The organism is Clostridium prolinivorans (assembly GCF_004011155.1).
In the GTDB taxonomy this organism is placed as follows: Bacteria; Bacillota; Clostridia; order Clostridiales; family Clostridiaceae; genus Clostridium_AT; species Clostridium_AT prolinivorans.
On record NZ_RJWG01000004.1, the window covers coordinates 115,344 to 230,686 of the forward strand.

A 115,343-nucleotide genomic window follows, 5' to 3' on the forward strand; every position below is an offset into this window, starting at 1 on the left:
ATAAATTTATCCCTTTCATATACCCTTATTCTTGCTAAAAGTTCTTCAATTGCAAAAGGCTTTGTAAGATAATCATTAGCTCCTGAATCTAAACCTATTACCTTATCAGATATATCACTTTTAGCAGTCAGCATTATTATAGGTACCATTGAAAATTCTCTTATTTTTCTGCAAACCTCTATACCATTAATACAAGGGAGCATTACATCTAAAAGAATTAAATCATACTCATTTTCTTTTGCATTTTTTAATCCTTCTCGTCCATTATGTACTGTATTTACATTATATCCTTCATGAACTAATTCCATTTCAATAAACATTGCCATTTGTTTTTCATCTTCTACTAACAAAATACTAAAATCCCTCATAGTCAGCACCTCCATAATAAAATAGTGAGCTAATTGCCCACTATTTGTAATTATAGTATATAGCTTTTATTTAATTTTTTCTATGATTTTCTATTTCATTTCTATGATTTTCTCTATTTTCATCTTTTGATTTTTCATTATTTATACATATTATTCCTCCACTTTGAGAATCCAATTTAACTGTTTGAAGCATGTTTTCTTTATCTTTAATTTTAAACTCATATTCATAAACAGCTTCTTCAAAATTTAATTCTTTTTCAACCTTAATAACTTCACCAGGTACCTTTTCTAATGCAATTTGCTGTAACTTATCCTGAGTATACTTTATATTGTTTTTCGCTTTTGAATAAATGACTCCAGTTATTGTTCCAGTAAATACTACAATAATAATAATGCAGAGAATTAAAGTTCTTATTATTCTTTTTTTATAATTTTTACAAAATTCTTTTGCTTTAATAAAAATATTTACCATTATTTGTTTCCTCCTTTAATTATGAATATAATTTTTATATTTGCGACTATAAAGCTCTTCCTTTTATTTTTAAATAGTAATTTATTTAAATTAAAAAATATTAAAATTAAGATTAAAATTAAATTAAAATTATAAAAATTTATAAATATATATGATATTTACCTGTAAAAACAATATAAAAGCTCCGCTCATTATCTAAATGAACGGAGCTTTTATACTTCATATTTATATAAATTTAATTACTTTTAAGACAATTTATCCGAATATCTTTGAAAAAAAGCTTTTGATTGCATCAATAAGTTTTGTAAAAAAACTTTTAGTCTCTTCACTGGATAAAACTTCTTTTAACTGATTTGAAACTTGATTTAACTGATCTTTTATATCTGCAAAATTTAAATTTAATCCATTTATTTTATTCATAAGAGCTGTTATTTTGTCTATATCTTCATTGCTCAAATTTAAATTATAATTATTTATAACATTTAAAACTATATTTTTTACCGCCTCTTCAGTTTTAGGTTTATCTTTTATTACTTGAGTTTTTATATCATTTATAACTTTTGCAGCTTCATCTTTACCTATTTTATCACCTAATTCTGCTGTAGTAGAAAGTTCTTCATTTGCTACTTCTTTTTTATTTTCATCAATTTTACTTCCACCACTGCTATTTTCAAAGCCTTTTAAAATTCCAGTAAGAGCAGCTGTACCAGAAACTTTAATAGGAGCCGATACTTTAACATTAGCATTTTTTATTCCTGCTGTAATAAGTGCATTTTTTATCATATCATCAGTTACCCAATACACATTATTTACAGTTACATTTAATCCACCACTTGAGGTTGGCTCTATGTAAGAACAAGATATAGATTTTGTCCCTATCTTATCTATACTTGCTGTCCCTTCTAGATACTTTCTTTCCTCATCTATATTAACTTCTATTATATTAGCAGTATTTTCATCAACTCCAAAGTATTTAAGCATATCCTTCTTTTGATTTTCAGTAAGGTCTCCACCTAAAGTTACAACTTTATATGCATCTGCATAAACTTCTTTTAAAGGAACAGATACAACTAAAAGTGTAGCCATAAAAATTATCAATAATCTACTAAAAGTTTTTTTAGTTTTCATATTATAAACACCTCTCTAACTTTAAATTTTTATGTCATATATTATTATATCAAATTATTAGAGTTTTTACTGATTTATGTAAGCATTAAACTATATTTATAAATTATCTTTCTGCTTAAATGAATAATCACTTGCTTTTTCATAAATACTCATTAACTACAAAAAATTAAGTGTAATTAGATTTGACTTTACACAAAACTAATTACACTTCCAATCTATCCTACTGTTGATAAATCCCACGGCTCATAAATTTTAGGTACATCACTTATAAGTCTTTTAGTGTACGTTTCTTTTGGCTTTAATATAACTTCATCAGCACTGCCATATTCAACAAACTTGCCATGCTCCATTATATAAACAACATCAGATACATAATACGCAAGTCCTATATCATGAGTTATAAAAACAATTGTCATATCATTTTCTTCTCGTAGTTTTAAAAGCATATCTAGTATTGTTGCTCTTGAACATGCATCTACCATAGAAGTAGGCTCGTCTGCAATCAAAATTTCTGGTTTCAAAAGAAAAATTCTTGCTATCATAAGACGTTGCATCTGTCCACCTGATAATTCAAATGGATACTTATTGGTAAGCTCTGAAAATTTTAAATTTACAAAACTACATGCCTCTGTCATAAGTTCAATCTTTTTTTCTTTTGATAAATTTTTCCCACCCCTCATATTTATACAATCTAAAAGTACAGAATCTATTTTATAAAACATATTAAACGACGCAAAAGGATCTTGAAACACAGCTTGTATACCTTTCCAATAATTTTTTTTCTTTTTGTGTGAAGATATATCCCTAAGATTTCCATTAAAATAAATTTCTCCTTCTGTTACACTTGTAAGTCCTAATATCATCTTAGCTAATGTTGTCTTCCCACTTCCACTTTCTCCAACTATAGAGATAACCTCTCCCTTAGCAAATTCAAAATCTACATGGTCTACAGCTAAAGTTCTAGTTTTGTTATTGCCATATATTTTAGTAATACCTTTCCCGCTTAAACACGGAATTTTTCCCCCATTACTCATAGCCCTAACCTCCCTATATAATCCTTTATTTTATTTATTCAGTAGTTTATTTTTTAAGTTTTTATTTGTTTAATTTATTAGCTTATGTTAATTCTTTTATTTTATCAAAAGCTGTTTTTTTATTTTGAATCTTTTATAATACAACTACATCTTATATACATCATATTAACCAAAACAACTTAAGTTTTCTTATTATTTTAAAATTATTTATACTCCATCTCTCTTAATTCATCAACTGAATATATACAACAATACATTCTACCATTATCAAATTCTTTTTTAGATATTTCTTTATCTCTGCACTCAGTTTTTACATATTTACAACGATCAGCAAATCTGCAGCCTTTAGGAGGATGTTTTAAATTTGGGGGGGTGCCTGGAATTACAGAAAGTTTGCTACTTTTCATATTTTCTTCAGGAACTAAAATCGACCCCATAAGTCCTTTGGAATATGGATGCATAGGATCAAATACTATTTCTTTTGAATTTCCTTTTTCTATAATCTGACCTGCATACATAACCATGATTTCATCTGTTACATTATAAAGCAAAGGAAGTTCGTGAGTAATAAAAATCATAGACTTTATAAGCCCTTTTTCCATTAAGCTTTTAAGCATTTTTATTACCATTTTTTGAGATGTAACATCTAGAGCTGAAGAAGGTTCATCTGCAATTAATACCTTAGGTGAAAGTATAGTTGAAATAGCTATGACAGTACGTTGCTTCATACCTCCAGAAAGTTCAACAGCATGTTTATTAAGCACTTCAGAAGGGAGTCCCAAAAGTTCAAATCTTTCTCTTGCAAGATCATATATTTCCTTCTTTTCAGCTTTTGGATTGTGAGCACGAATAACATCTTCAATCAAACTTAATATTTTCTGAGTAGGATTTAATGCATTCATAGCTGCCTGTGGAATATATGCTATTTCATTTCCTAAAATTTGTTTTCTAACATCATCCGGATTCATACTTGAAATATTTCTTCCATCTATAATAATATCTCCACTTATGTAATGAAGCGGTGAAAAATAATATCCCATAAGACTAAGTGCCAAAGTGGATTTACCGCATCCTGATTCCCCTGCTATACCCAAAGATTTCCCTTCTTCTATTTTTAATGAAACGTTATTAACAGCAAAAACATCTTCTCTTTGCCTTGTTATATATTTTGTATTTAAATTATTTACTTCAAGCATTACTTTTCCCATAATTAACTCCTTAATTTTTAATTAATCTCTTAATTGTGGATTGAATACTTGATCAAGCCCCGTATTCATCAAATTAAGTGAAAATGATATTAAAGTTATTGCTAAAATAACTGGCAAAAATGCCCACCATGCACCAGCAATTGGTGCTTTATATTGCATAGCCCAATTCATCATAAGCCCAAGTGTCGATACCTTTGTTGTAGCTGGCCCTAAACCAAGCATAGAAAGTTGTGCTTCTGCCAAAATTCCAGAAGATATTTGTAGAATAAATGCCATTACAACATAAGAGGCTACATAAGGCAATATATCTGTGAGAATAATTTTAGGAAGACTATGACCAGATAACTTTGACATATTAACATGATCACGATTTCTCAAAGATATAACTTGAGAACGTACAGATCTTGCAGTCCACGGCCATGATGTTAACCCTATAATACTTGCTGTAAGCATAACTCCTCTTGCACTCTGACCAACACTGAATGATATTAAAACTAAAAGGATAAAGGATGGAATAACTGTAAAAAGATTTGTGATAAACATGATAAAATCATCTATCATTCCTCCAACATAACCTGCAAATAATCCAAGCATTAACCCTATAAATGTAGCTATAATTCCTGAAACAAGCCCAATCTTTAGTGACGTTCCCATTGCTGCAACAAGTTCTGTAAGAACATCTCTACCAAAATTATCTGTTCCAAGTATAAAAGTTTTTTTATTTACAATATCTTTAACATTTACAAAAGATTGAGAACTAACAATATTTTTTTCTTCTAATTCTCCATGTTCATTTTTTACAGCTATATATTGATCTCCACTGTTTATCAATTTATTTATTTGATTATTTAATCTTATATATTGCTGTTTTTGAGCATAAAGTAGTCCTGTTTGTTCTGCAGAAGCACTATAATTATCATTCCACAACTTAACTAAAGAAACTACGTCATTTATATCTATGTCTGATTTTTTTATATTCCCAAATTTAACAAGCCAATCAGCCATACTCTCCCTATCTTTCATAGAAATAGATTCTAATTTTGCAGCAGAAGTATCTATATTTAAATCTATATGTTCACTATTAATTACATCGCCTACAGATATATATGTCCCTGGTTTATTAAACAAACCACCTATCATTTCTAATGGATCATTAGTCACAAATATAGGATAAAATATTATTGTTAATAAAATAATCATAAATAATATAAATCCTACAATAAACCTAGGAGAACGAAATATTTGCTTTAATAGGTTTTTCATAATAATCACTCCTTATCAGTCTTGCTGTACTGCTTTAACTCTTGGATCAATAAAACCATATAATATTTCTACTACTAAATTTGCGATAAGTACCATAATTGTAATTATAAGCGTACATGCTGAAATAACAGGATAATCTCTACCAGTAATAGCCGCCAGTAATGTAGTTCCTAACCCAGGATAACTGAAAATCATTTCAGCTACTAATGCTCCTCCTACCATAGTCCCTAATGATAATGCCAATCCTGTTATTTGAGGAAGCATTGCATTTCTAAATACATATTTTACAATCTTTCTATCTTTAATACCTAAAAAACGACTATATTTAACATAATCTGCATTAAGTTCATAAATTGACATTGAACGCATACCAATAGCTTGACCTCCTATTGTAATTAAAACAATAGACCAAAATGGAAGCTGATAGTGAGTAATAACTGAGCCTATAAATTTAAGACTCATATTAGGAACCATATCATATCCATATCCAAGTGAAGCTGGTAACCATTTCAAATAAACTGCAAAGAAAAATTGTAATATAATTGCCATTCCAAAAGCTGGCATATTACTAAGGAACAAAAAAGCAGGAAGTACAGCTTTGTCCCAAATTCCTTTAATATATGCTGCTACTGCTCCTAAAATATTACCTAAAAACCAACCTACAATAATTGCAGGTAATTGTAAACATAATGTCCACCATATTGATTTTGCAAGAATATCAGATACTGTTCTTGGATAATAAATAAAAGAAACACCAAAGTCACCTTTAAGTATATTTTTGATATATTTAAAAAATTGTACATAAATTGGCTTATCTATTCCAAAAGCTTTTACATAATTATCATAGACCTGTTGTACAGCTGTTTGATTTGTCATACCAGTTGCTGTTCTTGCAGCAATAGCCGATACTGGATCACCCGGCATTAGTCTTGGCAAAATAAAATTCAAAATTACAGCAATAATAAGAGTTATTAGATACCAGATTATCTTTTTTGTATAATACTTTTTATAACCCTTCAAAAAACATACCCCCTTTGAAATTTCTAATAATTTCTAAAAAACTAGCCATGTTTTCTTCTGTTTTCTATTAATTTTTATGAAAACATGACTAATTTTTTATATATTTAAATTATTATTTTATTAATTGAATTGTATACAATCCTGCAATACCATAACCATCTGTTAAATCATAGGGAGGTATTTCTATACCTTTATTAGATTTTGATCCTTGTTGTGGAAAATTTGTCCATACACTTTCATTAACTGTATAAAATAATTCAGGTCTATACATTAATGAAAATGAAGGTACATCTGTTAAATAAAACTTTGATAGCTGAGTATAATATTCTTTAAGCTTAGCTTGATCTGTAATTTGAGGAATTTCTTCTAAGAGTTTATCAACTGTTGGATTTGAATATCCTCCAAAGTTACCTACCATCTGAGTCTTAATTGAGTTATAACTACTTGACATTAAAGTAAAAGCACGTGTCCATGGATTTGAAATACCTGCCCCTGATGGACTCCACATAGCTATATCAAAGCGCTGATTGGATAAATCATCATAAAATGTATTTGCATCTGGGAAATATGTTTGAATATCAATTCCAATAGCTTTTCCAGCAGCTGCCACTATTTCTAAAGAAGCATTCCAATCTGACCATCCAGCAGGACATTCAGCTTTGAAAGAAAGATTTTTACCTTTATATTCACGTATACTATCACCATTTGTATCTTTTATTCCTGCTTCATCTAAAAGTTTTTTAGCTCCATCTATATCATTTCCTGTCCACTGAACACTTTTTAATGCGTTTTGATCAACTAATGCCTGTTCTCCAGGAGTTGTGTTCATTATACTTCTTGGTACATCTTTAAATGATGCTGATTGACCACTCATAGCTGTTTTAATAATCTGATCATAATCAGTTGCCATAGCAATCGCCTTACGTACTGCAACTTGATCAAGACCTGGTTTTTCTAAGTTAAACCAAGCTGTAGGCATTGTAGCACCTATATTATAAGGAGCTTCAGGTAGATAAGTTGATATTTTCCCACCTGAAACCATACTTGGTATATCACTTATAAACTGCTGTGAAACATCTACTTCACCAGCTTTAAATGCTACATCTCCTGCAGCGTTATCTTTGTATATGTTGTGTGCTATATACTTAGGTTCTGGAAGTTTACCCCACATTGAATCTGCTTTTCCCCAGTAATTATCATATCTTTGGAATACAACCTTTTGATCATTAGATATCATTGGTTTATATGGCCCTGATGCAACTAAATCTTCCATTTTATCAGTTTTAATTTTTGTAGCATCATTCTCATTTCTTTGCTCAACTTTTTGCATATATGCCTTTTGCATTACATATTGTTTAGGAAGATATTCTAAAACCTTTAATTGATTAATTATTTTGCCATTTTTTAATTTTGCATTAATTATTACTGTAGAAGAATCTTGAGCTTTTATGCTTTCTATATAATTTGTATAATCTGATCCTGCTGCAGTTTGATATTTAAAGTTTACATCCCATGTATAAGCTACATCTTCTGCAGTAACCTGAGTTCCATCCCACCACTTTGCATCTGGATTAATTTTAATTGTAAGAGATGTATGTTCATCATTCCACACAGGATCTCCTGATGCTAATAATGGATACATTTTACCATCTAACATATTATACATATAAAGAGTTTCATAAATTAATGTTCTAGCAGAATCTTTCTGACCAATACCCATAGCATTATTTGAATTACTAGATAGTGGATTCCAATCATTTATTGCTCCCCATTGTTGTCCATTAAAATAAAGCGTTTCATTTCTAGGAGTTGAATTTTTATTGTTATTTGCTTTAGATGTTGTATCTGATTGTTTTGAAGTAGCATTAGAATTTTTAGATGTTGTACTTGTTTTGCATCCAACAAATAGTGTTGCAATCATTGCACTTATTGATAATAATGCACAAATTTTTTTTAAACGTTTATTCATTTAAAATCCTCCTTTAAATATCTCAATATAAAACATTTATATTTTTAAGTATATTAATAATTGTATATAATTTTTTACTATATTCTTTAAATCTTTAATATACTTACAAATAATCATTTTAACCAAATTTTATTTCCAAATCCTTTTAAAAATATACTCAACTCAAATGCCATTTGTTCAGCATCTTTCTTTTTTATAAAAGATGACGTACCACAACCATTGTTTGAATAAAGAAAATGTACAATATTTTCATCATTTATTTCTCTACATATAATTCCTATGGATCTGTCCCATGAAGAATGGTGATTTGTAATAGTTGTCGTAAGAACTATAAAAGCACTAGGATATTTTTCTCGTATGTTTAATACAAAATCTTTATAATGCCTCTTCCAAAACTTTGATTTTTCACTATCTTTATTAATCTTCATATAATCTTCAGGAAATGCATCATATTGACCTATATCTATTACAACTACCTGTGGATTATATTCTTTAAAATTCCAATCAGTAACTTTCCCAAGTGAAGGATTAAAATGGAGTTTATCATAAATACTTTCCATTCCTATGCTTTTTGGTGCATGAAAATATCCTGAATTATCTAAAAGTGCTATTCCGCTTTGTGCTATTATATTAACATTAGCTTTTAAATTTCTAGCTGTCATCATAGCGTAAGAATACCATGCATTAGAATATTCTCCTTCAATAAGTTCTCCAGAGGCTGCAGAATCGCCGTAAAATTCCATATACCTACTTGTTTTTTTATAAGGTAAATTTACCTCATCACCTTTAGATATAATAAAGCCATAAAAAGTAAATTCATGACAGCCATCTTGTCTTTTAAAAAGTATTACTTCATGAGTTTTATTAGTTTCTAAATCCTCTGCAAGAGTTATTTCTTGAATACTATCATCATTAGAAATAAAAATTATTTTCTCAATTCCATCTAAAATACATCCTAAATAGTTATAATTATGATCATTATAATCATGATTATTTTTTATTAAAGCTTTAAGATTTGAGCCCTTAAATAGCATAGATACTGAACTACCAGGGAATATAAATATTGGAGCCTTAGGATCTAAAAAATCAATTCTTCCACTATAACTTAAATTTTCCATATCTGCATAAATTAGTTTTTCATTTTCTTTTAAATCCAATTTTATTCACCTTCTTATCTTATGTCATAAACACTTCTAATTTTTATTTCTTCTGGCTTCCCTTTTAATATTTTTATTCTTCTTTCTCCCCCATTCATATCAAAATAATTATCCTCAAGCAGCATATCATCATTTTTATTTATTATTTCAACATTTTTTGCATAACTTTCAGAAAAAATTACTATTTCATCTCCTTCTACTTTATAAGTTAATTTAGGATCAATAAATTTAAAATGCTTTGGTATAGAAAATATAACTGTTCCTTCTGATATTATCTCTCCCTCCTTTAACATTTCATAACTTACATAGTCTTCATAAAGTGATGCTTCCTGCATATCTATAATATCCAGCCAATTACTTGTAAGCTTTTTTACCATCACTTCACATGAATCTTCTTTCTTTATTTCTGCTTTATTATTTCTTAAAGCCCATCTTACAGTAACTTTTTCATCATGCATAGATTCATTTGAAACACAAAGTTGTATAGATTTTTTAACTTCATATGGTTCAGCATTAACATTTGGATCTTGAGTAAGTAGCCCTTCCTCTTTACAAGATAACATAAGAGGCGCAAAAAACCTTTTAGCATAATAGTGTAGTGCCTTCCATCTCCCAAAATAATCTATAGAAGCCCATGAAGCAACAGGCCAACAATCATTCAATTGCCAATATATAGTTCCCATACAGCGCCCTCTGTTTCTTCTAAAATGTTCTACTCCATAACGAATAGCTTCTGCCTGAAGGAGTTGTGAAGCATAAAGAAGGGTATTAAAGTCATTTGGATAAAGATAAGTAGCCCCCATATAGCTCATTATTTTACTGTTAGCTCCATTGTTTCTTTGATGCTTTTCCATAATATATGAAAATATATTTCTATCTTCCGGTTTTGTAAATGTTTCAACAGTTTTTAATGAAGGAAATGATTGAAAACCAAATTCAGAAACATAACGGAAAAAAAACTTTCTATATTCAGTGAATGGTTTATTTCCATGCCATACATCCCAATAATGTACATCACCCCTGTTTTCATCATTTGGATTATCAAATCCACCTCCTGATGATGGACTTGCTGGCCAATAAAATGTTTCAGGATCATATTCTTTTAATATTTTAGGTATAATATACTCATAAATCTTTATATAATCACTCTTAAGTTTTGGAGTAAGTTCCCAATTACCTTCTGAAACAAATTGTTCCATTTCATTATTCCCACACCAAAGAGCAAGAGAAGGATGATTCCTTATTCTTTTTATGTTATCTATAAACTCTGCCCTTATATTTTCTTCAAATTCATCTGTTAAGTTATAATTTGCACATGCAAACATAAAATCCTGCCATACCATAAGTCCAAGTTCATCACAGGCATCATAAAATGCATCATAAGGATAATTTCCGCCACCCCATACACGCACACTATTAAAATATGCATCTTTACACTGCTTTAAAAGATTATATGTTCTCTCTGGAGTTACTCTGCTTAAAATACAGTCTTCCGGTATATAATCTGCACCCATAGCAAATACTTTTACACCATTTACTTCGTGAGCAAAACTCTCGCCATATTTATCTTTTTCAATATGTACTGTTAAAGTCCTAAGTCCAATTCGTTTTTTCCAAGTATCAATTTTTTCTTTGCTATGCATAAGTGCAACTTCGATCTTATATAAAGGCTGATTCCCATATCCATTAGGCCACCAAAGTTTAGGATTATTAATTACTATTTTTTTAGGTGAACCACTATAAACTTCTTTTATACCATCAGGATTTGTAATACTAATCTCATAATAATAACCATAATTTATTGCTTTATTTTCTTCATCATGAAATCTTAATGCATGTCTATCTTTTGTTTTTATCATATCTATTTGAAAATCAAGTATCACTTTATTATCTTTATGTTCTTGCTTTATGTATACATTTTCTATTCTTCCTTTACTTATTCCTAAAAGTGAAACTTCTCTCCAAATTCCCATATCAGGAAGCCTTGGTCCCCAATCCCATCCAAACATACAATGTGCTTTTCTTATCTGTGGAAAACCTTTCATAGCATCTGATGAACCACCAATATGCTGTTTTTTATCAGCTTCCTTAATAAATTTTGTAGGTGAATGAAAAACTATTTTTAACTCATTCTTTTCTTCTTTAAGATCTCTCTTTACTTCAAATTCCCATATTCTATGCATATTATTGACATAAGCAATATGATTTTCATTTAAATAGATATCTGCTAATGTATCTAATCCATCAAAATGCAGCATAATTTCATCAGAATTTAGCATCTTCTTTGATGTATTAAAGATTAATTTATACTCATAATCCTGATCCATAAGTTTTAATGCTTTTAGCTCATTATCCCTATAATAAGGATCTTCCATTTTGTTGTTTTTAAGTAAATCACTATAGACCGACCCAGGTACAGATGCATTAATATATTCTTCATCATTTATATTTCTCATCTGCCAATTATCATTTAATTTTTCAATAATCATAATTAACCTCCATTTATTGTTTAACATTATATTTTTTAATTTTATATTTTCATATCTATTATGAAAGTTGTATACACGATATTCATTACATACAACACTTAAATATCAGCTAAAATCTATAATTTGTACTTATACCACCCTCTCTAATTCTTAAAATTTTTCATAATTTAAAGATAAAATATATCTTCAATTATTATTTTTTATCCTTATTTATATAGTTCAACTTTTGATATCGTTTACTTAGCTTGAATAAAAATCATTAAATTTTTAATGTTATAAATATAATATTGTAACATTAACATATTTATAAATATTATATTTATGATTAGCCCTCAATAATCTATAATTAATTCCCACTATACAATTTATAGTTTAAAATGTTTCTAATTTTCTATTATGTATATATTAAAAATACTTTTATTAGATAATCAATTTATATATTTATATATACTTTTCAATATACTTAAATATACTTAAAATATTAATATATATAATAAAAATTTTTATTAAGATAATTTAAAATAAACAAAATAGGTTACAGTTTTAAGCTATAAATTTATATAAAAAATAATCCCATTACAAATAATTAACTGTAATGGGAACTTTAAAGTATTAATATTAATTTACATAAATTATAAAGATATTTTTAATGTTTATTCAGATAATGATACAAAGCTCCAATTAAATTGGAATCATTCCTAAATTTGCAACGTACAACTTCAGGTATAACTATATTATGTGGTAATGAGTTTGCAAGTTTTTCTATATTTTTTTGTATGTACTCCATTAATATATCTTGTGAACTTATTCCTCCGCCTATAGCTATTTTTTCAGGATCATAAATGTACTGCAAATTAAAAAGCTGTCTTACTAATTTGTAGCAATAACTATCTAGTATTTGAAGCACATCTTTATCCCCATTATTTGCCATTTCAAATACTTTACGACCATCTAACTTTTCTATTGGAATATTTTTTCTCTCTGATACAGGTTTAATTAAAGCTAAATATCCTCCTTCATAACCCCATAGTGATTTGGAAACTTCTCCTTCAGTATCTATGTCATTAGTAATTATATAGCTAAATTCTCCAGCAGTAAAATGAGGACCTTTGTGAAGTTTTTTATCTTTTATAATTCCTCCACCAATACCAGTCCCTATTATAACTACTATAGCGTCATTGCAATCTGATAGGCTTCCAATCCAAGCTTCTGCTAAAGCAGCACATTTACCATCGTTTTCAATAGTAATTGGTACAGGACAGCGCTTTTGTAATATAGAACATATATCTTTATCATAATTATACTTTAGATGACCTCCAGAATAAGCATAACCTCGATCACTGTCTATTCTTCCTGGCATACTAATACCTATGCCTTCAATTCTATCTTTGTATTTATCAAATATACCTCCAATAGCATTTACAAAATTCTCTATTGTGTCTTGCGGGGTAGGTACTTGTCCTTTTTCAAGAAACTCTGCCTTTTGGTTCATTAAGGCATATTTTATTGCACTACCACCCACATCAAATACTAAATAATTCATATCTAAACACCTCCATAATTATTTAAACCTTTTCTATTAGTATTGCTTATAATACTTTTTATAACTATTTTAACTACAATATTATAAGTTTTATATAATGATTATCTCACAAAAACTATTTTTTCTTAGAATTGACCACTATATTTTGAAATAAATCAATAATAAACATACTAGTCATTGTGTAATGGAAATTTATTTACAGTCTATTGTGTTTTAATTATATAATTATTCTTTTTAATCTAATTATAGTTTATAAACTAAAAGGCTAAAAATTAAATTTAATATTCTGTATTGTAATTAAAATATCCCCCCCCCCGCCATAATCCCCATAAAAAGTTCTTAGGATTATTATTTTATTCGATTGATAGATTAATTTTTAAGGTTTTTAATGTCATCTGTTCTAAATATCATATAAAAAATTAATTTTCTGACAATTATATTCTATACTTATTTTACTATGTAAGGAAGTATTTTGATGATATAAAATTAAAAATGTTCTTTTAATTTTTCTCTAATTACGTTATTTTTTATATACAGCTTATATCTTTATTGTATTCTAATAAAAAATAAAGAAGCTTTTTAGCTAACTATTTATTTAATTAGCATAAGCTCCTTTATCTATTAAATATTTATTATTTTTTATATATATTATTTATTAGTTTTATTTTTCATATCCATTAGGATGATTTACATGCCATTTCCAAGCTGTTTCTATTATAGTTTCTAAGGAATTAAATTTTGGTTCCCATCCTAATTCATCTATAGCCTTTTGTGAAGAAGCTATAAGTATTGCTGGATCTCCTGCACGTCTTGGTGCAACTTCAGCTTTTATTTCTCTTCCTGTAACCCTTCTTGCAGTTTCTATAACATCTTTAACAGAAAATCCTTTACCATTTCCTAGATTATAAATTCTGCTTTCTCCACCTTTTATTAATCTATCTAATGCTAAAAGATGAGCTGAAGCTAAATCCATAACATGTATATAATCTCTTATGCATGTACCATCTTCAGTTTTATAATCATCACCAAATATCATTATTTTCTCTCTTTTCCCAAGTGCTGTTTCAAGAATTAATGGTATTAAATGAGTTTCAGGTTTATGATCTTCACCAATTTTACCGCTTTCATGAGCTCCAGCTGCATTAAAATATCTAAGTGCAGTATATTTTATACCATAAGCATTATCGCACCATTTTAGTATCTTTTCTACAGTAAGCTTTGATTCTCCATATGGATTAGTCGGAAAAGTTTTATCATTTTCAAGTATTGGAATATTCTCTGGTTCTCCGTAAGTTGCAGCTGTTGAAGAAAATACAATATATTTAACATCGTAATCTTTCATTGCACGAAGAAGACTTAGTGTCCCTGAAACATTATTTTCAAAATATTTTAAAGGCTCAACTACACTTTCACCAACTAAAGAATCTGCTGCAAAGTCTATTACAGCATCAATTTTATTTTCAGTAAATACTTTATCTAAAATTTTTCTATCTCTTAAATCTCCCTCGTAAATTTTTCCTCCAAGTACTGCATCTTTATGTCCTTTTTGAAAATTATCTAAAATTACAACTTCTTTTCCTTTTTCTAAAAGTGCAGCTACCATATGACTTCCAATATAACCAGCACCACCACAAACTAATATTGCCATAAATTTTCCTCCCTTTAAACCTTTATTATTTACATTTCTGAAATATTTTTAAAAATGTAAAAACTTCAAAATTAAACAATATAAAATTTATTATATCACTTCTTCTGTGCCTTGACCAATTCCACTTAAATAAAAACTTGGCTCATAGCCTATAATAGAAGTATAATTTATTTTAACTTGATTTATAAAATTTTCTACTGAATCTTTTTTTACAAGAGCTATAGCACAACCACCAAACCCTGCTCCTGTCATCCTTGCACCTATACAGCCTTTAACTTTTAAAGCTTCATAAACTATTGTATCTAATTCTCTTCCTGTAACCTCATATAAATTTTTTAAAGAATTATGTGAATCAGTTAAAAGTTTCCCAAATTCTTCTATATTGCCTTCATTTAAAGCTTTATAAGCTTTTTTAGTTCTTTCATTTTCATAAACTGCATGTTTAGCTCTATTTCTTATGTTTTCTTTAACTAATAAATGTTCTAATTTATTAAATTCTTCTATAGTTAAATCGCAAAGTGATTTTATATTTATTTCATTTTGAAGTATGCTTAAAGCTTCATCACATTCAGCTCTTCTTTCATTATATTTTGATTCATTTAAAGCTCTTCTTTTGTTTGTATTCATTATAACTAAAGTATAATCATCAAGCTCAACATTTGCATAATCATATTTTAATGAAGCACAATCTAAAAGTATAGCTTTATTTTTCTTTCCCATACCTACAGCAAATTGATCCATTATCCCACAATTTACTCCAACAAAACTGTTTTCAGCCTTTTGTGAAATTTTAACTAACTCTACTCTGTCAGCTTTTCCATCATTAAAAAGAGTATCTACAATAACAGCCGTCAATACTTCAAGTGAAGCTGATGATGAAAGCCCTGCACCATTAGGTATATTGCCACTTATTAATATATCCATACCTCCTAACTTAAAACCTTCATCTTTCATAATTTCCATTACTCCCTTAGGATAATTAGCCCAATCATCCTCTTTTTTATATACAATATTGTCTAAATCTATAGAAACTTTTAAATCAAAATTAGTTGAAGCAAAATTTACTTTTTTATCTGTTCTTTTTCTAACTAATCCGTAAGTTCCAAATTCAAGTGCACAAGGAAACACGTATCCTCCATTATAATCAATATGCTCTCCTATTAAATTAACCCTTCCTGGAGAGTGAAAAACTCTAACATCTCCTTCTCCATAAAGTTCATTAAATTTAGCTTTTAACTGTGAAATATCCATAGTTTTGCCTCCTTACATAATCTTTCATTTTTTCAATATTATTAATTATTGTTTTGCTTTATTTATTTTTAAATCCTATACTTTCCATAAATTTTATAAAACCTTTTTGACCATTTTCATCCCTTTTGTATACTCCTGCATCTTTAAGAACTTTTAAAAACTTATTTCCTACTTCTGCTTTTAAAATATCATTTACTTTTTCACTATTTAAATTTGTTCCATATTTATTTAAAAGCTCTTTTATCCAGTCTAAATGTTTGTAGATTGCATCATCGGTATTTTCTTGAGCTTTCTTAAATCTTACAGTATCACCTTTTAATATATCTCCTATTTCTTTAAGTTCTACACTCAATCTTCCTGGAAGTACTGCAAGCCCCATAACTTCTATAAGTCCTATATTTTCCTTTTTTATATGATGAAGCTCTTTATGTGGATGAAATATACCATCAGGGTGTTCTTTACTTGTTCTATTGTTTCTAAGAACTAAATCAAATTCATATTCGTTTTCTTTATTTATTCTAGCTATTGGAGTTATAGTATTATGTGAAATAATTTCTCCATTTACATTTGAATAAGCTAAAATATCTAAAGTTTCATCACTATATTTTTTCCATGAATCTAAAATTTTGTTTGATACATAAAGAAGTTCTTCTTTATCTTTAGAAGATATTCTAATAACAGACATAGGCCATTTTACTATACCAGCTTTAACTTTACTAAAGTTATCACTTTTAAAGTAAGTTTCAATAGGAGCAATCTCCATTGGGAAAACATGTCTTCCACCTTGAAAATGATCATGACTTAATATAGAACCTCCTACTATTGGCAAATCAGCATTTGATCCCATAAAATAGTGAGGAAATTGTTCTAGAAAATTTAATAATCTTTCAAAAGTTTTATAAGATATTTTCATAGGAACATGATTAGCATTAAACAAAATGCAATGTTCATTGTAATAAACATATGGGGAATACTGTAAATACCATTGTTCACCGGTTATATTTACAGGTATTACTCTATGATTTTGTCTAGCAGGGTGATTTAAATGCCCAGCATAGCCAATGTTTTCTAAACAAAGAAGACATTTTGGATAATTTGATTGAGGACGAAGCTTTGAGGCTGCAATTTCTTTTGGATCTTTTTCTGGCTTAGACAAATTAATTGTAATTTCTAAATCTCCATATTCTGTTGGTGCTTTCCAATAAAGATTTTTTTCTATTCTATCCATTCTTATATAGTTTGAAGCTTTAGATAAAGCATAGAATTCATCAGTAGCCTTTTGAGGTCCTTCTTCTTTGTAAGTATTATAGAAATTTTTTACTACTTCTGATTCACGAGGCATTAATAATCCCATAATTTTAGTATCAAATAAATCTCTATATGTTATAGTATTATCTTCAATAAGTTTATTTTCTGCTGCATAATCTAAAATATTATTAAGTATTTCCACTGCACTTTCTAAATTTTCATATTGAACTTCTCCTTCATACGGTTCTTCAATTTTTAATAAATCTAAAAGTGCATTTCTACAAGTAATAACATCAAGTTCCTCTATTATATTGTGATTTAATGCAAATAAAAGCAAACGTTCTACTTCAAAAGCAGCCTTTACTTTATTCATTTATTTCAGCCTCCTTTTATTTATCCTTAAGAGCTTAATTTATAAATTAATATTTATCCCTTTAGAAAACCTTTTCTATATACTTATTATAGCAAAGGTTTTCTATTATTGCAATAGTAAATGTTTTAATTGCTATTAAAAATTTATAAAAATATTTATTTTTCTCTATAATTTTAAAAGCAGACCTTAATAATTTGGTCTGCTTTATTTTTTATATTGTTTTTTTAATAACTTTTAATTCATGTAATGCTCTTGTAGCCATTACATAATTTATTTTATTTTTATTTTCATTATTAATATTTTTAATTAAAATTACAGCATCAAATTCAAGACCTTTTGCAAAATATGAAGGAATAATTACAGTACCTCCAGTGTACAATATATCCTCATTATCGATAATTTTTGCATAAGTTATAGATTTTAAATATTTTCCTATATTTTTAGTTTCTTCTAAGTTTGTGCATACTACTGCTATATTTTCATAACCTTTTTCTTCAAATTTTTTTAAAGAAGTAGTTATATTTTCTATTAATTCTTCTTCACTTTTTGCAGTTTCTTCTATTACAGGTTCACCTTTTCTTACAAGTGGTACTATTTTATTATCTTCTATATATTTATTTGCATATTCCATTATTTCTTTTGTAGATCTATAACTTTTTTCTAAAATAAAGTGTTCTACATTTAAAGAAGGAAGTATTTTTTCAAGTTGGAGCATTGGTGTTTCACCTTTAATAGGTAAAATTCTTTGGCTTTTATCACCTACTATAGTCATAGAGCTGCATTTTGTAAGTTCTTTTATAAGTAAAAACTGCACAGCACTATAATCTTGTGCTTCATCTATTACCACATGTTTAATTTCTTCTTTTAACTTTAATCCTTCAAGCTTTACTTTTAGATAAAGAATAGGTGCAAGATCGTGTTGTGTTAAATTTTTATTTTTATTAAATTTCATATAAAGCTCTATAACATCAGGATTATTAAGCCATGAAAGCTCTTTTTTAGCTTTCATAACTTCTTCTATAACTTCTCTTATTTCTATTTTTCTATTTAAATTAAGAGAAGTTTCATGTATTTCAAGTTCAGTTTTTGAAAGCTTTGAAATTTTCTCCTGATATTCTTTTTGTATTTTCCTTACCTTTTCGTCTCTTGCATCTCTAAGCTTTAAAAATATAATTCTCTTTATCTTATTACTTCTTCTAAATAAAGGCATATCTTTATAATACTTTTTAAATAATTCTTCTATTTCATAAGAGCTTAATATAACTTTATCATAAAATTTAATATCTTTTGGTTTAAAATATTCTGCATCAATGTTTGAAATAAAATTATCCAATTCTTTTATATAATCTATAGAACTTTTATGAATTATATCTTCTATAAATTCTTTATCTTCTTTTAATACTTTTTCCATATATTCTTTAAAATCCATTATAGAATTTAATCCTAAAATATTCATAGCAAAATCAGTAAAAGTTGTTTGTCTTACGCCTACTTCTCCAAGGCTTGGCAAAACTGTACTTATATACTCCATAAAAATGCTATTAGGCCCTAATATAAGAACCTTATCTTGAAGAGTATCTCTATAATTATATAAAAGATAAGCAACTCTATGAAGAGCTATGGTAGTTTTTCCACTACCTGCTACTCCATTTACAACAATAGTTTTTTCTTTAGGTTGTCTTATTAAATTATCTTGCTCTTCCTGAATTGTCATTATTATATCTCTAAGTTTAGAAGTTGTATTACCGCTTAAAATCAATTGAAGTATTTCATCTTTAACATCTAAAGCTGAATCAAACATTCCCTGAAGCTTTCCTTTTTTAATTATAAACTGTCTTTTTAAAAGTATATCTACATTTATTTTACCAGCAGGAGCAGTATAAGAGTTTTTACCAAGTTTACTAGTATAAAAAAGTGCAGATATTGGTGCCCTCCAATCTACTATAACAGGCTCATATTCTCCTTCTGGTGTCATTCCAAATCTCCCTATATATATACTCTCTACATCTTGGTAATTTTCTTCTTTAAAATCTACTCTTCCAAAATAAGGAGTTCCTAAAAGCAGTGTTAATTCTTTAAGCCTTTTATCTATGGCTTTATAAGTTTCTTCTTTTATAAATCTTTCATGGTCAAAGTATTCAGCAACCTTATCTTCGTCATCTCTATATTCATCTAAAGCATTTTTTCTATAATCTTTAATAAATTCAGAAGCTTCTTTCCTCTTATTTATATAATTTAATATTTCTTTATTTATTATAGAAATTACTTCTTGAAGTTTTTCTTTTTCTAAATTAAGCTGCATCTCTTTCTCTATGCTCAATTCTTTTTCTAAACTTAAATCGATATTTTCCATAAATATCTTTCCCCTTATTTTATTATTTCTGTTTCTTCTTTAACAAGGGCCATAAATTCATCGCCCATTATAGTTTCTTTTTCTAAAAGTCTTTGAGCAATTTTTCTCATAAGTTCTTTATTATTTTCTAGAATACTTCTAGCTTTATCATGAGCTTCTTTTATTATTTTTAAAGTTTCCTCATCTATTAATGCAGCGGTTTCTGCACTACAATTTTGAACAGGTCTTCCATCTAAATATCTATTAGATGGAGATTCAAGTCCCATCATATCAAATCTTTCACTCATACCATACATTGTTACCATACTTCTTGCTGACTGAGTAGCTTTTTCAATATCATTAGATGCTCCTGTTGAAATTGAACCAAACTCTACTTCTTCTGCTGCTCTTCCTCCTAGAAGTATAGCTATCTCATTAAATAATTCTTCTTTTGTTAAAAGATACTTTTCTTCTTCTGGAAGTTGTAGAGTATACCCTAAAGCACCCATAGTTCTTGGAACAATTGTTATTTTATGAACTGGATCTGTTCCTTTTAAAAGAGCTGCCACAAGCGCATGCCCAACTTCATGAAAAGCTACTGTTTTCTTTTCTTTCTCTGACATTATTCTATCTTTTTTCTCTTTACCAGCTATTATAACCTCAATAGCTTCTTCTAAATCTTCTTGTATTATTTCGTTTCTTGAATGTTTAACAGCTCTTAAAGCTGCTTCATTTACTATATTAGCAAGATCTGCTCCTACAACTCCTGGAGTTGCTTTTGCTATTGCTTCTACATTTATATCAGGAGAATATTTTACATTTTTTAAATGAACTTTTAATATAGCTTCTCTTCCTTTTAAATCTGGTCTATCTACAATAACTCTTCTGTCAAATCTTCCTGGTCTTAAAAGCGCTTTATCAAGAATTTCAGGTCTATTAGTTGCAGCAAGTATTACTACAGGTTTAGATGAATCAAATCCATCCATCTCTGATAAAAGCTGATTTAAAGTTTGTTCTCTTTCATCGTTACCACCTACATTTGCATCTCTAGTTTTTCCTATAGCATCTATTTCATCGATAAATATTATACATGGAGCTTTTTCTGCAGCCTGCTTAAATAAATCTCTAACTCTTGCTGCTCCCATACCAACAAACATTTCTACAAATTCAGAACCAGACATAGAAAAGAAAGGAACCTTAGCCTCTCCTGCTACAGCTTTTGCCAAAAGAGTTTTTCCTGTTCCTGGAGGTCCTACTAAAAGTGCACCCTTAGGAAGTTTAGCTCCAATATCTGTATATTTTTTAGGATTATGAAGAAAATCAACAATTTCAGCCAAAGATTCTTTAGCTTCATCTTGTCCTGCTACATCTGCAAAAGTTTTACCAGTTTCATTTTCTGCATAAAGCTTTGCATTGCTTTTGCCAAAGGACATAACTCCGCTCCCCATTTTTTTATCTAATCTTCCAAATATAAGCCTTCCAACAAAGGTAAATAATATTATTGGTAATACCCAGTTAAAGAAGAAATTTTTAATTGGATTATTATCAGGAGCAATTCCACCATATTTAACTCCTGAAGCTTCTAATTTTTCAATTAACTTAGGATCATTTAAATTTACAGTATATAAAATTTTTTTAATACCATCCTCTGTCTGCTTAGGTATAATTATTATTCTGTCTTTTGAAATTTGGACTTCTTCTATTTTCTTTTCATTAAGTAAATTTAAAAATTCATTATATTTAATTGATTGACTTTTTACATCTGCTAATACAAAATTTAAAATCATTAATATAATTGCAGCTCCCATTATATAATAGGCTGCATATTTTAATTTTTTATTGTCAAACATTATATTCTCCTTTCTTTTTATATAAAATTTTATTTAATATAAAATTTCAATACAATAAAATGTATTAAACACTATATATTAAGATTATAAACTAAAAAATAAAACTTACATACCTCTTTAATAAAATATTTAAAATTATTTATTATTTTATACAATATTATTTTCTATAAAATTAGTCAAATTATTAAAAGCAAAAAATTTATTTTATTTTTTATTAAATTCTTATATATATTTATATGAAAATCTTCAAGAACATATGTTCGTATTCTGTTTTGCTAAAAAGTAAAAATTATCATAATATATCCTAAAGTTTTATTATATTATTGCTAGCAAAATTAAAAAGCCGGCTCTTTTTAGGAGTGTATATTATGAATTTAGAAGAATTAGTATTAAAAGCAAAAAATGGAGACAATGAATCACTTATAGAAATACTTAATAGATTTAAAGGATTTATTTATAAAACATCTAAAGAAATTTATATAAGTGGATATGATACTGAAGATTTACTCCAAATTGGTTATATGAGCCTTATAAATGCTGTTTTTAAATTTGACTTAAATAAAAATAAAAATTTTACATCTTATGCAACTTCAGCTATAAAAAATAACTTTTATTATGAAATCCGTCAAAAAAGCAGATATAACGCTGAATCCAGCTTAAATAAAGAATTAGATGACGGTATTGAATTTATTGAAAATTTAGTTTCTAATGAAAACTTAGAAGAAAAAGTCCTCTTAAAAGAAGATATATACAGTTTATATAAAGCACTAAAACTTCTTGAACCTGAAGAAATAGAACTTATAAATTATGTCTATTTTAAACATGGAAAACTAAAGGAATATTCTAAAATCAAAAATATGAATTATGTTACATGTATAAAATTTAAAGAAAAAATTTTAAAAAAGCTAAAAAAACTTATGGAATAAATTTAAAGTGCCGCAAAGCCATTCTTTGTGGCACTTTAAATTTATTGTCCATATTTTTAAATACTTTCATCATAACTAAATAAATCTTCAAGTTCTTCTTTGGTAAGAGTAGAGATAATACTGCTCTCTGCGTCAGTACTTTGAACAACTTTTTCTATTATATCTTTTTTCTTTTCTTGAATATTAAATATCTTTTCTTCTATTGTTCCTTTTGCTATTAATTTAATAACTTCTACAGTTTTTGTTTGCCCTATTCTATGCGCTCTATCTGTTGCTTGGTCTTCTACTGCTGGATTCCACCAAGGATCGAAATGAATAACTATATCAGCACCAGTTAAATTAAGCCCAAAACCTCCTGCTTTAAGTGAAATTAAGAATACATCTCTGTTTCCTTCATTAAATTCTGATGCCATGTTTAGCCTATCTTCGCTTTTAGTAGCCCCATCAAGATAAAAATAGTCTATATCCTTTTGCTTAAGCATGACAGCAATTTTTTTAAGCACTGATGTAAATTGTGAAAAAATAAGAATTCTATGATTTTCATTTAAAGATTCATCTAAAATTTCACTAAGTGCATTCATTTTCCCACTTTCACCTTCAAAATCAGGAAGAACAACTGATGGATCACAGCATACTTGTCTTAATCTTGTTAACGAAGATAATATATTTATTTTATTCTTTCCATCAAATTTAGTTTCAAATTCTTTTCTTATTTGATTTCTAGCATTATTAACATAAGCCATATATACAATTTTTTGCTCTTCTGTCATATCCACTACAATTTTATGCTCTATTTTAGGTGGAAGTTCATTCATAACCTCACTTTTTAATCTCCTAAGCATAAAAGGCTCTATATGCTTTTTTAATGCTTCTAAAGCATTTTTATCTCTTTGTACTATTATTGGCTCTACATATACTTTATTAAATTTTGTTTTTGATAAAAGATATCCTGGCATAATAAAATCAAATACTGACCAAAGTTCTAAAAGTGAATTTTCCATAGGAGTACCTGTAAGAGCAAAATATCCTTTTGCTTTTATTTTTTTTACTGCTCTTGCATTTCCTGTATAAGAATTCTTTATCTGCTGAGCTTCATCTATAAAACAATAACTAAACTCAATCTCTTCAAAATAAGATATATCGTTTCTAAGTACTGCATAAGATGTTATAACTAAGTCATAATCATTTATATCTTTGATTTTAGATAATCTTTCACTCTTTTTCCCATATACAACCAATGTTTTTAGATTAGGTGCAAATTTTTTAACTTCCATTACCCAGTTATACACAAGGGATGTAGGTACAACTACAAGTACAGGATTTTCATGTTTTGAAGCTTCAGATGCAATAAATGCTATAGCTTGAAGAGTTTTACCTAGTCCCATTTCATCTGCTAATATTCCTCCAAATCCATAAGATGCAAGAGTTTTAAGCCATTTAAAACCAATTTTTTGATACGGTCTCATAACTTTCTCTAAGTAATCTGGTAATGTAAAATCTATATCTTTTACCTTTTCAATGTTTTCAACTAACTCTTTATATTTTTTATTTTTTTCTACATATAAAGATTCATTTTCTTTTAAATATTGTTCTACATATAAAGCATTATACTTAGAAGCTAAAAGTACACCATCGTTTTCTAAATTTCCTTCACCTTCTAAGTAGTCAACAAGATTTATAAGATTCTTTAAAGTTTTATCACTAAGTGATATATATCCTCCATTTAAAAGTTTATAATATCTTTCATTATTTTTTACTGCTTCAAATATCTTCTTAAATTCACTACTGCTTACCCCTTTTATAGAAAAACTAAATTCTAAAAGACCGTCTTCTCTTATAGATGCACTTACTTTATAATCTGAACTATCATATACTCTTAGATTTTTAAATGAATCACTTAAAGTAACCTCGCCAATTTTTTTTAGTTTTTCTATTCCTTCAGATAAGAAATCTAAAATTTTATCTTCATCTTCTATTACAAAGCTTTTTCTAGTTATTTCAAAACCTAAGCTTTTTATAATATCTATTATCATCATTTCTTTCTGAAGCTGTCTATTATTTATCTTTGCTGCAGCTTTGAATTTGCTATCACTAAACATATCTAATTCAATATCATCATATATAAATTTTAATGATAAAGATATACCGCTTAAAGTTTTATCTAATTCCATATAAGTTTTAAAATTTATATTTTCAAAAAGCTTATTTAAAGCATTTGCTGTTTCTTTAGATTTATCAAAAACTTCAACACTTTCACTTATATTTTTTAAAAGCGGAATTAATTCATTTTTTACTTTTCTATTACTTTGCTTTATAGAAATTGTATTATCATTTTCATAAAGCATTTCTTTATAATATTCTAAATAATCTTTTATTTGCTGAATAGTTGGAACATATATATTTTTATTGTAAAAGAAATATTTACCTTGTCCTGTTATATCTATAGGAAGTTCATTTAATTGTTTTAAAATCCAATCTCCTTCTCCTATTTTTGTAAGTTCAAATTTTAATGGTAAATCTTCATTTATAATCTTTACTTTTTTGTATAATATATTATTTATTTCTAAATTAAAACTTCTTCCATATAACATTTGAAAAATAAGTTCTAAAGTCTCTATATTTATAATTACCTTTTTTCTATCGTATAAACCAATAGTACTTTTTATAACAGGTGCAGAAGATATTATATTTAAAAATACAGTATCTCTTTCATTAAAATAATGTTCTTTAGGCTTAAAAGCAAAACCTCCTTCACAGCTTACATTATAATTTTTAAATTTAAAAGCGTTAAGAAAATCTCTTGCATCGCTTACAGTATAAGTCTTGTCTTCTCCAACCATAAACTCTAAAGTTATTTCTCTTAAATTTTCACGAATATAAAATCCAATAATAAAATCTAATTTTAAAAGCACCTTTTTTTCAATGATCTTTTTAGTAATAGATTCTTCTTTTTTATTATTTTCTTTTACTTTATTTACATACTCCCGTGTTAATTTAGTTTCATCTTCGCCTTTAATCTTTTCTTTACCTCTTATTTGCCTTAAATAAGCAGCTACTATATGTTTGCAAGCTTTATTTTTTTTACTGCTTTGAAATTCATTACAATCACAGTTAAATTCTTCTATAATACCTCTTTTGCAATTTAAAAGTATATACGCATTATTTGTATTTTCACTTACCATATCTTCTTTAACTTTAGCATGTATTTCCAAAAGATTGGGATTTTCTTCTTTTTCACTAAAAAAAGCTTTAATTCCACCATTTAGGTAAAGCTTTTCCCCTTTTTCAAAAGTTAAATTTCCAGTTTCTTTTTTTATAATTTTTTCAGTAAAAGTTTCCAATAAAAGCACCTCTTATTTCTATATCTAGTATATTTTTAGTATATCCTTTCATTTAAATATTTTTCAATAAATAAAAAACATGCAAAAGCTCAAGCCTTATGCCTGAGCTTTAATTGTGTTATTAATCATTAAAATATATGCTTTTATAAAAATGCATTTTAAATGTGATTAACCAACATTTGTATTAATTTTATTTATATTAAAATTAATATTTATATTTAATTTTATGCTTTATATTATTAATATTAACATTTTTTATAAATTTTATCAATATCATATTTCCATTGACAAAAGATTAAATAAATTATAGAGTTTTTTACAATTTTTGTAATCGTAAAGGTATTTCAAGAGAGCTTTCTTCCATAAGATTTTCATTAGATAAAATTTCTTTTGTCAATCCATCTGCTATAATAAATCCTTCCTTTATTATTATAGTTCTTTCGCAAAGTTCCCATATCATATCCATATCATGCGATGCAATAATTTTTGTATGATTAAATTCCTTTAAAAGATTTATAAGCCTTCTTCTAGATTTAGGATCTAAGGATGTTGTTGGCTCGTCCATTATAAGAATATCTGGTTCCATAGAAAGTACAGAAGCTATTGCTGCTGCTCTTTTTTCTCCTTCAGATAATCTATATGGTGCCTTATCTTTAAGATGAAGTATTCCAACAGTCTGGAGAGCTTTTATAACTCTTCTTTCTACTTCTCTTTCTTCTAATTTAAAATTTCTTAGCCCAAAAGCCACATCATCATAAACTGTGGGCATAAAAAGCTGGTCATCTGCATTTTGAAATACTAATCCTACCTTTTGACGAATTAACGGAAGATTTTTCTTTGTTAATGGAATATCTCCAATATTTATTTCTCCTTTGCTTGGGAAAAAAACGCCTAAAATTATGTTTAATAAAGTTGATTTCCCAGCACCATTAGCCCCTACAATTCCAACAGTTTCTCCATAATTTATTTTAAAATCTATACCATTTAAAGCTTTATTTCCATCTGGATATGAATAATGTACATTTTTAACTTCTATAAAATGGTGAGTCATTTAATTAACCACCTTCCAATTAATTCTGATACATTTATAAATCTTATAACTATAAAAAATGTACCCCATATAAATAAATATAACATAGATGATATGTTAATTTTATCATCTTTTTCAAATATATAATCCCCATCAAAACCTCTAAAAATCATAGCATTATATATTCTACCTGCTCTATCAAAGCTTTTAAGCATAATTTGTCCTAAAATAGAACCTGAATTTTTTATAGAAATCCCCTTTTTAAAAGATGCTCTTAAATTATAAGCCTTTATAACTTTTCCTACTTCTTCTAATAATACAAAAATATATCTATAAATTAGCAAAAATTGAGTTACAAACAATTTAGGTACTTTTAATTTTCTTAAAGCTTTTGCTATATTTTCAATTCTAGTTGTGGATATTAAAAGCAATCCTGCTGTAACAGTTAAACTACATTTTATAATTAAAGTAATAAAAGATATCCATCCAAATGATATAGATATACCTAATATTGAGATAAATGGTCTTTTGTCAAATAATGGGTTAAATATACCTATACCTATAATAAATGGAAGCATAATAAAAGTTCTTTTTAAAATTTTTAAAATTGGCATATCTGATAAAATAGAAATGACCACAGGATATAAAATATAAGGCAAAAGTCCTGATATATTATATTTATCAAAAGATAACACAGTTATTAAATAAATTATAGTAACAAGTACCTTAGGTAAAGGATGTACTTTATGAATTATAGTTTTTTGTGAAGATAGTTCATCTAAATATCTAATATTATAAATAGTATTAATTATATTTTCCATAAATAATCATCCTTTTAATTTTTTTATCATTGTTATGCTTAATCCAACTATAATTATAAATCCCAAAGTAATAAATCCACCTATAATGCCAGATATACTTGTCCCACTATTTGCGGATAACCATGTGCTTATATCTTTTTTATTATTTTCCTGAACTTTTTCAGAATTCTTAAAATTATAATCAGGTAAAAAAGAAATTTTATTTTGTATTTTTAAAAGATTTTTAGTAAAATTGCTTTTTGTCTCAATTTCTGCATTTTTTATAACTTTTATAATAGACCATTCAAGTCCATCTGGTTTACTTGAAGCAAACTGAGAAAAAATTCCTCCTATTACTACAAAACTAACTGATATTATAATAATAAGTTTTTTCATAGAAAATTTATTTGATGCATTATTTGAATTTTTATTTTCTATAAGTTCAGGACGAGCCTTCCAAACAAAAACTACTGCAGCTCCTGTTATAATTCCCTCTATAATTCCAATAACAAAATGTATTGGCTGCATTAAAAGAATAAATGTATAAAAATCAAGTTCTGTTATTCTAGAAAAAAATGTTTCTAAAACTACACTAAAGGCTCCAAGCTGCAAAGCAACTATAGAAGAAATTATACAAGATATAAATATTCGTTTTGAAGAATATCCTTTTTTCATTATAGTTTTATATATTAAAGGATACGCTAAAAAACATGTATAAAATCCAAGATTAAATACATTAGCTCCAAAGGCAAGAAGTCCTCCATCAGCAAAAAATAAAGCTTGAATTAAAATCAGAGAAGCCATAGTTAAAAAACCAGCATATGGTCCCAGTAAAATTGCAAGAAGCAATCCACCTCCAATGTGACCACTCGAACCAGTTCCTGGAATAGAAAAATTAATCATTTGAGCAGCAAAAACAAAAGCTCCCATAACTCCCATTAAAGGTATTTTTTTATCATCTAATTCATTATGTAATTTTTTTATAGAATATGCAATTCCTCCAAATGTAATAGCTGTCATAGTACCGCCAACAGCTGGTGAAAGCAAAGCATCTGCCATATGCATAAACTCACATCCTCATATAAAATTATATTTTTAGATAAAATAATATAATGATTAAACCGCAATAAGCTGTAAATTAACTTACACTATACAATTTATAGTATTTAAAATTTACTATTTTACCCATATATAGTGTATAATTTTTAATAAAAATATTTTTTATTGAGTAATTATATAATAAATACATTAACATATTAATTTATATTTAATCAATTTATTTTTTTATTTTATATTAAAAGTTCATTGCTAATTTTTCATAATGCTTATATAAAGCATGAAATCTTCCACTATAATCTTCATGCCACGGTTTTTTCTTACCACAAAAATGAAGAATTACTGTATTTTTTATAACATAATCCATGTCACACATACCATTAGTCATAATTTTATAATAACGATAATATCTAACATCATAATTATATAATTTTTCATCTAAACTTTTTATTTTTTTAGAATACAAAGCATTTAATATATCTTGATCAGGCATAATAAGCTTTGCTTTATTTTTTTCTACAAATTTGTATATTTCGTTTTCATTAATAAATTTTCTTTGAAATTCTAAGTTCATTAAAAGAACTCCAGAATTATAATAAGCATTAATTTCATAAGGATATAATCTTAACTTATTAATTCCTTTAACTGTAATTTTATCATGATATGCTGCGGCATAAAGATATTCATTAATATCCATATCATATAATTCTCTAATTGGATTTATAATTAAAATATCTGGATCTAAATATAATACACGATCAATTTCTTTTGGCAAAAATTTAAATGCTAAGAGCCTATAATACATTTCTTTTGTATAATGTAAAATAATTGGTGCATCTTCAAAATAGCTATTATCTATATATAATATTTCTAACTGGCTTCCATTCATTTTTATAAAATTATTTAAATCTTCTAATTCTTCATCTTTAATGCTTGAATGCATTAAGTAAATGGTAAATTTTTCTTTTGGATTGCTTAAAAAAAGTGATTTAAGCATAACTTTTAAAGGCTTAATATAATTAGAATTTAATGTTACAAGTATATTCATATAAATACACCACTCCTGCTTCTATAAAATTTGAACATCTTTACTAAAATTCCCCAAAACAATTTTATTTATAAAATTATTTTATTTATATATTATATTTTACCTTATATTACTACAAATAGAAGCCGCTTTCAAAAAAATATATTGAAAGCGGCCTTTATTTATTATTTATTCTTTGTTTTTTATTATTTCATTATTTTACAAATATTATTTGTAAACTCCAAAGGATCATTTATTGGTAATCCTTCAATAAGAAGAGCTTGATTATATAATAAATTTGTATAAAGTTCAAGTTTATCTTTATCATTTTGAAAAGCTTCTTTCAAGGATTTAAACACATCATGATTTACATTTATCTCTAAAATTTTATCTGCTTTTATTTTTTGGTCATTTGGCATAGAATTTAATATTTTTTCCATTTCAATTGATATTTCACCTTCATTTGACAAACATACAGGATGATTCTTTAATCTTTTTGAAGCTCTTACATCTTTAACTTTATCACCTAAAATTTCTTTCATTTTATTAAATAAATCCTTATTTTCTTCATTTTGATCTTTATTAGAATCTTTATCCTGTTCTGACTCTATTCCTAAATCGCCGCTTGAAACAGATTTAAATTCTTTATCTTTGTATTGCATTAACATTTTAACTGCAAATTCATCTATATCATCTGTAAAGTATAAAATTTCGTATCCTTTATCTTGTACAAGCTCTGCTTGCGGAAGCTTTTCAATTCTTTCAATTGATTCTCCTACTGCATAATATATATATTTTTGTTCTTTGGGCATTCTTGATACATACTCATTTAAAGTAACCAACTTCTTTTCTTTTGATGAGTAAAACATTAATAAATCTTGTAATACATCTCTATTACTTCCAAATTCACTATAAATACCATATTTTAATTGTCTTCCAAAGGACTTATAAAATTTTTCATATTTATCTCTTTCATTTTTAAGCATATTTTCTAATTCATTTTTAATTTTATTCTTTATGTTTTTAGCAATAAGTTTTAATTGCCTGTCATGTTGAAGTATTTCTCTAGATATATTAAGAGATAAATCTTCTGAATCAACTATACCTTTTACAAATCCAAAGTAATCAGGCAATAAATCTGGGCATTTATTCATAATCATAACACCATTAGAATAAAGCTCTAAACCTTTTTCATATTCTTTAGTATAAAAATCATATGGCATTTTTTCAGGAATATATAAAATAGCATTATAATTTACTGCTCCATCAACACTTATATGAATATGTTTTAAAGGTTTATCGAATCCATAATGTTTTTCAGAATAAAAATTATCATAATCTTCTTTAGTAAGCTCATTTTTATTCTTTCTCCATATTGGAACCATACTATTTATAATTTCTTCTTCTTTGTATTCTTCATATTCATTTTCAGTTCCTTCTTTTAATCTGCTTTTTGTTATATCCATTTTAATTGGGTATCTTATAAAATCAGAATATTTCTTTATAATAGATTTTAATCTATATTCATCTAAAAATTCATCATAATTTTCATCTTCAGTATTTTCTTTTATTTTCATTATTATATCTGTACCAACAGAGTCCTTTTCACACTTTTCAATAGTATATCCTTCTACCCCTTTAGATTCCCATTTATAAGCTTCATCACTTCCCAAAGCTTTGCTTATAACAGTAACTTTATCAGCAACCATAAATGCAGAATAAAATCCAACACCGAATTGTCCTATTATGTCATATCCATCTTTTATTTCATTTTCAGTTTTAAATTTTAATGAACCACTTTTTGCTATAACTCCAAGATTTTCATCTAATTCTTCTTTTGTCATTCCAATACCAGTATCTGAAACTTTTAATATTCTGTTTTCTTTATCAGGTATTACTTTAATAAAATAATCTTCCTTATTAAATGTAAGAGAATCATCTTTTAATGTTTTGTAATAAATCTTATCTATTGCATCACTAGCATTTGAAATAAGTTCTCTTAAAAAAATCTCCTTATTAGTATAAATGGAATTAATCATAAGGTCTAAGAGTCTTTTAGACTCTGCTTTAAACTGTTTTGTTTCCATATAAACTTCCCCTTTCGTTATTAATCTATTGTATAGGACTATATAACATATTTGTCTATAAAATTAAATTTTATTAGCACTCTAATATTTTGAGTGCTAATCCATAATTTTTATATAACACCTTTTAATGTTTAAGTCAATATATTTATGTAAATTTCATTGTAAATAACTTTGTGAGAAATAAAAATTTTTCTATACAATCTAAAATTTCATAATTATATTATACAACCTTTTCTTCTTCTGATAAAACTTCATTCATGCTTCCAGTTCTATATCCTATTAAATCTAAAGTTACATATTTAAATCCTATTTTTTTAAGTTCATTACCTATTTTATCCATTATATCTAAATCAAAAAAACGTGCTCTGTCTTCTGGAGCAACTTCAATTCTGGCAATTTCATCATGATGTCTTACTCTTAGTTGTTTAAATCCCATATCTATTAAAAATTGCTCTGCTTTTTCAACCATACTTAATTTATCAATGGTTATTTCTTTTCCATATGGAAATCTTGAAGAAAGACAGGCGAAAGAAGGTTTATTCCAAGTTGGCAGATTAAGCATCTTTGATAGCTTTCTAATATCATCTTTAGTAAGTTCTGCTAATTTTAATGGGCTTATTACTCCTTGTTCCTTTGCTGCTTTCATACCTGGTCTAAAATCTCCAATATCATCAAAATTTGAGCCATCAAATACATGTTTAAGCCCATATTTATCAGCTTCTTTTCTAACTTTGGAAAACAACTCAGTTTTACAAAAATAACATCTATTAACAGGATTTTTAGAAAATCCTTCTATATCTAATTCTTCAGATGTTATAATTACATGTTTTGCACCAATTTGTTTTATATATTCTTTTGCTTCGTTAAATTCTCTTTCAGGATATGATGATGACCTGGCTGTAACAGCTATAATATTATCTTTAAGTACATCATATGCAACCTTTAATAAAAATGTACTATCTACACCACCAGAGTAAGCGATAGCTCCACTTCCTGCCTCTTTAAGTATATCTTTTAATTTTTGAAATTTATCCATTAATTCCATAAATATTTTTACCTCCTATATTAAAAAACTTTTACATTCCAATTATACTATAAATAAAAATATTTGTTTATTTTTTATAGAAAAATAGGATATTGCAAAAATTATTTTAAAATAATTTTTGCAATATCCTATTTTGATTAACTTATTTTATTTAAGAGAATTCTTTTATTAGTAATTGTATTTACATTTATTTTTACTTCTTTCTTAGGTGATTTTCTTAAAAGATATATAGAAAGTATGGTTGAAATTGCATCAGAAACAGGATATGCTATCCATACTCCAATTGTACCTAACAGTTCAACAAATATAATAGCTAATGGTATAAATGCAATCAACTGCCTAAAAATAGATAATAAGAAACTTTTTTGGGCTTCTTTTATTGCTTGATAATAATATATTGCAATATAATATACTCCAGTTAAAGGAAGTAAGAAAATGCATATTCTTAAAGCTTTCACAGTTGAATATAATATTTCTTTATCTTGTAAGAAAAATCCTATAATTTTAGTTGCAAATAAATTAATAATTATAAAAAACACTAAAGAAGTTATAGTTACAATTTCTATTGATAAAGAAACTGTTTTCTTTACTTTATTAAATTTTTTAGCACCAAAATTATATGCTGCAATAGGCTGCATTGCAGAACTAATTCCAATTATAGCAATAAACATAAACATAGAAACTTTAGTTACTATACCAACAATTATTATTGCACTATCTCCACCAGTAGAATAAAGTAAATTATTTAAAATTACAGCTACAATGGCATCTGAAATTTCAACTATAAAAGTAGAAAAACCAATGGCAATAATTCCTTGAATTAAATTCTTATCTAAAGCTTCTTTAATGCATTTTATCGAAAATTTAATTTTAAAATTATTAATTACTTTTCTAAATTTATAAAATACAAATATACAGGATATAATTTGAGAAATAACTGTTGCTATTGCAGCACCTTTTACTCCTATTCCCATGTTTACTACCAAAATATAATCTAAAATAATATTTAATATGGCACCAATTGATGTTGCATAAATTGTCATGTTTGCATTTCCTAAAGAAGTCATAATATTACATAACACCAAAGATAAACATTGAAAAATACTGCCAAACAGAATGACTTTTATATATTCATTGGCTAGATAAAAACTTAAGCTGCTAGCTCCTAGTTTATAAAGAAGTGGTTTTTTTATTATGAATATAAATGAAGAAGTAGCTATTATGAATGTCAGTGTGATTATAAAAGCACTAACTATAATTTTTCTTATCTCAATTAAATCTTTTTTACCTAAACTTCTTGATACATAAGTTGATGTTCCTACGGCTATAAGCATTCCTATAGATGTTAAAAATCTTTGAATAGGAAATACAACAGTTAGAGCTGCAATAGCATTAGGTCCGACATATCGGCCAACAAATACAGTATCTACCATGTTATATAATTCAGATACCAATAGAGAAATGATAGCTGGTATAGCAAATTTAAACAGCAATTTTATTATTTTCTCTTTCTCGAAAATTTTATCATCGATTCCCAATGCTCTCACCTCAATCTTTAATATAGTATAATTTTAAAATTATAAGTTCCTATAGTCTTATTATATAATTTTAGTAAATTTATTACATTCACTTATAAGCTCAATAAAAGGTACATTTAAGCTAATTTATGCAGATATGATTAAAAGAAAAAGTACAAAAACACCGTATTTTTAGTATTTTTGTACTTTTTTTATTAAAATTAGTAATGCACCGTAACCATTGAGCACAGTTTGAATGTTTACTATGGCACTTTTTTTAAAATGTTTAAATTCTATTTTGGGAAAAGATGCTTTATGCAATATCTCCTTTTCTTCTTTACTAAGCCTTATAGGTTCACCCATTTGAAGCCAATAATTAAAAGAAGATCCTTGCTTTTCATTTATTTCATAACTTGTAACTTTAATATCTGAATTAATATTTATTATATTTAATGACAATTTCCTTGAAGTAGTATTTTTAAGACCTCTTAATTTATAAATTTCTTCATAAGGAATTAAATTATCTATACCTTCATGGAAATTATAAAGTAATATTTGAAATTCATCGTGTGTTTTGGTAACAATATATCCATTACCTTTATCAACTAATGTATCACCAAGTTTATTTAATAAATAATATCCATAATAAGATGGCTTTTTTATTCCCATATCATTAATAAGTCCAGGATATCCAAAAAAAACTTCATTTGTTAAATTTACTTGTTTATCTAAAACATCAAAAGCTTTTAAAAAAGATATACATCTTCCATTTAATTCATTATGAATAATATACGGAATCATATATACAGTATCATATATAGGATTTATTTCTTCTTTATTATTTGTATAATATATATCTTCAATTTTATGATTATAATTATTCTCTAATAAATCCTTTATTCTAAGTTTTAGATTATCTGAAATTTTTGTACTAAGTTCAAATTTAAATGACATAAAATCCAATGACTCTAAATCATCAAAATAACTTAAAAAAGATTCAAAAGCCTCCATAAAATTATCGTCTGTAAATCCAGTAGAATCAATAACTATAAGTGGTTTTATATCTATAGAATATAAAAATTCTAATACATCTTTTGTTCTATTCCAGTTAAAAAATTTTGAATTTGGGAAAATAGCCATATCTATACTAAATATATTAATAATTCTTCCATATTCAAATCCTATTTCCTTTTGTATTTCTTCTAATGTATCCTTGTTATCTTCTATAAGAAGATCAAATGCATCTCCTATATTTATAACTTTTTTAAATTTTTTATCAAATTCTCCTAAATTTTTATCCATATCTATGTTTATTTTGTATATCCTATTTTCATAATTAAATCTATCATAATCTTCAAGATAATAAATAAGATAATTAATACTCTCGTTTAAATCTAGATTTTCAATTTTTTTCATTTGTTCATATTTATTTTTATCAATTTTAAATTTTTTTCTAAATTGTAATGGAGTCATTTTATACTGAAGTTTAAAATTTTTATTGAAATATCTAGTATGAGAAAAACCTACTTCTTCAGAAATTTCAGATATTGTTTTTTCTGAAGAAAGAAGTAACTTTATTGATTCTTCTACTCTGGTAATATTTATTAAATCTGTAAAACTATATCCTGTTGCATATTTAATTTCATGTGATATATATTGAGGACTTAAAAATTCTTTTTCTGCAATGTCTTGTAATGTTATATTACTTTTATAATTATTATTTATATATTTATATATACTATGATATCTTTGAAATAAATTTACATCATCCTTAAGTTCTTCTTTTTCATAAATTAAATAATTAAAGTTATTTAAAAGATGATATAATAAATCAACTAATACATGTTCTATTTCTTCATCATAATTTTCTTGTTTTTGAACCATTTCACAAAGTATTCTAGCTAAATATGTCCTTAGTTCATTATATTCGTTACTTGATTGAGAATTTATATCTGAAGATTTAGTATAAAAAAACATATTTTCAATATCTGAATAATATTTTTCAAAAAAATATGGATCTATATGAAAAATTAATACTTTATTATCATTTTTACTTTCAAGGTGATGAACTTCATCTACATTAATTATTTCCATTTGCCCTTCGTATATTTTATATTTAGTAGAATTTATATAAATTTCTAAACTTCCCTCAAGTACATAAATAATTTCTATAGCATAATGCCAATGAATAGGATAATTTTTTATATTTGCTAAAGAAATTGTAACAGGAAGCTTTTCAGCATAATTTATATATTCTGTTTCCATAAAATACCTCCGTTTTATGCTTAATTTTTTATACTTTAGTAACTTTGAAAAACTTGTTCTGTTGCAATTTCTTTAGTATTATTATAATTTTTCTATACCTACTACTTCATATCCAGCATCTTCTATAGCTTCTTTAAATTTTTCATCTTCTACATCTTCTTCAAGTTCAACTAAAGCATTTTTACCTTTAAGATCAACTTTTACAGATTTTACTCCATATATTTCTTTTAATGCTTCACTAACATGATTAACACAATGATTACAACTCATTCCTTCAATTAATATTTTCTTTGTCATAAAATATTACCTCCATTTTTTAAAAGTTTTATAAATTTATATTATAATTATCTCACAAAAATCTTTTTATTAAATTTTGACCACTATATATAGATATAATAAGAATTTAGAAACACTAAATTATATAGTAGAAATTAATTTACAGCTTATTGTGGATTAATTATTTTGTTTATTTTATTTTAAATCTTTTAAGCCTTAAAGCATTTGTTACCACAGATACTGAACTAAGACTCATTGCAGCTCCTGCTATCATAGGATTTAATAAAGGTCCTCCAAATATGTGAAGTATTCCCATAGCAATTGGAATACCTATTATATTATATCCAAATGCCCAAAATAGATTTTCTTTTATATTTCTTATAGTACTCTTACTTAATTTTAATACAGTTATTACATCCATTAAATCACTTTTCATAAGAACAATATCTGCAGATTCTATTGCAATATCTGTCCCTGAACCTATAGCCATACCTATATCTGCTTGTGCTAATGCTGGGGCATCATTTATGCCGTCGCCAACCATTGCAACTTTTTTACCATATTTTTGGAGTTTTTTAATTTCACTTGCTTTATCCTCTGGTAAAACCTCTGCTAAAATTTTATCTATTCCTACTTCTTTTCCTATAGCTTCAGCCGTTTTTTTATTATCTCCAGTTATCATAACAGTTTCAATTCCCATATTATGGAGAATTTCTATTGCTTTTTTACTATTTTCTTTTATAGTATCAGCAACAGCTATAATACCTGCTATATTATTATTTATAGCTATATACATTGGAGTTTTTCCTTCTTTAGCAAGTTTATTAGATTTTTCTTCTAAGTTTTTTAATGATATATTTCTTTCTTCCATAAATTTTTTATTTCCAGCTAAAATTTCTTTATCATCTATTCTAACTTCAATTCCACCACCTGGTACTGCTTTAAAAAAGTCAATTTTTTTAAAATCTATATATCTTTCTTTAGCAAATTTAACAATAGCTTCACCAAGTGGATGTTCAGAAGCTTTTTCTGCAGATGCAGCTATTTGAAGCAATTCATTTTCTGTTATACTTTCTGTAGTAATTATATCTGTAACCTTAGGCTTTCCTTCTGTAATAGTGCCCGTTTTATCAAACACTACAGTTTCTATCTTATGAACAGTTTCTAACGCTTCACCACTTTTTATTAAAATACCATATTCTGCACCTTTACCTGTTGCAACCATAATTGCTGTTGGTGTTGCAAGGCCTAAAGCACAAGGACATGCAATTACTAAAACAGATATAAAAATTGTAAGTGAAAATAATATTGATTCTTTGCCAATAAAATACCATGCTAATCCTGATATAACCGCTAATAACATAACTATTGGAACAAAATATCCTGAAATAATATCTGCAAGCTTTGCAATAGGAGCTTTAGAGCCTTGAGCATCTTCTACTAATCTTATAATTTGAGAAAGGACTGTATCTTTCCCAATTTTAGATGCTCTATATTTTATAGTTCCATTTTTATTTATACTTGCTCCAATAACTTTATCTCCAACATTTTTTTCTACTGGAATACTTTCACCTGTCAGCATTGATTCATCTACAGAAGTATTTCCTTCTATAACTTCACCATCTACTGGTATCTTTTCTCCAGGCTTAACTATTATTAAATCTCCTACTCTTACTTCATCTATATTAATTTCTATTTCTTTTCCATCTCTTATAACTATAGCTGTTTTAGGAGCAAGTCCCATAAGTTTTTTAATAGCTTCTGAAGTTTTTCCTTTAGAAACAGCTTCTAAGTACTTACCAAGAGTTATTAAAGTAATAATAACTGCCGCTGATTCAAAATATAAATCTTTAGCATAATGTGTATTTCCTTTAAAAATCATAATAACTGCAAATATTCCATAAAAAACTGCAGCAGATGTTCCTATTGCAATAAGTGAATCCATATTAGGATTTCTTTTTATTAAAGTTTTAAACCCTATTTTATAATATTTATTACCAGCAATCACTACAGGTATAACTAAAATCAATTGTAATAAAGCAAAAGTTTTTGGATTAATCATAGGATCTATAAAAGAAGGTAAAGGAAACCCTATCATATGTCCCATAGATATATAAAGTAGCGGAATTGTAAATATTAAAGATATAATAAATTTATTAAATATAAGTTTAATTTCTTTTTCTTTTTTTCTATCATCTAAGTCTTCTGTATTTTCTTCTAAAGCTTTATATCCAGCTTTTTCTATAACTCTTTTTATATCTGAAACTTCTACCTTTGAAGGATCATATTTTATATTTAATTTTTCTGATGCTAAGTTTACATTAGACTCTATAACCCCGTCAAGCTTTTTAGTAACTCTTTCAACTGTTTTGGCACAAGCAGCACAAGTCATTCCTTCTATTTTGAATATTTTATTCATTTTTTCACCTCTATTTTTGAATAACTTTTTCTAAAATATTTATTATTTCTTCTATCTTTTCATCACCATTGTCATTTTTAATAGCCTCTTTAACACAATGATGTAAATGCTGTTTTAAAATAAGAATATTAGCTTTTTTTAAAAGAGCTTGTGCTGCAATTATCTGATTAGATACATCTATACAATATCTTCCTTCTTCAAGCATTTTAATTATACCTTCAATTTGTCCTTTACATGTTTTTAAAGATTGTAATGCTTTTTTTTGTTCTTCATTCATAATAAGACCTCCTAACTCCTCCCATATGGGGGGTGTATATTAATTGTAATATTAAATTAAAATAAATTCAAGTAGTTTAATAATTTTTTAATAAATAATTTAAAAGCCATACATAAAAAGGCTTTCCCTTATTTATATATGACTTTTAAATTTCTTTAAAATATTTAATCTAAATTCTCTACTCTAATTACGTTATCTATTTGCTTTACGACTTTTAAATCTTTAATTTTATTTAAAGCATTATTTAATTTTTCTTCTAATGTTTGATGGGTAAATATAACAATATATACATATCCCTCATCTACAACTTTAGATTTTTGTATAAATGAAGATATACTTACTCCTTCTTCTCCTAAAATAGTAGATATTTGTCCAAGTACACCTGGATCATCTTTTACAGTTATTCTTAAATAATATTCAGATGATACCTCTTTAATATCTACAACATTTTTTTCTATATTGTATGTATAAGTATTATTAAATCTGTTATTTCTTAAAGTAGAAATTATATCTCCAACAACTGCGCTACCTGTTGGGAGTTCTCCAGCTCCTTTACCATATAACATTAAATTACCTACAGCATTTCCCTTTAATAAAATTGCATTATATGAATTATTTACATTTGCAAGTGGATGATTAGAAGGTATCATAGTAAGATGAACTCTAAGTTCAAGATTTTCATCTACATTTTTTGCAATTCCTAAAAGCTTTATAACATATCCAAATTCCCTTGCGTATTCTACATCAACAGAACTTATTTTTGTTATTCCTTCTCTATAAACTTTATTTATATCAACATTAGTTTCATAAGCCAATTTCGTTAATATAGCTAATTTATATGCAGCATCAAATCCTTCAATATCAGAAGTTGGATCTGCTTCTGCATATCCCTTTTCTTGTGCCTTTTTTAATGCATCTTGAAAATCCATTTTTTCAGATGTCATCTTTGTTAGTATATAGTTTGTTGTTCCGTTTATTATTCCAATTATTTCTTTTATTTTATTTCCTGTAAGGCTTTCTTTAATTACATTTATAATAGGAATTCCACCAGCAACACTAGCTTCAAAATTAACAATTACCTCTTTTTCTTCTGCTTTTTTAAATATTTCTTCTCCATGTGTAGCTATTAAAAGCTTGTTAGCTGTAACTAACTATATGTTTTCTTTTATTTATTGAATTTAGTATATATTCCCTAGCCGGCTCAATTCCACCCATAACTTCAACAACAATTTTTATATCATCATCATTTAATATATCATCTATATCTGTAGTTAAAATTTCTTTTGGTATATTTATTCCTCTATCTTTATTTTTATCTTTAACTAAAACTTTAACTATTTCTATTTTGCATCCTGCTCTTTTTATTATTTCTTCATTATTCATGTTTAATATGTTCCATACGCCCTTGCCTACATTGCCTAAACCTAAAAGAGCAATTTTGACACTTTCCATAATTTTTATCCCCTTTCAAACTTAATTTTCAAAAGCTTTGTATATAGCTCTTACAGCTTTTTCAAAATCATCATTTTCTACTCCAACTATAATATTTATTTCACTTGAACCTTGATCAATCATTCTTATATTTATATCTGCTTTTGCAAGACTTAAAAGTACTTTTGCTGCAACTCCCTTTGTTCTAATCATTCCTTTACCTACTGTAGCAATTAAAGCCATATTAGGATAAACTTCAACTGAATCTGGTTTACACTGCTTTTTTATTTCTTCTATTATATCCTCTAATTTATCTTTTATTTGATTTTCTTCTATTACAAGTGAAACAGTGTCAATACCTGAAGGCATATTTTCAAATGAAATACAATTGTGTTCTAATATAGAAAGTACCTTTCTGCAAAAACCTCTTTCTTGGTTCATGAGAATTTTTTGTATAGCAATTACAACAAACCCTTTTTTACCAGCAACACCTGTTATTGTACCGCTGTAATCTTTTATATCTGCATCATCAGGTACTATAAGTGTCCCTTTATCTTCAGGCCTGTTAGTATTTTTTATATTTATAGGAATACATACATCTCTAATTGGAAATATACTTTCTTCATGAAGCACTTTTGCTCCCATATATGAAAGTTCCCTTAATTCTTTATATGTTACAACTTCTATAGATTTAGGATTTTCCACAATATTAGGGTCTGCCATTAAAAGACCTGATACATCTGTCCAATTTTCGTACATTTTTGCATCTAAGCATCTTGCAAGTATTGAACCTGTGATATCTGATCCGCCTCTTGAAAAAGTCTTAATATCACCATTTGGCATAGATCCATAAAATCCTGGTACAACTGCTCTTTCTATATTTTTCATTTTTTCGCAAATAAGTTTTTGAGTACTTTCTAAATCTAATAACCCATTATTTTTAAATTTAATAATTTCTGCAGCATCTACAAATTCATATCCTAGGTATTTTGCAAGTATTAACCCGTTTAAATACTCCCCTCTACTTGCTGCATAGTCTGCCGATGCGCCATTTGTAATATTTTCCTTAACTTCATTTAGATATTTACTTATATCCATATCTATATTTAATTCATTAACTAAACCTTTAAATCTTTCTTCTATTATTTCAAAAACATCTTCAAATGGAATATCATTGTTTACATGTTGATAACAAAGATATAATAAATCTGTAACTTTATAGTCTTTACTAAACCTTTTTCCTGGTGCAGAAGGAACTATATATCTTCTTTCTTTGTTTGCAAAGACTATATTTTTAACCTTTTGAAATTGATCACTATCTGCTAATGAACTTCCACCAAATTTAGCTACAACTACATTTCTCATTTTCATACTCCTAACATAATAAAATCTATTTTATAATAACTGTCCCTTTATTATCTATTTTTAATGGTACTACATTCCACTTATATTTTAATTTGTCTAAATAATTTTTAATTTTTTCATAAAAGTCTAAATTATCATTTTCAAGCATAACCATTATAGTAGGCCCTGCTCCACTTAAAAATACTGCTAAACTTCCAAGCTCAGTACATTTTGATTTTATATAGTAAAAATCATGTATAAATTTAGCTCTATAATCTTCATGCAGAGAGTCTTTACATGCGTACTTTAATAAATCTAATTCTCCATTATTTAAAGCACTTATCATAAGTGCAACTCTGCCTACATTATAAACACCTTTTTTATAATCTATTGTATTTGGTAAAGCCTCCCTAGCTTCTTCTGTTGATAAAGTAAATTCAGGAATAAGTGCACAAAATTTTATATCTTTATTAATATTTACTTTGCTGTATATTATTTTTTCATCTTCTAATACAGAAACTACTATACCACCTAAAATAGCAGGTGCAATATTATCTGGATGTCCTTCTATTTCTGTTGCTATTTCTAAAAGCTCTCTTTCACTTAAAACATTGCCTGAAATCTCATTTGCAGCAAAAATACCTGCTGCAATACATGCAGCACTGCTTCCTAATCCTCTTGATACAGGTATACTGCTTTCTATTGTTATTTTTATGCCTTTAATTTTATATCCTGTTTTTTTAAAGCATTTTTCCATAGATATATATATAAGGTTATCTTTATTTTTAAATTTATCATCACAACCTTCAATAATAAGGCCTTCTTCAATTTCTTCAAAAAAATATCTGTTATACATATTTAAAGATACACCTAAGCAATCAAAACCCGGCCCCATATTAGCACTTGTTGCAGGAACTCTAACTTCAAACATAAATTCCACCTACACTCCTAAAAACATTGATATAACTTTTTTAAGTTCATCTTTTTTGCATACTGTAGTATGTTTAATCTCTTTTTTATATAAATCTTTTATACTTGAAGGTATTTGTAAATTAAATTTATTAGATAATTCATTAATCATTTCACAATCTAAACTATCTTTGTTTGTAAAATTTAATGCGTCATTAATACTTCTTGGAAATTTAAATGGACTTGCAGTAGATGCTATAATAGTAATATTTTTATCTCCTGTTTCTTTCTTATATTTTTCATAAACAAAATAAGCAACAGCTGTATGAGGATCTATAACATAATTTGAGTTTTTATAAACTTTGTTTATTGCAGATAAAGTTTCATCCTCATTAGCATATCCTCCATATAAAATATTCATTCTTTCTTTCATAGAATCTGTTATTTCATATTTCCCTTTTCCCATTAAATCTTTCATATATTCTCTTACAATATCGCTATTTTCTTCACTTATTTCATATAAAAATCTCTCTAAATTACTTGAAATTAAAATATCCATTGAAGGAGAATTGGTAACAAAAAAATCTCTATTACAATCATATATACCACTGTTTATAAAATCAGTGAGTACATTATTTTTATTTGAAGCACATATTAATTTGCCTATAGGAATTCCCATTTTTTTAGCATAGTAAGCTGCTAATATGTTACCAAAATTTCCTGTAGGTACAGCTACATTAATAAATTCTCCATCTTTTATTTTATTTTCTGATAAAAGTTTAACATAAGCATATACATAATATACAATCTGTGGAACTAATCTTCCTATGTTAATTGAATTTGCTGAAGAGAGCATATATCCATTTTCGTTTAATATATTATTATAATCAATATCTGTAAAAATCTTCTTTACAGCACTTTGTGCATCATCAAAATTTCCTTCAATACCTACAACAAATGTATTATCTCCTTCTTGAGTAATCATTTGTCTTTCTTGAATATCACTAACTCCATATTTGGGATAAAATACAGCAACCTTTGTTCCATCAACATTTGAAAAGCCATCTAATGCTGCTTTGCCTGTATCTCCAGATGTTGCAGTTAAAATAACTATCTCTTTATCTATTCCATTTTTCTTTGCTGCTGTTTTCATGAAATATGGAAGTATACTTAATGCCATATCTTTAAAAGCTAGTGTTCTTCCATGATATAACTCTAAAAAATATACTCCAGATTTATAAGTTATAGGTACTATATCTTTGCTTTCAAATTTTTCATTATATGCATTGCGTATACAGTAATCTAACTCCTCATCAGTAAAATCTGTTAAAAATTTTTTCATTACATAAAAAGCTATTTCTTTATATGTCATTTTAGAAAGTTCATTAAATGGTTTGTCTATTTTAGGAAATTCAGTTGGTACAAATAGCCCTCCATCTTCTGATATTCCCTTTATTATTGCCTTTGATGCAGTTATTAAATTTCCTCCACCCCTTGTGCTTTTATACAACAAAGCTATCACCTTCTTTTATAAAATTTATTTATTGCTGCATATAATTTTTGTATTAAATTTATAATTATTTCCAAAAATTATATATAAACAATGATTTTTCTTTAAAATTTTCCTGCAATTTCTTGATTTTTGATTTTCTCTACTTTAAAAAATATTTTTTTGCACATTTATTGCTATTATAATACTAATATAAATGCTTATACTGTTGTTGTAATTTTAACACATTCATAATTTTCTGTAAATCTCATTTTTATATTTTATGAAATTTCATTTTTATTATAATGCAAAACAGTCAGTTAATAAAACATGAAAATTAAATATAGTCTAGTAAAATAATACCAATCAAATCAAAAATATCTTTTATTCTTAAAAGAAAGTGTTATTATTTTACTAGACTACTGTATTAAACTTTAGATATTTATAATTAAATTAATTTTTTTAGCTCTTTTGCAGCTAATGTTATATTTTCTTTCCCTAATATACTTGAAACAACAGATATTCCATCAATATTAGCAGGTTCTAATAATCTTACATTATTAGTATTTATTCCTCCTATAGCAACAACAGGAATAGAAATATTTTCTTTTATTTCTTTTAATACCTCTATTGAAACTGCTTGTGCATCACTTTTAGTGGAAGTAGGAAATATAGCTCCAACTCCAATATAATTTGCTCCATCCTTTTCTGCTTTTTTAGCTTCTTTTAAGTTTCTAGCAGAAACACCTAATATTTTATTTTCACCTAAAAGTTTTCTAGCTATTTTAGCTGGTATATCTTCCTGCCCTATATGAAGTCCTGCGGCATCTACCGCCAACGCAATATCTAATCTATCATTAATAATTAAAGGAATATTATATTTATCTGTAATTTGCTTAATCTTTACTGCAGTATTATAAAAATCTAAAGAAGATATATTTTTTTCTCTAAGTTGAACTAATGTAACTCCACCTTTTATGCTTTCTTCTACAGCAGTATAAATATCTTTATTTTTTAATACATCTCTATCTGTAACAAGATAAAGTTTATAATCTACTTTAAAACTCATTTATTTTACCTCTCTTAATAATTATTTCTTCAGATAAATTATAAACCGCATCTATTATATTAACTTTTAACATACCGCTCCCTTCATATTCTTTATTTAAATTTTCGTAAGCAATTTCTCCTGCTATACCCATTGTAACAATTCCTGCTAAAGCCGCTAAAAGTTCATCTTCTTCTGCTCCTAAATAAGAACCAATAAGAGATGAGCACATACATCCAGTACCTGTAACTTTAGACATAATCTTATGTCCATTTTCTACCGTGTAAAGAATTTTCCCATCTGTTATAATATCAATATCTCCAGTAATTGCCACTACTGTATTAAATTTTTTAGCGGCCTCTTTTGCTAAATTTTTGTTTTCTAAAAGTTTATTGTTATCTTCAAATATAGTTTCTGAAGCATCTACTCCTTTAGTATTGCTTTTTAATCCATAAAGAGTTTTTATTTCTGATATATTTCCCTTAATTACTGATAATTTTATTTCATCTATAATTTTATTGGCTATTTTAGTCCTATAAGGTGTAGCTCCTGCACCAACAGGATCTAAAATAACAGGTATATTTAGTTCATTGGCTTTTTTACAAGCTTTAATCATAGATTCTACAGTTTTACTATTTAATGTTCCTATATTAATAACAAGTGATGATGCCAAGCTCACCATATCAACAACTTCTTCAATTTCATCGGCCATAACTGGTGAAGCACCAACAGCAAGAGTAATGTTGGCACAGTCATTAACTGTAACATAATTTGTTATATGATGTACTAGAGGATTTTTTTCTTTTAGTTTATATAATAATTTTGCAATTTTTTCGCATGTTTCCATTTTATAAAAACCTCCCAATTAATAAATAAAATAGACCTTTGCAAAATTCTAATCCATTGAATTTAAAGGCTTCCAAATACTAATATAGATGTTTTTCCCTCCACTTTTTAATCAAAACTGTATCAATTTATATAGGAAATTCACCATAAGCCTTTAAATACTGTACTACCATTTTGCAATCGTCTAAATAAATAAAAATATATTAAAACTAGATTATACCTGCTTTTTTATATAATTCATAAAAATGGTGTGTAGGCCCAACACCATGTCCAATATCTAAAGAATGTTCTATTGCTATTGTTATATATTCTTTTGCTTTTTTAACTGCATCCTTTATTTTATATTCAAGAGCTAAATTTGCAGTTATAGCTGAAGATAATGTGCATCCAGTACCATGAGTATTTTTTGTTTGTATTCTTTTAGAGAATAGACATGTAATATCCTTACCATCATAAAGTACATCTACTGCATCACCTTCCATATGTCCTCCTTTTAAAAGTACATTTTTGCACCCTAATTTATAAATTTCTTTTGCTGCTTTTTTCATATCTTCAATTGTTTTTATTGAAATTTTTTCTGCATTTATCTCTTTTAAAATTTCACATGCCTCTGGTATATTAGGAGTAATAAGAAAAGCTTGAGGAATTAATTTTTTAATTAAAGCACTTTTTGCTTCTGGATTTAATAATGCATATCCACTTTTTGATATCATTACAGGATCTAAAACAACATTTTTTGCTTTATATTGCTGAAGCTTTTGAGCAATAGCCTCAATTGTTGTAATCTTAGAAACCATACCAATTTTAACTGCATCTACTTCTATATCTGTAAAAATAGCATCAATTTGAGATTTAATAATAGACTCATTTATATCTTGAACTGCAAAAACACCTTGAGTATTTTGTGCTGTTACTGCAGTTATAACACTCATTCCATATACACCATTTGCACTAAAAGTTTTTAAATCCGCCTGTATTCCAGCTCCTCCACAGCTATCAGATCCAGCAATTGTAAGTACATTTTTCACTTTTTATCATCTCCTTACAAATTTATTGAACTATAGTTTTTAGACTTATTATAATTGTAGAAATGTGTTTTAATTATTTACATTATTTTACTAATTGTATTTTTTAAATTATACACTAATTTCTCGGCATTTTCTGATTCCATTACAGAAGACATAACTGCAATCCCATCCGCACCACACTCTAATACTTCCTTAACATTATTTTCATTTATTCCTCCTATTGCTATAACAGGTATTGTTAAAGCACTGCATATATTTTTTAAAAATGTTATACCTCTACCTGGTACATCTTTTTTACAAGAAGTATTATATATATGCCCTGCGATAACATAATCAGCACCTTTATTTTCTGCAGCAATGCCTTCTTCCAAAGAATGTATTGAAACTCCTAATAATTTATTATACTGTTTATCAAAATTCATAAAACTTTCATAACTTAAATGAATACCTGCAGTTTGCGATATTTTTCCTACTTTATAACTTCCATTAACTATTAAAGGTATATTTCCGTCCATATATTCCAATATTTTTATTGTAATTTCATAAAGTTCTTTTTCAGATAAATCTTTTTCTCTTAAAATAATAGCGTCAGCTCCACCTTTAATAGAAGATTTTATTTTATCTTCTAAGCTTCCATTTTTAATTAATTTTCTATTTGTGACAACATAAAGTTTTTTACTCATACTACATCACATTCTCCCAATCTTTAAAAATAGCGCAATAGCCTTTTGATTCAAGCATAGCTTTAATTTCCTCTACAGATCTTTTATCGGAAACTTCAAATTGAGCTTCTCCAGTATCTTCAATAGATGTAGAATGCCCACCAACTGCTGTTGATACTCCTGCAGACATTTTTGTAACCCCTAATGGTATTAAATTGTCTCTTAACTTAGCACTTTCTCTTGTTGTTATATTTATTCCAGCTCTAGGTAGAAATAATTTAAAAGCTAACATTATTTGTACCATATTTTTGTCAGTTATCTCTTGTATGTCATTAAAACTTCCAGCGTGGGGTCTTATCCTTGGAACAGACATACTCATCTCCATATGTGGAAAGTTATCTTCTATATATTTAGCATGAAGTCCTGAAAAAAAAGCTTCTTTTCTCCAGTCTGAAAGTCCATATAAAGCACCTACTCCAAGTGTTCTTATTCCTGCCCTGCAAGCTCTTTCAGGTGTTTCAATTCTAAATTTGAAATCCTTTTTAGGACCAGATAAATGAACTTTATCATATATATCCATATCATAAGTTTCTTGATATATGGTTAGTCCATCTACTCCACACTCTACAAGTTCTATATATTCTTTTTCTTCAAGAGGATATATTTCTATAGTTATAGAGCTAAAATATTTTTTTAAAATTTTTACGCTATCTTTTATATAAGATATAGGACTATGGAAACGTGATTCTCCTGTAAGAAGCATTACATGTTTAAGCCCAGTAGCTTGTATATTTTTTGCTTCTTCTTCCAATTCTTCAAGAGTTAATTTTTTTCTCTTAATTTTATTTTCAACATTATAACCACAGTAAATGCATTTATTTACACAATAATTTGAAATATATATTGGAGTATATAAAAGTACTGCCTTACCAAAATTATTTAAAGATTGTTTATGCACCTTTTGAGCCATAATTTCTATAAAGTTTTCTGCTGCTGGAGATAAAAGACATAAAAAATCTTCGTTGCTTAAATAATCTTTGCTTAACACATTTATTATTTTATCTTCAGTAACAGTATCTAAAAAATTCTTAAAGTCAAAGTTTTGAAGTTCTTTACATATATCATAAAAACTCATATTATCACTTCCTATCTTAAAAAGCCTGTTAATGGTGAAGAAGCATCTGCATAAAGTTTTTGTACTCCAAGTCCTGAAATATATGCTTTTCTTCCTGCCTCTACTGAAAGTTTAAATGCCTCTGCCATAATAACAGGATCTCCTGCAGTGGCTAAAGCAGTGTTTATTAATACTGCAGAAGCCCCCATTTCCATAGCTTTTGCTGCATCTGACGGTTTACCTATTCCTGCATCTACTATAATTGGAACTTTTATTTCTTCTATAAGAATTTTAATCATTTCTTTTGTTCTAATACCTCTATTTGTCCCAATAGGTGCTCCAAGAGGCATAACTGCAGCTGCTCCTGCATCTACCATTCTCCTTGCATCCATCAAATCTGGATTCATATATGGAAGGACTACAAAACCTTCCTTGGCAAGAATTTCTGTTGCTTTTATAGTTTCATAATTATCAGGAAGAAGGTATTTATTATCTGAAATTATTTCAATTTTTATCCAATTACCACATCCAGCTGCTTTTGCTAGTCTTGCTAGTCTAATTGCTTCTTGCGCATTTCTTGCTCCTGAAGTATTAGGCATTATAATACATTCTTTATCTATATAATTTAAAATATTTTCTTCTTCTGATTCAAAATCTACTCTCCTTATTGCAGCAGTAACAACTTGAGCACCGCTTGATTTTATAATATCAGGAATAATCTTATTCGTTGAATACTTACCCGTACCTATAAAAAGTCTGCTTTTTATCTCTCTGCCACCTATAACTAATTTATCCATATAATTAATTTTCCTCCCCTATTATTAATCTAACAGCTATATTAGCCTGATGATTAGCTGCAACTGCTACTCTTGGTGCCATAAGGCCTAAACCTTCTTTAGCCTCTGCTTCCATATCTCCTACAATATAAAAGTTTTCTTTTACTCGTCTAGTTACTATGGTATTGGCTGTATAATGGCCTGCTACTCCAGATGCAGCAATTATCTTTTTATCTTTCATCTTAGTTATTACAGTATTAACAATCATTGACTTACAAATTGGATTATCAAAAGCTTCTATTATAATATCCACATTCTTAAAAATTTTTTGAACACTGTTTTCATCTAAATATGTGTCAAAACTTTCTACATCTACAAAAGGATTGCAATCTTTTAAAATTTCCTTCATTGCTTCTGTTTTTTTCATACCTATATGTTTTACAAAATAATACTGCCTATTTAAATTGCTTGGCTCTACAACATCAAAATCAGCAATAACTAGTTTACCTATACCCATTCTTGTAAGTGATACAGCGGCATTTGAACCAAGACCTCCAAGACCTGCTATTCCTACTTTTGCCTTTTTTAATTTTTCATGTATATAAGGAGTATGTCTGGAAACCATTAATGTTTCCAGTTCCTCCTTTTTAGGTATTTCTCCTTTTTTTATTAAAGCTACTTTATCAAAAGGTTTTAAATGTATATCTTTATTTACAGGAAATCCATTATAAATTATAATATCTGCATCCTTTTTATATTTTTCTTTTATTTGAAATATTGTTGAATAGTTTTCTACTTCTAATATTTTTTCATTTATATATATCTGCATTTAACCTCCTCCTACAAATCTTATTATTTCTACCTTTGAGTAGCTATATAGTTTTTTTTGTGAATATTCATCTTTAGGTATAATATCCATATCTACTTCTACGACTACTCTATCAGAATGAATATTAAGATTTTCAAGCAATTCTTTAACTGTTATGCTATCTTTAAAATTCATTTCTTTACCATTTACTATCACTCTTACACCTCCCTTTTTTTAAAGTTAAAAATACTACATATTTAAATTTTCATTATTAAGAACTTTTTTCATAGTTCTTACAGCACACATTTTCCCACACATAGTACAGCTATCTGCATGTTCTGGTAGAGATTCTTCTCTATATCTTCTAGCCTTTTCTTCATCAATTGATAATTCAAACATCTTTTCCCAATCTAATTCTGCTCTTGCCTTACTCATAGCATTGTCCCATTCAATTGCTCCTTTAATTCCTTTTGCAATATCTGCAGCATGAGCTGCTATTTTTGAAGCAATTATACCTTCCTTCATATCTTCAACATTAGGTAATCTTAAATGTTCAGCTGGTGTAACATAACAAAGAAAATCAGCTCCACTAGCTGCTGCTATAGCTCCTCCTATTGCTGATGTTATGTGATCATAGCCTGGAGCAATATCTGTTACTAATGGACCTAAAACATAAAAAGGAGCTCCATGGCATAATTTTTTTTCAAGAATCATATTAGCTTGAATTTCATTTATAGGCATATGACCTGGTCCTTCTATCATAACTTGTACATTCCTTTCCCAAGCTCTTTTTGTAAGTTCACCTAATACAATAAGTTCTTTTATTTGTGATGCATCAGTAGCATCTTTTATTGAACCTGGTCTGCAAGCATCTCCTAGTGATATCGTTATATCATATTTTTCACATATATCTAAAAGCCTGTCATAGTACTCATAAAATGGATTTTCAGCTTTATTTAATTCCATCCAAGCAAATAAAAGTGAACCACCTCTTGAAACTATATTGGTAAGTCTTTTATTTCTTTTAAATGTTTCCGCAGTTTCTCTATTTAATCCAGCATGTATTGTTATAAAATCTACACCATCTTCTCCATGCTTTTCTACAACTTTAAAAAATTCATCTACAGTTATATCTTTTAGTTCTTTTTCATAAAATCCAATAGCGTCATATACAGGAACTGTTCCTAACATAGCTGTGGACATATTTATTATTTTTTTTCTTAAATCTTCTGTCTTTCCATAGTTTGATAAATCCATTATTGCTTCAGCTTTCATATCTAAAGCAATTTTAACCTTATCTAATTCTTTTTCCATGTTACAGCAATCTTTTGATATACCCAAATTTACATTTATCTTTGTTCTAAGTCCTTGTCCAATACCTTCCGGGCTTAAAGTTTTATGATTTTTATTTGCTGGTATTACAACTTTCCCTTCTGCTATTAAGTTTCTAAGTTCTTCAACTTTCATTTTTTCTTTTTCTGCAACTATTCTCATTTCTTCTGTAATTATACCCTTTTTAGCTGCATCCATTTGTGTTGTGTAATTCATTACTATCACTCCTTAAAAATAATAAAAACAGCCTTATGCTAAAGGTGCGTAAGGCTGTTTTATTATTTAAATACTATATGTAATAAAAAAAGCTTGCAAAAGCAAGCTCTGTATTTAAAAACAGACCTCTCGCTTCCCTACGGTGGTTCTAACCACATCAGGTTCATAGAGTTAGGATTTCTCCTTCTCAGCCTTACGGCACCCCTAGCAAGTGGATTAAATATAATATTTTGTTTTTCTATAATTATACATTATATTAGTATATTTGTAAAATACTTTTTAAATTTTATAAGTGTTTTTTATTATTTAAAATTGTTTTAAAAGATTAGCCATTTCAATTGCAGTAACTGCTGCATCATATCCTTTATTTCCGCCTTTTGTTCCTGCTCTTTCAATTGCCTGATCTATTGTATCAGTTGTAAGTACACCAAATATTATAGGAGTTTCTGTTTCTAATGACACATTAGCAATCCCTTTTGATACTTCACTTGATACATAATCAAAATGAGGTGTAGCACCTCTAATAACTGCACCTAAACATATAATCGCATCATATTTATTAGATTTAGCTAATTTTTTTGCAGTTAATGGAATTTCAAATGCTCCAGGAACCCAAGTTATCTCAATATCATCTTCTAATGCTCCATGACGTTTTAAAGCATCTAAAGCTCCTGACAAAAGCTTGCTTCCAATAAATTCATTAAATCTTCCTACAACAATTCCAAATTTTAATCCTTGAGATATTAATTTTCCTTCATATATTTTCATTTATTTTCCTCCTCATAAATTTTTATTATTATTTATTATTTAATCTTGCTTTACATTATTTAAATTACTATAATTGTTTTTTTCATTAAAATTTAGTATATGTCCAAGTTTTTGTTTTTTTGTTTTTAAATAAAATTCATTTTTTTCATTATGATTCATTTGTATTGGTATTCTTTGGATAACTTCTATACCATATCCAGAAAGTCCTGATATTTTTTTAGGATTGTTAGTCATAAGTCTTAACTTTTTAACCCCAAGGTCTACTAAAATTTGTGCACCAATTCCATAGTCTCTCATATCAGCAGGAAAACCTAATGCTAAATTAGCTTCTACAGTATCCATGCCTTGATCTTGAAGTGCATATGCCTTAATTTTATTTATAAGCCCTATGCCCCTTCCCTCTTGTCTCATATAAAGAAGAATACCTCTCCCTTCTTCTTCTATTTTTTTCATAGCTTCAGCAAGTTGTTCTCCACAATCACACCTTAATGATCCAAAGGCATCTCCTGTAAGACATTCCGAATGAACTCTTATAAGTACAGGTTCTCCATTTGAAATATCTCCCTTAACTAAAGCAATATGATGCTCACCATTTAAAGTGTTTTCATACCCAATAATTTTAAATTCACCATATTTTGTAGGCATTTTAGCTTCAGTAACTCTCTTTACACATTTTTCATTCTTTATTCTATAAGCAATTAAATCTGCAATTGTAATAATTTTAAGATTATGTTCTTTAGCATACTCAATAAGTTTAGGAGTTCTAGCCATAGTTCCATCTTCATTCATTATTTCACATATAACCCCTGCTGGATATAATCCTGCAATTTTAGCTAAATCTACCGCTGCTTCAGTATGTCCTGCTCTTTTAAGTACTCCACCTTCTTTTGCTTCAAGAGGGAAAACATGTCCCGGCCTTCTAAAGTCTTCTTCTGAAGAATTTAAATCTAAAACCTTTTGTATTGTAAAAGCCCTCTCAAAAGCAGAAATACCTGTATCTGTATAAGCAGCATCTATTGATACTGTAAATGCAGTGCAGTGAGATTCTGTATTATGTTCTACCATAGGAGGTATATTTAATTTTCTTAATCTTTCTCCTATAATAGGCATACAAATAAGTCCTCTCCCATATTTAGCCATAAAATTAATAGCTTCTGGAGTAACTTTTTCTGCAGCCATTAATAAATCTCCCTCGTTTTCTCTATCTTCATCATCTATTACAATTACCATTTTACCTTCTTTAATATCTTCAATTGCTTCTTCAATTGTATTAAATTTATACATAATTTATCCTCCTTTCTTTATACAAACCCATATTTATTTAAAAAATCGTAATCAATTTTATTTTTAACTGCTCCTTGGTCTTGAATTTTAATAAATTTTTCAACATATTTTCCTAAAACATCACATTCAATATTTACTTCATCACCCTTCTTTTTTTGACAAAGGGTCGTTACATCTTTAGTATGAGGAATAATAGAAACTTTAAATGAAGCTTCATCTACATAAGCTACTGTAAGGCTTACCCCATCTATTGCAACAGAGCCTTTTTGTACTATATATTTTAATATTTCAGATGAAGCTTCAATTGTAATCCATATTGCATTATCTTCTTTTTCATAATCTTTAATAATACCTGCCCCATCAATATGTCCGCTTACAATATGTCCTCCTAATCTATCTCCAATACTTAATGCTCTTTCAAGATTTACTTTATCTCCTTTAGCAATATTTTTTAAATTACTCCTTCTCATAGTTTCTGCCATTACATCAACAATAAATCTATTTCTATCAAAAGAGGTTACTGTAAGGCAGACACCATTTGTGCATATACTATCACCAATTTTTATTCCTTCTAAAACTTTATAAGCTTTAATTGTTATTTTTGCTGATTTTACTGATTTAATAACAGACTCAACTTCTCCTATTTCTTCTATAAGTCCTGTAAACATTTAAAGTTCCATCTCCTTTTGGACATACCCTTCTATTAATATGTCATCTTCAAAACGCTTAATATCTATTTTATTTATAGAAATTGCTTCATTTATAAATGCTCTTCCTTTTCCTCCAACTGGAGTTTTTGCTTTCATGCCTCCTATAATTTTAGGAGCTATAAAAGCATTTATTTTATCAACAATACCTGCCTCTAAAGCAGAATAATTTAGTTCACTTCCTCCTTCTAAAAGTATACTATCTATCTTTCTTTCTCCTAGTTTCTTCATAAGAAAAGCAAGATCTACTTTTTCATTTTTTGATGGTGTAATTATAATTTCGGCACCTTTTTCTTTTAAAGCTTCTATTTTATCATTTTCAGCTTTCTCAGTAACTGCTACAATTGTTTTAGCCTTTGAATTAATATTAAGCACTTTTGCTTCAATAGGTATTCTTGCATTGCTATCTACAATTATTCTAATACAATCACTTCCTTCTCCATTTTCTAATCTTGTTGTTAACATAGGATCATCTTTAAGTACTGTGCCTACTCCTACCATAATACCAGCAACTCTATGTCTTAATTGATGTACAAAATTTCTTGAAGTCTTTCCTGTAATCCACTTAGAGTCTCCTGTAAATGTTGCGATTTTCCCATCTAATGTCATAGCAGTTTTCATTATGCAAAATGGCTGTTTGGTTGTTATATATTTAAGAAATATTTCATTAAGCTTTCTTCCTTCTTCTTCTAAAACACCTGTAATTACCTCTATACCATTATCTTTAAGAATTTTAATACCTCTCCCTGATACCTCAGGATTAGGATCTATTAATCCTATTATTACTTTTTTTATTCCTTTTTCTACTATTGCATTTGCACAAGGAGGAGTTTTGCCATAATGAGAACATGGCTCAAGTGTAACGTACATTGTTGCACCTTTAACATCTTCAGTTGCATCTTTAAATGCATTTATTTCAGCATGATTACCACCATATATTTGATGATATCCTTCTCCAATTATTCTTCCATTTTTTACAATTACGGCACCTACTAATGGATTAGGATTAGTGTAACCTATTCCTTTTTTTGCAAGTTCTAATGCTCTTTGCATATACTTAATATCCAAAACTAATCACTCCAATTTATTTAAAAAATTAAAGCCCTAAGATTTTACTCTCAGGGCTTTTAAATCAAATTTATTAAATCTATTTATTATAAACTCGTATACATCTATAAAACTTTAAAGTTTTATAAAGTCATCTATTAAAATAATAATTCTCTCTGTAAAAATAAAATATATTATCTTATTGAATTATTATTTTATTAGACCATTCTTATACTGGATATTTATAAATAGATTAAATAATAATGCCTATATAATCTTCTCCCGTCCAGACTTTACTGTCGGCTTCGGAGTTTCACCGAATCAACCTTACGGCTCGCGGGCTATACCGCCGGTAGGGACTTTCACCCTGCCCTGAAGATTTATTTAATTTTATGCTAATACTATCACAAATATTTTAAACAGTCAATATGCATATTTTTTATTGGTATTTATTTTACTTCCACAGTCCAATTATATATATCTTCTATTTTTCCTAATTGAATACCTGTAATTGTGTCATATAATTTTTGGCTTAATTCTCCTATACCGCCATCTTGTATTATCATTACTTCATTTTTCCATCTAAGCTTTCCTACTGGAGATATTACAGCTGCTGTACCAGTACCCCAAACTTCTTCAAGTTTTCCAGATTTTTGAGCTTCATAAATCTCATCAATTGAAATTTTTCTCTCTTCTACTGGAAGTCCCCAAGATTTGCACAATTGAATTACTGAATCACGAGTAACCCCTGGTAATATACTTCCATTTAATGCTGGAGTAACTACTACACCATCTATCTTAAAAAATATGTTCATAGCTCCTACTTCTTCAATGTACTTTCGTTCTACCCCATCTAGCCATAATACTTGTGAATATCCTTCATCATGAGCTTTAACTTGTGCTGCTAAACTTGCAGCATAATTGCCACCGGTTTTTGCCTCGCCAATACCACCTTTTACAGCTCTTACATATTCATCTTCAATCCATATACCTACAGGATCCAATCCACTTTCATAATAAGCACCACTAGGTGAAAGTATTATTATAAACATATAAGTACTTGATGGTTTTACTCCTAAAAATTCATCTGTAGCAATAATAAAAGGCCTAATGTATAAAGATGTTCCTGGTGCTTTAGGGATCCAATCCTCATCTACTTTAACCACAGCCTTAACAGCTTGCACAAAATCTTCCACAGGAATTTCTGGAATACATAGCCTTTTATTAGTATTAATTGCCCTTTTAGCATTCATATCAGGTCTAAATAAAAGTGTTCTACCATCTTCTGCTTTATAAGCTTTTAATCCTTCAAACATCTCTTGTCCATAATGATATACCATAGCTGCAGGAGATAAAGAAATATTTTGAAATGGTACAATTCTAGCATCGTGCCAGCCTTTACCTTCTGTATAATTCATTATAAACATGTGATCTGTAAAAATACGTCCAAATCCTAAAGGTTCATCTTCTCTAGGTTTAGTTTTTGGTGTTGTAGTTCTTATTACTTTGATATCTAACATTATATATAGCCTCCTGTATATTTATTAATTATATATTATACCACAAATATAAAAATTTTTATTATTTTCAGTTTAAAAAGTCTTAATTATGTATTTTCTAATATAGATATGAAAATAAAAATTATATACTTTTATCCTACCATGCAAAAAACTCCCGTTTTTGTCGGGAGTTTTTCCTTATTTAATAATATATATTATCGTAAATTACTTAAACTTGCTTCTTTAAAATTATTTTTTTATTATCAATGCTTAATTTTAATATTAGCAATTATTTAAAAAATAAATTTTTAGCTTTAATGCCTCTTAATATTTTCTATTTATTAATATAATTATTTACAATTATATTTTCAGCCCATTTTTCAACTTCTTTATTACCAGTTATTACAAATTCTTGACCTGGTCCAACAGTTTTCAGTAAACAGCAATTATCTTTTAACTGCCATATTGGCTTTCCTGATTTATCAACCAAATTTTCATGAAATGTCATTTTAGTATTAAACTTTGGGTGAAAAAAGTATGGAAGTTTCCATAAAGATTTTTTATCTTGTCCTTCACAAGTTAAAACTAAAGAATCATCATATCGTAAGCAGCCAAAACCAGGAATTGAACTATTAAAACTTAACTTTTCTCTAGCAATATACGCTGTATTATTGCTTCTTTTACTATAATAATAGTGAGGATGAATAAGTTTCCACTCTTCATACCTTATTTTTTCTGATATATTTTGTATTTCACCTACTTGAAGATATCCCCAAATAATATGCTTGTCTGTCTTGTTAACAAAAGTATATCTGTTATTTATTTTTTTAACGTCTTTAAACCAGCCAAAGAATAGAAATAAATCGCCTTCTTCTATATTTTGATTATATAGATGAGATTGTGAACTGCTGCATTGTCCAAATATACCTTTCCATCCATTATTGCGTTTTTTTAAAACATTATAATTTAAATCTGGATCTAAATGAACACACCTTTTCTCAAATCCCTTAATTCCTAATTCATTCATAATATCAGCATAAGTTAAGTTGCCATTAAAAATAAGGTCGCTATACGTTATTCCTGTATTAATTCTATTAATATCATTGTCTTCTGGTGTAGGAAATGATACGTGATGTTTTTCCTCAATAAATAGAGGGCTGGGATAACCTCCTGAAGCAGAATCAAATCCTTTTCTGCTAAGTATTATCTTCATATCTACTTTCCCCCATTATAAAAAATTATATTTTATGTTAAACAAAATAAGCTTCTTGTTAAATTTAAATTTAAATTTACAAAAACTAATTTATCAATCCCCATTCTTTATTTTAGAAAACGTTTTAATATATTGATGTATTAAAGCTGATACAAAATAATATATCAAAATAATGTATATATCTTTAAGATAATTATACTTCATATAATCAAAAAAAACTACCATTTATACTAAATAATGCTTTAAATATTTATATATTTAATATTTAAAATAAATTAATAAAAAATAAAGAGATACAAAAGTATCTCCTAAAAAATATTATGTTTAATTTTTAAAGTATCAAATTTGTCCTGTTATAAATTGTACTAATATACTTACTATAGATACACTAAACCAAACTATCAGTCCTAATAACATTGGTTTAAAGCCTGACTTTGCCATTTTTTTCACATCGCAACCTAATCCTATAGAAGATAAAGCCATTACAATCATAAATTTCCCTATAATATTTATGTATTCTATACTATTTCCTTTAAATACACCAATAGTATTTAAAATTGATGCTATTAAAAACCATAATATAAACCAAGGAAATATTTTAGAAAATTTATAATTTACTTCTTGATTTAGTTTTGCTTCTTTTTTCTTTTTATAAGTCATTATAGCTGTAAAAATTAACGAAATAGGTATTATCATTGTTGCTCTTGTTAATTTAACAATAGTAGCATATTCACCAGCTTTATTACTAAAAGCATATCCTGCTGCTACTACAGAAGATGTATCATTTATAGCTGTACCAGCCCATAACCCGAAAGCTTTATCTGAAAATCCTATAATATGTCCAAGCGGTGGGAAAATAAGTACTGCTATAATATTAAATAAAAATATGGTAGATATAGAATAAGCTACATCCATATCATCTGCTTCTATAATTGGAGATATAGCAGCTATAGCAGAGCCCCCGCATATAGCTGTTCCTACACCTATAAGAGTTTTTAAATTTCCTTCAACTTTAAGAATTTTTCCAAATAGAAAAGCTGCAATAAATGCTGTAGAAATTGTAAATACTGTTACAGTTAATGATTCTATTCCAGTAGTTTTAACTTGATTAAAACTAAGACCTGCTCCTAAAACTATTATAGCCCATTGTAGTATTTTTTTAGAAGTAAAGTTTATACCTAAATCTAAACATTTAGGCTTATTTATTGTATTGTTTATTAATATACCTATTATTATACCAAACACCGGCCCACCAATTATAGGTACTAATTTGCCAAGTTCTGTAGCTATTAATGCAATTATAAATGATGCTATAATCCCTGGAAATAAATTTTTTATTTTTTTCATTACTGCCATCTCCCTTAAACTATAATTTAAAATTTACTTAGTTTTTCATAATTATTTTAAAGTGGCAGCTTTAAAAAGTAAAATATTATTATTTTATAATATACATAAGTATTAAGTTATATATAGTCTACATTTTCTTTAGCAAACTGTATAAAAGTATTAATTAAATTAGTTATATATTTGTCCTTATGATGAATTAAGTATAAACTCCTTTTTATTTTTAAACCTTCTACTTCAATCACTGCTAATTTTTTATAATTTATCTCATCTTTTATACATCTTTTTGATATACATGAAATTCCTAAACCAGCTTCAACAGCTTTTTTTATAGCTTCAGTATGTCCAAGTTCCATAAAAATGCTATAATCAACAAATTCTTTTTCTAACGCATTTATAAAAACTTCTCTAGTACCGCTGCCTTTCTCCCTCATTATTATTTTTTCTTTAGCTATATCACTTTTTAATATTTTTTCAGCTTTAACCCAAGGATGCTCTGTGCCTGTAATAAATACTAACTCATCATCGTAAAATTCTTCTACTGTTATTTCTTCAGAATGTACTGGACCTTCTACAAATGCTATATCCAATTGATTTTCTTCTATAAGTTTTGCAATATTTTCTGTATTTTCAATAATAATAGATATATCTATATTAGTATATACTTTTGAAAATTTTCCTATTATATTAGGCAGTATATATATACCAATTGTAGTACTTGCTCCTATTTTTAATTTTCCACGCTGTAATCCGTTCATTTCTTTAATAACTTTTATAGCTTCATCATAAATATTTAATATTCTTTTTGTATAATTTAAAAAAATTTTACCTTCATGAGTTAAATATAATTTTTTACCCATTCTATCAAATAATTTTACTCCCAAATCTTTTTCCAAATCATTTATTGCCTGACTTATAGAAGGCTGGCTTACATATAATTTTTCCGATACCTTAGTCATATTTAGTTCTTTGCTGACTTCATAAAAAATTCTTAATTTTCTTTCATTCATAAATTATCAGCCTTTCTTGTTTTTGCAAAAATTATTCATTATTTTAATCAAATATCATATTATAATATCTATCTATTTTTTCCCTTAAATTCTGAATACTTATATATCTTGCTTCTCTTATTATTTCTTTTCCTTCAATAAAAATAAGAATAGCAGGTATAGTAAATATTTCATATGATGCTGATATTTCTAATGACTTTTCTACATCTATTTGTACACTTTTAATCTTCGGAAATTCTTCTAAAATTTCCTTAACTTTTGGTTTCATAGCAGTACATACATTGCAATTATTGCTTCCAAAGTATAATAGAACTATTTTATTATTATTTATTAATTCTTCAATATCACTCTTTGAATTTACAAAATTCATAATATATCAACTCCAATAATTTTTTATTTATATTTATTATAATACAACTTTTTTAAAATTTATTTATATAAATAGTAATAAATGTTATAATTAACAAGAAATATAGATTAAACTTTAAAAATTTACTTAATAAATTGCTAATATGTATAATAAAAATTTGATTTTTTAAAAAATATAAATAGGGATGAGGTGTATATTTTGTCAATACTTGAGTTCCAAAATGTATTTTTTGATAATGATGGAAAAACTATTTTGAAAGATATATCTTTAACTATAAATCAAGGAGATTTTATTTCAATTGTTGGTCCTTCTGGAAGCGGGAAAAGTACTTTTCTTAAACTTTGCAGTCATTTAATAAGTCCTTCAAGTGGTAATATTATATATCACGATAAAAATTTCATGGAGTATAACCCTACAGAACTAAGAAAAAGTATATCCTATTGTTTTCAAAGTCCTTATCTTTTTGGAGATACAGTAATGGATAATATTATTTTCCCATTTACTCTAAGAAATGCAAAATTCAATAAAGAAAGAGTTAATCAATTATTTTCCAGTTTTAAAATGAACACAGATTTTTTAACTAAAGAAGTTAAAAATCTCTCTGGAGGAGAAAAGCAAAGGATAGCACTAATTAGAAGTTTGATATTTAAACCTGAAATACTTCTTTTGGATGAAATAACTTCAGCTCTTGATATTGATAATACACTAATTGTAGAAGATGTTATAAATTCACTAAATAAAGAAGGTACTACTATTTTATGGGTAACACATAATTTTGAGCAAAGCAGAAAATATGCAAATAAAATTTTAACAATAGATTCTGGAATAATTAAATCACTGGAGGTATTAAGATGAGTGGATCAAATACAATAAATATAACGTCATTGCTTATGTCTTCTTCTCTCGTAATTATAACTCTTTTCTTTTCTTATTGGCAAAAGCTCAAACTTGAAAAAGAAATTATTGTAAGTGTTGTACGTGCTGTACTTCAACTTGTTGCTGTTGGGTATATTTTAGAATATGTTTTTGGATTTAAAAGTCCTATTTTTACAACATTTTTATTATTTTTTATGACATTTAACGCTGCATATAATGCTGCAAAAAGAGGTAAAGCAATTAAAAGAGCCCTTTTAATATCTTTTTTATCTATATCAGCAGGAACTGTAGTTACTTTGGCAATACTTATTTTATCAAAAACAATAAAATATGAACCATATCAAATAATACCTGTAAGCGGAATGATTATAAGTAATGCAATGGTTGCATTAGGTTTATGCTATAAACAAATAACATCTGATTTTAAAAATAAAAGAGAAGAAGTTGAAACAAAGCTTTCATTAGGCGCAGATATACTTCCTTCATCTATAGATATTATACGTGATTCAATAAAAACAGGTATGCTGCCAACTATAGATTCTGCAAAAACATTAGGAATAGTATCTCTTCCTGGTATGATGACAGGGTTAATACTTGCAGGAACATCCCCTGTTGAAGCAATAAAATATCAAATAATGGTTACATTTATGCTGCTTTCAACAACTTCTATAGCTTCATTTATTGCTTGCTACCTATCTTATAAAAGTTTTTTTAACAATAGAAAGCAGTTAATTTTTATAAAATAAATTTTTATTTTTAATAGTATGTAATTCATAAGTACTTAAAATATTTAAAAGTATATACTAAAATACTATAAAATGAGCACTTAGTGCTCATTTTATAGTTAATATAATTACAAAAGAATAGGCAGTGTCAAAAGCATTTTGTCAAATTTTTATTCTAAATTTTCTCCGTTTGATGAAATGACTTTTTTATACCAATAAAAACTTTTCTTTTTAATTCTTCTTAAATCTTTTAAATCAAATTCATCTCTATTTACATAAATAAAACCATAACGCTTTCTTATACCTTGATGAGTGCTTACAAGATCTATAGCTGACCAAGGACAATAGCCTATTAAATTAACCCCATCAGTTATAGCAAGTTTAGCCTGTTCAATATGTTTTCTTAAATAATCAATTCTATAATCATCATTTATTATATCGCCTTCTTCAAGCTTATCATATGCTCCTAAACCATTTTCAGTAACTAATAAAGGTAAATTGTATCTTTCATTAATTTCACGCAATGTGGTACGGAAACCTACAGGATCTATAAACCATCCAAAATCTGTTTCCTGAAGATTTGGATTTAAAGCTCCCGCATAAACTCCCGGTTCTCCTATTACTATATGCTGATCCCCTTTTCTGGACATTTTATCTAAATCATTTCCTTTGCTTTCAGCTACTGTTTCAGTTGAATAATAGTTAAAAGCTATGAAATCCGGCTTAGCATCCTTTAATATTTCCATATCTCCTTCAAGTATTGTTGGTGTATACCCTTTTTCTTCCATATAACTCCATGCAATGCTGTTATATCTTCCAAACACAGCCATATCTAAATAAAGCCAATTTCTAATCGATGACCAATTATGAGCTGCAATTATATCTTCAGGCTTAGAACTTGCTGGGTATATAGAAACAATATTTGGAGCTGGACCTATTTTAGCATTTGGGCACATTTTATGACAAAGTTTTATGGCTTTTGCTTGAGCTAAAAGCATGTGATGATTTTGCTGATATAGCTCCTTTTCTGGATTTTCCATGTTAGGATCAACTGTGCCTATTGCTGTACCATGTAAGATCATCATATTTTGTTCATTTATTGTAAGCCAGTATTTAACTCTGTCTGCGAAGTTTTCAAATAAAGTTTTTGCATAGTTTTCAAAAGCATCAATAGTTTCTCTATTGCTCCAACCACCTTTTTGCTGCAAAGCATAAGGTAAGTCAAAATGATACATTGTTACAATTGGTTCAATATTATATTTTAATAACTCATTAATTAAATTATTATAAAATTCAATACCCTTTTTATTTATTTCACCTGTTCCATTTGGATAAATTCTAGTCCAAGCTATAGAAAATCTATAAGCCTTTAATCCCATTTCAGCCATTAAAGCAATATCTTCCTTATATCTATGATAATGATCAGCTGCTACTTTATAGTCAGAAGTACCTTCAGGATTTTCCTTTACATCGATAACAGAAAGGCCTTTACCATCTTCATTCCATGCTCCTTCTACTTGATAAGCTGAAGTTGAAGCACCCCATAAAAAGTTTTTTGGAAAATTTTTTAGTTTCTTGTAATTCATAATATTTTATCCCCTTTCCTTAAATGATGTTTTATAAATAAATATATTTATAACAAATTTTAAAATTATAGTTAATGATTTTTCACTAGTTGTTTTATTTAAATAATTATTAATTTTCATACTAATTATACTTAATTATATTTTAATCTACTTATATTTTCATGTCTAGGATATTAGGACAATAAATATGGCTTAAGTAATCAAATGGCTCAGTAATCAATTAGAAGCTGAATAATTATTTTATTCACGTCCTCTTTTTTGTGCTTTAATTAAAGCATCTTTAGTTTTTTCAGTAATTACTTTTTTATTATTAGTTAATGTACCATCCACATCCATAATAATTACTTTTATATAGTAAACTTTAACCAGCAAGATATCGATATCGCCCAAGCCAGTGCACAAAAATAGCCGTACTTTTATTAACCACAAAAGTACGGCTTTATTTTTTATTAAATTATACTTTTAAAATAGCTCCTTCTAGTGCAGAACCTGCTTCCTTTGAATAACGCTTCAGCACTCCTCTTCCACATTCTTTTATAATTGGATTCCACTTTGCTTTTCTTAATTCTAATTCTTCTTTAGAAACCTTAAGCTCTATTGTACCTTTTTTTAAATCTATTTTTATTGTATCTCCATTTTCAATTAAAGCGATAGGTCCTCCTTCTACGGCTTCTGGACATATATATCCAACACTTAATCCACCACTGGCACCTGAAAAACGTCCATCAGTAATAATTGCTGTGTTTGGTATTTTCTTAAGTATTTCAGTTACACGATGTAACTCTCTCATTCCAGGTCCTCCTTTAGGCCCTTCATACCTTACAACAACAATATGACCTGATTTTATTCTGCCTTCTTTATAAGCTTTATGACATTCTTCTTCGCTATTAAACACAATACTTATTCCCGTAAACTCTCTTTGATTTTCAGGAACAGCTGAAGTCTTAACAAGGGCTCCTTTAGGTGCTAAATTTCCATAAAGAATTTGTATACCATCTGCTTCTTGTATTGGATTATCAAAGGCTCTAATTACATTTCTGTCTCCTTCTTTTGCTTCACTTATAATTTCACCTATAGTTTTTCCGTCAACTGTAATAGTATCTAAATTTAATAAAGATTTTAATTCACGCATTACTGAAGGTACTCCTCCAGCTCTGTGAAGATCAACTACTGTTTGATTACCATTGGGAACTATAGCACAAAGGAGCGGAGTTTTTGAACTAACTTTTGCAAATTCATCCCACGACAATTCTATTCCAAGTTCTGCTGCTAATGCTGGTAGATGTAATAATGCATTTAGAGAACCACCTAATGCAGTTAATAATACTATTGCATTATAAATTGCCTCTTTTGTTATAATTTTTCTTGGCGTAATCCCTTCTTTTATAAGTCTCATAATCTCATTACCTGAATTTCTTGCAGCAAATCTTCTAAAACTTGTATTAGATGGTATTAAACTACTTCCAGATAGCATCATACCTAATGCCTCTGCTAAAGCATTCATTGTATTTGCAGTACCTAAAAATGGACATATTCCTGGTCCTGAATAATATTTTAATGTTCCCTCTATTAATTCACGTTCTGTTATTTCTCCACTTAAAAATTTTGAACGTAATTTTTTAGAATCTGAAGGAGCAATTTCTGGGACAGATGGTCCAGATGTTACTATAATAGTTGGAATATTTATAAGTGCTGCTGCCTGAAGCATTGCTGGTGTTATTTTATCACAAGCAGTTAACATAACCATACCATCAAATATACCTTCTCCAACTACCATTGCCTCAACTGAATCTGCAATTATTTCTCTATGCGGCAGGCAATATCTCATGCCTAAGTGTCCTTGAGCAATACCATCACACATAGCAATAGTATTAAACTCTATAGGTTCTCCTCCAGCTTCACGTACACCTTTTTTAACTTCTTCAGCTAGTTGTCTTAATGGCTCGTGTCCAGGGCAAACCTCGTTCCAGCTGTTACATACAGCTATCAAAGGTTTGTTATCTAGAGCATCTAAGGATACTCCTGCTGAAGCAAGATGGGCTTTTGATATTGCCCTTTGGAATGGCTCTAATTTATCAATTGCTCGCTTCATTATATACAATACCTCCAAATATCTAAAATACTTTAAAGTGTTTCTTTTTCTACCTGTACTCCATTAACTTGTTTTTTCTTTATAACATCTATATAAACCCATATTGCTATAAATGATACAAGGAATATTGGTAAAGTTATGATTAAATTTCCTGTAAATACTTTATATACGATAAAACTTACTGTTAAACTTGTTGCTGCAAAAGATGAAATAAGTGCTCCTCCTGCAACCCCTAAATCTATACCTGTTGATTTAGCAAGTTCTGTTAATACTGGTGCTGTATTTGTGCCAGCAAGTAATATTGCTGCTGTACACGCTAAACCTATAATTATATTTTTTAATAAATTACCTTGAGTTAAAGCAACTACTAAAGCAACCCTAAATGTAACAACTGCTAAGTCAGCAAATGGAAGAACTCTGTTCCCAGGTAAAATAGCTGCTAAAAGTATTGTTAATGGTATTACTATTAAAGATGTAGTTATAACTTCTGGATTTCCTACTACAACTGCTGCATCTAATCCAATTAAGAACTTTCTTCCTTTAAACTTTTCTTTAGTATATTTTTTAGCTGCTTCAGATATAGGCATTAAACCTTCCATAAATAATGATGTCATCTTAGGTATAAGAACCATTACTGCTGATAAATTAACGGCTACATTAAGAACTTTAGTAATATCATATTTAGCTAAAATACCAATAACTCCTCCAAGAATAAGACCCATCATCATTGGTTCTCCAAATAGGCCTAAATATTTTTTAGCATCTTTAACGGTAAATTTAACCTTATTTATTCCTGGAATTTTATCTAAAAGCCAATTTAATGGTACTGCTATTACTAAAGATGAAAGTGCTGACATAGTTGGGAGAGATACTCCTGGTAATCCAAAATAATCACTTACAAGATTTTCTGACCAATCTGACATTTTAAATGTAATTACTGCCATTGTCATTGCTGCAGCTACACCAAGTATAACATTCTTTGTAACAAAATAAGTCATTATACCTACTATAGCCATATGGTGATAATTCCATATATCAACATCTAATGTGTTAGTTGCTTTAAGAATAAGCATTACTATATTAGTAATAAGTATTACAAATATTAATATTGGAATTATAGGTGAGGACCAAGTAACTGCCGCTATTGCACCCCAGCCAATATCAAGTACATCTAGCTTTATTCCAAAATTTTTAACCATTGCTTGTGCAGCTGGCCCAAGATTTGATGAAAGTAAGTTTATTACAAGCTTAATACCTGCAAAACCTATACCAACTAATAGACCTGATCTAAATGCTTTACCTGGTTTAACTCTAAATATAAGTCCTATAATTAATATAATAATAGGAAGCATTACTGTAGGACCAGCATCATTTAATAATACCTGGAAAAAATTATAAATTGCTTGCATGTTTATAAATCCCCCTATATTTTTATTTTAAAGCTTCTATTATTTTTTCTAAAGTTTCTTCTTCGCCTATGCCTGTTAATAATGATATTGCCCCTATTACTGGAACGTTTACTTCGCTACCAGTAAACTTTCCTGTTGTAACTAAAAGATCATAATCAGAAATCTTTGATGGTACTTCTAAAAGTTTGCATTGATTTATACTAATATTTATGCCATTATCTTCACAAGCCTCTTTAATTTTCATTGCTACTACTGTTGATGTTGCTATTCCATTTCCACATGCTACTAATACTCTTTTCATTTAAATTCCTCCTCAAATTTTTTAATATATTTATTTATTAATTAAATATGGTTCTAATTTATTTACTACTTCTTCAGTTGAATAAACTTCAGTAATTTCTTTTAAAACTTTTGGATTTTGAATAAGCTTAACTATTCTTTGAAGCATTTCAATATGTCCATGAGGTTCATTTAACGCCAGCATTATTATTATTCTTACATCTAAGGTTTTATCTGGTGCATCCATTGCTTTAAATCCTACTGGATTTTTAAGTATGCCTATAGCTAAAGCTGCTTTATTTACTAAAGTATGATCAGCATGAGGTATTGCTATCTTTATATCTATTGATGGAAGCCCTGTAGGATATTCTTTTTCTCTTTCCAAAATAGCTTGTATATATTCTTTTTTTACATAACCTTTTTCATATAACTTTGATGCTAAGAATTCTAAAGCTTCCATATTATTTGAAAACTCTAAATCTTTAAATATTAAATCATTTAGAAAACTTATCTCTTTACTCATTTTCCATCTCCTAGTTTATCTTTTTTTCAAAATCTTTTAATGATTTTAAGAGTCCTTCAATATTTTCATTTTCTATATCTTTTTTATTAAATAATCCTGAACCTATACCCAAAAAATCTGCTCCATTATTTAAAAACTCTTTTGCATTATCTGCTGTAACACCACCTACAGCCATTAATTGAAGATTTCCAAGAGGTGCTTTTATATCTTTAAAATATCTTGTCCCACAGCTTGTAGCAGGAAATACCTTAACTATATCTGCCCCCTCTTGAAAAGATTTATATATTTCTGTTGGAGTCATGGCTCCTGGTACTGTTATTATTGAACTTTCCCTGCAAAGGTCTAAAATTTCTTTTGAAAGCATAACTGGTGAAAGTAAAAATTTTGCTCCTGCATTTATTGCAGTTTTAGCTTGCTCCATAGTTGTAACAGTTCCTGCACCTATAAGCATTGTATCTTTAAATTCTCTTGAAAGTTTATCAATCATCTCTGCTGCACCTTGAGTATTCATTGTTATTTCAACAGATTTTATTGTACTTTGAGTTAATGCTTTCATAACTGTTCTTACTTGGCTATAACTATATCCACGCAAAATAATAGTGACCTTAGGGAAGTTTTTAATATCTTTCAAAATTTTCACCCCCTTAATTTCACTATTATATATAAGCAAATTCTATGCCAGCTTATTTGGCTGATATTGTATTTTTAAATAAAATGTCGATTATCTTATCTTTACTATTAGCTTTTCTTATTTCTTGAAGTACTTCATTATTTGATATTATCTTATACAACTGTTCAAAATATTCTTTTGAATCTTCTTTTAAAGCTATAAGAAAAATTAAATCTGCAGTATTATATCCATCCCAATTTATTGGTGTGGTTAGTTTTGTAAAAGCAATGGTTGGTTTTGTAACAAAACTGCTATCTCCATGAGGTATAGCTATTCCACCCTTTAAGTATGTAGCTCCTAGAGTCTCTCTTTTATATACACTTAGCAAAAAGCCTTCTTTTACTCTATTAGTTTCTATCAGCTTTTGTACCATTGTATCCAAAACTTCATCTTTATATTTATAATTTTCATTATAAAAAATAACATCGGATGACATTACTTCGGGAAGCCTATTTTTTAATACTTTTTCATTGTTAATTAATTTTTTTAATCCTCCTAAGTAGTTGCCTGTTATTAATTGTTCCACAGATATAAATGGAATATCATTAATTTCTGGATTTATAGTCCCTACTATAGCTAAAATCTTTTTATTTTTTGAAATATTATTTATAGTTAAAGTAATATCTTCATTGTTAACATACCCTAAAGGTATAATTTCTACATCTTTAATAGTTTCTATTAAATGACTTTCTATATATTCTTTAACCTTTATAGCTGAACCTTCTCCAGTTATACATAAAGTGATTATAGCTTTGGATACATTTTTTGTTTCTATATTTACTCTTGTAAGTAAATTTCCTTTATTGTCTATTTCATTTACAATGCTGTCTAATGTATCTTCTGGCAAAAGAGCTCTCCTTACACATTCTAATACCATTAATGTATCTACTCTTCCTACTACTCTAGTTGGAATTCCTGTTCTTGCAGTTATTATATCCCCAAATGTTGTTAAGGATCCCATATCTACTAGTAGAATACATCCTTTACCTTGGTTTATTTTTTTAACAAGTTTTATTGTTTTTTCAAGTATTATATCTGGTGAATCACTAAGATCCATTTCAAGTCCAACTGCATGATTAACTCCTAATAATCTATTAGCCACATCAGCCATACCACAAGCTACTCTTCCATGAGATAAAACTATTACTCCTACTCTTCCTTCCTCTGACTTTGTTTCAGTTTGAAAATTTTTAAGATACATTGCTATAAATCCTATTTCATCTTCTGGAAGTCTTATATTAAGCTTATGAAGTATTAATACTGCTATTTTCTGTGCAACTTTAAATTCTTTATTATATTTTTCTTTAACCATATCTAAATTTGGATTTATTATCTCTCTTTTATTTAATAATCTTTCATAAGTGGAACTAAGGTGAATAGCAAGAGGATATATTATTTTCTTTTGCAATCCATCTATATGTTTTTTTGCAAATTCAAATATCTCTTGTGTAATCTTAAGCATATCTTCACCAATTATATTTATAATCTCTTGTGTTGATGTTGAAAGATTTATTGAAGATGCAAATCTCATAAGCTCACTTTCAAGCTGTTCTCCTACTACTTTATTAATCTCTTTAGGACTGTATCCATCTTCTTTAAGTTCTTTATACCTATCTTCTATAAACTGATATATATTATTTTTCTCTATTGTATTATACTCTTCTCTATATAATATCTTTACTCCTTTTGATGAAACTACTATATCTTCTCTTGTATATTTGTCTAATTCTTCGTTATTTATATTAAAATTAATTATCTGCTCTTTAACATGATTCGGTATGTGTTGAAAATTCACTACAACATTTTTCTTATTGTTTAAAGTAGAGTATAAAAAACCTCTAGCACAACATACTTGTATATCACTTTTAATCTGTCCTATATTTCCAGGGCAATCATAAGTCATAAATGCTTTTATTACATCTCTTCTTACAAATATATCTCTGCCTAATCTCTTGCTTTCATTTAAAAAGAAGTTTTTAATTATACTAAATCTTTCATCATAAGGTCTATCTTTAACAGCTGGCAATTCAATTATCATAGGTATTCTTCTTCTAAATGTAAGAAGAAGAGAACTTTCTGGATTTTCAGTAGTAGCAGCAATAATCATTAATTTGCTTTCTCTAGTTGTATCAGTTTCACCTAATCTTCTAAATTTACCTTTATCTAATAAATAAAAAAGTATCTCCTGTCCTTCTGCAGGAAGCCTGTGTATTTCGTCTAAAAATAATATTCCTCCATTACACATCTCTACAATTCCTTTTTTATTTTCAGAAGCACCAGTGAAAGCCCCCTTAGTATGACCAAATAATTGAGATAGTAAAAGCTGTGGATTATCAGCATAATCTGCACAATTAAATATCATAAATGGAGCATCATTTGAAAAGTTTTCTGTCGTTTTTGCAAACTCATACATTGCTTCTGCCATATGGCTTTTCCCCACGCCAGAAGGCCCTAAAATCAGGGTATGCAATCCTTTTGGAGGATATAAAATTGCTGCCTTAGCTTGACTTATCTGAAGTTTTAGGCTCCCTTCGTACCCTATTATAGCTTCAAATGCATCAGCTTTTTCTTTTTTATCAATTGATTCTTTTTTTATTTCTTCATAATTATATATTTCTGATCGTCCCTCCTTATTAAAATTTTCTTGTTCTAAAAGTTTAAGAACTTCTTTTTTTATATTAGATGCCGCAAACCTTGCCACCTTGTATCCTTTATCATTTAATTCTTTTGTAAAATTTCTATCAGATATATCTTTGTTTTTTTTAAGTATTTGTATGGAATCTTTTATTATAACATCCCTTCTTCTTTGTCTCGAATCAGGTATATCGTTTTCATTTCTGTATTCTGTAACCACTTCTCTTAAAATACCAAGCTTTTTTGCAATTTCTTCATCTGTATAAGGATTTTTTTTATCTTCCATATTTATAATGTCTAAAATTTTATTAAGCACCCTATATCACCTGCATTATTTCAATATATTATACATACATCATATTATAGCATATTTAGGGCTTATTGATTTAAAAAAATATGTACAAACAAGATATTATGTAATTGTTTTATTTTAATATAATTGTTCATACATTATATCATAGTTTAAATATTTTTATACAATATTTTAATAAAATTCAAAATATATATAAACAAAAATATTTTTATTTACCTACTTGTTCGTACAACTATATAGTGCTATAATCATATATGAAAGATATCGTTACTAAATTTTATGCTAATAATTGCAGATTTATTTTAAGTTGTACCTACAATTAGAATAAATGCTTAACTTTATATTCATCTAACTTTAATAAATTAATGCTTATACCACAAAAATTTTTTATTAATAATTTACAGATATCAATTTCAACTGGTTGATTTATTACTTTTATTCCAAAAGTATTTCTATTAAAAATTGGCTATAATGATACAATGAAAATTTCTAAATCATATATTGGAAATTAATTTACAGTTTATTGTGGTTTAATCATATAATTATATTAAAAATATTTACTTACTAAAAAGTATTTAAAAATTAATTTTACAAATAAATAGGAGGAATCAAAAATGAGTAAAAAATATACCATTGGTGTTGACTATGGTACTCAATCTGGAAGAGCTGTTCTTGTTGATATAGCTACTGGCGAAGAAGTAGCTACTGCTGTAAAAGTATATCCACATGGAGTTATGGATGAATATCTGCCTGATGGAAAGACTAAGCTTCCTCCAGACTGGGCTTTACAACATCCACAAGATTATATTGATGTATTAAGTGAAACTATTCCAACTATTTTAAAAGAAGCTAATGTTGATGCAGAAGATGTTATTGGTATTGGAATTGACTTTACTGCATGCACAATGCTTCCTATTGATAAATATGGAACTCCTTTATGTTTTTATGAAGAACTTAAATCAAATCCTCATTCTTATGTAAAACTTTGGAAACATCATGCTGCTCAAGACGAGGCAAATAAACTCAATAAAATCGCCAAGGAAAGAGGAGAAGATTTCTTAAATCGTTATGGAGGAAAGATTTCTTCAGAATGGCTAATTCCAAAAATATGGCAAATACTTAATGAAGCTCCTGAAATTTATGATAAAGCAGATAAATTTATAGAAGCAACAGATTGGGTTATAATGCAGCTTACTGGTGTTGAAGCAAGAAACAGCTGTACTGCTGGATATAAAGCAATTTGGCACAAGCAAAAAGGATATCCTTCAAAAGAATTTTTTAAATCTCTTGATCCAAGACTTGAAAACGTTGTTTCCGAAAAATTAAGTACAAATATTTATCCTATAGGTTCAAAAGCTGGAGAAATAACAGAAAAATATTCAAAACTTACAGGTTTAAAAGTTGGAACTGCTGTTGCTGTAGCTAATGTTGATGCACATGTAGCTGTTCCTGCTGTTGGAATAACTGATGAAGCTAAAATGTTAATGATTATGGGTACTTCTACATGCCATATACTTCTTGGTACAGAAGAAAAAATAGTACCTGGTATATGTGGTGTTGTTGAAGATGGTGTTATTCCTGGATATTTAGGATATGAAGCTGGACAATCTTGTGTAGGAGATCATTTCGAATGGTTCGTTGAGAATTGTGTACCAGCAAGTTATACAAAAGAAGCTGAAGAAAAAGGAGTTAACATACACACTCTTCTTACAGAAAAGGCTTCAAAACTTAAAGTTGGAGAAAGTGGTTTAATTGCTCTTGATTGGTGGAATGGTAATCGTTCAGTACTTGTTGATGTTGACCTTACAGGGATGATTTTAGGCTGTACATTACTTACAAAACCAGAAGAAATATATAGAGCTTTAATTGAAGCTACTGCCTATGGTACAAGAATGATTGTTGAAACTTTTAGAGAAAATGGAGTTCCCATAAAAGAACTTTATGCTGCTGGTGGAATAGCTGAAAAGAATAAACTTATGATGCAAATTTATTCTGATGTTACAAACATGGAAATTAGAATTTCTGGATCGCCTCAAGCTCCAGCTTTAGGCTCAGCAATGTTTGCTGCATTAGCTGCTGGAAGCGAAAAAGGAGGTTATGACTCTATAGTTGAAGCAGCTAAACATATGTCTAAAATAAAAGAAGAATACTTTAAACCAATTCTTGAAAACGTTGAAATATATAATAAACTTTATGCTGAATATAAAACACTTCATGATTACTTTGGTAGAGGCTTTAATGACGTTATGAAAAGACTTAAAAAAATCAAATCAGAAGCAAAGTAGCTTAATATTTAGGAGGTTTTTATTATGCTGGAAAATTTAAAGGAAGCAGTGTTAAAGGCAAATTTAGAGCTTCCAAAAAAGGGGCTTGTAACTTATACCTGGGGTAATGTCAGTGGAATTGATAGACAAGCTGGCTTAATAGTTATTAAACCAAGTGGAGTACCTTACGAAGAACTTAAGTTAGAACATTTAGTTGTACTTGATCTTGATGGCAATAAAGTTGAAGGTAATCTAAATCCTTCATCTGATACTCCAACACATCTTACTATTTATAAAAACTTTAAAGATGTTGGAGGGATTGTTCATACTCATTCAAGATGGGCAACTATTTGGGCTCAGGCAGGTAGGAGTATACCTGCTTTAGGAACTACTCATGCTGATTATTTTTATGGTGAAATCCCATGTACTCGAAAAATGACTGCTAAAGAAATAAACAGCGACTATGAAAAAGAAACTGGAAATATAATAGTTGAAACATTTGAAAATAAAAATCCTATATATATTCCAGGTGTTCTTGTAAATAATCATGGACCTTTTACCTGGGGTAAAGACGCTCATGAAGCAGTTTATAATGCAGTAGTATTAGAAGAAATTGCTATGATGGCTTATAATACTGTTTCTCTAACGCCAGGCATAGAATCTATTAGTCAAACTTTGCTTGATAAACATTTTCTAAGAAAACATGGTTCTAATGCTTATTATGGACAAAATACTGCTAATTTTTAAATATATATTTGTTAAATATCTATTTAAATTAAACATATAAATTTTAAGATTAAAGGGAGGATTTATATTATGTTACAAATTAGACCTTATGAATTTTGGTTTGTTACTGGAAGTCAACATCTTTATGGACCTGAAACTTTAAAACAGGTTGACAAAGATTCAATAAAAATAGCAGAAGGCTTAGATTCTTCTTCTCTAATTCCATTTAAAGTTGTTTTTAAGCCTGTATTAACTAATCCTAATGATATAAGAAAGCTTTGTTTAGCTGCAAATTCCGATGATAATTGCGCAGGAATAATAACTTGGATGCATACTTTTTCTCCTGCAAAGATGTGGATTGCTGGTCTTTCTGAACTTAAAAAACCGCTTCTTCATCTTCATACACAATTTAATAGAAATATTCCCTGGGACAGTATAGATATGGATTTTATGAATTTAAACCAATCTGCTCATGGTGATAGAGAATATGGATTCATTGGAGCAAGACTTAGAATTCCTCGTAAAGTAGTAGTAGGATATTGGGAAGATAAAGATGTTCAATCACGCATAGGTTCTTGGATGAATACTTCTGTTGCCTTTACTGAAAGCCGTAGTTTAAAGGTAGCTCGTTTCGGTGATAATATGAGACAAGTTGCTGTAACTGAAGGAGATAAAGTAGAAGCTCAAATTAAACTTGGTTGGGAAATAAGCGGATTCGGTGTTGGCGATCTTGTAGAAAGAGTTAATAAAGTTACTGAAGAAGAAATAGATAAACTTATGGAAGAATATGCAAAAGTTTATGATTTTGCCCTAGAAGTTCTTTCTTCAGAGGAAAAAATGAATTCAGTTCGAGAACAAGCTCGTATAGAATTAGGATTGAAATCTTTCCTAGAAGAAGGAGGTTTCTCTGCATTTACCACAACTTTTGAAGATTTACATGGATTAAAACAACTCCCTGGACTAGCTGTTCAACACCTTATGGCTGAAGGCTATGGATTTGGACCTGAGGGAGACTGGAAAACTGCAGCTTTAGTTCGTATTATGAAAATTATGGCTTGTGGAAAAGGTACATCTATAATGGAAGATTATACTTATCATTTAGAATTAGGTAATGAATTAATTCTTGGAGCTCATATGCTTGAAGTATGTCCTACTCTTGCTGCTACAAAACCAAGAATAGAAGTTCATCCATTAGGAATAGGAGGAAAATCCGATCCAGCACGTGTAGTATTTAATGGTATGGAAGGTTCTGCAGTTTGTGCTTCATTAATAGATTTAGGAGGACGTATGCGCCTAATAGTTAATGATGTTACTGCAGTTAAACTAGAAAATGATATGCCAAAACTTCCTGTTGCAAGAGTACTTTGGAAACCTGAGCCATCTTTAAAAGAAGCAGCTGAAGCTTGGATTTATGCAGGTGGAGCTCATCACACAAGCTTTTCCTATGAAGTTACTGCTGAACAATTAGCAGATTTTGCAGAAATGGCTAAATTAGAATTTGTTCATATAAATAAAGATACTAAACCTTATGCCCTTAAAAATGAGTTGAAACTTAATGATATTATTTGGAAATTATTTTAATGAAAAATTAAAATAGAGTACCACTAAAAATATGGTTAATTCAAACCTATAAAGGCTTAATATTGCCAGCGCCTAAATGACGCTGGCTTTCATTATAGTATATAAAATATATCCATAATATCCACCAAAAATGTTAATTTCATAGTGAAATATTACAAATGCAATTATATTTTTCATGTTAATGTTTTTTACTGCTATGCTATTATATATATAAACCGTATAGCAAAATGCAAATTGCAAAGGTATACAGCAAATTAATAAGAATTGGAGTTGATGCTTATGAAAATGACGTTTAGATGGTATGGTGAAGGTAATGATTCTATAACTTTAGATCAAATTAAACAAATCCCTGGTGTTACTGGAATAGTGTGGTCTCTTCATGATATTCCTGCTGGTGAAGAATGGCCTATGGATAGAATACTTAAAGAAAAAGAGCTAATAGAAAGTCATGGATTTAATATTGATGTAGTAGAAAGTGTAAATGTTCATGAAGACATTAAACTAGGTCTTCCTTCTAGAGAAAAATATATTGAAAATTATAAAAAAACTATTGAAAAACTTGGAAAAGTGGGAGTTAAGGTAATATGTTACAACTTTATGCCTGTTTTTGATTGGACAAGAACTGATCTAAACAAAAAACTTCCAGATGGCTCAACTGCACTATTTTATGAAAAAGCTAAAATTGAAAAGATAGATCCTATAGAACTAGTAGAAAAAATATCTCTTGGTGTAAAAGAATATACAATGCCAGGATGGGAACCTGAAAGGCTTTCGCATTTAAAAGAACTTTTTAATGCTTATGAAAATGTAACTGAAGAAGATTTGTGGAATAACCTTAAATATTTCCTTGAAGAAATTATTCCTGTTTGTGAAGCTAATAATGTTAAGATGGCAATACATCCAGATGATCCAGCATGGCCAATATTCGGACTTCCAAGATTGATAATTAATAGGCAAAATATTAAAAGATTTTTAAAACTGGTTGATAGCCCTTATAATGGTTTAACATTTTGTAGTGGTTCACTTGGATCTAATCCAAATAATGATTTAATTTCAATTATTAAAGAATTTGCTCCAAGAATTCATTTTGCACATATAAGAAATATAAAGCACTTTGAAAATGGTGATTTTATAGAAACTTCTCACAAAACTTCTGATGGTTCACTTGATGTAGTTGGCATGGTTAAAGCCTTTTACGAAGCTGGATTTACGGGCTATGTAAGACCAGATCATGGAAGACATCTTTGGAATGAAAAATGCAGACCAGGGTATGGCCTTTATGATAGAGCTCTTGGAATTATGTATTTATGGGGAGCTTGGGATGCATTTGAAAAAGATAAAAAATCTATTTAGTCGATTAATGTATAGGAGAGTAAAACATAAATGGATAACTTAATACTAAGCAAAGAAAATATAAAAAATATAGATAAATGGGAAAAAGCTGGAATAGACCTTCCTAAATTTAATTACGAAGAAATGGTAATTGAAACTTTAAAAAATCCAACTTGGGTGCATTTTGGTTCTGGAAATATATTTAGAGGTTTTATAGCAATGCTTCAACAAAATCTTTTAAACTCTAACAAAGTAAATACCGGCATTGTTGCTGTTGAAGGATATGACTATGAAATTATAGATGAAATTTATACTCCTTATGATAATTTAAGTCTTCTTGTAATTATGAACCCTCACGGAAGTTTTAAAAAAACAGTTGTAGGGAGTATAGCTGAAAGTTTAGTTGCAGATACCTTAAGAGAAAAAGATTGGAAAAGACTAAATGAAATTTTTAAAAATCCATCGCTTCAAATAGTAAGCTTTACAATAACTGAAAAAGGCTATGCTTTAAAAGATATTAAAGGTGAGTTTTTCACTTTTGTTAAAGAAGATATTAAAGCTGGTCCAAAAAATCCAAAAGGCATTATAGCCAAAGTTACATCTTTAGCTTATACAAGATATAAAAATGGTGAACTTCCAATTGCTTTTGTAAGTATGGATAATTGTTCCAAAAACGGAGAAAAACTTCAAAACTCAGTAACAACTATTGCAAAAAAGTGGGTTGAAAATGGTTTTGTAGAAGAGGATTTTATTAAATACCTAAATAATCCCCAAAAGGTGTCATTCCCGTGGAGTATGATAGATAAAATCACACCACGTCCTGACAACAGTGTAAAAGAAAATCTAAATTCGATTGGTTTTAAAAGTACAAATATTATTATCACAAAAGCTAATACTTATATTGCTCCTTTTGTTAACGCTGAAGGTCCTCAATACCTTGTAATAGAAGATAATTTTCCAAATGGCCGTATGCCTTTAGAAGAAACAGGAGTATTACTAACTGACAGAGCAACAGTACAAAAGGTAGAAACCATGAAAGTTACTACTTGTTTAAATCCTCTTCACACAGCTCTTGCTATTTTTGGATGTTTGCTTGGATATAAAACAATTGCAGATGAAATGAAAGATATCTTTTTAAAAAGACTTGTTGAAAAAATAGGTTACACAGAAGGAATGCCTGTTGTTGTAAATCCTGGAATATTAAATCCAGAAGATTTTATTAAAGAGGTAATTGAAGTAAGACTCCCAAATCCATATATTCCTGATACTCCTCAAAGAATTGCTTCAGATACTTCTCAAAAGATAAGTATAAGATTTGGAGAAACAATAAAATCTTACTTAGAAAGAGAAGACCTAGATCCTAAAAATCTTAAATATATTCCTTTAACTATTGCTGGATGGTGCAGATATTTAATGGCTATAGATGACTTAGGAAAAGAAATGCAATTAAGTCCAGATCCTTTATTAGATATTTTAACATCTTATTTGTCTAAAGTAAAATTAGGTGATAAAGAATCTGCTAAAGGTTGTTTAATTCCAATACTTTCAAATGAAAAAATATTTGGATTAAATCTTTATGATGCTAAACTAGGTGAGAAAATCGAAAATTATTTTACTGAAATGATTTTAGGAGTTGGTGCTGTAAGGTCAACTTTAGAAAAATATTTAAGTTAGTTAATAAAATTTTAAATACTAAATAATTATTTTATTAAACTAAATTTCCTATAATTTTATATATGGTTATTCATTAAAATTCTCCCCTAGACTAGATAAATCATTTTTATCCTATAACAAGGGGAGAATACAATTTTATATTTTAATTCTAATGTAAAACATAACTATTTTATGTGGCTACAAATCCCTGATGAATTTCTTGGTATAAGTTTTCCATCCAGTAGCTCTGATATACCTTTATGCCCTTCATTTATCATTTTCATCATTAAATTTACAGCAAATATGCCTTGTCTATGAATGGGATTTCTTATTCAAACATTCCTTTTGCCACATAATCTTGGCTAAACTTTATACCATGCTCTTTCATTGCATCTTTAGCTACAGAATCTTCTAATTGTTCTAACATATTTTCTGTTAATTTTAATTTCCCAATATTATTATTACTAATCTCATTTTCAGAATTTTTTAATACAGAGTAGTTTGATATAATATTAATCAACATAGCTGGAAAAATTAATAAAACTGTTAAACAGATAAAAAGTTTTTTAAAAAATGAATTTATTTTCATTATATCCCCCACATATATTTTTATATTTAAAAATATATTTATTAAAAATTTATTTAAAAGGTATAAATACAAATTCATCATTATTAAGTATTATTAAATAAGTTGATATAACTTTATTACAAAATTATATAAAAATCTCCTTATCATTAACTATATAATCATTCACTTTTTTAAATAAAATAAATTATATTTTATTTAAATTATATTATAAAAATATAAAACTTAACATGAACTATATACTTATTATTTGTAATATTTTACTATTATTTTATTTGTTTTTAGTACATAGAGAAAAATATAAACTATATATAGTAATAATTTATAAAAATTCACGTTTCCTAATTTTTTAATTAGAAAACGTGAATTTTTAACATAATCAATTATTCTTTTACTCCTCCAAGTGTTAATCCTGTTACAAAATATTTTTGAAGGAATGGATAAACAATTAATATAGGAACTGTTGCAATTATTGTCATTGTTGCTCTTATAGAATTAGGTGTAATTGTCTGAGTATTATGATCCGAAAAATTTTGTGTGGTACTAGCATTGCTCGTTATACTTCCCATTGCCGAAACTAATTTTTTCATTAATTCATATTGCAATGTACTTAAGTTTTGTTTAGATGAAGCAAATATAAAAGTATCAAACCATGAATTCCATTGACCAACAGCAATAAATAAGGCTATTGTTGCCATTACAGGTGTTATTAAAGGCACTATAATTTTTATAAGTATTTGAAAATCATTAGCACCATCAATTTGAGCTGACTCTACTAAACTACTAGGTAATCCTTCTATATATGTTCTAATTACAATTATATTCCACGCACTGATTAATGAAGGAAGAATATACACTGCAAAGTTATTTATAAGATGTAAAGATCTGTATAAAAAATATGTTGGAATTAAACCTCCACTAAAATACATAGTTAATACCAAAAATGTAGTTACAAATTTTCTAAATACAAAATCTTTTCTACTTAAAATATATGCTACCATAACACAGGCTGTCAAAGATGTAATAGTACCTACCACTGTTCTTAAAATTGAAACTAATGTAGCATGATATATAGTCTTATCTGATAATATGTTTTGATAATTATACCATGTAAATTTTCTTGGCCATAAATAAATCCCACCTCTTATAGAATCCATTGCATCATTTAAAGATAACGCAAGCATATTAACAAATGGATACAATGTTATTATTAATAAAAATATTAAACTTAAATATATTATTGTATCTAATATTAAATCTTCAGCAGTTTTTCTTTTAAAAAAAGATAATTTTTTCATTTATAAAGCTACCTCCCCTACATAATACCTTCGCCGCTTACTTTTTTAGATATGCCATTAGCTGTTAAAAGCAAAATAATACTTATGACACTCTTAAAAATACCTGCTGCTGCTGCAAAAGAGTAACGTCCCATTGAAATACCATATCTTAATGTAAAAGTATCTAATACATCAGATGTTTTAAATGTTATAGGATTTTGAAGTAAAAGAATTTGTTCAAATCCAGTATTTAGTATCCACCCACACTGCATAATCAATAATATTCTTACTGTAGGCCAAATTCCAGGAATAGTTATATGAAGTATACGTTTAATTCTACCAGCACCATCAATACTAGCAGCTTCATATAAACTTGGATCTATGGCAGTCATAGCTGCTAAATAAATAATTGCGTTCCACCCAACTTCTTTCCATACATTACTTGCAGTAATAATTCCCCAAAAATATTGTGGTAATCCTAAAAAAAGAATTGGATCTTTAATTAAATGCAGTTTTAATAATATGGTATTTATTATTCCGTTATCAGTAGATAAAGCCCACATTACTATATTAGCTGCTACAACCCAAGATACAAAGTGCGGTAAATATGATATTGTTTGAACAATTCTTTTAAAGCCAATATTTTTAACTTCATTTAAAAATATTGCTAATATAATAGCAGTTAAATAACCAAATATTATGTTAAGTGCACTTATACCTAAAGTATTTCGCATTACATTAATAAAATTGTTATCAGTAAATAATAATTTAAATTGTTTAAGACCTACCCATTGAGATTTAGATATACCAAGACCTGGCTTATATTCTTGAAATGCCATTAACCATCCCCATATGGGCAAGTAATTAAATATGAAGACATATACAATAAAAATACTAGACATAATAATTAAAATTTTTTGTTTTTTACAACGTCGAATAAAATCCTGCCTTGCTGCTTTTCTATTATTAGTTTTCTTAAAATTTTTATTTATTTCCTTATTATGAATCATTTCAGTCATAATTTTCCCTCCTCATAACGTTTTCTTACTATATTCTTTATAATAAAATTATAATAAATTTTAATTTAATCCATAACCAGACAAATTTTATTATATTCATATATAATTTAAGTACTTAGTCAAATTCACCTTATATAATTTACTTATCAATAGATTATAGAAATATTCGGCAAGCATTAAATGCTTGCCGAATATAAATTGTGCTATTTGCTTTCTCCTGTGCCCCACTGTTTTACTCTTTCTTGAATTGCATTAGTTATAAATTGTTCAAGTCCTTTAACATCAAGCTTGTTAATTTCACTTGTATATTTATTCCATAATGATTCAAATTCTGAAGATGATTTTGCCATAATCATTTTTGGAACATATTCTTGCATAAGCTCATTTATTTTAGTATTTGTAAGCTGTTCATTAGATCCATCAGGTAATTTTACATCCCATGCTTCACCCCATGGATTACCTTTATCAGGATGGAACATTTCACCCCAAGTTTTAACTCCATACTTCTCTAATACTTTTTTATCTGAATCCGTATAATTTGCTGCAATTTCATCAGGATCTCCACTTGGCATCCAATAATTTCCGTCAGAATATTTTGCATTTATAGAATTTACTGGCCATGGATATCCAAACATACCAATTCCTGTCTTTTTAATATAATCTTGATTCTTAAGTTGTTCTCTTTGTTCAGGAGTTCTATACATTTTCCCATTTGAATCTACATTATAATCTTTATCTTTAACACCCCAGTTAATTCTTTTTTGAACTTCTTCGCTCATTAACCAATCAATAAATTTAAACGCTCTTACAGGATCCTTGCAAGAAGTAGATATACTTATACCATCTCTTGTTATCGGAGTGGATGGTAACTGATATCTATCAACTATGCTATTATCCCATACAACTGGGAAAGCTACATATTGATATTCATCTTTTCCTTGTTGATGTAAACTATTTTGCACATTACTTAAACGCCACCCATAATCAAAAAACCCTAATACTCTACCTGTTGCAAGCTTTGACATATATTGATCAATTTTTTGCGTAAATGCTTCTGGATCAATCATACCTTTATTCCATTCTTCGTTTAATTTTGTCCAATATTTCTTAGAAGAATCGTTATTAGCATAAAGTTTACCAGTTATTGTTTTAGGATCAAATTGTAAAATACCATCATTGCTATAACCAGCCAAAGCACCACCTGGATTTGTAATAGTAAAAAATGCTGTAGGATCTGATATAACAGAAAAGCCTATTGTTGAACTACCATCTGTTGTTGGATGTTTAGATTTATAATCTTCTAATATATTAAAATACTGATCTAATGTAGTAATTTTAGGATATCCAGCTTCCTCAAGAACACGTTTTTGAACATAAAATCCACCTGAAGCTGTTGCATTATTTACCCCTTCTCTATATGGAGGTATAAAGTATATTTTACCATCTTTTTGAGTTGATTTTTTAAGTATAGGTTCTTGATATTTTTTAATGTTTGTACCATATTTTTCGATATAATCATTTAAAGGAACTGCTGCACCAGCATCAACAAATTTTTGATGTGCATCCCAACCATAAATAAAATCTGGATAATCCCCTGATGCAAGCATAACTCCAACTTTTGTATTCAAATCTCCCGCAAGATACTCAACTTTTATTGTAACTCCTGTCTGTTCTTTTACCCAATTAGTAAAATCATTATCATCTGGAAATTGAGTAGCATTTCCAAAGCCATTGAAAAATGTAAAAGTTATTGGATCACCTTTTACACTATCAGTATTATTGCCTGCGCCTTGAGTTGGTTCTGATTTTTGACATCCAGCCAATATACCCGTTGACAGCATAGCACCAACTACCAAAGAAATAATTCTTTTTCCTTTCATAATTTTCCCCCCATAAAAATATAGTAATTGTTTACATAAATAATTATATATTGTTTCTAAAATTTAAAATACATATATAACTTTATATTTTACTTATATAATTTAAGGTGTTTTTAAAGCATCATTAAAAATACTTAAATGTTATACATTATATTATTATTTTAACTTCTGCAAACTCTTTCTATATTCTGAAGGGGACATATTAACATTTTTTTGAAATCTGCCGACAAAATAATCAGTATTTTTATATCCTACACATTCCGCTACTTCGTATATCTTTTTATTCGTTCTAGCTAAAATTTTTTTAGCTTCTTCTATACGTATTTCATTTAAATAATCATTAAAATGCTTTCCAAAATACTTTTTAAATTGCTGCCCTAAATACACTGGATTTATATAAAATTTTTCTGATAATAATTTAAGATTTATATCTTCCATGTAGTGTTTTTTTATAAATTTTTCAACTTCATTTATAACTCCTCTTGAATTATTACTTTTTAGTAACTTTATATAGGCTGAACTTTCTAAACATAATTCTAAAGTTTTTTGCTTAACTTCTTTAAAACATAAATTTTTAAGTAAACCTACAAATTGACAGTGTTTTATTACAAATTCATCTACATCTCCGTTAACATCTTTTATAATTTTCATTATTTCTACAATTAAATTATTTATATATACCTCTATTACTTCAATAGCTGATAATTTTTCATGAAAATTATCAAATATATCATTTACTAGATTTTTAATATCTATTTCATTATTTTTTTCTATAGCATCTACTAAAGAATTAACACCCAAAACATTTTCAAATGAATAGGTAAAATTACAGTCTTTAACATCTTCATAAAATTTCTCATTTATATGTTTATCAGCTACATTTAATTCTAATAATAGCTTTCTTAATCGTTTTACCAGTTCATCTTCATCAATAGGTTTAAGCAAATAATCTTTAACTCCATATCTTATTGCTTGTTGAGCATATTTAAAATCTTCATATCCACTTAAAATTATAAATTTAGTATTTATGTTAAGTTTTTCTATTGAATATTTAATAAGTTGCAATCCATCTATTTTAGGCATTCTTATATCAGTAATAACAATATCTGGTTTTTCTTCTTCTATAAGTTTTATAGCCTTTTCACCATTACTAGCTTCGCCGCAAATATTATATCCAAAATTTTCCCAATTAATTAGCATCTTTAATGCCTTTGTAACAAATGGTTCATCATCAACCAATAAAACTTTAAACATATATAATCACCCCATATATTATATAGCATTAGTTATTGTAAATTTTTTGTATTAAATATCATACATACTTTTCAAGTTTATATATTGGTATTCGAAGTTCTACTTCTGTGCCTTTATTTAATTTACTATTGATTGTAAATTTAACTTCTTCTCCAAAATAAAGCTTTAATCTTTTATATATATTTACAATACCATAACTCCCATTTATTAATTTTCCTTTTTTTAAAGCTTCTTGTATTTGCTGTAATTTTTCTTTTTCTATACCTATTCCATTATCAATAATTTTACAAAACAATTCGTATTCATTAAATTTAATATTTATATTTATTACCCCAATGCCATCAATCATTTCTATTCCATGAACACTTGAATTTTCCACTAATGTCTGAATACACATTTTAGGTATCTTATAACATAATGCATTTTCATCAACATTAATAACATAATTAAGCTTATCGCCATATCTATATTTTTGTATTTCAAGAAAATCTTTTGTAAGCTCAATTTCTTCTCTAATTGTAATTAAATCTTCTTTAAAACTTAAAAATCTTCTAAATAACTTTGACATATATTTTATTATTTCTGCAGTTTCTAATTCACCCTTTAAAACACTTCTAAGCCTTACAGTATTTAATGTATTATACAAAAAATGAGGATTAACTTGACTTTGAAGTGCCATAAGTTCAGCTTTTGTTTTTTGAATTTCAGCCTCGTATACTACTTCAATAAGATTTTTTATTTTTATTGTACTATTATTAAATTCTTTAATTAATGTTCCTATTTCATCTTCTCCAGCATCAATATCTATAACATTAAACTTTTTATCAGATATATCTTTTAAATGCTTTGAAACAATTTCAAGTCTATTTTTTATAGAAGATGATATTACCAAAATTATTAAAGTAGATATAATAATACTAAATAGTGCTACTGCTATAACTATACTTTTATTACTACCCATTGCTTTTTTAATATCATTTTTAGGAAATACTCCTATTAACTTCCATCCGCTCATATAGCTATTTATAGCAAAATTTTTTGAAATAACTATATCTTTTGAAGTATAATAATTATCTGTAAATACTTTAAACTCATTATAATTATTATATATATCCTGATTATTTGAAAACATTATTCTATTGCTATCATCTATAAGATAAATTATTCCTTTAGTGTTTTCTTTATTTACAACATCTAAAAATGAATTTAATCTTATATCTATTTTTATTATTTTATTTGTATAATTAATAGACTTATAATCATATAATCTTCTTATAACACTTAAATATCGTCCATAAGCTAAAAGATTATTTTTATCGCTTTCAATATATGGGTATATTACAGTATTTTGTCTACTACTTTGAAGTTTTTTATACCAATCAGAATTAATAATATCTGAATTAAGAAAATAATAATTACCGCCATTTATTATAGTATTATTTTCAGTATAAATACTTATCTTTTGTATTTGGCTGTAAATAGGTAAAAATTTATCAACAGCTTCTTTTGTATAATTTAAATAAACATCATAGTAATCTTCTATATCTCTATATTTACTGTCAAGAGCATTCTCCAATTTACTATCTAAGTTTATCGTACGGATTACTTGCATACATTGTTCAATATTTGTTGTAAATCCAATCTTAATTCGTTCCATTGACTCGTCTAACAGCGTTAATACCTGTTTAGAAACATTATGTGAAATAACAAAATAAAATATTGTATTAATTGATACTATAGGTATGAATACACAAAAAATATACAGAAATATAAGTTTTCTTTTTAAGCTTATATTATTTATACTGCCAATTAGTTTTTTAAATTTCGTAATAATATTTTTCATATATTCAGCTCCCTATAGACAATGATAATAGTAATTTTTTTAATTATTTATTTGAGTTTTTTTGTTTTTTAACTTCTTACCATATCCTATATTTTCCACTTAAAGCTATTAAACTAAAAAAATATAAGCAATTGTCATAATAACGTCTTACTCCAGTTCTAAGAGGAGTATTCCAAAATTTTCTTACAAATTTTTCTGCATTAGGTCTATCAGCAGCAAGAGATGCCATAGCATTTGTTGCTAGAAGTCCAACTGGATGCAAAGCTTTTTCTTCAAATGCAGTTCCATCCAAATTATAAATTCTGTAGTCATTTATATCTTCTATATCTGCAAAGAAGCTTTGAATTTTATTTGCTTCTTCTCTTTCCCAATCATCCTTTTTAAACCATTCATAATCAAGGCCAATATTTGCAGCTACGCGATAGGCATCGCTGTAAAAATATTGATGTCCTTTTGTGGTTTCTGGAGTTCCATCATAATTAGCATATTCTGCTGCCAGTCCTGTTACAGGATTGCAAGTCTTCTTTAAATATTCCCTACTAGCTGCTGCAGCTTCAGCCCAAAATTGTCTGTCTTCTTCATAGGCCCATAATGAAAATAGCTCATAAAAATGTGGTAAATGATAAGATGGATCGCTAAAATGAGATTCTGGAGTGAACTTAATAAGTTTGTTTGATATCTCCCACATTGGATTTCCTATACTATCTTCTCCTTTATGAACACAGGCCTTAAGTATTTCCTTTGCTTGAATGCTATAATTTAACGGCTCCGGTCCATCTCCCCATCTGTGAGAAGCAAAGAAAAGCGCCATTGCAAAGTATTCTTCTCCATCTGGAGCAGGGCCATTAGCATTTCTCGTTCCATCTAACTTACAAGACCAAGCAAAATATCCAGCATATTCTCCACTTTTGTGATACATATATTTTTTTACCCATCTCCAAATTCGGTCAAATTCTTCTTTTTTATTCATTTGTACGCACATCATCATTCCATAGGACATACCTTCAGTTCTAACATCTATATTCCCTGTATCAACTATGTATCCCATGTCTTCACCTACTGGATGATATATTCTTGTATGTTCATCTCCATAAAACATTTCATTAAATGTATCCTCTACCTTTTTATCAATTTCTTTTTCTGAATATCCTAATTCTTTAAAAACATTGCGATACTCTTTTGTATAAAATGCTCCTGAATTGCTATACATTATTTTACTCCTTTCTTTATGTAGCATAACTTATTATACATTACAATAAAAATAAATTATTTAAAGTTTACTACTCTATCAAAAGCTCTCTTAGGTTTTCCTTTTACATCAAATAGCATAGGCCAGTCTTTTCTTCCTGGTACCGGAAAATTATCTTTCCAGGTATACATATCGCTTATTCCCCAGAAAGTTACTGAGTTTATAACTTCCTTATATTCTCTAAAGGTTCTAAATATGTTATCATACATTTCTTCCTGAAGATAAAGCATTTCAGAAGTTGGTTCTAAAAGATCTGTTCTACTGTTTTCAAAGTTAAACATGGATACATCTAATTCTGTTATTTGAATTTTAAGACCAAGTGAAGCATATTTCTCAATTGCATTTTTTAAATTATCTATAAGTTTTTTATCTGTTATGTTCCAGTGAGCCTGTATTCCTACACCATCAATAGGTGTCCCTTTTTCAATCAATTCCTTTAGCATCCTGTAAGATTTATCAAGCTTATTTGGAATCTCATTATTGTAATCATTATAATACAGCTCAGCATTATTAATTTCTTCCTTTGCAACTTCAAATGCTATTTTAATATAATTTTCACCAAGTATTCTCCTCCAGGGTGTATCTCTATATTGTTCTCCAGTTTTATCCTCAATAGCTTCGTTTACAACATCCCAAGCATATATAATATCTCCATATCTATTTACCAAGGTTTTAATATGCTGCTTTAACCTATTAAGTAAAAGCTCCCTTGATACTTGATTCCCATTTTTATCAACAAACAACCATGAAGGTGTTTGATTATGCCACACAAAGGTATGTCCTCTCATTTTTATATTGTTATTTATTGCAAATTCTTTTATCTTATCAGGCTTATCAAATTCAAACCTTCCTTCAACGGGCTGAATTTCACCGAATTTCATAGCATTTTCTAAAGTTACACTATTAAAATGTTTTTTAAGAAGTTCCCCATGAATTCCTTCCAAGTCTTCAACTCTTACAGCTGCACCAATTTTAAAATAGTCTTTGTATGTTTCACATAAAGATAAAATTTTATCATTATTCATACTAATTTACCCCCCTTTTTATAGTTTTATAGTTTGTCCGCTCTTAATCTCAAGAGCCTTACCATTTACATTTATCCAAACAGTTATTGCTGATGGATTGTAGATAATATCTCCATTGGCTGAAAATTCAAGGGACCTTAATGCTTTAATATATCTCATTATTTCAATATTTGTTGCATACCAAATATCAGAATTATTAGATATTAATCTGCAAAAGTTTTCAATTAAATCCCAATTATTATTTCTATCAAATTCAAAACTATGTCCCCAAACATACATTAATTTTAATTTTCCGTCATATTTATAATTTAAAAATTTCTCTCCTAATTCCATTAAATTATCATCATGATGACAAGTTGAATGCCATTTTAGAAAATTATCTGGGATACAAAAGTCATGATGAGCAACAACTGTTCTTGAATATTCAATTCCTAAAGATGAAATAATTTCTATGATTTTTTCATTATATACACCAAAAGGATAAGACATTCCCTTTATTGGATATCCAACTAAAGATTCCAGTGCTTTTCTATCTTCAATTACTTCTTCAACAATTGCTTCAACTGGAATACAATTTAAAAATGGATGAGTTTTTGTATGAACTGAAACTTCATGACCTTTATAAAGTTCAGCTACTTCACTGCTATTTATAAAAGGTTCTTTATCTAAAGTACCAGAATTTAAATGAAAAGTACCTTTTATTCCATATTTATTAAATATACTAACAAGCTTTCTGTCAAACTTTTGCCCATCATCATAACTCATAGTAAGTGCTTTAGTTTTACCCTGTGGAAATAAATCAAATTTAATATTCATATACTTCACCTCAAATTTTATTTTTTTATAATCAAACTTAAATATTACTTATTCAGTTGTAAAAGGCGATGCTGGCAGCCCTTCTTTATTATACAAATTTGCATCTTTAGGATTATCTGCCCATGCATATCTAACAATAATAGGATTTTTTACTTTATCACTCCAAACTATAACTTTATCATCTTCTATAACAGCCTTTGCCCAAACAAATTTTCTATCTAAACCTGCAATAGCAAAATCTTTTAACTCATTACTATCCTTTGCAACTAATCCTTTGCCTATGTTTGTAAATTTAATAATAATTTTATTTCCGTCAATTTTCATAGATTTGTAAATTGGACCTGAAGAAACAATATCATTATCACCATAAGCAAGTTTTTGAGCTAATAATGCAAGTCTATTCCCTACATCTTTTTTATTTAAAGGATGTAAATCATTCCATTCTCCAATATCAATCGTAACAGCCATTCCAACATTTGAAATATCAAGGCTTTTGCGCTGCTCATCTCTAAGTTCTGCCCAATTACTTTCAGAAGGTTCTAATTTAGCCTTCATAAAATTTGCAAGCTGTACATATAAAAACGGAAAGTCTCCTTGATTAAACTTTTTTCTCCAATCTAATACCATAGAAGAAAATAATTCATGGTAGCCCTTAGGATTATCAGTGTTTGACTCACCTTGATACCATATAACACCTTTTATATGGTATTTTAATAAAGGTGAAATCATTCCATTAAATAAACCTGAAGGTTTATATTCAAAAAAAGTTGTAGGTGGTAATGGTTCATCATTAACCGACCCTATATTGTACTTCCATTCACCTTCTAAATTAATTACTTCATCTCCTATAATAAGTTTATAAGGCTTTTCTTTTATAAACTCTCCTTTACCGCAATTACTAATAACTCTTATGGTAATAACATTTTTACCAGATTTAAGTACATTTTCTGGAACTTCATATCTCCTTGGAGGATACTGATATCCTGTTGAGCCTACACATATACCATTAATGTAAGCTGTATCACTATCAACAATTGTCCCAATTAAAAGTTTTGCTTTTTTTCCTATCATTGAATTTGGAATATATACCTCTTTTCTAAACCATACTACTCCATTTAAAGGTTCTAGTCCTTCATCTTTCCATAATGCAGGAAGTTTCATTGTTGGCCAATCTGAATCATCATAATTTAAATCAAACCATGATAATCCATCCTTTTGCAATCCTTTATCATTTTCATTTAATCTTTTAAACCAGTTATTAATTGCATATTGTTCATCTCTTTTTACATTGTTTATATATTCATCATCTTTAAGTATTTCAATATTTTCAATATCTCCTGAAAATTTTTCTAATGCATCTTTACTCATCCAAGCTGTAATTGGAGTACCACCTACACATGCTTTTATTAGGCCTATTGGTACATGATATTTTTCAAATAATGATTTAGCAAAGAAATATCCTACTGCTGTAAATTGAAGAATATTATCAGAATTTGCACATTGCCAAGTGCCTGACTCTAAATCTTCATTTGTTTTTTTAAAATCGTACTTATCTGGAACAATAAACTGCCTTATATAAGTATTATTGCAATTAGCTATTTCATCTTCATAAATAGGCTTTACTCTTTCCATAGGTATTACCATGTTGGATTGTCCTGAACAAATCCATACATCACCAATAAGTATATTCTTTATTTTTATACTTGTAGAAGCCTTTATTTCCATATCATAAGGTCCACCTGCTTTTAATTTAGGTAAAATAATTGTCCAATTTCCATTATAATCAGCTATGGTACTATAAGATTTATCTATAAAATTTATTGTTACCCTTTCGCCTGAATCCGCTAAACCCCATATTTTTATATTTATATCTCTTTGTAATACCATACCATCACTTATTAGTTTAGGAAGTTTAAGCTTTGAATTAAGGTCTTTATTTAAATTCATAAATTATCACCTATTTTCCTAATATTAAATCGAATTAAAACAAACCTTGTTTAAACTATTTTTCATAAGATCAAATAACTTTTAAATTTAAGCTATACAACTTTTTATCCTATTATCAGAAAACTTCCTAGGCAAAAATTTTTCTCCTAGGAAGTTTAGTTAAATTATTTCATCCAAAGTATACTTGTAACAAGTCTAGGATATAGCCTGCTGCCTCTTGCAGTTCCAGTATCACTATTTACCTGATCTGTAGCTGCCTCTTCACTGCAGCTTACCTGCTGCCAGCTTTCGTGTACTCTATCCCATTCTTTTTCAACATCATCTCCAAAATTCATATTTAATATTTCTTTAATTACGTATTGTGATAAAAATATTTTACTATTCCAAGTATTTTTACTTGTAGAAGATAGCTTCCATCCACCAGAAACTTCATCAATACAAATTCCTGGTCTTAAGATTGTTTTAATATGTTTTTTGAGGATTTTTATTAATTCCCCATAAGTTCCAGTTTCACTTACTGCGTCTACATTACCAACTACATAAGGATAAACAAGGGCTTCTACGGCTGGAATTATTCTTGAAGTATTTCCTTTTTCAAATACAGCTGGAATATATCCTTCTTTTTCATCAAATTTACTTACTATTGTGTCTGCAGCTATATTTGCTCTTTTTAAAGCTTTTTCTGCTAATTCTTTATGTCCATTTTTTTCTAAAATTGTATTGAGCAAAACATATGCTGCCCAGCTTTTCATTCCTAAGTATAAATTATTTCTTGCTTGTCCAAGACTAACATCAAGACTATCATAAGTTGTAATTTCAGAACCACTTTCACATCTTGAGCTATCAACATCCATTATTCCATCATTATTTTTATCTCTTGATATAAGCGATTTAAAACATTCCTCAAAAATATTTATATTTTTTGCTACCCATTCTTTATCATTAAGTTTTAATGCATATACTCCAGCTGTTAATGTCCAATTTAACAATTGTTCATGAGTCATATAACTAAAACAACCATTAAGATTTGGGAGTTCATAAGAAGAATATCCTTTTGGTGAAAATCCATTAGCAACTCCCATATCATGAGTAAATGCCAACCCTGCCTGATCGTAATAGCTGTATCTTTCTACAAATAAATCTAACACATTTGCTACAGTCCAAGGATGAAATTTCATTTCCCAAAAAACATGATCTATTGTTAAATCAAAGGTATTCATCATTATATATTCTCCTTCGTTAACAATCCATAAAGCATTGCCATCTTCCTTTTTCATAAGCTGAGTATTTGCATGATAGCTATGTGTTGCATGAGCTATAAGGAATTTTCTATGTTCATTTAAATTACTTTCACTAAGTTCTTTATCTCTTTGAGCGGCTAAATTTAGATAATAATCAGCATTTTTTAATCCAAATTCTATAACTTCTTCTAAAGAATTAAATACTTCTGTATAATAAAACTTGGAGTTGATACCTGTAGTTATAATTCCGCTTTGATAAGTTGCAAGAACTATAGTATATGTTTTTGAGCTTCCTTTAGGAACCTTAAATATTAAAGATGGTGCTCTTCCTAAATCATGATTTTGATAATTATCATTAGCCCAAGAAGTTAATATATCAAGTCTTGAAAGCTCTCTTACATCTTCGCTATTTGATATACCAAAACCGTATTGTGTTGAAAAAGCTGCTCCAAGATATTTATTATCAGTAGTTTGAGATAATCTTCTTTTAAGTCCTTCAATCCCAAATATCATTTCAGCATCTGAAGTACTATTTGTATTATCAAGAGTTAACTTTGCAAAAATAACTGGAGCAAAAGCAAATTTTTTTTCTTCATCAGTCATTATTGATGGCTCTTTAACATTACCAAATGGAGTAATTAAAGAGAATTTAAAATTACCTGCACTCCAAGTATCTGATGCCCATCCAATTTCTCTATTTATTTCATTTTCAGAAAAAAGTTCAATTGATTTTTCTTTTTTTGTATCTGCAACTTCTCCTGTAAATTCTTCTTCTGCGCTATTATCACTAATAGTACAGAAAGGAAGAAGTTTAATTTTACCTTCTTGTTTAAAACCTATAAGAATATTACTTTGTGGTGGTCTTACATCACTTAAAACAAAACCTCCTCCTTTACCTATTTTTCCAATAATAAAACTAGAAAATGCTCCAAAAGCACTATGATGCATATGAAATGATTTATTTTTCATAGTATATCTCCTTTCAGATAATTACTTATATATAATATATCTAAACCTTTTCACTATTTAATTGTACAATTTTCTATTGATTTTTTCAAGGTTTTTTTAAAACTATTTTAAAAAGTTTTACGTAAAATAATATACTTTTATATAATACTATCAAACTTTATTTAGTTTTAATTTTTTTATTATTCGTATATTTTCCTGCATTTAGCATCTTTAATTCCCGTTTTTCTATAAAAATAAGTATTAATTACATCCCTCCATTCTTTTGAATCTTTAAGTTGTATCTGAAATTTATCTAAAACAATATTAAAATATTCTTCGCTTATCTTTCCTTTTAAAGATAGCCATTTTTCTATAAATTTTTCTACTTTTTCTACACCTTCAAAATGTGTATCATAAATATGCTGAATTACTGTCTTCCCACTCTTTAATTTATAATTATACGGTACATGATGAAAAAACAATAATAACTCTTCAGGACAAGTATCTATATTTTCATACATAGAAGATACAGGTTCATTATATTGTGCTGTATACCCTGTACCGGTTGCAATTGTTCTATCAACACCAAGCCCTCTCCAATCAGCATAATGGTAAGTTCCCCAAGGTGTATATTCATAACCATCTACACTTGGACCGTAATGGTGATGTGGATAGACCATCCATCCTATTCCTAATGGACTTGTATAATTTTCATATACTTCTCTTGATTCCATAAGCATTGAAACTATTTTTTCAACTATTTCGCTATTACATCCAAAAGTAAGTTTAACCCACTCTTTAGCTATTTCTTCAGAAGATACCTCTGGGTTCCATGCTATTCTTCCTAACCCATATAAATTAGCTTGAGCAAGAGGGTGTCCTGTCCAACATTTACTATCTCCTACATTAGATACTGCAGTTATACCTCCATGTTTTCTATTAAATAAACTTCCATCTGCAACTTTTCTTACATAAGAACCTTTACCTTTTGCATAAGTATCAAAATCAAGTACTTCTTTCCACATAGGTAAAAGATAACATAAATGTTTTTGTTGCCCTGTATATTCCTGTGTAGCTTGAAATTCAAGAATTATATTTGTATTTTTCATTGCACCAAATAGTGGTGAAACAGCTTCTCTTATTTGAAAATCCATTGGGCCATTTTTTATTTGTAAAATTACATTATCTTTAAATTGTCCATCTAACGGTTTAAAATTATCATAAGCTGCTTTTGCTCTATCTTTTGTCCTATCTCTCCAATCAAGAAGGCAGTTATATACAAAACATCTCCAAATTACTAATCCACCAAATGGTTCTAAAGCTTCAGCAAGCATGTTTGCTCCTTCAGCATGATTTCTTCCATAAGTAAATGGTCCTGGTCTAAATTCTGAATCTGCTTTTACAATAAAACCTCCAAAATCAGGAATAAAACTATAAATTTTAGCTGCTACATCTTTCCACCATTCTTTAACTTCATTGTCAAGAGGATCTGCTGTTGATAATTCTCCAATCTCTATGGGCGCTGCAAAATTAATGCTTAAATAAGTTTTTATTCCATATTTTCTAAATTCATCAGCAAAAGCTGCTATATGTGGAAGATACTCTTCAGTTATAAATTTTGTTTCAAGTTTATGAACATTAACATTATTTATAACAATTCCATTTATTGCTACTGAAGCAAGCATCCTTGCATAATCTCTAATTCTAGATGTATCTTTAATTATTTCATTATCTTTATAAAAAAATGATTGTCCTGCATATCCTCTTTCTATATCTCCACTTATATTATCCCAGTGATTTATCATTCTTAATTCATTTTTAGGAAAATCTATTATTAATGCTTCTTCTAAAGTTTTCCCAGTAACAATTGATTTAATTAAATTAAACACTCCATAAAGCAATCCTATATTATCTTTTCCTATTATTGATAAAACTTTATCATCATAATTTTCTATTTTAAATCCTTCTTTTTTTAATTCCTTATTATTTAATATTCCTAAAAAAATATGAGGCTCCTTTGGAAGTTCATTAGTAATGTGTGGATTTATATTAAAAATTTTATTTATTGCTAGTTTTAATTCTTTTACTCCTGAATTTATTACATCGTCACTTTCTTTAAAATAAATTATATTGCAATATTTTTTATAGCTTTCTTTTGTCTTTAATTCTTTACAATTATCATAATTTAACCAGCAGTCATAAGTGCTGTTTACATTATACATACTTTTATCTCCTCTCATAATAAATAAAATTTGCCTTCTATGAAATCGATTATAAATTTTATTTACCTTTTAATCCATATAATATATAATTATATTTGTACAATATAACTATATTAATTTTTAAATTTTTATTTTTTATTATAATTATAATGGAGCTAAATATTATGGAAAGCTATTCAAAAGAATTATTAGTTAATATATTTCCTATTATTTCGTATGCTGTTAATAGAGATTGTCCACCTTCATGGAAACTTGTAAAAACTACTATTAATTTTCACAATCTAATGCTTCTATATGATGGTGAAGCTGTATTTTTTAAAAATGGAGATATGTTTAAAGCCTCAAAAGGAGATTTAATATATTATAAACCCGGAGATATAAGAGAAGCTTATACGTTCCCTTCAAACCCTATGAAATGCTTTGCTGTTGAATTTTTGTATACATGTCCTATACTTAATAATTCAAAATGGACACTTACTAACTGTGATTTACCTTTTAAAACAATTGAAAAACTAGAAGATGAATATTTATTTAGAAAACTTTTCGATTTATTTTATGAGCTTACAAATTTAAAACTTTCTATAAAAGGTACTACCACAATTAAAGAAAGAGCTGTTTTTACTGAAATATTATCACTTCTTTTTCAATATGAAAAAAGGCCTCATTATAGTTATTCAAATTTTAAGAAAGTTGATAAAGTAATTAACTATATGATACAAAATTACAACCAACCTATAACATTAAAAAGCCTTGCTGACTATTTACAGATTAGTCCTTCATATCTTGGAAATATTTTCAAAAGCATAACTGGTAAATCAGTTATTGATTATTTAATTCATATAAGAATTAATAAAGCAAAACATTTTTTAAAAGATGGACTTACAGTTTCAGAAACGGCAAGAAAAGTTGGTTTTAATGATGTATTTTATTTTAGTAGAGCATTTAAAAAATATGAAGGAATAACCCCTTCTCAATTTATTAAAACTACAACTTAAAAAATTTTTAATACTAATATAATTAAAAATTAATTAAGTAAAAGAGGATACTGAAAATTCATATCCTCTCTTTATCTATTACTATTTTAATTGTTTAAATCTTATATTACTACTAAGTACTAAATTAATATTTTTTATCTACTACTATTTATCAATCAACATATTCCTTAATCTTCAAATCTAAACCATCCAAAATCAAAATTACATCCTGGTAAAAAGATAAAAGTAACTTTTTGCATTCCTTTTATCTTTTTTAATTCAAATACTTTTTCTTCATATTTGTCAGAATAGGTAAATTCAATAATTTGATTACTTTGCCCTTCATTGTTTTCAAATTTTATATGAATTGTATTTTTATCAATTGAAGATCTCCCATAAATAACTATTTTTGATGTGCCATTATCTGAAAAATCCATATTTTCAAATTCTAATGAAACATTGTTCCCTATGCCTTCAACTTTATTTTCATTTACTGTAAAAGTATCACCGTATATGTGATCACTTTGTGCCGCATTGTTTTGTTCAAAAGCTCTATTCATTTTTTTAAAATAGAACCCTTTTATATGAACTTTTGCATGAAAAACAAAACAAATTGAAGTAATACCTGAAAGTTTTTTAGATAAACGGTAAGTTTCTTCTTGATAAACATTCCATTTTGATGGCTTTTGATATATTACATCAGCTAATAATTTACTTCCTTCTTCATTTGGAATTCCCTGCCAAATTTGAAATGGATATTTATCATCTGATAAAGCAAAAATAGGAATAGTTATTGTATCAGAACCATAAGGACCAAAATCAATATTGCAAAATCCTACTTGAGTTTCTCCGTCTCTAGCTGTTGCTATCCCTTTTTCATTTCCATTACCAATCTCCCCTTTACTATAATCATAAAGCCCTGCCGATATAAAATTATAAGGATCTTTATATGCTTGACCAAGTTCCTCTGCTTTAAATTCTAATTGAGATATAATTTTTATTTTATTACTCCCATTCTTACTAGTACATCTAACTCTAAATTTTCCATCACCTAAAGCTGTTATTTTGGCTTTATGCCCAAATTGTTCTATTTTAGCTATATTTGATTTTATACCTGCATCATTTACCACACTCCATTCTACTTCTTTATAAGAAGTATTTTCTGGATATAATTTAGCTATCACATTTATTTCTTTTATTGATTTATTAAAAATCTGTCCTTCTTCGCTTATAATTTCAATTTTACGAAGGGGTATTTCTTCCTCGCTCCCCATAATACATGGTAATTTTTGATTTTTCATAAATGCACAAATACCTTCTAAATTTTCATCTTCTGATTTAATAGATTCAAATTCTGCAGTCTGACTTTTTAAACCTTTAGAGGAAACTTCAATATAAATTTTCCCAGGTTTTAATGTTGCTCCTATAATGGCCATTAATTTACCATTAAATAATCTTTTACTTAATCCTTTATATTGATCATAGTCTGTACTATCACCATTATCTAACCCAATCAAACGACCTTCACCAGTAACATTAACATGTACTCTATTGTTTGCATTTTCTACTATATTTCCATATTCATCCTTCATAGTTATTTCTACAAAAATTAAATCAGTACCATTTGCAATAAGTGTTTCTTTATCAGCACATAAGCAAATGTTCTTTGCATCTTTAAATGATTTTTTTGTATCTGTTGCAATAATATTACCTTTTTCATCATAAGCTATTGCTTTTATTTCACCTTCTTCATAAGGTATTTTCCAATGACCAAGAAGCTTATTCCCATATTTATGATCAATATCATAAGTTCCTATTGACCTTCCATTAAATTGAAGCTCAATTTTAGGTGCATTAGAGCATACCCTAACATCAATGATTTGACCTTTATTAAAATCCCAATAAGGGAAAATGTGAACCATTGGCTTTATCTTGTAATCTGTCCATTCTGCTTGATATATATAATATGAATCTTTTTTAAAGGTAGCAGTATCAATTTGTCCAAAATAAGAGTTTTTTGTGTGATACGGTGTAGGTTCCCCTATATAGTCAAATCCAGTCCAAATAAATTGACCTAAAGAAAAATCAGTATCTCTTTCTGCAATAATACATGCTTCTTGTGATTTTGCTCCCCAACTAGTTGAACTATTACCAAGAGCAGAACATTGCTCATCATCATCTGCAAGAATAGATTGCTCAAATGGAAAATGATATACACCTCTGCTTTGTACTATTGAAGCTGTTTCACTGCCATATATAATCCAATCTGGGTATTTTTTATGGTGATTTTGATAATATTTTTCTCCATAATTATATCCAACAATCTTTACAATATCAGCACATTTTTGAGCATTTTCCCAAGGCATATAATTTGAGCAAATTGTAATTTTTGCATTTTCTTTTGGATCATATTTTCGTACATGAAGAATAAGCATTTTTGTTATTTCCTGACCTCTATCACTTGCATGAGTATCATATATTTCATTTCCAATACTCCACATAAGAAGACTAGGATGGTTTCTATCTCTCATTATCCAGCTTTTTATATCAGCAGCAACCCAATCTTTAAAAAATCTAGCATAATCATAATTAGTTTTTGATCTTTCCCACATATCAAAAGCTTCTGATAATACTAAAAATCCCATTTCATCCGCTAAATCCATAAACTCTAGCGCAGGCATATTATGAGCTGTTCGTATAGCGTTTACACCCATTTCTTTTAACATATTAAATCTTCTTTTTAAAGCTGTTTTATTAAATGCAGCACCTAAAGCTCCTAAATCGTGGTGCTCGCAAACTCCCTTTAATTTTATTTTTTTACCATTAACTTTAATGCCTTCATTAGAATCAAGTACAATATTTCTAAATCCTATATTTTGAGATATTGATTCAATTTCTTCTATACATTTTAGTCCATTTTTATCTGTTTTAATTATATATAACTTTGTAATAAGCTTATAAAGATTAGGTTCATCTGTACTCCATAATAGAGGATTTTCTACAAACAACTTTTGTAAATTATGTTGATTTGGATTACTTTCTGCATAAACTATCTCAGATGCCTTTGCAATAATTTGATTTTTATATATAATGATATGAGATATTTGTATATTTTCATAAACATTTAATTCTGTATCAACTTCTACTTCCCATCCATTTGGTGTTTGTTTTGTTGATACATATATTCCATTTGTTTCAATATAATTTTTATCCCTTGTTTTTAACCACACATTTCGGTATATACCTGCACCAGAATACCATCTGCTGTTTGGACTTTTATGTACTACTTTTACAATAATTTCATTTTCTCCTTCAATAAGTGCATTTGTTATATCATGTTCAAAAGAAGAATATCCATATTTCCACTCTCCTTTAAATTGCCCGTTTACATATAAAGAAGAGTCCATATATACTCCATCAAAGCACAAAAGTACTTGACTTTCTTTTTTATTATATACAAATTTTTTACGATACCATCCTATACTATTTTCATAAAGATTTAATGTATTATATATAAGCCAGTCATGAGGTATATCCACTGGTTCAAATTTTAAATTACTGCTATCTGTAATTTCTAAACTACTTTTAGCAAATTCCCATCCATCATTAAAAAGTATTTTTTTATTCATAATTTATTTGTTCACTTCCTTTAGTGTCTATAATTTTCCCTATTAAGGAAATTCGGATGACAAAATTGCCACCCGAACCAAATTTTAAATTTTACTATTTTAATTTATCTTTTGTATTATCATATACTTGATTAGCAAGTTCTACAAGCGAATCAGCACCCTTAGCTTTACATTGAGAAACAAAATTATCCCAATTACTTAACGGTTCACTACCAAGCATAAATTTAAGAGTTTGAGCTTTAACATAATCCATTAATGGAGTATCCTTCATATTAAATTGCTCTCTTTGGTCTTCATTAAATAAAATTGGAGGAGCTGGAGGCAGCATTTTTTTGTTTGCCATTGAATTTTGTAATGATATCTCTAAATCATTCATCATAGACATTTTAAGGTCTTGAGAACCACCATAAACAAATACACCACTTCCATAACCAAAATCTTTTCTCAAATCTTTAGTTCCATTTGGATTCATACCATTAAATGTTATATCTGGCATAAGTGTTCTCTTTCCATTGCTGTCTTTTTTAAATGTTGTTCCTTCAACACCCCATTTAGTTAATTCTTGTCCTTCATCACTATACCATAACCAATCAACAAATCTCATTATATCTTCAAAATGAGGATTATCTTTAGCTTTTGAAGATATCATTATACCATTTTCTAATCTGCTTGCAAATACTACATCTCCCTTAGGTCCTGCAGGAGTAGGCATATGTAAAAGTACAAATTTATCTTTTCCTAAATTCTTTTCCATTGTCTTTTGTATATCTAATGTTTCTTGAGTATTAGAAGATATAACAAATGATTTTCCAGTTATAAATTTTTGTTTAGCTTGGTCATCACTTTGAGTAAAGCTTTCAGGATCCATTAAACCTTCTTTAACAAGTTTATTCCAATAAGTTACAAAATTTTTATACTCATCTGAAATTGGTCCAAAATAAAATTTATCAGCATTTTCATCGTATTGTAAACCATTTCCTGCACCCCATCCAGCTGAAACACCAAATGTAGGAGCGGCTACATTTGTAATAGCATCTGTCTTCCATCTATCTGAAAAAGGATAACTATCAGGATATTTAGCTTTTAATGCTTTTAATGCATCATATACTTCGTCCCAAGAAGTTGGAATTTTTATTCCATTTTGATCAAATATATCTTTTCTTATAAGTAGTGAATAATCATATTTAGGTTTTTCATGAAGGCCAGGTAAAATATAATACTTACCATCAGCCTGCATTACTTGTTTCATATCTTCTTCCATATTCCAATCTTTAATTTTCTTTTGCATATTAGGCATATATTCAATATAATCACTGACTGGAAGTATTGCACCCGAAGGTATAAATTGCACTTCTTCACCTGGATAAGTTTTGGGAATTATTATTGGTGCATCACCAGTACTTATAAGTAAACTTCTCTTTTGTGTATAATCACTATATGGAACAACAGTAAGATCTAACTTAACATTTGTTCTACTCTCAATTTCTTTAAATATTGTCCAAGTATCCTTATAAGGATAATTTGGCATGTCATTAAATAACATACTTACGCTAAATGCTTCTTTAGCTTTAAAAGGTTTTCCTGCTTCTTGTGTAATGTCAGTTTTTGTTTCAGAAATATTATTTGTGTTTGTTGTTTCTGTTTTTTTGCTACATCCAACTAGCAAACTAGCTGTTAAGCTAAAAACTAACGTTGTCATAACTAAAGTCTTTAACTTTTTGTTCATTCTTCTTTCCCCCTATATAATTTTATTTTATAAAATTGGAACAATATTCCAATTATACGCATAATCATTAAATTATTAACCTTTTACAGAACCTATCATAACTCCAGTTACAAAGTATTTTTGTATAAAAGGATATACACATAATATTGGTAAAACAGTTAATACCATAGAAGCTGATTTTATAGTTGCAGCTATTTGTGTTGATTTATCTGAATCCATACCACTAGCTGCATCAGTTTGCTGTGCCCCTGCTATTATATTCCTAAGATATAAAGTTACTGGGAACAATTCTTTTTTATCCATATAAAGAAATGCTCCAAACCAACTGTTCCAATTTCCTACGGCATAAAAAAGAGCCATTGTAGATAATATAGGTTTTGATAATGGAAGAACTATCTTTAAAAGTATTCCATAGGTATTTAATCCATCTACTGAAGCAGCTTCTTCTAATTCATTAGGTAAGCCCTCAAAAAAGGTCTTCATAATCATTAAATTCCAAGTACTTATTGCTCCAGGAATTATCATTGACCAAATTGTATTTCTCATTCCAAGGTACTTAACAAGTAAATAATTTGGAATTAATCCTCCATTAAAAAACATAGTAAATACTGCAAAACCTAGAAAGAATTTTCTACCTTTTAATCTCTTTTTAGATAATGCATAAGCAAAAATAGTAGTCATAAATAGCGAAACAGCTGTTGCTAAAACTGTATATATTATAGTATTTTTATATCCTATCCAAAAAAATTTTTCTGACATTACCTCTTTATATGTAGCAGTAGTAAACCCTTTTGGATAAAAAGTAATCTGCCCTGCATAAACATATTGTTCACTGCTAAAGGACTGAGCTATTAGGTATACAAATGGATAAACTGTAATAATAATTACAAAAATCATTACCAATATATTAATAACTTGAAAAGTTTTATAAGATTTAGTTACCTTCGCCATATTTACCCTCCTTTACCATAAGCTTGTTTCTGTAAGTTTTCTCGAAACAAGATTAGCCGAGTATACTAATATTAATCCAATAATTGATTCAAACAAACCTATTGCAGTTGCATAACTAAAGTTATTTGATTGCAACCCTAATCTATATAAATAAGTTGCAATTACATCTGATGTTGAATAAGTCATTGGATTATAAAGTAATAATATCTTTTCAAAACCAACATTCATAATTCCGCCAATATTTAATATTAATAAAGTTACAATAGTTGGCAATATACCTGGTATAGTTACGTGAAGTGTTTGTTTCCATCTATTAGCTCCATCAATTTTAGCTGCTTCATAAAGTTCTGTATTAATATTTGATAAAGCAGCTAAATATAAAATAGCTCCCCATCCTAATCCTTGCCAAATTCCTGAAATTACATAAATAGCAGGAAACCATTTAGCCTCAGCTAAAAAATTTATTGTATGCCCTGTAAAATGCTTTATAATCATGTTTATTATACCACTAGATGGAGATAATATTTCCATTATCATTCCAGCTATAATAACTGTTGATAAAAAATGGGGTAAATAAGAAGCAGTTTGTACAAACTTTTTAAACTTCTTATTAGTTAATTCATTTAACAGTAATGCAAATATTATTGGAAAAGGAAATCCTATAATTAATGATGATAGACTTAAAACTAAAGTATTTTTAAAGACCCCCCAAAATGTTGGATCGTTTACTATCATTTTAAAATATTTTAATCCAACCCATTTTTCACCATACACTGGTCCACCTGGAACAAATTTTCTAAATGCTATTATATTACCAAACATTGGACCATATTTAAAAATAACATAGTATATTACTGGTAATATTAAAAGACTATATAACTGCCAGTCTTTTTTAATAATGGTAAGATTTTGTTTAAACGATGTTTTTTCTTTAACTTCAATATTGCTTTTTTGTAAGCTTTGAGTTTCAGTTTTCATTAAAAACATTTCCTCCTTTCATCTTGACTCATTTGATTTAACGTCTAGATATAAAGTAAACCATTTCAAATAAAAAATCTACAAGCATTTTTTTAATATATTGCAAAAATCTACTTTTAATAGATATTAAATTTTTAAAATATTGCATTTAATTTAATTCTATATAATATGCGAATATTGCAATGTATATAAAAATTGCAATATTTATGGTTTTTTATGGTAAATATCTAAATATTTTAATTTAATTGAACATATGGTATAATATATTTAAAACGTTATCAGATTAAAGTTGTAATATTCACTTTTTATTGCTAGGAGGCCCTTTTTTCATGCTTAAATTATATTCTGTAAAAAACTTTACACAAAACAGGAAGTTTTTCAAAACAATATTTATATATATTCTTATACCTATTTTGGTCGTTTTTTTTACTTCTTTTATTATGTACAACTATTACAAAAACATATTTCAATCTCAAATTGAAAAAAATTATATAAACAACCTTTCTGCCTTATCTACAACTGTAGATAATTTATTGATGGAACTGCAAAATACTACATTGCTTTTGTCTTCAGATAGCAATCTTTATGATATTTTTTATTCTGAAAATAAATTAGATATAAATGATAGTTATAAAATTGCTTCTATGACATCTACTTTGCTTAAATTTAGAACTACTAAAAAACTTATCGATAGTGTTTATATAATTCATAAGTCTAGTAATGAAGTACTTGACACTTCTGGAACCTATACAATGGAAAATTTTTTTACAAAATCTTTTAAATATAGTAATTATGATGAAAATTTTTGGATGAACTATAATATTAAAACTAATTTTTATCAGCTTTTAAAACCTTCTCTTTTGAAAAATGAAAATTACGAATTCCCTCAAACACGCATGGTAATTCCTTTTGTTACTTCTAATATCACTAGCATTAAATCAAAAAACATGTTTGTAATAAACATAAGTGTTAATGAATTATCTAAACTTTTAGATAAATATAAACTTATTCCTAGCAGTAAAATGTGTATTATAGATAAAGATGGAACTTTAATAGCTTCAAATGATACTAGTATTAATAATGAAATTACAACTAACAAAGATTTTTTGTCCAAACTTTCAAAATCAAGTAACAATATATTTGAATATGATTTAATGGGCAGCAAAACTTTAGTTATTAATTTTAACTCATCATCTGCTAAATTTAATGGTTTTACTTATATTGCTTTTATTCCTTTTGATGATTTTTATAATCAAATAGTAAGTGTAAAAAAATTAGCTTATATCATTTTATTTTCTGGTATATTTTTATCTATAATAGTTGCTTATTTTTCAAGTAAAAGAATATATAAACCGATAAATAATATTGTAGAATTTTTAAGCAAAGAAAACAGTGAAACTGCTATTGAAAATATTAGTGAGGTAGATTATATAGATAATCAAATTAAAAAAATTTTAGCAAGCGAAACCAGTTTAAAAAGAGATCTTTCAATAGTAATGCCTTTAGCTTCAGAACAATATTTAATAAAAATACTAACAAACAGTCATTCTCTTTTAGATGATAATATAAAAAATTTTATACATGATAATAATTTTAATTTTAAATATCCTGCATTTTGCGTAATTATTGCTGAACTTAAATTTACAGAAAAATATTTTAATAACTATAGTAGTGATGAATATCTAAGTTTAATAAAAGGTCTTTCAAAAATACTTAGTAATGTAGCTTTAGAAAAATACTTAACTTATGTATTAAGTCTTAGAAAAAATACTTTATGTGTTTTAGTTAATTTACCTGAAGATGAAATTTTAGAAAATATTACTTCTAATATTAAACTCATAATGACATTATTTGATTATGATAAAGATTTACTAACAGTATCAGTTGGAATAGGAAGAATTTATTTAGGATTTGCTGGAATGAACAAATCATATAATGAAGCTCAAAAAGCTCTACTTTCTTTATCTCCTTTAAGTAGTGAAAAAATTAATGTGTATACTGAAATAAAAAATAATTATAATTTTCAATATTCTATAAATGATGAAAACAAACTTTATAATTATTTAATAGGAAATTTTAAAAATGAAACTATTTCTTTTCTATGTTCATTAATAGATAAGAATTTTAAGAATAATCCTTCAGAAGAAAATATTAAAAAATTTTATTTAAGCATTTATAATACAATTTTAAGAGTATTAAATGAGAAAAAAATTAATGTTGAAAATTTAATGGGAAATAAATATATTAATATTAATTCTGATTTAGCATTTTTATCACTAACTGATATTTATGATTACATTTTTTCTTTAGTAAATAATCTTTTATCTGAAGATAAAGTAAATAATAAAGTTAACATAACTCAGATAACAGATTATATTAAAAAACATTATGCTGAAGATTTATATCTTGAAAAAGTTGCAGAATATTTTAATATCTCAGACAAATATCTTTCAAGATTATTTAAAGAATCTTTTGGTATGGGATTTCATGAATATTTAACTTCATTAAGAATTTCAAAGGCAAAAGATTTACTTTTTGAAAGTAATTTAAGTGTAACAAAAATTGGAGAAATGGTAGGTTTTACTACTCACAGCACTTTTTTTAGAATATTTAAAAAATATGAAGGCATAAATCCCAGCCAATATAGAAAAAATATTAAAGACAAAATTTAAAGTGTCTGCTACAAAATAGATTATAAATAACTTTAATTACAAACTAATTTCTATTTTGTAGCAGACACTTTTATTATTTTATATTAAAAAGTATTGTTTTGCATTATAATAACTTATATCTTTAACAATTTTTTCTAAAAGTTCCATATCATTTGGATATTCTCCATTTTCAACTAAACTTCCTATTAAGTTACAAAGTATTCTTCTAAAATATTCATGTCTTGTATAAGAAAGAAAACTTCTAGAATCTGTAAGCATTCCTACAAAACAGTTTAATAGCCCTACATTTGCAAGAGTTTTCATTTGTTCTATCATTCCGTCTTTATTATCTAAAAACCACCAAGCTGCTCCAAACTGTATTTTACCCTTAATTCCATTTCCTTGAAAACAGCCCATCGCAGTTGCTAAAACATAATTATCTTTAGGATTAAGTGTATATAAAATTGTTTTAGGCAGTGAATTATTCATTTCTAATGAATTTAAAAGTTTGGTAAGTTTTATCGCAACATTATCATCATTTATAGCATCATAACCAGTATCTGACCCTATTGAAGCATACATTTTTGTATTATTATTTCTAGTTACATTCATGTGAAGTTGCATAGCCCACCCAAGTTTAGAATAAAGGCTCCCTAAAAATTTTAAAGTATAGGTTTTATATTTTTCTTCTTCTTCTTTTGTTACAATTTCTCCATTTATAGCCTTTGAAAATATACTACATACTTCTTCTTTTGATGCTTCCATATAAGGAATACTCTCAAGTCCATGATCAGAAATTTTACATCCAACAACATTAAAAAATCTCGCTCTTGCTTCAAGTGACTCCAAAAATTCAATATAATTGTTTATTTTCTTACTGCACACTTTCTCTAATAACTTAATCCATTCTCTAAAATCACAATTATTAATATTAAGAGCTTTATCTGGCCTAAATGTTGGCAAAACTTTTACATTAAAACTTTTATCTTCTTTAAGTTTTATATGATATTCCAATGAATCAACAGGATCATCTGTTGTACATATAACTTCAACATTAGATCTTTTAATAAGACTTCTAACACTGTAATCTTCACTTTTTAAAAGTGTATTAACTTTTTCCCATATGAAAGGAGCAGTTTTTTCATTTAATGTTTCATAAATGCCAAAATATCTTTGAAGCTCCAAATGTGTCCAATGATATAATGGATTACCTATAGCCATTGATATTACCTTAGCCCAAATTAAAAATTTTTCATAATCTTTGGCATTGCCTGTTATATATTTTTCATCTATACCATAAGCTCTCATAATTCTCCACTTATAATGATCCCCATAAAGCCAAGCTTCTGTTATATTTTTAATCTTTTTATTTTCATATATTTCTTTAGGGCTTAAATGACAATGATAATCTATAATAGGCATTTTTTTAGCAAAATTATGATACAATTTTACAGCAACATCATTGCTAAGTAAAAAATTTTCATCCATAAACTTTTTCATTTAAATCTCCTACCTTTTATTATTTTTTATTATTCATACTATAGGTGATTTTATTTTAAAATTTAATTCTTTATTTATTTTTTCATATTTTAACTTTGCTTTGAGTATATAATATTTAGAATTTTTATCAATTTTAAAACAATAATTGTACATTTCTTTGCTATTTCTTGGAATAATATCTGTAAAACTAATAGAATCTATAATATTTTCTTTCTCATCAAACAAAGAAGCATTTATTACAAAGCTATGACTATACTCACTTCTATTAAATACACCTAGTTGTAATACAAGAGGTTCATCTACTAATTCATTTTTTAATCTTAATGTAGGTTTTAAAACTATTATTTCTTTTTTATTATAATCATAGACTGATTTATAATTTGATATATTTAATGACTCATTTTTAGTTTTCTTGCCTCCATAATAGCTCTCCGGTGGACCAAGATAACTTGGTTTAAGCCCACCCATATCCACTAAAATTTTTTGCAAAACCACAATAGGATCAACCATCCATATTTTCAAAGTATGATATCCTCTGCCTTCAATATGATAATTTGTTTCTGCCTTTCTAATATTATAAATAACACTTTCAGCCCAATCTTTTTCGCAGAAGCTCCCATCTTTTTCCGTAGTTATTGCATCTATAATTTTAATATCTCCGTCATCAAACGATATACCAATTTTTAATCCATTACCTTCAACAAAATCAAGTGAAGGAGCTAAAAGTGCAGTTACTTTAACATTACCTGGGTTAACTATGTATAATTTATATTCTAAGCATGGCGAATTATTCGGCGGCACTACACTTGAAGTTACAAAAGGGAAAATAGCCATTGAAGATAGAGTTCTCCCATAATTAGGTATCTTTTCCCAGCTCATCCCATTTACATTTACTTTGTTTGTGTAATGCTCTGCTTCTATTGAAATATATCCATTTGTTTCAATAAAACCATCTAAAGATTTTCTATCTAAATCTTTAGGATTAAATACTTCTAATTCAACTATAACTTTATTCCCACAAGAACTTGTTATAATTATATTCCCTTTAACATTATCTCCTTTAGGAACTAAGTCCCAGTCAATATCTACCCAAACTCTCTCTTCTTTTTCTATAATTCCTTCATTTAAACTTACATTTATCCATCTTGCATCTGTTTCTATCTTGAAACTGAAGGCATCTGATTTTTTATTAAATATATCAATATATCTTCTTTCTCTCGTAAAAACATCAAATTGAGGTAGCTTACATTTTTTATTTGTATAACTAAAGCTTTCTTTAGATCCTTCAACTGCAACTCCCATCTCAGAACCTTTTTCTAAAACTATTCTTTTAACTTCAGGCATAATATTTTTTAAAGGTTGATTCCAATAAGTATAACCTATATGGGTTTGATCCATCATATGATTCCATTTACCAAAAGCTAATCTCTTATTATAATCAAAAGTAAGCTCATCATCTGCTTCAAAAATTGCCTCTGCCTTATCTGCTAAATCATTTGTAAGCGCTCTTCCTTGATCTGCATATAATTTATTTTTTTCAACAGTTAAATAAAGCTCATTAACTTGCAATGAAGCTTTAACAGGATATAATACAAGTTCAAAAAAAGCATCCTTTAAATTTTCTTTAAGCTCTTTATATATTTTTTCTGCTTTAGAATTTATATAATAAAAATCTGATAACACTTTTTCTGCTTCTTTATAGTTTATTAAACTATATAATTCAACATTATTAAGAAGCTCAGGCTTAAGTCTTCCATTAAATTTAGAATACTGATTTATAATATACGCTATATCTTTTGCATACTTTTCTCCAAATTGTGCCTCAGCCCATTTCACACTAAATTCCCACATATTATCTTTAGTAAATTCATTTATATTCCAAGCCATACGCATAAAATATTCTGTAGGAAATTCCATTGGTTTTAAATCACCAACATTTAATATCCATATCCTATCTGCACCATATTCATAAGCTTTATTCATTTGTTCCCAAATTTTTTCAATAGGTACTGTATTGATCCATTTATAAGATCTTGGTCCTCCAACATAATCAAGATGATAGTATATTCCTGCACCTCCTTTTCTTTTTCTTTCTTCTTCTGTAGGTACTCTCCTTAAATTTCCATGATTATCATCAGACCATAAAAGAGTTATGTCTTCAGGTACTCTCATACCAGCTTCATAATAATCTTGAACTTCTTTGTATAAAGCCCAAAGCTGAGGAACTTTAGTTACATCTGAATTCATCTTTTCAGCAATAATCTTGCGCTGATCTTTAACAATTTTTTCAAGCAGCTTAATCTTTTCATTAAATGTGAGCTGGCCTCCCATAGGCTCATCTCCATCGCCACGCATACCTAATGTTATTATACTTTCATAATTTTTATTTCTTTCTATTCCAAATTCCCAAAATTTATATATATAATCTTCATTTAAATAATAATCCCACGGTCCTTTTTTATGTTTTTTCCATTCTCCATGTGCTCTTAGCATAGGTTCATGATGAGAAGTTCCCATAACAATTCCATATTCATCAGCAAGAATAGGATTTAATTCATCATCTTCATTAAAAGCATTATCCCACATAGCAGGCCAAAGGTAATTTCCTTTAAGTCTTAATATAAGTTCAAAAACCTTTTCATAAAATTCATGAGTAAAATCTCTATAATTATCTCTAACCCATGACATAAGTGAAGGACCTTCATCATTAAAAAATATTCCTCTATATTTTACAGATGGTTCTCCTTGTTTATATATACCTTTCTTAACAATTAAAGTATCCTTATGTATAACTGGAACATCTGCCCACCAATACCAAGGTGATACTCCTATTTGTTCAGATACATCATATATTCCAAAAATTGTACCTCTTTTATCGCTTCCAGCTATTACTAATGCTTCTTCAATACCTTCAATAGGATTAGGTACAACTTGAATAACAAATGATTCCCATTTGCCTTTAGTATCATAAACATCAAGTTTACCTTTTTTTATTAATTCATCAACAACATCACTTTTCCCAATAGTGCCTATTATAACTGTATTTTTTGAAACAGAATTAATATCATTTTTAATTTCAGGCAGTATATTTGTTACTTTATTAACATCTTCACAAAAAGTTTTTACTGCTCTTATAACACCTTTATAGTCATTATTAGACACATAGATATCTGCAACTTTTGAATTATATGCTAATTTAAAGCCACTTTCACTATAAACATTTTCTATATATTTCTCACTAAACATGTTCTCCCCCCTGTAAGCTTTAAGTATATTATTTATACTATCATCAAACAAAAAATTAGAACATGTAATATATTATTGTATTTGTAATATATCTCTATATTTTTATAACATTTTCAATAAATAGCTTCTCTAACAGTATAATCATTTTATAAAATATCTTTCTCTTGATTTTATTTATTTAAATTGTTAAACACACGTATATAAATTAAATTATAAAATTAATATTTAATTACAACATGAACTTAATATAATATTTCGTAGCTTTCTTGTAAGTGAAGTAGTTCCTGAATCTTTCTTTTGCATCATAAATAAAAATGTTAAGCCTTCCTTTGGGCAATTACAAAAATATGTACCAAGCCAGCCATCCCATCCATATTCTCCAAGGCATGCAATATCTCCAGCTTTGCTGCAATCTATCATTACTCGCATTAAATTACCATAGCTGTATCCACTTAGAGTATACCAAAGATCAAAATTCTTTTGCTGCGTAGAACTTAAAGTCGCAGAAGTTAAATATTTTACTGTTCTAGGTCGTAAAATCTGAACACCGTCAAGGCTTCCTTCATTTATAAGCATTCTAGCAAATTTTGCGTAATCATCTATAGTAGAAGCCAATCCAGCTCCACCAGATTCAAATTCAGGATTTCTGTCCATTTTATTGATAATACCTAAATGATTTCCTGTATAAAGAACTAATTCTCCATTTCCATCATCAGCATAAATTTTTGCAAGACGCTCTCTTTTTTCTTCAGGTACCCAAAATCCAGTATCTTTCATATTTAATGGTTCAAACAATTCTTCATTTAAAAATTCTCCAAATCTTTTACCACTTACTACTTCTACAACAGCCCCCAATACATCAGCAGAAGTTCCATATGCCCACGAAGTTCCAGGTAAAAATGCAAGTGGACATCTTCCAAGTTTATTCATAGACTCCAAAGTACTCATTGGTGAATCACCTAATAATCTTTTATCTATTTCTTGAAACAAAGCTTCTATATCTTTCCCCTCATTGCCTTCTCCTCCATATAAAAGTCCTGAAGTCATTGAAAGC

Annotated in this window: 85 protein-coding genes, 2 pseudogenes and 2 riboswitches (2 of these 89 cut by a window edge); of the genes and pseudogenes, 10 read left to right on the plus strand and 77 right to left on the minus strand. The window is 27.8% G+C overall.

Annotated elements, in window-relative coordinates:
• From EGD97_RS05735 to ftsH, 16 genes are all read right to left on the minus strand, one after another.
• A protein-coding gene (locus EGD97_RS05735; RefSeq protein WP_127836745.1) for a response regulator transcription factor crosses the window boundary here: on the minus strand, positions 1 to 368 show its 5' portion. The gene continues 313 nt to the left of window position 1, outside the view; only the first 368 of its 681 coding nucleotides appear in the window; the start codon lies at positions 366 to 368; its stop codon lies off the left edge, out of view.
• A 70-nt stretch (positions 369 to 438) separates the two neighbouring features.
• The gene (locus EGD97_RS05740) at positions 439 to 840 is read right to left on the minus strand and encodes a PepSY domain-containing protein (RefSeq protein ID WP_127836746.1); all 402 of its coding nucleotides are present in this window, start codon (positions 838 to 840) and stop codon (positions 439 to 441) included.
• 255 nt (positions 841 to 1,095) lie between these two features.
• Positions 1,096 to 1,968: a DUF1002 domain-containing protein gene (locus tag EGD97_RS05745; RefSeq protein WP_127836747.1), complete on the minus strand. Its 873-nt coding sequence runs from the start codon at positions 1,966 to 1,968 to the stop codon at positions 1,096 to 1,098.
• 215 nt (positions 1,969 to 2,183) lie between these two features.
• On the minus strand, positions 2,184 to 3,002 hold the full coding sequence (locus EGD97_RS05750) for an ABC transporter ATP-binding protein (RefSeq protein ID WP_127836748.1): 819 nt from the start codon (positions 3,000 to 3,002) through the stop codon (positions 2,184 to 2,186).
• A gap of 203 nt (positions 3,003 to 3,205) precedes the next feature.
• Positions 3,206 to 4,210: an ABC transporter ATP-binding protein gene (locus EGD97_RS05755; protein ID WP_164850166.1), complete on the minus strand. Its 1,005-nt coding sequence runs from the start codon at positions 4,208 to 4,210 to the stop codon at positions 3,206 to 3,208.
• 21 nt (positions 4,211 to 4,231) lie between these two features.
• Positions 4,232 to 5,473, minus strand: a complete 1,242-nt coding sequence (locus EGD97_RS05760; RefSeq protein ID WP_078681252.1) for an ABC transporter permease — start codon at positions 5,471 to 5,473, stop codon at positions 4,232 to 4,234.
• 15 nt (positions 5,474 to 5,488) lie between these two features.
• Entirely contained in the window at positions 5,489 to 6,493 is a 1,005-nt protein-coding gene (locus EGD97_RS05765; RefSeq protein WP_127836749.1) for an ABC transporter permease, read from the minus strand.
• A 112-nt stretch (positions 6,494 to 6,605) separates the two neighbouring features.
• Complete coding sequence (locus EGD97_RS05770; protein ID WP_127836750.1) at positions 6,606 to 8,462, minus strand: ABC transporter substrate-binding protein; 1,857 nt, start codon at positions 8,460 to 8,462, stop codon at positions 6,606 to 6,608.
• A 113-nt stretch (positions 8,463 to 8,575) separates the two neighbouring features.
• Positions 8,576 to 9,619, minus strand: a complete 1,044-nt coding sequence (locus EGD97_RS05775) for an SGNH/GDSL hydrolase family protein (RefSeq protein WP_127836751.1) — start codon at positions 9,617 to 9,619, stop codon at positions 8,576 to 8,578.
• Positions 9,620 to 9,633: 14 nt separating this feature from the next.
• Positions 9,634 to 12,108, minus strand: coding sequence for a beta-mannosidase (locus EGD97_RS05780; protein ID WP_127836752.1), 2,475 nt, complete (start codon positions 12,106 to 12,108; stop codon positions 9,634 to 9,636).
• Positions 12,109 to 12,754: 646 nt separating this feature from the next.
• Positions 12,755 to 13,651 (minus strand): ROK family protein, encoded by an 897-nt coding sequence (locus EGD97_RS05785; protein ID WP_127836753.1) that lies wholly within the window; start codon positions 13,649 to 13,651, stop codon positions 12,755 to 12,757.
• 661 nt (positions 13,652 to 14,312) lie between these two features.
• Complete coding sequence (gene galE / locus EGD97_RS05790; RefSeq protein ID WP_078681258.1) at positions 14,313 to 15,299, minus strand: UDP-glucose 4-epimerase GalE; 987 nt, start codon at positions 15,297 to 15,299, stop codon at positions 14,313 to 14,315.
• Between the two features lie 90 nt (positions 15,300 to 15,389).
• The gene (locus EGD97_RS05795) at positions 15,390 to 16,550 is read right to left on the minus strand and encodes a galactokinase (RefSeq protein ID WP_127836754.1); all 1,161 of its coding nucleotides are present in this window, start codon (positions 16,548 to 16,550) and stop codon (positions 15,390 to 15,392) included.
• A 58-nt stretch (positions 16,551 to 16,608) separates the two neighbouring features.
• On the minus strand, positions 16,609 to 18,171 hold the full coding sequence (galT, locus tag EGD97_RS05800) for a UDP-glucose--hexose-1-phosphate uridylyltransferase (protein ID WP_127836755.1): 1,563 nt from the start codon (positions 18,169 to 18,171) through the stop codon (positions 16,609 to 16,611).
• 211 nt (positions 18,172 to 18,382) lie between these two features.
• Positions 18,383 to 20,524 (minus strand): HelD family protein, encoded by a 2,142-nt coding sequence (locus EGD97_RS05805; protein ID WP_127836756.1) that lies wholly within the window; start codon positions 20,522 to 20,524, stop codon positions 18,383 to 18,385.
• Positions 20,525 to 20,538: 14 nt separating this feature from the next.
• Positions 20,539 to 22,353, minus strand: coding sequence for an ATP-dependent zinc metalloprotease FtsH (ftsH, locus tag EGD97_RS05810; protein WP_127836757.1), 1,815 nt, complete (start codon positions 22,351 to 22,353; stop codon positions 20,539 to 20,541).
• Between the two features lie 368 nt (positions 22,354 to 22,721).
• Here ftsH and EGD97_RS05815 point away from each other — a divergent pair, with 368 nt between their 5' ends.
• Positions 22,722 to 23,279, plus strand: coding sequence for a sigma-70 family RNA polymerase sigma factor (locus EGD97_RS05815; RefSeq protein ID WP_127836758.1), 558 nt, complete (start codon positions 22,722 to 22,724; stop codon positions 23,277 to 23,279).
• Between the two features lie 56 nt (positions 23,280 to 23,335).
• On the opposite strand, the gene EGD97_RS05820 is transcribed toward EGD97_RS05815, so the two are convergent.
• The 34 genes and pseudogenes from EGD97_RS05820 to EGD97_RS05985 form a co-directional block, all read right to left on the minus strand.
• Entirely contained in the window at positions 23,336 to 26,620 is a 3,285-nt protein-coding gene (locus EGD97_RS05820) for a DEAD/DEAH box helicase (protein WP_127836759.1), read from the minus strand.
• A 316-nt stretch (positions 26,621 to 26,936) separates the two neighbouring features.
• Positions 26,937 to 27,671, minus strand: a complete 735-nt coding sequence (locus EGD97_RS05825; RefSeq protein ID WP_127836760.1) for an energy-coupling factor ABC transporter ATP-binding protein — start codon at positions 27,669 to 27,671, stop codon at positions 26,937 to 26,939.
• Positions 27,668 to 28,471 (minus strand): cobalt ECF transporter T component CbiQ, encoded by an 804-nt coding sequence (gene cbiQ / locus EGD97_RS05830; RefSeq protein ID WP_127836761.1) that lies wholly within the window; start codon positions 28,469 to 28,471, stop codon positions 27,668 to 27,670. The genes EGD97_RS05825 and cbiQ overlap by 4 nt, the downstream gene beginning before the upstream one ends.
• A gap of 6 nt (positions 28,472 to 28,477) precedes the next feature.
• Entirely contained in the window at positions 28,478 to 29,515 is a 1,038-nt protein-coding gene (locus EGD97_RS05835) for an energy-coupling factor ABC transporter permease (RefSeq protein ID WP_127836762.1), read from the minus strand.
• Between the two features lie 229 nt (positions 29,516 to 29,744).
• Positions 29,745 to 30,554, minus strand: coding sequence for a glycosyltransferase family 8 protein (locus EGD97_RS05840; RefSeq protein ID WP_127836763.1), 810 nt, complete (start codon positions 30,552 to 30,554; stop codon positions 29,745 to 29,747).
• A gap of 185 nt (positions 30,555 to 30,739) precedes the next feature.
• A complete protein-coding gene (htpG, locus tag EGD97_RS05845) occupies positions 30,740 to 32,620 on the minus strand; it encodes a molecular chaperone HtpG (protein ID WP_078681269.1) in 1,881 nt (626 codons plus the stop codon).
• A 220-nt stretch (positions 32,621 to 32,840) separates the two neighbouring features.
• Complete coding sequence (gene larE, locus EGD97_RS05850) at positions 32,841 to 33,665, minus strand: ATP-dependent sacrificial sulfur transferase LarE (protein ID WP_078681270.1); 825 nt, start codon at positions 33,663 to 33,665, stop codon at positions 32,841 to 32,843.
• A 137-nt stretch (positions 33,666 to 33,802) separates the two neighbouring features.
• Complete coding sequence (locus EGD97_RS05855) at positions 33,803 to 35,203, minus strand: MATE family efflux transporter (RefSeq protein WP_127836764.1); 1,401 nt, start codon at positions 35,201 to 35,203, stop codon at positions 33,803 to 33,805.
• Positions 35,204 to 35,374: 171 nt separating this feature from the next.
• Entirely contained in the window at positions 35,375 to 37,447 is a 2,073-nt protein-coding gene (locus EGD97_RS05860; RefSeq protein ID WP_127836765.1) for a helix-turn-helix domain-containing protein, read from the minus strand.
• Between the two features lie 81 nt (positions 37,448 to 37,528).
• Complete coding sequence (locus EGD97_RS05865) at positions 37,529 to 37,744, minus strand: heavy-metal-associated domain-containing protein (RefSeq protein ID WP_078681273.1); 216 nt, start codon at positions 37,742 to 37,744, stop codon at positions 37,529 to 37,531.
• A gap of 169 nt (positions 37,745 to 37,913) precedes the next feature.
• Positions 37,914 to 40,142, minus strand: a complete 2,229-nt coding sequence (locus EGD97_RS05870) for a heavy metal translocating P-type ATPase (RefSeq protein WP_127836766.1) — start codon at positions 40,140 to 40,142, stop codon at positions 37,914 to 37,916.
• A 10-nt stretch (positions 40,143 to 40,152) separates the two neighbouring features.
• Positions 40,153 to 40,419, minus strand: coding sequence for a metal-sensing transcriptional repressor (locus EGD97_RS05875; protein ID WP_078681275.1), 267 nt, complete (start codon positions 40,417 to 40,419; stop codon positions 40,153 to 40,155).
• Between the two features lie 164 nt (positions 40,420 to 40,583).
• Positions 40,584 to 41,871, minus strand: a pseudogene (locus EGD97_RS05880) (homoserine dehydrogenase).
• 21 nt (positions 41,872 to 41,892) lie between these two features.
• The gene (locus EGD97_RS05885) at positions 41,893 to 43,215 is read right to left on the minus strand and encodes an aspartate kinase (RefSeq protein ID WP_127836767.1); all 1,323 of its coding nucleotides are present in this window, start codon (positions 43,213 to 43,215) and stop codon (positions 41,893 to 41,895) included.
• 25 nt (positions 43,216 to 43,240) lie between these two features.
• A complete protein-coding gene (thrB, locus tag EGD97_RS05890) occupies positions 43,241 to 44,125 on the minus strand; it encodes a homoserine kinase (protein ID WP_127836768.1) in 885 nt (294 codons plus the stop codon).
• 9 nt (positions 44,126 to 44,134) lie between these two features.
• Complete coding sequence (thrC, locus tag EGD97_RS05895; RefSeq protein WP_127836820.1) at positions 44,135 to 45,616, minus strand: threonine synthase; 1,482 nt, start codon at positions 45,614 to 45,616, stop codon at positions 44,135 to 44,137.
• A gap of 424 nt (positions 45,617 to 46,040) precedes the next feature.
• A complete protein-coding gene (thiE, locus tag EGD97_RS05900) occupies positions 46,041 to 46,661 on the minus strand; it encodes a thiamine phosphate synthase (protein WP_127836769.1) in 621 nt (206 codons plus the stop codon).
• Positions 46,651 to 47,487: a hydroxyethylthiazole kinase gene (thiM, locus tag EGD97_RS05905; protein ID WP_127836770.1), complete on the minus strand. Its 837-nt coding sequence runs from the start codon at positions 47,485 to 47,487 to the stop codon at positions 46,651 to 46,653. The genes thiE and thiM overlap by 11 nt, the downstream gene beginning before the upstream one ends.
• Before the next feature lie 208 nt (positions 47,488 to 47,695).
• Positions 47,696 to 48,514: a bifunctional hydroxymethylpyrimidine kinase/phosphomethylpyrimidine kinase gene (gene thiD / locus EGD97_RS05910; RefSeq protein WP_127836771.1), complete on the minus strand. Its 819-nt coding sequence runs from the start codon at positions 48,512 to 48,514 to the stop codon at positions 47,696 to 47,698.
• Between the two features lie 77 nt (positions 48,515 to 48,591).
• Positions 48,592 to 49,197 (minus strand): thiamine phosphate synthase, encoded by a 606-nt coding sequence (locus EGD97_RS05915; protein ID WP_127836772.1) that lies wholly within the window; start codon positions 49,195 to 49,197, stop codon positions 48,592 to 48,594.
• Between the two features lies 1 nt (position 49,198).
• Positions 49,199 to 50,311 (minus strand): 2-iminoacetate synthase ThiH, encoded by a 1,113-nt coding sequence (gene thiH / locus EGD97_RS05920; RefSeq protein WP_127836773.1) that lies wholly within the window; start codon positions 50,309 to 50,311, stop codon positions 49,199 to 49,201.
• 11 nt (positions 50,312 to 50,322) lie between these two features.
• Positions 50,323 to 51,087: a thiazole synthase gene (locus EGD97_RS05925; RefSeq protein ID WP_127836774.1), complete on the minus strand. Its 765-nt coding sequence runs from the start codon at positions 51,085 to 51,087 to the stop codon at positions 50,323 to 50,325.
• A 4-nt stretch (positions 51,088 to 51,091) separates the two neighbouring features.
• Positions 51,092 to 51,895 (minus strand): sulfur carrier protein ThiS adenylyltransferase ThiF, encoded by an 804-nt coding sequence (thiF, locus tag EGD97_RS05930; protein ID WP_127836775.1) that lies wholly within the window; start codon positions 51,893 to 51,895, stop codon positions 51,092 to 51,094.
• The gene (gene thiS / locus EGD97_RS05935; protein ID WP_078681291.1) at positions 51,896 to 52,090 is read right to left on the minus strand and encodes a sulfur carrier protein ThiS; all 195 of its coding nucleotides are present in this window, start codon (positions 52,088 to 52,090) and stop codon (positions 51,896 to 51,898) included. It abuts the gene before it with no gap.
• Positions 52,091 to 52,123: 33 nt separating this feature from the next.
• Positions 52,124 to 53,422, minus strand: coding sequence for a phosphomethylpyrimidine synthase ThiC (gene thiC, locus EGD97_RS05940; RefSeq protein WP_127836776.1), 1,299 nt, complete (start codon positions 53,420 to 53,422; stop codon positions 52,124 to 52,126).
• A 117-nt stretch (positions 53,423 to 53,539) separates the two neighbouring features.
• A riboswitch (TPP riboswitch) is annotated at positions 53,540 to 53,638 on the minus strand.
• A 90-nt stretch (positions 53,639 to 53,728) separates the two neighbouring features.
• Positions 53,729 to 54,190, minus strand: a complete 462-nt coding sequence (ribH, locus tag EGD97_RS05945; protein ID WP_127836777.1) for a 6,7-dimethyl-8-ribityllumazine synthase — start codon at positions 54,188 to 54,190, stop codon at positions 53,729 to 53,731.
• 39 nt (positions 54,191 to 54,229) lie between these two features.
• Positions 54,230 to 55,474, minus strand: a complete 1,245-nt coding sequence (locus EGD97_RS05950; protein WP_127836778.1) for a bifunctional 3,4-dihydroxy-2-butanone-4-phosphate synthase/GTP cyclohydrolase II — start codon at positions 55,472 to 55,474, stop codon at positions 54,230 to 54,232.
• Between the two features lie 17 nt (positions 55,475 to 55,491).
• Positions 55,492 to 56,142: a riboflavin synthase gene (locus EGD97_RS05955; RefSeq protein ID WP_127836779.1), complete on the minus strand. Its 651-nt coding sequence runs from the start codon at positions 56,140 to 56,142 to the stop codon at positions 55,492 to 55,494.
• Positions 56,143 to 57,249, minus strand: coding sequence for a bifunctional diaminohydroxyphosphoribosylaminopyrimidine deaminase/5-amino-6-(5-phosphoribosylamino)uracil reductase RibD (gene ribD / locus EGD97_RS05960; protein WP_127836780.1), 1,107 nt, complete (start codon positions 57,247 to 57,249; stop codon positions 56,143 to 56,145).
• 249 nt (positions 57,250 to 57,498) lie between these two features.
• A riboswitch (FMN riboswitch) is annotated at positions 57,499 to 57,612 on the minus strand.
• A gap of 65 nt (positions 57,613 to 57,677) precedes the next feature.
• Positions 57,678 to 58,748 (minus strand): branched-chain amino acid aminotransferase, encoded by a 1,071-nt coding sequence (locus EGD97_RS05965; protein ID WP_127836781.1) that lies wholly within the window; start codon positions 58,746 to 58,748, stop codon positions 57,678 to 57,680.
• Positions 58,749 to 59,061: 313 nt separating this feature from the next.
• Complete coding sequence (locus EGD97_RS05970) at positions 59,062 to 59,940, minus strand: Nmad3 family putative nucleotide modification protein (RefSeq protein WP_127836782.1); 879 nt, start codon at positions 59,938 to 59,940, stop codon at positions 59,062 to 59,064.
• A gap of 339 nt (positions 59,941 to 60,279) precedes the next feature.
• Entirely contained in the window at positions 60,280 to 61,287 is a 1,008-nt protein-coding gene (locus EGD97_RS05975) for a YeiH family protein (RefSeq protein ID WP_127836783.1), read from the minus strand.
• Positions 61,288 to 61,403: 116 nt separating this feature from the next.
• Positions 61,404 to 62,294 (minus strand): selenium metabolism-associated LysR family transcriptional regulator, encoded by an 891-nt coding sequence (locus EGD97_RS05980; protein WP_127836784.1) that lies wholly within the window; start codon positions 62,292 to 62,294, stop codon positions 61,404 to 61,406.
• A gap of 43 nt (positions 62,295 to 62,337) precedes the next feature.
• Positions 62,338 to 62,664, minus strand: a complete 327-nt coding sequence (locus EGD97_RS05985; RefSeq protein WP_127836785.1) for a thioredoxin family protein — start codon at positions 62,662 to 62,664, stop codon at positions 62,338 to 62,340.
• 198 nt (positions 62,665 to 62,862) lie between these two features.
• Here EGD97_RS05985 and EGD97_RS05990 point away from each other — a divergent pair, with 198 nt between their 5' ends.
• A complete protein-coding gene (locus EGD97_RS05990; RefSeq protein ID WP_127836786.1) occupies positions 62,863 to 63,519 on the plus strand; it encodes an ABC transporter ATP-binding protein in 657 nt (218 codons plus the stop codon).
• Entirely contained in the window at positions 63,516 to 64,286 is a 771-nt protein-coding gene (locus EGD97_RS05995; RefSeq protein WP_127836787.1) for an ABC transporter permease, read from the plus strand. The genes EGD97_RS05990 and EGD97_RS05995 overlap by 4 nt, the downstream gene beginning before the upstream one ends.
• Positions 64,287 to 64,435: 149 nt before the next feature.
• Here EGD97_RS05995 and EGD97_RS06000 read toward each other — a convergent pair whose 3' ends face one another.
• The 8 genes and pseudogenes from EGD97_RS06000 to EGD97_RS06035 all read right to left on the minus strand — a co-directional run bounded on the left by EGD97_RS06000 (position 64,436) and on the right by EGD97_RS06035 (position 73,774).
• A complete protein-coding gene (locus tag EGD97_RS06000; RefSeq protein WP_127836788.1) occupies positions 64,436 to 65,851 on the minus strand; it encodes a glycoside hydrolase family 1 protein in 1,416 nt (471 codons plus the stop codon).
• A gap of 249 nt (positions 65,852 to 66,100) precedes the next feature.
• A pseudogene (locus EGD97_RS06005) lies at positions 66,101 to 66,187 on the minus strand (HAD hydrolase family protein); the annotation flags it as partial.
• Positions 66,188 to 66,305: 118 nt separating this feature from the next.
• A complete protein-coding gene (gene ilvD / locus EGD97_RS06010) occupies positions 66,306 to 67,943 on the minus strand; it encodes a dihydroxy-acid dehydratase (protein ID WP_127836789.1) in 1,638 nt (545 codons plus the stop codon).
• A gap of 32 nt (positions 67,944 to 67,975) precedes the next feature.
• Complete coding sequence (locus EGD97_RS06015) at positions 67,976 to 69,352, minus strand: PTS galactitol transporter subunit IIC (protein WP_127836790.1); 1,377 nt, start codon at positions 69,350 to 69,352, stop codon at positions 67,976 to 67,978.
• A 22-nt stretch (positions 69,353 to 69,374) separates the two neighbouring features.
• Positions 69,375 to 69,653, minus strand: a complete 279-nt coding sequence (locus EGD97_RS06020; RefSeq protein WP_127836791.1) for a PTS sugar transporter subunit IIB — start codon at positions 69,651 to 69,653, stop codon at positions 69,375 to 69,377.
• A 30-nt stretch (positions 69,654 to 69,683) separates the two neighbouring features.
• A complete protein-coding gene (locus tag EGD97_RS06025) occupies positions 69,684 to 70,154 on the minus strand; it encodes a PTS sugar transporter subunit IIA (protein ID WP_127836792.1) in 471 nt (156 codons plus the stop codon).
• A 10-nt stretch (positions 70,155 to 70,164) separates the two neighbouring features.
• The gene (locus tag EGD97_RS06030; protein WP_127836793.1) at positions 70,165 to 70,785 is read right to left on the minus strand and encodes a bifunctional 4-hydroxy-2-oxoglutarate aldolase/2-dehydro-3-deoxy-phosphogluconate aldolase; all 621 of its coding nucleotides are present in this window, start codon (positions 70,783 to 70,785) and stop codon (positions 70,165 to 70,167) included.
• Positions 70,786 to 70,837: 52 nt separating this feature from the next.
• Positions 70,838 to 73,774 carry a sigma 54-interacting transcriptional regulator gene (locus EGD97_RS06035; protein ID WP_127836794.1) on the minus strand — a complete coding sequence of 979 codons (2,937 nt, stop codon included), beginning with the start codon at positions 73,772 to 73,774 and terminating at the stop codon, positions 70,838 to 70,840.
• Between the two features lie 611 nt (positions 73,775 to 74,385).
• On the opposite strand from EGD97_RS06035, the gene araB reads away from it, so the two are divergent.
• From araB to EGD97_RS06060, 5 genes are all read left to right on the plus strand, one after another.
• A complete protein-coding gene (gene araB / locus EGD97_RS06040) occupies positions 74,386 to 76,056 on the plus strand; it encodes a ribulokinase (RefSeq protein WP_127836795.1) in 1,671 nt (556 codons plus the stop codon).
• A gap of 24 nt (positions 76,057 to 76,080) precedes the next feature.
• Positions 76,081 to 76,782 carry an L-ribulose-5-phosphate 4-epimerase gene (gene araD / locus EGD97_RS06045; protein ID WP_078681314.1) on the plus strand — a complete coding sequence of 234 codons (702 nt, stop codon included), beginning with the start codon at positions 76,081 to 76,083 and terminating at the stop codon, positions 76,780 to 76,782.
• Positions 76,783 to 76,851: 69 nt separating this feature from the next.
• The gene (gene araA, locus EGD97_RS06050) at positions 76,852 to 78,342 is read left to right on the plus strand and encodes an L-arabinose isomerase (RefSeq protein ID WP_127836796.1); all 1,491 of its coding nucleotides are present in this window, start codon (positions 76,852 to 76,854) and stop codon (positions 78,340 to 78,342) included.
• Positions 78,343 to 78,621: 279 nt separating this feature from the next.
• Positions 78,622 to 79,695: a mannonate dehydratase gene (gene uxuA, locus EGD97_RS06055; protein WP_127836797.1), complete on the plus strand. Its 1,074-nt coding sequence runs from the start codon at positions 78,622 to 78,624 to the stop codon at positions 79,693 to 79,695.
• Positions 79,696 to 79,725: 30 nt separating this feature from the next.
• Positions 79,726 to 81,348, plus strand: a complete 1,623-nt coding sequence (locus EGD97_RS06060) for a mannitol dehydrogenase family protein (RefSeq protein ID WP_127836798.1) — start codon at positions 79,726 to 79,728, stop codon at positions 81,346 to 81,348.
• Between the two features lie 307 nt (positions 81,349 to 81,655).
• Here EGD97_RS06060 and EGD97_RS06065 read toward each other — a convergent pair whose 3' ends face one another.
• The 12 genes from EGD97_RS06065 to EGD97_RS06120 all read right to left on the minus strand — a co-directional run bounded on the left by EGD97_RS06065 (position 81,656) and on the right by EGD97_RS06120 (position 98,634).
• On the minus strand, positions 81,656 to 81,916 hold the full coding sequence (locus EGD97_RS06065) for a hypothetical protein (protein ID WP_127836799.1): 261 nt from the start codon (positions 81,914 to 81,916) through the stop codon (positions 81,656 to 81,658).
• Positions 81,917 to 82,296: 380 nt separating this feature from the next.
• Positions 82,297 to 83,211 (minus strand): carbohydrate ABC transporter permease, encoded by a 915-nt coding sequence (locus EGD97_RS06070; RefSeq protein WP_078681325.1) that lies wholly within the window; start codon positions 83,209 to 83,211, stop codon positions 82,297 to 82,299.
• Positions 83,212 to 83,228: 17 nt separating this feature from the next.
• A complete protein-coding gene (locus EGD97_RS06075) occupies positions 83,229 to 84,209 on the minus strand; it encodes an ABC transporter permease (protein ID WP_078681326.1) in 981 nt (326 codons plus the stop codon).
• Positions 84,210 to 84,412: 203 nt separating this feature from the next.
• Positions 84,413 to 86,089 (minus strand): ABC transporter substrate-binding protein, encoded by a 1,677-nt coding sequence (locus EGD97_RS06080; protein WP_078681327.1) that lies wholly within the window; start codon positions 86,087 to 86,089, stop codon positions 84,413 to 84,415.
• A gap of 156 nt (positions 86,090 to 86,245) precedes the next feature.
• Positions 86,246 to 87,343 (minus strand): response regulator transcription factor, encoded by a 1,098-nt coding sequence (locus tag EGD97_RS06085; RefSeq protein ID WP_127836800.1) that lies wholly within the window; start codon positions 87,341 to 87,343, stop codon positions 86,246 to 86,248.
• Between the two features lie 58 nt (positions 87,344 to 87,401).
• Positions 87,402 to 89,186: a sensor histidine kinase gene (locus EGD97_RS06090; RefSeq protein ID WP_127836801.1), complete on the minus strand. Its 1,785-nt coding sequence runs from the start codon at positions 89,184 to 89,186 to the stop codon at positions 87,402 to 87,404.
• Positions 89,187 to 89,262: 76 nt separating this feature from the next.
• A complete protein-coding gene (locus EGD97_RS06095; protein WP_127836802.1) occupies positions 89,263 to 90,396 on the minus strand; it encodes a glycosyl hydrolase family 8 in 1,134 nt (377 codons plus the stop codon).
• Positions 90,397 to 90,452: 56 nt separating this feature from the next.
• On the minus strand, positions 90,453 to 91,460 hold the full coding sequence (locus EGD97_RS06100) for an endo-1,4-beta-xylanase (RefSeq protein ID WP_078681331.1): 1,008 nt from the start codon (positions 91,458 to 91,460) through the stop codon (positions 90,453 to 90,455).
• Positions 91,461 to 91,478: 18 nt separating this feature from the next.
• Complete coding sequence (locus EGD97_RS06105; protein WP_078681332.1) at positions 91,479 to 92,276, minus strand: polysaccharide deacetylase family protein; 798 nt, start codon at positions 92,274 to 92,276, stop codon at positions 91,479 to 91,481.
• Between the two features lie 48 nt (positions 92,277 to 92,324).
• Positions 92,325 to 94,223 (minus strand): sialate O-acetylesterase, encoded by a 1,899-nt coding sequence (locus EGD97_RS06110; RefSeq protein WP_127836803.1) that lies wholly within the window; start codon positions 94,221 to 94,223, stop codon positions 92,325 to 92,327.
• Between the two features lie 164 nt (positions 94,224 to 94,387).
• Entirely contained in the window at positions 94,388 to 96,433 is a 2,046-nt protein-coding gene (locus EGD97_RS06115; RefSeq protein WP_127836804.1) for a glycoside hydrolase family 52 protein, read from the minus strand.
• Positions 96,434 to 96,612: 179 nt separating this feature from the next.
• A complete protein-coding gene (locus tag EGD97_RS06120) occupies positions 96,613 to 98,634 on the minus strand; it encodes an alpha-glucuronidase family glycosyl hydrolase (RefSeq protein WP_205693949.1) in 2,022 nt (673 codons plus the stop codon).
• A gap of 164 nt (positions 98,635 to 98,798) precedes the next feature.
• Here EGD97_RS06120 and EGD97_RS06125 point away from each other — a divergent pair, with 164 nt between their 5' ends.
• On the plus strand, positions 98,799 to 99,629 hold the full coding sequence (locus EGD97_RS06125; protein WP_127836806.1) for an AraC family transcriptional regulator: 831 nt from the start codon (positions 98,799 to 98,801) through the stop codon (positions 99,627 to 99,629).
• 167 nt (positions 99,630 to 99,796) lie between these two features.
• Here the strand turns inward: EGD97_RS06125 and EGD97_RS06130 are convergent, their stop codons facing one another.
• The 4 genes from EGD97_RS06130 to EGD97_RS06145 all read right to left on the minus strand — a co-directional run bounded on the left by EGD97_RS06130 (position 99,797) and on the right by EGD97_RS06145 (position 106,892).
• On the minus strand, positions 99,797 to 103,237 hold the full coding sequence (locus tag EGD97_RS06130) for a glycoside hydrolase family 2 TIM barrel-domain containing protein (RefSeq protein ID WP_127836807.1): 3,441 nt from the start codon (positions 103,235 to 103,237) through the stop codon (positions 99,797 to 99,799).
• 94 nt (positions 103,238 to 103,331) lie between these two features.
• The gene (locus tag EGD97_RS06135) at positions 103,332 to 104,963 is read right to left on the minus strand and encodes an ABC transporter substrate-binding protein (protein ID WP_127836808.1); all 1,632 of its coding nucleotides are present in this window, start codon (positions 104,961 to 104,963) and stop codon (positions 103,332 to 103,334) included.
• 75 nt (positions 104,964 to 105,038) lie between these two features.
• Entirely contained in the window at positions 105,039 to 105,914 is an 876-nt protein-coding gene (locus EGD97_RS06140; protein ID WP_127836809.1) for a carbohydrate ABC transporter permease, read from the minus strand.
• Positions 105,915 to 105,926: 12 nt separating this feature from the next.
• Positions 105,927 to 106,892, minus strand: a complete 966-nt coding sequence (locus EGD97_RS06145) for an ABC transporter permease (RefSeq protein ID WP_127836810.1) — start codon at positions 106,890 to 106,892, stop codon at positions 105,927 to 105,929.
• A gap of 329 nt (positions 106,893 to 107,221) precedes the next feature.
• Between EGD97_RS06145 and EGD97_RS06150 the strand changes: the two genes are divergently transcribed.
• Positions 107,222 to 109,564, plus strand: a complete 2,343-nt coding sequence (locus tag EGD97_RS06150; protein WP_127836811.1) for a helix-turn-helix domain-containing protein — start codon at positions 107,222 to 107,224, stop codon at positions 109,562 to 109,564.
• A gap of 78 nt (positions 109,565 to 109,642) precedes the next feature.
• On the opposite strand, the gene uxaC is transcribed toward EGD97_RS06150, so the two are convergent.
• The 3 genes from uxaC to EGD97_RS06165 form a co-directional block, all read right to left on the minus strand.
• Complete coding sequence (gene uxaC / locus EGD97_RS06155) at positions 109,643 to 111,043, minus strand: glucuronate isomerase (RefSeq protein ID WP_127836812.1); 1,401 nt, start codon at positions 111,041 to 111,043, stop codon at positions 109,643 to 109,645.
• Positions 111,044 to 111,076: 33 nt separating this feature from the next.
• Positions 111,077 to 114,289 (minus strand): glycosyl hydrolase 115 family protein, encoded by a 3,213-nt coding sequence (locus tag EGD97_RS06160; RefSeq protein WP_127836813.1) that lies wholly within the window; start codon positions 114,287 to 114,289, stop codon positions 111,077 to 111,079.
• Positions 114,290 to 114,514: 225 nt separating this feature from the next.
• Positions 114,515 to 115,343 carry the 3' portion of a serine hydrolase domain-containing protein gene (locus tag EGD97_RS06165; RefSeq protein WP_127836814.1) on the minus strand. 353 nt of this gene lie beyond the right edge of the window, so the window shows 829 of its 1,182 coding nt (coding positions 354-1,182); its start codon lies beyond the right edge, outside the window; it ends in the stop codon at positions 114,515 to 114,517.

Bases quoted from the DNA above. Each gene is read 5' to 3' on its own strand.
- EGD97_RS06025 (WP_127836792.1), bottom strand. From the start codon at position 70,154: ATGAGTAAAGAGATAAGTTTTCTAAATGATTTAATATTTAAAGATTTA.
- EGD97_RS05955 (WP_127836779.1), bottom strand. From the start codon at position 56,142: ATGTTTACAGGACTTATAGAAGAAATAGGAGAAGTTGAGTCTGTTATT.
- thiM (WP_127836770.1), bottom strand. From the start codon at position 47,487: ATGGAAACATGCGAAAAAATTGCAAAATTATTATATAAACTAAAAGAA.
- galE (WP_078681258.1), bottom strand. From the start codon at position 15,299: ATGGCAATATTAGTTTGTGGTGGTGCTGGTTATATTGGAAGTCATATG.
- EGD97_RS05965 (WP_127836781.1), bottom strand. From the start codon at position 58,748: ATGTTAGATATCAAAGTAATAAGAACTACAACACCAAAAACTAAACCT.
- thrB (WP_127836768.1), bottom strand. From the start codon at position 44,125: ATGTTTGAAGTTAGAGTTCCTGCAACAAGTGCTAATATGGGGCCGGGT.
- EGD97_RS06075 (WP_078681326.1), bottom strand. From the start codon at position 84,209: ATGACTGAAATGATTCATAATAAGGAAATAAATAAAAATTTTAAGAAA.
- EGD97_RS06130 (WP_127836807.1), bottom strand. From the start codon at position 103,237: ATGAATAAAAAAATACTTTTTAATGATGGATGGGAATTTGCTAAAAGT.
- EGD97_RS06135 (WP_127836808.1), bottom strand. From the start codon at position 104,963: ATGAACAAAAAGTTAAAGACTTTAGTTATGACAACGTTAGTTTTTAGC.
- ftsH (WP_127836757.1), bottom strand. From the start codon at position 22,353: ATGTTTGACAATAAAAAATTAAAATATGCAGCCTATTATATAATGGGA.
- thiH (WP_127836773.1), bottom strand. From the start codon at position 50,311: ATGAGTTTTTATGATATATGTAAAGAACTTCAAAACTTTGACTTTAAG.
- EGD97_RS05835 (WP_127836762.1), bottom strand. From the start codon at position 29,515: ATGCATATGGCAGATGCTTTGCTTTCACCAGCTGTTGGCGGTACTATG.
- EGD97_RS05840 (WP_127836763.1), bottom strand. From the start codon at position 30,554: ATGAATATACTTGTAACATTAAATTCTAATTATATTAAGCCTTTAAAA.
- EGD97_RS06160 (WP_127836813.1), bottom strand. From the start codon at position 114,289: ATGTTTAGTGAGAAATATATAGAAAATGTTTATAGTGAAAGTGGCTTT.
- EGD97_RS05825 (WP_127836760.1), bottom strand. From the start codon at position 27,671: ATGACTCACCATTTTATAGAAGTTAAAAATGTACATTATTCATATCCA.
- EGD97_RS05805 (WP_127836756.1), bottom strand. From the start codon at position 20,524: ATGGAAAATATCGATTTAAGTTTAGAAAAAGAATTGAGCATAGAGAAA.
- EGD97_RS05770 (WP_127836750.1), bottom strand. From the start codon at position 8,462: ATGAATAAACGTTTAAAAAAAATTTGTGCATTATTATCAATAAGTGCA.
- ilvD (WP_127836789.1), bottom strand. From the start codon at position 67,943: ATGAAGCGAGCAATTGATAAATTAGAGCCATTCCAAAGGGCAATATCA.
- EGD97_RS05745 (WP_127836747.1), bottom strand. From the start codon at position 1,968: ATGAAAACTAAAAAAACTTTTAGTAGATTATTGATAATTTTTATGGCT.
- galT (WP_127836755.1), bottom strand. From the start codon at position 18,171: ATGAATAAAGTAAAGGCTGCTTTTGAAGTAGAACGTTTGCTTTTATTT.
- larE (WP_078681270.1), bottom strand. From the start codon at position 33,665: ATGGAATTAATGGATAAATTTCAAAAATTAAAAGATATACTTAAAGAG.
- EGD97_RS05980 (WP_127836784.1), bottom strand. From the start codon at position 62,294: ATGAATGAAAGAAAATTAAGAATTTTTTATGAAGTCAGCAAAGAACTA.
- EGD97_RS06125 (WP_127836806.1), top strand. From the start codon at position 98,799: ATGGAAAGCTATTCAAAAGAATTATTAGTTAATATATTTCCTATTATT.
- araD (WP_078681314.1), top strand. From the start codon at position 76,081: ATGCTGGAAAATTTAAAGGAAGCAGTGTTAAAGGCAAATTTAGAGCTT.
- EGD97_RS05760 (WP_078681252.1), bottom strand. From the start codon at position 5,473: ATGAAAAACCTATTAAAGCAAATATTTCGTTCTCCTAGGTTTATTGTA.
- EGD97_RS06020 (WP_127836791.1), bottom strand. From the start codon at position 69,653: ATGAAAAGAGTATTAGTAGCATGTGGAAATGGAATAGCAACATCAACA.
- EGD97_RS05985 (WP_127836785.1), bottom strand. From the start codon at position 62,664: ATGAATTTTGTAAATTCAAAGAGTGATATTGAAGAATTAATAAATAAT.
- EGD97_RS06100 (WP_078681331.1), bottom strand. From the start codon at position 91,460: ATGAATAATGATAAAATTTTATCTTTATGTGAAACATACAAAGACTAT.
- araB (WP_127836795.1), top strand. From the start codon at position 74,386: ATGAGTAAAAAATATACCATTGGTGTTGACTATGGTACTCAATCTGGA.
- EGD97_RS05815 (WP_127836758.1), top strand. From the start codon at position 22,722: ATGAATTTAGAAGAATTAGTATTAAAAGCAAAAAATGGAGACAATGAA.
- EGD97_RS05740 (WP_127836746.1), bottom strand. From the start codon at position 840: ATGGTAAATATTTTTATTAAAGCAAAAGAATTTTGTAAAAATTATAAA.
- EGD97_RS06150 (WP_127836811.1), top strand. From the start codon at position 107,222: ATGCTTAAATTATATTCTGTAAAAAACTTTACACAAAACAGGAAGTTT.
- EGD97_RS06060 (WP_127836798.1), top strand. From the start codon at position 79,726: ATGGATAACTTAATACTAAGCAAAGAAAATATAAAAAATATAGATAAA.
- EGD97_RS06000 (WP_127836788.1), bottom strand. From the start codon at position 65,851: ATGAATTACAAGAAACTAAAAAATTTTCCAAAAAACTTTTTATGGGGT.
- cbiQ (WP_127836761.1), bottom strand. From the start codon at position 28,471: ATGGAAAATATAATTAATACTATTTATAATATTAGATATTTAGATGAA.
- EGD97_RS05795 (WP_127836754.1), bottom strand. From the start codon at position 16,550: ATGGATATTTCACAGTTAAAAGCTAAATTTAATGAACTTTATGGAGAA.
- EGD97_RS06015 (WP_127836790.1), bottom strand. From the start codon at position 69,352: ATGCAAGCAATTTATAATTTTTTCCAGGTATTATTAAATGATGCTGGT.
- EGD97_RS06140 (WP_127836809.1), bottom strand. From the start codon at position 105,914: ATGGCGAAGGTAACTAAATCTTATAAAACTTTTCAAGTTATTAATATA.
- EGD97_RS05995 (WP_127836787.1), top strand. From the start codon at position 63,516: ATGAGTGGATCAAATACAATAAATATAACGTCATTGCTTATGTCTTCT.
- EGD97_RS06110 (WP_127836803.1), bottom strand. From the start codon at position 94,223: ATGAATTTAAATAAAGACCTTAATTCAAAGCTTAAACTTCCTAAACTA.
- araA (WP_127836796.1), top strand. From the start codon at position 76,852: ATGTTACAAATTAGACCTTATGAATTTTGGTTTGTTACTGGAAGTCAA.
- EGD97_RS05875 (WP_078681275.1), bottom strand. From the start codon at position 40,419: ATGAATGAAGAACAAAAAAAAGCATTACAATCTTTAAAAACATGTAAA.
- EGD97_RS05785 (WP_127836753.1), bottom strand. From the start codon at position 13,651: ATGAATTATTTAGTATTTGATGTGGGTGGTAGTGCAATAAAATATGCC.
- EGD97_RS06095 (WP_127836802.1), bottom strand. From the start codon at position 90,396: ATGTATAGCAATTCAGGAGCATTTTATACAAAAGAGTATCGCAATGTT.
- EGD97_RS06105 (WP_078681332.1), bottom strand. From the start codon at position 92,276: ATGAATATTAAATTTGATTTATTTCCACAGGGTAAAACTAAAGCACTT.
- EGD97_RS05780 (WP_127836752.1), bottom strand. From the start codon at position 12,108: ATGATTATTGAAAAATTAAATGATAATTGGCAGATGAGAAATATAAAT.
- EGD97_RS05860 (WP_127836765.1), bottom strand. From the start codon at position 37,447: ATGGAAACAGAATATATAAATTATGCTGAAAAGCTTCCTGTTACAATT.
- EGD97_RS05750 (WP_127836748.1), bottom strand. From the start codon at position 3,002: ATGAGTAATGGGGGAAAAATTCCGTGTTTAAGCGGGAAAGGTATTACT.
- EGD97_RS06120 (WP_205693949.1), bottom strand. From the start codon at position 98,634: ATGTATAATGTAAACAGCACTTATGACTGCTGGTTAAATTATGATAAT.
- EGD97_RS06090 (WP_127836801.1), bottom strand. From the start codon at position 89,186: ATGAAAAATATTATTACGAAATTTAAAAAACTAATTGGCAGTATAAAT.
- EGD97_RS05885 (WP_127836767.1), bottom strand. From the start codon at position 43,215: ATGAGAAATGTAGTTGTAGCTAAATTTGGTGGAAGTTCATTAGCAGAT.
- uxaC (WP_127836812.1), bottom strand. From the start codon at position 111,043: ATGAAAAAGTTTATGGATGAAAATTTTTTACTTAGCAATGATGTTGCT.
- thiC (WP_127836776.1), bottom strand. From the start codon at position 53,422: ATGAATTACACAACACAAATGGATGCAGCTAAAAAGGGTATAATTACA.
- EGD97_RS06080 (WP_078681327.1), bottom strand. From the start codon at position 86,089: ATGAAAGGAAAAAGAATTATTTCTTTGGTAGTTGGTGCTATGCTGTCA.
- uxuA (WP_127836797.1), top strand. From the start codon at position 78,622: ATGAAAATGACGTTTAGATGGTATGGTGAAGGTAATGATTCTATAACT.
- EGD97_RS06145 (WP_127836810.1), bottom strand. From the start codon at position 106,892: ATGAAAACTGAAACTCAAAGCTTACAAAAAAGCAATATTGAAGTTAAA.
- thiE (WP_127836769.1), bottom strand. From the start codon at position 46,661: ATGAGTTTTAAAGTAGATTATAAACTTTATCTTGTTACAGATAGAGAT.
- EGD97_RS05870 (WP_127836766.1), bottom strand. From the start codon at position 40,142: ATGAATAAAATATTCAAAATAGAAGGAATGACTTGTGCTGCTTGTGCC.
- EGD97_RS05925 (WP_127836774.1), bottom strand. From the start codon at position 51,087: ATGGATAAATTAGTTATAGGTGGCAGAGAGATAAAAAGCAGACTTTTT.
- EGD97_RS05755 (WP_164850166.1), bottom strand. From the start codon at position 4,210: ATGGGAAAAGTAATGCTTGAAGTAAATAATTTAAATACAAAATATATA.
- EGD97_RS06065 (WP_127836799.1), bottom strand. From the start codon at position 81,916: ATGAAAATAAATTCATTTTTTAAAAAACTTTTTATCTGTTTAACAGTT.
- EGD97_RS05865 (WP_078681273.1), bottom strand. From the start codon at position 37,744: ATGACAAAGAAAATATTAATTGAAGGAATGAGTTGTAATCATTGTGTT.
- EGD97_RS05975 (WP_127836783.1), bottom strand. From the start codon at position 61,287: ATGAAAAAAATAAAAAATTTATTTCCAGGGATTATAGCATCATTTATA.
- htpG (WP_078681269.1), bottom strand. From the start codon at position 32,620: ATGGAAACAAAACAGTTTAAAGCAGAGTCTAAAAGACTCTTAGACCTT.
- EGD97_RS06070 (WP_078681325.1), bottom strand. From the start codon at position 83,211: ATGAAAAAATTATCTTTTTTTAAAAGAAAAACTGCTGAAGATTTAATA.
- EGD97_RS06085 (WP_127836800.1), bottom strand. From the start codon at position 87,343: ATGTTTAAAGTTTTATTGGTTGATGATGAACCATTTGTTACAAAGGCA.
- EGD97_RS05970 (WP_127836782.1), bottom strand. From the start codon at position 59,940: ATGAAGATAATACTTAGCAGAAAAGGATTTGATTCTGCTTCAGGAGGT.
- ribH (WP_127836777.1), bottom strand. From the start codon at position 54,190: ATGAAAATATATGAAGGAAAATTAATATCTCAAGGATTAAAATTTGGA.
- EGD97_RS05950 (WP_127836778.1), bottom strand. From the start codon at position 55,474: ATGTATAAATTTAATACAATTGAAGAAGCAATTGAAGATATTAAAGAA.
- EGD97_RS05915 (WP_127836772.1), bottom strand. From the start codon at position 49,197: ATGAGTAAAAAACTTTATGTTGTCACAAATAGAAAATTAATTAAAAAT.
- EGD97_RS06115 (WP_127836804.1), bottom strand. From the start codon at position 96,433: ATGAAAAATAAATCATTTCATATGCATCATAGTGCTTTTGGAGCATTT.
- thiF (WP_127836775.1), bottom strand. From the start codon at position 51,895: ATGCAGATATATATAAATGAAAAAATATTAGAAGTAGAAAACTATTCA.